General features: G+C 72.1%; 108 protein-coding genes and 3 tRNA genes (2 of these 111 running past the window's edge). 50 read left to right on the forward strand and 61 right to left on the reverse strand.

Annotated features, from left to right (window positions below; translation table 11 throughout):
- Both GA0070612_RS30675 and GA0070612_RS30680 read right to left on the reverse strand, forming a co-directional pair.
- Nucleotides 1-147 carry the beginning of a D-alanine--D-alanine ligase family protein gene (locus GA0070612_RS30675; RefSeq protein WP_088991076.1) on the reverse strand. It extends 954 nt beyond the left edge of the window, so the window shows 147 of its 1,101 coding nt (coding positions 1-147); the start codon lies at nt 145-147; the stop codon falls past the left edge of the window.
- A gap of 195 nt (nt 148-342) precedes the next feature.
- Nucleotides 343-561, reverse strand: coding sequence for a hypothetical protein (locus GA0070612_RS30680; protein WP_088991877.1), 219 nt, complete (start codon nt 559-561; stop codon nt 343-345).
- Between the two features lie 281 nt (nt 562-842).
- Here GA0070612_RS30680 and GA0070612_RS30685 point away from each other — a divergent pair, with 281 nt between their 5' ends.
- The gene (locus GA0070612_RS30685; RefSeq protein WP_088991077.1) at nt 843-1,688 is read left to right on the forward strand and encodes a helix-turn-helix domain-containing protein; all 846 of its coding nucleotides are present in this window, start codon (nt 843-845) and stop codon (nt 1,686-1,688) included.
- Nucleotides 1,689-1,693: 5 nt separating this feature from the next.
- Nucleotides 1,694-1,894 (forward strand): DUF397 domain-containing protein, encoded by a 201-nt coding sequence (locus GA0070612_RS30690; protein ID WP_088991078.1) that lies wholly within the window; start codon nt 1,694-1,696, stop codon nt 1,892-1,894.
- A gap of 261 nt (nt 1,895-2,155) precedes the next feature.
- Here the strand turns inward: GA0070612_RS30690 and GA0070612_RS30695 are convergent, their stop codons facing one another.
- The 5 genes from GA0070612_RS30695 to GA0070612_RS30715 form a co-directional block, all read right to left on the reverse strand.
- Nucleotides 2,156-3,205, reverse strand: a complete 1,050-nt coding sequence (locus tag GA0070612_RS30695; RefSeq protein ID WP_088991079.1) for an ROK family protein — start codon at nt 3,203-3,205, stop codon at nt 2,156-2,158.
- 283 nt (nt 3,206-3,488) lie between these two features.
- The gene (locus GA0070612_RS30700) at nt 3,489-4,271 is read right to left on the reverse strand and encodes a putative protein N(5)-glutamine methyltransferase (protein WP_088991878.1); all 783 of its coding nucleotides are present in this window, start codon (nt 4,269-4,271) and stop codon (nt 3,489-3,491) included.
- Nucleotides 4,272-4,342: 71 nt separating this feature from the next.
- Nucleotides 4,343-5,461 (reverse strand): cystathionine gamma-lyase, encoded by a 1,119-nt coding sequence (locus tag GA0070612_RS30705; RefSeq protein ID WP_088991080.1) that lies wholly within the window; start codon nt 5,459-5,461, stop codon nt 4,343-4,345.
- A gap of 7 nt (nt 5,462-5,468) precedes the next feature.
- Nucleotides 5,469-6,476 carry an NAD(P)H-dependent glycerol-3-phosphate dehydrogenase gene (locus tag GA0070612_RS30710; protein ID WP_088991081.1) on the reverse strand — a complete coding sequence of 336 codons (1,008 nt, stop codon included), beginning with the start codon at nt 6,474-6,476 and terminating at the stop codon, nt 5,469-5,471.
- Between the two features lie 55 nt (nt 6,477-6,531).
- Entirely contained in the window at nt 6,532-7,269 is a 738-nt protein-coding gene (locus tag GA0070612_RS30715) for a lysophospholipid acyltransferase family protein (protein WP_088991082.1), read from the reverse strand.
- Between the two features lie 128 nt (nt 7,270-7,397).
- Between GA0070612_RS30715 and cofC the strand changes: the two genes are divergently transcribed.
- From cofC to GA0070612_RS30740, 5 genes are all read left to right on the forward strand, one after another.
- The gene (gene cofC, locus GA0070612_RS30720) at nt 7,398-8,045 is read left to right on the forward strand and encodes a 2-phospho-L-lactate guanylyltransferase (protein WP_088991083.1); all 648 of its coding nucleotides are present in this window, start codon (nt 7,398-7,400) and stop codon (nt 8,043-8,045) included.
- 75 nt (nt 8,046-8,120) lie between these two features.
- Complete coding sequence (locus GA0070612_RS30725) at nt 8,121-8,318, forward strand: cold-shock protein (protein WP_088991879.1); 198 nt, start codon at nt 8,121-8,123, stop codon at nt 8,316-8,318.
- Nucleotides 8,319-8,372: 54 nt separating this feature from the next.
- Nucleotides 8,373-10,730, forward strand: coding sequence for an RNA degradosome polyphosphate kinase (locus GA0070612_RS30730; RefSeq protein ID WP_088991084.1), 2,358 nt, complete (start codon nt 8,373-8,375; stop codon nt 10,728-10,730).
- Nucleotides 10,731-10,754: 24 nt separating this feature from the next.
- Entirely contained in the window at nt 10,755-12,275 is a 1,521-nt protein-coding gene (locus GA0070612_RS30735) for a CYTH and CHAD domain-containing protein (protein ID WP_088991085.1), read from the forward strand.
- Complete coding sequence (locus tag GA0070612_RS30740) at nt 12,263-13,141, forward strand: NUDIX hydrolase (RefSeq protein WP_088991086.1); 879 nt, start codon at nt 12,263-12,265, stop codon at nt 13,139-13,141. The genes GA0070612_RS30735 and GA0070612_RS30740 overlap by 13 nt, the downstream gene beginning before the upstream one ends.
- Nucleotides 13,142-13,147: 6 nt before the next feature.
- Here GA0070612_RS30740 and GA0070612_RS30745 read toward each other — a convergent pair whose 3' ends face one another.
- From GA0070612_RS30745 to leuC, 4 genes are all read right to left on the reverse strand, one after another.
- A complete protein-coding gene (locus tag GA0070612_RS30745) occupies nt 13,148-15,109 on the reverse strand; it encodes an endonuclease/exonuclease/phosphatase family protein (protein WP_088991087.1) in 1,962 nt (653 codons plus the stop codon).
- Nucleotides 15,110-15,249: 140 nt separating this feature from the next.
- Nucleotides 15,250-15,954: an HU family DNA-binding protein gene (locus tag GA0070612_RS30750; RefSeq protein ID WP_197699271.1), complete on the reverse strand. Its 705-nt coding sequence runs from the start codon at nt 15,952-15,954 to the stop codon at nt 15,250-15,252.
- Nucleotides 15,955-16,126: 172 nt separating this feature from the next.
- Nucleotides 16,127-16,714 (reverse strand): 3-isopropylmalate dehydratase small subunit, encoded by a 588-nt coding sequence (gene leuD, locus GA0070612_RS30755; protein WP_088991089.1) that lies wholly within the window; start codon nt 16,712-16,714, stop codon nt 16,127-16,129.
- A gap of 15 nt (nt 16,715-16,729) precedes the next feature.
- Nucleotides 16,730-18,175 carry a 3-isopropylmalate dehydratase large subunit gene (gene leuC / locus GA0070612_RS30760; RefSeq protein WP_088991090.1) on the reverse strand — a complete coding sequence of 482 codons (1,446 nt, stop codon included), beginning with the start codon at nt 18,173-18,175 and terminating at the stop codon, nt 16,730-16,732.
- Between the two features lie 49 nt (nt 18,176-18,224).
- Between leuC and GA0070612_RS30765 the strand changes: the two genes are divergently transcribed.
- The gene (locus GA0070612_RS30765; RefSeq protein WP_007456408.1) at nt 18,225-18,911 is read left to right on the forward strand and encodes an IclR family transcriptional regulator; all 687 of its coding nucleotides are present in this window, start codon (nt 18,225-18,227) and stop codon (nt 18,909-18,911) included.
- A gap of 208 nt (nt 18,912-19,119) precedes the next feature.
- On the opposite strand, the gene GA0070612_RS30770 is transcribed toward GA0070612_RS30765, so the two are convergent.
- The 4 genes from GA0070612_RS30770 to GA0070612_RS30785 form a co-directional block, all read right to left on the reverse strand.
- Nucleotides 19,120-19,192, reverse strand: a tRNA-Glu gene (locus GA0070612_RS30770).
- Between the two features lie 298 nt (nt 19,193-19,490).
- Nucleotides 19,491-19,563 (reverse strand) — tRNA-Glu (locus tag GA0070612_RS30775).
- A gap of 135 nt (nt 19,564-19,698) precedes the next feature.
- Nucleotides 19,699-19,770 (reverse strand) — tRNA-Gln (locus GA0070612_RS30780).
- Between the two features lie 108 nt (nt 19,771-19,878).
- Nucleotides 19,879-20,682, reverse strand: a complete 804-nt coding sequence (locus GA0070612_RS30785) for a fumarylacetoacetate hydrolase family protein (protein WP_088991091.1) — start codon at nt 20,680-20,682, stop codon at nt 19,879-19,881.
- Between the two features lie 174 nt (nt 20,683-20,856).
- Between GA0070612_RS30785 and GA0070612_RS30790 the strand changes: the two genes are divergently transcribed.
- On the forward strand, nt 20,857-22,326 hold the full coding sequence (locus tag GA0070612_RS30790) for a hypothetical protein (RefSeq protein WP_088991092.1): 1,470 nt from the start codon (nt 20,857-20,859) through the stop codon (nt 22,324-22,326).
- Between the two features lie 35 nt (nt 22,327-22,361).
- Nucleotides 22,362-23,228 carry a 3-methyladenine DNA glycosylase gene (locus tag GA0070612_RS30795; protein ID WP_088991093.1) on the forward strand — a complete coding sequence of 289 codons (867 nt, stop codon included), beginning with the start codon at nt 22,362-22,364 and terminating at the stop codon, nt 23,226-23,228.
- 137 nt (nt 23,229-23,365) lie between these two features.
- On the opposite strand, the gene arfB is transcribed toward GA0070612_RS30795, so the two are convergent.
- From arfB to GA0070612_RS30830, 7 genes are all read right to left on the reverse strand, one after another.
- A complete protein-coding gene (arfB, locus tag GA0070612_RS30800; protein ID WP_088991094.1) occupies nt 23,366-23,791 on the reverse strand; it encodes an alternative ribosome rescue aminoacyl-tRNA hydrolase ArfB in 426 nt (141 codons plus the stop codon).
- Between the two features lie 143 nt (nt 23,792-23,934).
- Entirely contained in the window at nt 23,935-24,231 is a 297-nt protein-coding gene (locus tag GA0070612_RS30805; protein WP_088991095.1) for a hypothetical protein, read from the reverse strand.
- Nucleotides 24,232-24,318: 87 nt separating this feature from the next.
- The gene (locus tag GA0070612_RS30810) at nt 24,319-25,203 is read right to left on the reverse strand and encodes a S1C family serine protease (RefSeq protein ID WP_088991096.1); all 885 of its coding nucleotides are present in this window, start codon (nt 25,201-25,203) and stop codon (nt 24,319-24,321) included.
- A 36-nt stretch (nt 25,204-25,239) separates the two neighbouring features.
- A complete protein-coding gene (locus GA0070612_RS30815) occupies nt 25,240-26,199 on the reverse strand; it encodes a VWA domain-containing protein (protein ID WP_088991097.1) in 960 nt (319 codons plus the stop codon).
- Nucleotides 26,196-27,209, reverse strand: coding sequence for a DUF58 domain-containing protein (locus tag GA0070612_RS30820; RefSeq protein WP_088991098.1), 1,014 nt, complete (start codon nt 27,207-27,209; stop codon nt 26,196-26,198). Before GA0070612_RS30820 ends, GA0070612_RS30815 begins: the two co-directional genes overlap by 4 nt.
- On the reverse strand, nt 27,206-28,255 hold the full coding sequence (locus tag GA0070612_RS30825) for an AAA family ATPase (RefSeq protein ID WP_088991099.1): 1,050 nt from the start codon (nt 28,253-28,255) through the stop codon (nt 27,206-27,208). Before GA0070612_RS30825 ends, GA0070612_RS30820 begins: the two co-directional genes overlap by 4 nt.
- 258 nt (nt 28,256-28,513) lie before the next feature.
- The gene (locus GA0070612_RS30830) at nt 28,514-29,023 is read right to left on the reverse strand and encodes a hypothetical protein (protein WP_088991100.1); all 510 of its coding nucleotides are present in this window, start codon (nt 29,021-29,023) and stop codon (nt 28,514-28,516) included.
- Between the two features lie 408 nt (nt 29,024-29,431).
- Here GA0070612_RS30830 and GA0070612_RS30835 point away from each other — a divergent pair, with 408 nt between their 5' ends.
- Complete coding sequence (locus tag GA0070612_RS30835; RefSeq protein WP_088991880.1) at nt 29,432-30,370, forward strand: endonuclease/exonuclease/phosphatase family protein; 939 nt, start codon at nt 29,432-29,434, stop codon at nt 30,368-30,370.
- A gap of 211 nt (nt 30,371-30,581) precedes the next feature.
- On the opposite strand, the gene cimA is transcribed toward GA0070612_RS30835, so the two are convergent.
- Nucleotides 30,582-32,165 carry a citramalate synthase gene (gene cimA / locus GA0070612_RS30840; RefSeq protein WP_088991101.1) on the reverse strand — a complete coding sequence of 528 codons (1,584 nt, stop codon included), beginning with the start codon at nt 32,163-32,165 and terminating at the stop codon, nt 30,582-30,584.
- Between the two features lie 312 nt (nt 32,166-32,477).
- Between cimA and GA0070612_RS31725 the strand changes: the two genes are divergently transcribed.
- The 4 genes from GA0070612_RS31725 to GA0070612_RS30855 all read left to right on the forward strand — a co-directional run bounded on the left by GA0070612_RS31725 (nt 32,478) and on the right by GA0070612_RS30855 (nt 34,639).
- Entirely contained in the window at nt 32,478-32,654 is a 177-nt protein-coding gene (locus GA0070612_RS31725) for a hypothetical protein (protein ID WP_157742647.1), read from the forward strand.
- A gap of 2 nt (nt 32,655-32,656) precedes the next feature.
- The gene (locus GA0070612_RS30845; protein WP_088991102.1) at nt 32,657-33,187 is read left to right on the forward strand and encodes a carboxymuconolactone decarboxylase family protein; all 531 of its coding nucleotides are present in this window, start codon (nt 32,657-32,659) and stop codon (nt 33,185-33,187) included.
- Nucleotides 33,188-33,377: 190 nt separating this feature from the next.
- Nucleotides 33,378-33,836, forward strand: a complete 459-nt coding sequence (locus tag GA0070612_RS30850; protein ID WP_088991881.1) for a ribosome maturation factor RimM — start codon at nt 33,378-33,380, stop codon at nt 33,834-33,836.
- A 20-nt stretch (nt 33,837-33,856) separates the two neighbouring features.
- The gene (locus GA0070612_RS30855; protein WP_088991103.1) at nt 33,857-34,639 is read left to right on the forward strand and encodes a tyrosine-protein phosphatase; all 783 of its coding nucleotides are present in this window, start codon (nt 33,857-33,859) and stop codon (nt 34,637-34,639) included.
- Between the two features lie 52 nt (nt 34,640-34,691).
- On the opposite strand, the gene GA0070612_RS30860 is transcribed toward GA0070612_RS30855, so the two are convergent.
- Both GA0070612_RS30860 and GA0070612_RS30865 read right to left on the reverse strand, forming a co-directional pair.
- Entirely contained in the window at nt 34,692-35,789 is a 1,098-nt protein-coding gene (locus tag GA0070612_RS30860; RefSeq protein ID WP_088991104.1) for a branched-chain amino acid aminotransferase, read from the reverse strand.
- Nucleotides 35,790-35,930: 141 nt separating this feature from the next.
- The gene (locus GA0070612_RS30865) at nt 35,931-36,962 is read right to left on the reverse strand and encodes a 3-isopropylmalate dehydrogenase (protein WP_088991105.1); all 1,032 of its coding nucleotides are present in this window, start codon (nt 36,960-36,962) and stop codon (nt 35,931-35,933) included.
- A 229-nt stretch (nt 36,963-37,191) separates the two neighbouring features.
- Here GA0070612_RS30865 and GA0070612_RS30870 point away from each other — a divergent pair, with 229 nt between their 5' ends.
- Both GA0070612_RS30870 and GA0070612_RS30875 read left to right on the forward strand, forming a co-directional pair.
- A complete protein-coding gene (locus GA0070612_RS30870) occupies nt 37,192-38,034 on the forward strand; it encodes an FAD:protein FMN transferase (RefSeq protein ID WP_088991106.1) in 843 nt (280 codons plus the stop codon).
- 409 nt (nt 38,035-38,443) lie between these two features.
- Nucleotides 38,444-38,800, forward strand: coding sequence for a hypothetical protein (locus GA0070612_RS30875; RefSeq protein ID WP_088991107.1), 357 nt, complete (start codon nt 38,444-38,446; stop codon nt 38,798-38,800).
- 73 nt (nt 38,801-38,873) lie between these two features.
- On the opposite strand, the gene serA is transcribed toward GA0070612_RS30875, so the two are convergent.
- A complete protein-coding gene (serA, locus tag GA0070612_RS30880) occupies nt 38,874-40,472 on the reverse strand; it encodes a phosphoglycerate dehydrogenase (protein ID WP_088991108.1) in 1,599 nt (532 codons plus the stop codon).
- 266 nt (nt 40,473-40,738) lie between these two features.
- Between serA and GA0070612_RS30885 the strand changes: the two genes are divergently transcribed.
- The gene (locus GA0070612_RS30885; RefSeq protein ID WP_088991109.1) at nt 40,739-41,041 is read left to right on the forward strand and encodes a hypothetical protein; all 303 of its coding nucleotides are present in this window, start codon (nt 40,739-40,741) and stop codon (nt 41,039-41,041) included.
- On the opposite strand, the gene ilvC is transcribed toward GA0070612_RS30885, so the two are convergent.
- The 4 genes from ilvC to GA0070612_RS30905 all read right to left on the reverse strand — a co-directional run bounded on the left by ilvC (nt 41,025) and on the right by GA0070612_RS30905 (nt 47,128).
- Nucleotides 41,025-42,038, reverse strand: a complete 1,014-nt coding sequence (ilvC, locus tag GA0070612_RS30890; protein WP_088991110.1) for a ketol-acid reductoisomerase — start codon at nt 42,036-42,038, stop codon at nt 41,025-41,027. The two genes, GA0070612_RS30885 and ilvC, sit on opposite strands and share 17 nt — an antisense overlap.
- A gap of 90 nt (nt 42,039-42,128) precedes the next feature.
- A complete protein-coding gene (gene ilvN / locus GA0070612_RS30895) occupies nt 42,129-42,644 on the reverse strand; it encodes an acetolactate synthase small subunit (protein ID WP_088991111.1) in 516 nt (171 codons plus the stop codon).
- 58 nt (nt 42,645-42,702) lie between these two features.
- The gene (locus GA0070612_RS30900; RefSeq protein WP_088991112.1) at nt 42,703-44,586 is read right to left on the reverse strand and encodes an acetolactate synthase large subunit; all 1,884 of its coding nucleotides are present in this window, start codon (nt 44,584-44,586) and stop codon (nt 42,703-42,705) included.
- A gap of 187 nt (nt 44,587-44,773) precedes the next feature.
- Nucleotides 44,774-47,128 carry a putative bifunctional diguanylate cyclase/phosphodiesterase gene (locus tag GA0070612_RS30905; protein WP_408630595.1) on the reverse strand — a complete coding sequence of 785 codons (2,355 nt, stop codon included), beginning with the start codon at nt 47,126-47,128 and terminating at the stop codon, nt 44,774-44,776.
- A gap of 129 nt (nt 47,129-47,257) precedes the next feature.
- Here GA0070612_RS30905 and ilvD point away from each other — a divergent pair, with 129 nt between their 5' ends.
- Complete coding sequence (gene ilvD, locus GA0070612_RS30910) at nt 47,258-49,105, forward strand: dihydroxy-acid dehydratase (RefSeq protein WP_088991882.1); 1,848 nt, start codon at nt 47,258-47,260, stop codon at nt 49,103-49,105.
- Between the two features lie 140 nt (nt 49,106-49,245).
- Nucleotides 49,246-50,094 carry a LolA-like protein gene (locus GA0070612_RS30915; protein WP_088991114.1) on the forward strand — a complete coding sequence of 283 codons (849 nt, stop codon included), beginning with the start codon at nt 49,246-49,248 and terminating at the stop codon, nt 50,092-50,094.
- 99 nt (nt 50,095-50,193) lie between these two features.
- Here the strand turns inward: GA0070612_RS30915 and GA0070612_RS30920 are convergent, their stop codons facing one another.
- Genes GA0070612_RS30920 through GA0070612_RS30930 form a run of 3 tightly spaced genes read right to left on the reverse strand, consistent with a single transcriptional unit; the run spans nt 50,194 to nt 52,363 of the window.
- Nucleotides 50,194-51,783, reverse strand: a complete 1,590-nt coding sequence (locus GA0070612_RS30920) for a hypothetical protein (RefSeq protein ID WP_157742648.1) — start codon at nt 51,781-51,783, stop codon at nt 50,194-50,196.
- Between the two features lie 38 nt (nt 51,784-51,821).
- Complete coding sequence (locus GA0070612_RS30925) at nt 51,822-52,073, reverse strand: hypothetical protein (protein WP_088991116.1); 252 nt, start codon at nt 52,071-52,073, stop codon at nt 51,822-51,824.
- Complete coding sequence (locus tag GA0070612_RS30930; RefSeq protein WP_231924404.1) at nt 52,070-52,363, reverse strand: DivIVA domain-containing protein; 294 nt, start codon at nt 52,361-52,363, stop codon at nt 52,070-52,072. The genes GA0070612_RS30925 and GA0070612_RS30930 overlap by 4 nt, the downstream gene beginning before the upstream one ends.
- A 219-nt stretch (nt 52,364-52,582) precedes the next feature.
- Here GA0070612_RS30930 and GA0070612_RS30935 point away from each other — a divergent pair, with 219 nt between their 5' ends.
- From GA0070612_RS30935 to GA0070612_RS30975, 9 genes are all read left to right on the forward strand, one after another.
- Nucleotides 52,583-53,455 (forward strand): helix-turn-helix domain-containing protein, encoded by an 873-nt coding sequence (locus tag GA0070612_RS30935; protein ID WP_408630596.1) that lies wholly within the window; start codon nt 52,583-52,585, stop codon nt 53,453-53,455.
- Complete coding sequence (locus GA0070612_RS30940) at nt 53,448-53,642, forward strand: DUF397 domain-containing protein (protein WP_088991119.1); 195 nt, start codon at nt 53,448-53,450, stop codon at nt 53,640-53,642. The genes GA0070612_RS30935 and GA0070612_RS30940 overlap by 8 nt, the downstream gene beginning before the upstream one ends.
- Nucleotides 53,643-53,946: 304 nt before the next feature.
- On the forward strand, nt 53,947-54,339 hold the full coding sequence (locus tag GA0070612_RS30945) for a hypothetical protein (protein ID WP_088991120.1): 393 nt from the start codon (nt 53,947-53,949) through the stop codon (nt 54,337-54,339).
- Nucleotides 54,340-54,430: 91 nt separating this feature from the next.
- Nucleotides 54,431-54,694 carry a hypothetical protein gene (locus tag GA0070612_RS30950; protein WP_088991121.1) on the forward strand — a complete coding sequence of 88 codons (264 nt, stop codon included), beginning with the start codon at nt 54,431-54,433 and terminating at the stop codon, nt 54,692-54,694.
- A gap of 16 nt (nt 54,695-54,710) precedes the next feature.
- Entirely contained in the window at nt 54,711-54,971 is a 261-nt protein-coding gene (locus tag GA0070612_RS30955; RefSeq protein ID WP_088991122.1) for a hypothetical protein, read from the forward strand.
- Nucleotides 54,968-55,621, forward strand: a complete 654-nt coding sequence (locus GA0070612_RS30960) for a M48 family metalloprotease (RefSeq protein WP_088991123.1) — start codon at nt 54,968-54,970, stop codon at nt 55,619-55,621. The genes GA0070612_RS30955 and GA0070612_RS30960 overlap by 4 nt, the downstream gene beginning before the upstream one ends.
- Nucleotides 55,608-56,033, forward strand: coding sequence for a hypothetical protein (locus tag GA0070612_RS30965; RefSeq protein ID WP_231924405.1), 426 nt, complete (start codon nt 55,608-55,610; stop codon nt 56,031-56,033). The genes GA0070612_RS30960 and GA0070612_RS30965 overlap by 14 nt, the downstream gene beginning before the upstream one ends.
- Nucleotides 56,034-56,142: 109 nt before the next feature.
- Nucleotides 56,143-57,078, forward strand: a complete 936-nt coding sequence (locus GA0070612_RS30970; protein WP_088991125.1) for an HNH endonuclease — start codon at nt 56,143-56,145, stop codon at nt 57,076-57,078.
- Between the two features lie 108 nt (nt 57,079-57,186).
- Nucleotides 57,187-58,500: an AAA family ATPase gene (locus GA0070612_RS30975; protein WP_088991126.1), complete on the forward strand. Its 1,314-nt coding sequence runs from the start codon at nt 57,187-57,189 to the stop codon at nt 58,498-58,500.
- Nucleotides 58,501-58,566: 66 nt separating this feature from the next.
- Here the strand turns inward: GA0070612_RS30975 and GA0070612_RS30980 are convergent, their stop codons facing one another.
- Nucleotides 58,567-59,790: an ROK family transcriptional regulator gene (locus GA0070612_RS30980; RefSeq protein ID WP_197699272.1), complete on the reverse strand. Its 1,224-nt coding sequence runs from the start codon at nt 59,788-59,790 to the stop codon at nt 58,567-58,569.
- A 163-nt stretch (nt 59,791-59,953) separates the two neighbouring features.
- Between GA0070612_RS30980 and GA0070612_RS30985 the strand changes: the two genes are divergently transcribed.
- The 6 genes from GA0070612_RS30985 to GA0070612_RS31010 are packed head-to-tail and all read left to right on the forward strand — an operon-like array spanning nt 59,954 to nt 64,995.
- Nucleotides 59,954-60,682, forward strand: coding sequence for an amino acid ABC transporter ATP-binding protein (locus tag GA0070612_RS30985; RefSeq protein ID WP_088991884.1), 729 nt, complete (start codon nt 59,954-59,956; stop codon nt 60,680-60,682).
- Between the two features lie 19 nt (nt 60,683-60,701).
- On the forward strand, nt 60,702-61,670 hold the full coding sequence (locus GA0070612_RS30990; protein ID WP_197699273.1) for a glutamate ABC transporter substrate-binding protein: 969 nt from the start codon (nt 60,702-60,704) through the stop codon (nt 61,668-61,670).
- Nucleotides 61,671-61,686: 16 nt separating this feature from the next.
- Nucleotides 61,687-62,331 carry an amino acid ABC transporter permease gene (locus GA0070612_RS30995; RefSeq protein ID WP_088991128.1) on the forward strand — a complete coding sequence of 215 codons (645 nt, stop codon included), beginning with the start codon at nt 61,687-61,689 and terminating at the stop codon, nt 62,329-62,331.
- Nucleotides 62,328-63,197 carry an amino acid ABC transporter permease gene (locus GA0070612_RS31000; RefSeq protein ID WP_088991129.1) on the forward strand — a complete coding sequence of 290 codons (870 nt, stop codon included), beginning with the start codon at nt 62,328-62,330 and terminating at the stop codon, nt 63,195-63,197. Before GA0070612_RS30995 ends, GA0070612_RS31000 begins: the two co-directional genes overlap by 4 nt.
- Entirely contained in the window at nt 63,194-64,255 is a 1,062-nt protein-coding gene (locus tag GA0070612_RS31005) for an asparaginase (RefSeq protein ID WP_088991130.1), read from the forward strand. The genes GA0070612_RS31000 and GA0070612_RS31005 overlap by 4 nt, the downstream gene beginning before the upstream one ends.
- On the forward strand, nt 64,252-64,995 hold the full coding sequence (locus GA0070612_RS31010) for a copper homeostasis protein CutC (protein WP_088991131.1): 744 nt from the start codon (nt 64,252-64,254) through the stop codon (nt 64,993-64,995). Before GA0070612_RS31005 ends, GA0070612_RS31010 begins: the two co-directional genes overlap by 4 nt.
- An 80-nt stretch (nt 64,996-65,075) precedes the next feature.
- Here the strand turns inward: GA0070612_RS31010 and GA0070612_RS31015 are convergent, their stop codons facing one another.
- On the reverse strand, nt 65,076-65,888 hold the full coding sequence (locus GA0070612_RS31015) for a DUF3152 domain-containing protein (protein WP_088991132.1): 813 nt from the start codon (nt 65,886-65,888) through the stop codon (nt 65,076-65,078).
- 278 nt (nt 65,889-66,166) lie between these two features.
- A complete protein-coding gene (locus tag GA0070612_RS31020; RefSeq protein ID WP_088991133.1) occupies nt 66,167-68,611 on the reverse strand; it encodes a glycoside hydrolase family 2 protein in 2,445 nt (814 codons plus the stop codon).
- Between the two features lie 111 nt (nt 68,612-68,722).
- On the opposite strand from GA0070612_RS31020, the gene GA0070612_RS31025 reads away from it, so the two are divergent.
- Nucleotides 68,723-69,742 (forward strand): LacI family DNA-binding transcriptional regulator, encoded by a 1,020-nt coding sequence (locus GA0070612_RS31025; protein WP_088991134.1) that lies wholly within the window; start codon nt 68,723-68,725, stop codon nt 69,740-69,742.
- A 6-nt stretch (nt 69,743-69,748) separates the two neighbouring features.
- On the opposite strand, the gene GA0070612_RS31030 is transcribed toward GA0070612_RS31025, so the two are convergent.
- Entirely contained in the window at nt 69,749-72,112 is a 2,364-nt protein-coding gene (locus GA0070612_RS31030) for a GGDEF domain-containing phosphodiesterase (RefSeq protein ID WP_231924406.1), read from the reverse strand.
- Between the two features lie 218 nt (nt 72,113-72,330).
- Between GA0070612_RS31030 and GA0070612_RS31035 the strand changes: the two genes are divergently transcribed.
- A complete protein-coding gene (locus GA0070612_RS31035; RefSeq protein WP_088991136.1) occupies nt 72,331-72,723 on the forward strand; it encodes a PH domain-containing protein in 393 nt (130 codons plus the stop codon).
- On the opposite strand, the gene GA0070612_RS31040 is transcribed toward GA0070612_RS31035, so the two are convergent.
- Nucleotides 72,717-73,643: a 2-hydroxyacid dehydrogenase gene (locus GA0070612_RS31040; protein WP_088991137.1), complete on the reverse strand. Its 927-nt coding sequence runs from the start codon at nt 73,641-73,643 to the stop codon at nt 72,717-72,719. The two genes, GA0070612_RS31035 and GA0070612_RS31040, sit on opposite strands and share 7 nt — an antisense overlap.
- Before the next feature lie 182 nt (nt 73,644-73,825).
- Here GA0070612_RS31040 and GA0070612_RS31045 point away from each other — a divergent pair, with 182 nt between their 5' ends.
- The 3 genes from GA0070612_RS31045 to GA0070612_RS31055 all read left to right on the forward strand — a co-directional run bounded on the left by GA0070612_RS31045 (nt 73,826) and on the right by GA0070612_RS31055 (nt 78,549).
- Nucleotides 73,826-75,643 carry a SpoIIE family protein phosphatase gene (locus GA0070612_RS31045; protein ID WP_088991138.1) on the forward strand — a complete coding sequence of 606 codons (1,818 nt, stop codon included), beginning with the start codon at nt 73,826-73,828 and terminating at the stop codon, nt 75,641-75,643.
- 91 nt (nt 75,644-75,734) lie between these two features.
- Complete coding sequence (locus GA0070612_RS31050) at nt 75,735-76,907, forward strand: PQQ-dependent sugar dehydrogenase (protein ID WP_088991139.1); 1,173 nt, start codon at nt 75,735-75,737, stop codon at nt 76,905-76,907.
- Nucleotides 76,908-76,968: 61 nt separating this feature from the next.
- Complete coding sequence (locus tag GA0070612_RS31055; RefSeq protein WP_088991140.1) at nt 76,969-78,549, forward strand: metallophosphoesterase; 1,581 nt, start codon at nt 76,969-76,971, stop codon at nt 78,547-78,549.
- Nucleotides 78,550-78,560: 11 nt separating this feature from the next.
- Here the strand turns inward: GA0070612_RS31055 and GA0070612_RS31060 are convergent, their stop codons facing one another.
- Nucleotides 78,561-80,918, reverse strand: coding sequence for a transketolase-like TK C-terminal-containing protein (locus GA0070612_RS31060; RefSeq protein ID WP_088991141.1), 2,358 nt, complete (start codon nt 80,916-80,918; stop codon nt 78,561-78,563).
- A gap of 113 nt (nt 80,919-81,031) precedes the next feature.
- On the reverse strand, nt 81,032-82,531 hold the full coding sequence (gene gatB, locus GA0070612_RS31065) for an Asp-tRNA(Asn)/Glu-tRNA(Gln) amidotransferase subunit GatB (RefSeq protein ID WP_088991142.1): 1,500 nt from the start codon (nt 82,529-82,531) through the stop codon (nt 81,032-81,034).
- 217 nt (nt 82,532-82,748) lie between these two features.
- Between gatB and GA0070612_RS31070 the strand changes: the two genes are divergently transcribed.
- Nucleotides 82,749-83,342 (forward strand): hypothetical protein, encoded by a 594-nt coding sequence (locus GA0070612_RS31070; RefSeq protein ID WP_157742649.1) that lies wholly within the window; start codon nt 82,749-82,751, stop codon nt 83,340-83,342.
- Here GA0070612_RS31070 and GA0070612_RS31075 read toward each other — a convergent pair.
- From GA0070612_RS31075 to ligA, 6 genes are all read right to left on the reverse strand, one after another.
- Nucleotides 83,327-83,956, reverse strand: a complete 630-nt coding sequence (locus tag GA0070612_RS31075; RefSeq protein ID WP_088991144.1) for a DUF4276 family protein — start codon at nt 83,954-83,956, stop codon at nt 83,327-83,329. The genes GA0070612_RS31070 and GA0070612_RS31075 overlap by 16 nt on opposite strands.
- Entirely contained in the window at nt 83,956-85,347 is a 1,392-nt protein-coding gene (locus GA0070612_RS31080; RefSeq protein WP_088991145.1) for an AAA family ATPase, read from the reverse strand. The genes GA0070612_RS31075 and GA0070612_RS31080 overlap by 1 nt, the downstream gene beginning before the upstream one ends.
- Nucleotides 85,348-85,358: 11 nt before the next feature.
- The gene (gene gatA / locus GA0070612_RS31085) at nt 85,359-86,834 is read right to left on the reverse strand and encodes an Asp-tRNA(Asn)/Glu-tRNA(Gln) amidotransferase subunit GatA (protein ID WP_088991146.1); all 1,476 of its coding nucleotides are present in this window, start codon (nt 86,832-86,834) and stop codon (nt 85,359-85,361) included.
- A 76-nt stretch (nt 86,835-86,910) separates the two neighbouring features.
- Entirely contained in the window at nt 86,911-87,216 is a 306-nt protein-coding gene (gatC, locus tag GA0070612_RS31090; RefSeq protein WP_088991147.1) for an Asp-tRNA(Asn)/Glu-tRNA(Gln) amidotransferase subunit GatC, read from the reverse strand.
- A 140-nt stretch (nt 87,217-87,356) separates the two neighbouring features.
- Nucleotides 87,357-90,110, reverse strand: a complete 2,754-nt coding sequence (locus GA0070612_RS31095; protein ID WP_088991885.1) for a GGDEF domain-containing phosphodiesterase — start codon at nt 90,108-90,110, stop codon at nt 87,357-87,359.
- Nucleotides 90,111-90,290: 180 nt separating this feature from the next.
- Nucleotides 90,291-92,426: an NAD-dependent DNA ligase LigA gene (ligA, locus tag GA0070612_RS31100; protein ID WP_088991886.1), complete on the reverse strand. Its 2,136-nt coding sequence runs from the start codon at nt 92,424-92,426 to the stop codon at nt 90,291-90,293.
- Between the two features lie 544 nt (nt 92,427-92,970).
- On the opposite strand from ligA, the gene GA0070612_RS31105 reads away from it, so the two are divergent.
- Nucleotides 92,971-93,525 (forward strand): type II toxin-antitoxin system PemK/MazF family toxin, encoded by a 555-nt coding sequence (locus GA0070612_RS31105; RefSeq protein ID WP_088991148.1) that lies wholly within the window; start codon nt 92,971-92,973, stop codon nt 93,523-93,525.
- Between the two features lie 600 nt (nt 93,526-94,125).
- On the opposite strand, the gene GA0070612_RS31110 is transcribed toward GA0070612_RS31105, so the two are convergent.
- The 7 genes from GA0070612_RS31110 to GA0070612_RS31140 all read right to left on the reverse strand — a co-directional run bounded on the left by GA0070612_RS31110 (nt 94,126) and on the right by GA0070612_RS31140 (nt 100,641).
- A complete protein-coding gene (locus tag GA0070612_RS31110) occupies nt 94,126-95,136 on the reverse strand; it encodes an ADP-ribosylglycohydrolase family protein (RefSeq protein ID WP_408630597.1) in 1,011 nt (336 codons plus the stop codon).
- Nucleotides 95,137-95,166: 30 nt separating this feature from the next.
- Nucleotides 95,167-95,532, reverse strand: a complete 366-nt coding sequence (locus GA0070612_RS31115; RefSeq protein ID WP_197699274.1) for a VOC family protein — start codon at nt 95,530-95,532, stop codon at nt 95,167-95,169.
- A 36-nt stretch (nt 95,533-95,568) separates the two neighbouring features.
- Nucleotides 95,569-96,573: a uroporphyrinogen decarboxylase/cobalamine-independent methonine synthase family protein gene (locus tag GA0070612_RS31120; protein ID WP_088991151.1), complete on the reverse strand. Its 1,005-nt coding sequence runs from the start codon at nt 96,571-96,573 to the stop codon at nt 95,569-95,571.
- Between the two features lie 38 nt (nt 96,574-96,611).
- The gene (mnmA, locus tag GA0070612_RS31125; protein ID WP_088991152.1) at nt 96,612-97,685 is read right to left on the reverse strand and encodes a tRNA 2-thiouridine(34) synthase MnmA; all 1,074 of its coding nucleotides are present in this window, start codon (nt 97,683-97,685) and stop codon (nt 96,612-96,614) included.
- A 196-nt stretch (nt 97,686-97,881) separates the two neighbouring features.
- Nucleotides 97,882-99,057 (reverse strand): cysteine desulfurase family protein, encoded by a 1,176-nt coding sequence (locus tag GA0070612_RS31130; RefSeq protein ID WP_088991153.1) that lies wholly within the window; start codon nt 99,055-99,057, stop codon nt 97,882-97,884.
- A 103-nt stretch (nt 99,058-99,160) separates the two neighbouring features.
- Entirely contained in the window at nt 99,161-99,814 is a 654-nt protein-coding gene (locus GA0070612_RS31135; RefSeq protein WP_088991154.1) for a class F sortase, read from the reverse strand.
- Nucleotides 99,811-100,641 (reverse strand): DUF4397 domain-containing protein, encoded by an 831-nt coding sequence (locus GA0070612_RS31140; protein ID WP_088991155.1) that lies wholly within the window; start codon nt 100,639-100,641, stop codon nt 99,811-99,813. The genes GA0070612_RS31135 and GA0070612_RS31140 overlap by 4 nt, the downstream gene beginning before the upstream one ends.
- Before the next feature lie 230 nt (nt 100,642-100,871).
- On the opposite strand from GA0070612_RS31140, the gene GA0070612_RS31145 reads away from it, so the two are divergent.
- The gene (locus GA0070612_RS31145; protein ID WP_088991156.1) at nt 100,872-101,474 is read left to right on the forward strand and encodes an RNA polymerase sigma factor; all 603 of its coding nucleotides are present in this window, start codon (nt 100,872-100,874) and stop codon (nt 101,472-101,474) included.
- Nucleotides 101,428-102,228 carry an anti-sigma factor gene (locus GA0070612_RS31150; protein WP_088991157.1) on the forward strand — a complete coding sequence of 267 codons (801 nt, stop codon included), beginning with the start codon at nt 101,428-101,430 and terminating at the stop codon, nt 102,226-102,228. Before GA0070612_RS31145 ends, GA0070612_RS31150 begins: the two co-directional genes overlap by 47 nt.
- Nucleotides 102,229-102,326: 98 nt before the next feature.
- On the opposite strand, the gene GA0070612_RS31155 is transcribed toward GA0070612_RS31150, so the two are convergent.
- From GA0070612_RS31155 to GA0070612_RS31170, 4 genes are all read right to left on the reverse strand, one after another.
- Entirely contained in the window at nt 102,327-103,286 is a 960-nt protein-coding gene (locus GA0070612_RS31155) for an electron transfer flavoprotein subunit alpha/FixB family protein (protein ID WP_088991158.1), read from the reverse strand.
- 14 nt (nt 103,287-103,300) lie between these two features.
- The gene (locus tag GA0070612_RS31160) at nt 103,301-104,080 is read right to left on the reverse strand and encodes an electron transfer flavoprotein subunit beta/FixA family protein (protein WP_088991159.1); all 780 of its coding nucleotides are present in this window, start codon (nt 104,078-104,080) and stop codon (nt 103,301-103,303) included.
- Nucleotides 104,081-104,267: 187 nt separating this feature from the next.
- Complete coding sequence (locus GA0070612_RS31165; protein ID WP_197699275.1) at nt 104,268-104,681, reverse strand: hypothetical protein; 414 nt, start codon at nt 104,679-104,681, stop codon at nt 104,268-104,270.
- Nucleotides 104,678-105,475, reverse strand: a complete 798-nt coding sequence (locus tag GA0070612_RS31170; RefSeq protein WP_088991160.1) for a GNAT family N-acetyltransferase — start codon at nt 105,473-105,475, stop codon at nt 104,678-104,680. The genes GA0070612_RS31165 and GA0070612_RS31170 overlap by 4 nt, the downstream gene beginning before the upstream one ends.
- Nucleotides 105,476-105,517: 42 nt before the next feature.
- On the opposite strand from GA0070612_RS31170, the gene GA0070612_RS31175 reads away from it, so the two are divergent.
- The 3 genes from GA0070612_RS31175 to GA0070612_RS31185 are packed head-to-tail and all read left to right on the forward strand — an operon-like array spanning nt 105,518 to nt 106,656.
- Nucleotides 105,518-105,910, forward strand: coding sequence for a YidH family protein (locus GA0070612_RS31175; RefSeq protein WP_088991161.1), 393 nt, complete (start codon nt 105,518-105,520; stop codon nt 105,908-105,910).
- A complete protein-coding gene (locus GA0070612_RS31180) occupies nt 105,907-106,212 on the forward strand; it encodes a DUF202 domain-containing protein (protein WP_088991162.1) in 306 nt (101 codons plus the stop codon). The genes GA0070612_RS31175 and GA0070612_RS31180 overlap by 4 nt, the downstream gene beginning before the upstream one ends.
- 27 nt (nt 106,213-106,239) lie before the next feature.
- Nucleotides 106,240-106,656 carry a PLD nuclease N-terminal domain-containing protein gene (locus GA0070612_RS31185; protein ID WP_088991163.1) on the forward strand — a complete coding sequence of 139 codons (417 nt, stop codon included), beginning with the start codon at nt 106,240-106,242 and terminating at the stop codon, nt 106,654-106,656.
- A 50-nt stretch (nt 106,657-106,706) separates the two neighbouring features.
- Here GA0070612_RS31185 and GA0070612_RS31190 read toward each other — a convergent pair whose 3' ends face one another.
- Nucleotides 106,707-108,329: an acetolactate synthase gene (locus GA0070612_RS31190; RefSeq protein WP_088991164.1), complete on the reverse strand. Its 1,623-nt coding sequence runs from the start codon at nt 108,327-108,329 to the stop codon at nt 106,707-106,709.
- 85 nt (nt 108,330-108,414) lie between these two features.
- Complete coding sequence (locus GA0070612_RS31195) at nt 108,415-109,188, reverse strand: enoyl-CoA hydratase-related protein (protein WP_088991165.1); 774 nt, start codon at nt 109,186-109,188, stop codon at nt 108,415-108,417.
- A 98-nt stretch (nt 109,189-109,286) separates the two neighbouring features.
- Between GA0070612_RS31195 and GA0070612_RS31200 the strand changes: the two genes are divergently transcribed.
- The gene (locus GA0070612_RS31200; RefSeq protein WP_088991166.1) at nt 109,287-109,766 is read left to right on the forward strand and encodes a DUF6232 family protein; all 480 of its coding nucleotides are present in this window, start codon (nt 109,287-109,289) and stop codon (nt 109,764-109,766) included.
- Between the two features lie 1,223 nt (nt 109,767-110,989).
- On the opposite strand, the gene GA0070612_RS31730 is transcribed toward GA0070612_RS31200, so the two are convergent.
- On the reverse strand, nt 110,990-111,295 hold the full coding sequence (locus GA0070612_RS31730; protein WP_157742650.1) for a hypothetical protein: 306 nt from the start codon (nt 111,293-111,295) through the stop codon (nt 110,990-110,992).
- A gap of 52 nt (nt 111,296-111,347) precedes the next feature.
- On the opposite strand from GA0070612_RS31730, the gene GA0070612_RS31210 reads away from it, so the two are divergent.
- Together GA0070612_RS31210 and GA0070612_RS31215 are read left to right on the forward strand one after the other, a co-directional pair.
- Entirely contained in the window at nt 111,348-111,830 is a 483-nt protein-coding gene (locus GA0070612_RS31210; RefSeq protein ID WP_088991167.1) for a DUF6232 family protein, read from the forward strand.
- Nucleotides 111,827-112,198 carry a DoxX family protein gene (locus GA0070612_RS31215; protein ID WP_088991168.1) on the forward strand — a complete coding sequence of 124 codons (372 nt, stop codon included), beginning with the start codon at nt 111,827-111,829 and terminating at the stop codon, nt 112,196-112,198. Before GA0070612_RS31210 ends, GA0070612_RS31215 begins: the two co-directional genes overlap by 4 nt.
- 32 nt (nt 112,199-112,230) lie before the next feature.
- Here the strand turns inward: GA0070612_RS31215 and GA0070612_RS31220 are convergent, their stop codons facing one another.
- Nucleotides 112,231-112,960 carry the 3' portion of a dienelactone hydrolase family protein gene (locus GA0070612_RS31220; RefSeq protein ID WP_231924407.1) on the reverse strand. 578 nt of this gene lie beyond the right edge of the window, so 730 of the gene's 1,308 nt are visible here — the last part of the coding sequence; the start codon falls outside the window, past its right edge — the gene reads right to left on this strand; the stop codon is at nt 112,231-112,233.

Raw genomic sequence — 112,960 nt, forward strand, 5'->3', positions numbered from 1 at the left:
GGCCCGGGTGATGCCGACGGGCACCACCTCGAACTCGTCCGGGTCGAGCGCGCCGAACACGCTACCGGCGCTGACGCAGGAGATGCCGTGCTCCGGGCTGCGGCCGCCGAACACGATCGCCACGCGGGTCTTGCCTGGGGTGGTCACTCCGGTCACCTCTTCGTACGCGACTGCGGCTGGCCGTGCTCGCCGGTGGCGCTCACCCGGTTGACCTTACTGTGCGTGGCGACAGAGCGAGGCGATACCCGGCGAGCCGCAGCACGACACGGCAATCGGTCAACAAGAGATATACGGTGCGTGACGGGACGGCAGCTGTCTCACAGGCCGTTGACCTGGGCGTATTCAGTCCCGGGAGTGCCGCCGACCGACGGCGATCACCTTGACCCGTTGTCGGCCGGCCCGCACCATGCCCAGCGCCATGAACGCTCCGGCGATCCGGTCGGCGGCCTCCCGACTGTTGGCGCCGACCACCTGGCGGCGCCGCTCCGGCGCGACCCGCTCGTTGCGCTCGATGCCTTCGACCGGGCGTACGTCGGTGAGCACCACGAGGAAGCGGGTCATCGAGAGCCGCCCGCGTCGCACACGGCGGGGGGCTGCGGGCAGGTTCCCACGTCGTCTCCTTCCGGCGGGCCGGGGTGGAGGGGCGGCACGCGACGATCGGGTACGGGGGAGAAACCCGATCGCCGCGCGCCCCATCCCCTCCGGTCGCTCACCACCACCGTCGCCACGACAACCGGCGGTGAGGACGCGATAACAGATTGACACGTATACAGCCATGAATGCAACTCTCATCGACGTTCTCTCATGCAGACGTTCCCGCAAATGTGTGCGACCATCGATGTATGGCCCCGAAGACCGCTCGCGCCCGCCGGCTCGGCATCGCCCTGCGCCAACACCGGGAAGCCGCCGGGCTGACGCTGGAGACCGCGGCGGATGAGATCAACAGCACCCGCAGCACCCTCTCCCGCTACGAGAACGCCCAGACCCTGATCACCCCAGCCACCGTGCGCGCCCTGCTCACGTCGTACGGGGTGAGCGCCGAGGAGGTGGCCGCAGCGGTGCAACTCGCCAAGGACGCCCGCAAGCCGGGCTGGTGGGTGTCGTACTCGTACCTGCTGTCTCCGCGCACCATCGACTTCATCGCGTTGGAGGCCGAGGCGACCGCCATCGCCAACTTCGAGCCCTCGGTGGTGCCCGGCCTGCTGCAGACCCCCGACTACGTCCGGGGCGTGATGCGCGGCGGGCCGCACACCCTCGGCGACGACCTGGTGGAGCAACGGGTCAAGATCCGGCTCGACCGGCAACAGCGCCTCACCGGCGACAACCCACCCATCTTCGACGCGATCATCGACGAGGGCGCCTTGCTCCGCCCCGTCGGCGACCAGTCGGTGATGGACGGACAACTGCGACACCTGGTCAAGATGGCCGAGCTGCCGAACATCAGCGTCCAGGTGATCCCCCTGTCGGCCGGTTACCACCGGGGCACGCGGGGCTCACTGCACATCCTCGAGTTCGCCGACCCGGAGGATCCGATCATCGCCTCGGTGGAGACCGTGGCAGGTCAGATGATCCTCGACCGGGCCGGCGAGACGCGTACCTGCACCAAGATCATGGAGCATCTCCGAAGCGTGGCGCTCAGCCCGGCGGACAGCCGCGAGATGCTCCTGTCAGCCCTGAAGGGACGGTAGGACCGATGACACCGACAATCACAGCGGCCTTGGCCGCGGCGGCGTGGCGCAAGAGCAGCCGCAGCGGCGACGAGGGCGCCTGCGTCGAGGTTGCCGCGCTGCCACGGCTGGTGGCCGTCCGCGACTCGAAGGACCCGGCCGGCCCGGCCCTGCTGTTCGCAACGACCGCGTGGGCGGCCTTCGCCCAGGCGCCACCGCGCCCCTGACCAGACCCCCAGAGCCCCCCGACACCCCTCACCGAACCGGACACCCCACCTGCCGACCGCCCGCCGCGCCGCCTGTCCGGGCACGCGGCGGGCCGGGCCAGGCACGCGGCGGGCCGGGCCGGGCACGCGGCGGGCCGGGCCGGGCACGCGGCGGGCCGGGCGGGACTTGTTCAGACCGGGACCAACTCCCCGGGCCGGTGACAGCGACGACACGGCGGGCCCCTGGTGCGGCCCGCCCAGGCGAGGCGGATGTGGGCAGGCTCAAGCGACCAGCGGGCGCGGCTCCGGAACCGCGCGCAACCTCTCCAGAGCGGCGATCGCCACACCCCGGGCACCGGCCATGTCCCGGTCCGGCACCAACGCGAAGGTGGCCACGGCCGCCTGCTCCTCACGCAACACCGTGTGCTCGCGGACCGTCGCCAGGAACCAGTCCCGGAACTCCGGCGCCGCCTCGACCACCCCACCACCCACGAAGTACGCGTGCGGGTCGGTGAAGTTCGCCGCCACCGTGAACAGCCGCCCCAGCGCCATCGCCTGCTGGGTGAACAGGTCCCGGGCGAGGGCGTCGCCCCGTTCGCCGTACCCGCGCACCAGCTTCGCCGCCCGAGCCAGCGGTTCGGCGGCGAGCGGGTGGTCCGGGTACCGGGTCAGCCAGTACGGCAGCAGGTTGCGCTCGATGCCGGTCAGCGAGGCGACGCTCTCGACGTCACCGGTGAAGCCGCAGGCGCAGGTGGGCTCCGGCTGGCCCGGGCCGAGCAGCCCGGTCAGCGGGACGTGCACGTGACCGAGTTCCCCGGCCATGCCGGCCGCACCGGCGATCACCCGACCACTCTCCACCACGCCGCCACCGAGGCCGGTGCCGACGATCGCGGAGACCGACGACCGGGTCATCGCCTCGCTGCCGAAGTGCACGTGGTGCGCGTAGAGCGCCGCCGCGTTGCCGTCGTTGTGGTAGATCACCGGCAGGCCGAGTCGTCGTTCCAGCGCTCCGCGTACGTCGAAGCCCCGCCAGGCCGGCTGGGAGAAGTTGGTCGAACCCCGGGACGAGATGACCCCGTCGGCGCTGGCCGGGCCGGGGGTGTCCAACCCGACCGCCTGGACCAGTTCGCGCGGCACCCCGGTCTGCGCCAGGGCACCGTCCAGCGCCCGGGCCAGCGCCTCGATCGCCGCGTCCGGGCCGGCCTGCACCTCGCTGGGGATCTCCAGCAGCCCGTCCACCAGGAACCGGCCGTCCACCGTCAGCACTGTGGCGTTGTTGCTCGTGCCGCCGTTGTCCAACCCGACGACCACCGGCACCCCTGCGCTGCCCACCGAAACCGCCTCCCGCCGTCATGAGTGTGAGCCGAGGCTAGTGCCAAGCCCTCTCCCCCGCCACGCCCGACCACCCACCCACCCACGCCCACCCCGCCCCACCCACGCCCGCCCTTCCCCTGCCCACCCCACCCCTTCCCCGTCGATCATGGAGTTGTGGTGGGTGACAAACAACGCACCATGGCGCCAACCGGACACCACAACTCCATGATCGACCGGGTGGGGGTGGGGCCGGGGCGGGCCGGGGCGGGGCCGGGGCGGGCCGGGGTGGGGTGGGGTGGGTTTAGGTGGGGTGGCGGGCTACTACTGCTGTGGCGTCCAGGTTTTCGTCGTGGCGCACGGCGGGGATCAGGCCGGCGACGTGGAACGCGGCGCAGAGCATCGGCACCTGGGTGGTGCCGGCCTCGACCACCAGGTGTCCTCCCGGGGCCAACCATTCGGCCGCGTCGACGCCCACCCGGCGCAGCACGGAGAGCCCGTCCGGCCCGCCGTCGAGCGCCACCGGGGCCTCGTGCAGCCGCGCCTCCGAAGGCATCAGCGCCACCGCCTCGGTCGGCACGTACGGGGCGTTGCAGACGACGAGGTCCAACCGACCCCGCCACTGCGGGGGCAGCGGCGCGAAGAGGTCGCCCTCGTACACCTCGACGTTCAGCCCGTCCACGTTGCGCCGCGCACACGCCACCGCCGCCGGGTCGATGTCGGCGGCGGCCAGCCAGCGTGGCGTGAGTCGGTGGGCCAGCGCGACGGTGGTGGCGCCGGAGCCGCAGCAGAGGTCCACCACGGCCGGGGTCGGGCCGGTCACCTCGACCGCCACCTCGACCAGCAGGGCGGTCCGGGCGCGCGGGACGAAGACGCCGGCGTCGACGGCGATCCGCAGGCCGGCGAACTCGGCCCACCCGAGCAGGTACTCCAGCGGTTCGCCGGCCACCCGACGGTCGGTGAGGTCGGCCAACGTGGCCGGGGAGTCGGCGGCGGCCAGCAGCAGCTCGGCCTCGTCCTCGGCGTAGACGCAGCCGGCGGCGCGCAGACGGCCCACGAGAGCGGCCCTGTCCCGGGGACGACTGATCTCGCCTGACGCCTGTCGGGGGCCGCCGTCGCGTACGGCGTCGCTCGGGGACGGTGGTGGCACCGGCGACCTCAGACCGGCCCGGCCGCGTCCAGGGCGGCGGCGATGTCGGCCACCAGGTCCGCGGTGTCCTCGGCCCCGCAGGAGAGCCGGACGAAGCCCGGCGCGGTGTCGTCGCCCCACTGCTCCCGGCGGTCCGCCGTGGTGTGCAGGCCGCCGAAGGAGGTCGCCGCCGCCACCAGCCGGGCGGCCTCGATGAACCGGCCCACCCGTTCGGCGCTGCCCAGGTCGAACGAGAGCACCCCCGGTATCCGGCGCATCTGGGCCGAGGCCACCGGGTAGGCCGGGTCGTCCGGCCGCCCCGGCCAGCGCAGGCCCGTCACATCCGGACGGCCGGCGAGCAGGTCGACGACGGCCGCGGCGTTCGCGCTCTGCCGGGCCAGCCGGAGGTCGAGGGTGGCCAGCGACCGGTGTGCCAGCCAGGCGTCGAACGCCCCCGGAACCGAACCGGTGGTCGTCCGCCAGGTCGTCACCGCGGTGATCAGCTCGGCGGACCGGCTGACCAGGTAACCCAGCAGCAGGTCGGAGTGGCCGGTGAGCGCCTTCGTGCCGGAGGCGACCACCAGGTCGGCGCCGAGGTCGAGTGGGCGCTGACCGAGCGGGGTGGCCGTGGTGTTGTCCACCGCGAGCAGCGCGCCGGCGGCGTGCGCCCTCTCCGCCAGGGCCGCCACGTCGACCACGTCCAGACCCGGGTTGGCCGGCGTCTCCACCAGCACCAGCCGGACACCCTCGAACGACGGGTACGGCCCGACGGTCGGCACGAAGAGCACCCGGACGCCGATCGCCTCCAGCACGTCGGTGGCGAACGCCCGGACCGGGAAGTAGCCGTCGGTGGGCAGCACCACGGTGTCCCCGGGGCGCAGCAGGGTCAGCAGCAGGCCGGTGATGGCCGCCTGACCGGTGGCGAAGACGCGGCACTCACCGCCCTCCAACTCGCCCACGGCGGCCTCCAGCAGCCGCCGGGTCGGGTTGTCCGGGCGACCGTAGCCGTTCGGCGACGTGCTCGGGCCCTGGAACGGGTCGAGGTGGTACGGCGCGGCGAAGACCGGCCCCGGCAGGAACGGATCGCCTGGTTTGGCCTCCGGCAGGCCGGCGCGTACGCAGCGGGTGCCGTCTCCCCACTCGCTCATCGGATCCTCACTCGTACGACTCGGGCTTGGCGGTGCGGCTCATCAGGGTCTCCACGGCGAGGCGCGGATCCATCCCCTCGTGGCAGATCCGCTCGACGTGCTCGGTGATCGGCATCTCCACACCGTGCGCGCGGGCCAGGTCACGGATCGCCAGGCAGCTCTTCACGCCCTCGGCGGTCTGCCGGGTGGCGGTCTGGGCCTGCTCCAGCGTCTCGCCCCGGCCCAGGTGTTCCCCGAAGGTGCGGTTGCGGGCCAGCGGGGAGGAGCAGGAGGCGACCAGGTCACCCATGCCCGCCAGGCCGGCGAAGGTGATCGGGTCCGCGCCGAGCGCCACGCCCAGCCGGGCCGTCTCGGCCAGCCCTCGGGTCATCAGCATGGCCCGGGTGTTGTCGCCGAAACCCATCGCCGTGGCGATGCCGTACGACAGGGCGATCACGTTCTTGACCGCCCCGCCCAGCTCACAGCCGATCACGTCGTCGTTGGTGTACGGGCGCAGGTACGGCGTCCGGATCGACGCCTGCACGAGCGCCGTACGGTGACCGTTGGTTCCGGCGACCACTGTCGCGGCGGGCTGCTCGGCGGCGATCTCCGGGGCCAGGTTCGGACCGGACACCACGACGACCCGGTCGGCGGCGACGCCCGCGGTCTCCACGATGACCTCGCTCATCCGCTTGGTGGTGCCCAGCTCGATGCCCTTCATCAGCGACACCAGGGTGGAGTCCGGGTGCAGGTGCCCGGCCCACTCGGCGAGGTTGCCCCGCAGGGTCTGCGACGGCACCGCGAGGACCACCACCTCGGCGCCGGTGATCGCCTCGGCGGCGTCTGCGGTGGCGGTGACCCGGGCCGGCAGCAGCAGGTCCGGCAGGTACTCCGGGTTGCGGCGCTCGGACCTGATGCTCTCGGCGACCGGCGCGCGGCGGGCCCACACCGTCACGTCCCTCCCCGCGTCGGCGAGGATCTTGGCGAACGCGGTGCCCCAGGAACCGGCGCCGAGCACCGCGACATGCCCGCTCATTCCGCCGCTCCGTCTCGCGTCACGGCGGCCCGGACGGCACCACTGCTTCGCTCGCTCATGCCGCTTCGCCCCGCTGCTCACGGCCGACGGAGGACCGGGCCGGTCGCTCCCACAGCGGCGGCGGTGTGCCACCACGGATCTCGGCGAGCATGTCCCGCAGCCGCAACATGATGGTGTCCGTCATCTCTTCGAGGGTGGCCCGGGTCGGTTGGGCGTCGGCCCACCGGCTCAGGTCGATCGGTTCCCCGGCGACGACGGTCACCGGGATCCGGGGGCGCAGGCTCACCCGGCTGGTCCGGGGATCGAAGATCTGCTCCGGCCCCCACATCACCACCGGCACGACGGGCGCGCCGGTGGCCAGGGCGAGCCGGGCCGCGCCGGTCTTGGCCTTCATCGGCCACAGCTCCGGCTGCCGGGTGGTGGTGCCCTCCGGGTAGATCACCACGGCGCCGCCCTGGTCGAGCGCGCCGACCAACGCGTCCAGCGAGCGGACCGCGTCGACGCTGCCCCGCTCGACCGGGATCTGCCGGCACCGGTGCAGGATCCAGCCGACCACCGGCACCCGGAACACGCTGGCCTTGCCCAGGTACTGCGGCCAGCGCCCGGAGTCGTAGATGAAGTGCGCGGAGACCAGCGGATCGGCGTGCGAGAGGTGGTTCGCCACGATGATCACGCCACCGTCGCCGCCGAGGTGTTCCTGACCACTCCAGGTCCGGCGGGTCCACACGGTCATCACGGGCTTGACCAGCCCCACGGCGAACCGTTGCCAGAATCCCAGCCTTCGCCGTGCCACTGTGCCTCCTCGTCGCGCCCCAACCCCGCCGCGAAACTCCGTCCGCGACACCCGCAGCGGAAATCATGCCTGCTCGCCCCCGGTACGGCCAGCGAGGGTCCCGTCGTCCGGCTGGCAGGATTGCGGACGTGAGTCAGCCGAGGTGGGCCGTGGTGGTCCCGGTGAAGCATCTGGGCGCGGCCAAGAGCCGGCTGCGGGGCGCGCTGTCCGGCGTACCCCACGAGGATCTGGCGCTGGCCCTGGCGGCCGACACCCTGCGCGCGGTGCTGGCCTGCCCGGCGGTCGCCGAGGCCCTGGTGGTCACCGACGACGCCCGGGTGACGGCGGCGGCGCGGGCGGCGGGCGCGCGGGTGCTGCCCGACGGGCCGGACGCCGGCCTGAACGCGGCGTTGCGGCACGGCGCCGCCGGGGCCACCGCCGGGTGGGTGGCCGGGCTCACCGCGGACCTGCCGGCGCTGCGCCCGGCCGAGCTGGCCGGCGCGCTGCTCGCGGCGCAGAACGGCCGACCGGGGGTACGCCGCTTCGTGCCGGACGCGCCCGGCAGCGGCACGGTCCTGCTCACCGCCCCGCCCGGCGTTCCGCTGGATCCCCGTTTCGGGGTGGGCTCGGCGGTCGCGCACGCGGCGAGCGGTGCGCTGCCCCTGACCGGGGACTGGCCCAGCCTGCGCCGGGACGTGGACACTCCCACGGACCTGGCCGCCGCCACCCGGCTCGGGCTGGGCCCGCACACCGCCGCACTCGTCGCCGCCGGTCATCCCGCACGCTCCGCGGGCTGAACCGCCCGGCCCACACCGCGGGCTGAACCGCCCGGCACGCTCCGCGGGCTGACCCGGCCGGTGTACGGTGCCAGCATGCAGGGCACGGTGGCCAGCTACGACGCGGCGACGCGCAGCGGTGTCCTGCTGCTCGACGACGGCACCGAGATGCGCTTCCCCGCACGGGCCTTCGACGCCTCCGGGCTGCGGCTTCTCCGGCTCGGGCAGCGGGTGCGCATCGACACGGATCCCGACGGCACGGTCGTCCGGGTGACATTGCCGACGATGATCTGAACCGTCGGGCCCAAGTTCATTTTGCGTTCACCGTAATCGGGTGATTATGAGCGGGTGAGCACCCCTCGCGAGAACCCGGCCCGCCAGCCCTCCTCCGATCTCCGCAACGGTTCCCGCGCGCGCGGCACCGACGGCCGCTTCCGCCCGTCCCGCGCCGAACGGGCGGGCGCCGCCCGCGCCGACACCCTCGCCGACGACCCGGGGGCCGCCTCCTCCGGGCTGGACGAGGTCCTCGACCCCGTGCCGACCAGCGACGAGGTGGACGCCCCCGCCGCCGCTGGCGCCCACCCGGTCCTGCCGGACGACCTCCCGACCGCCGCCGCAGCGCAGGACGACGAACCGCCGGCGCCGCTGCCCGAGGACCGGTTCCTCAACCGGGAACTCTCCTGGCTCGACTTCAACGCCCGGGTGCTCACCCTCGCCGAGGACCAGCGCACCCCACTGCTCGAAAGGGCCAAGTTCCTGGCGATCTTCGCCAGCAACCTGGACGAGTTCTTCATGGTGCGGATCGCCGGGCTGAAGCGGCGGCTCTCCGCCGGCCTGCCGGTGCGCGGCGGGGACCGGCTGCCCCTGCGTACCCAGTTGGAGCTGATCGCGGAGCGCACGGCCGCGCTGGTCGCCCGGCACGCCGCCTGCTTCGTGGACGACGTGCTGCCGAAGCTGGCGGCCGAGGACATCCGCATCCTGCGCTGGGGCGAACTGGGCGACCCGGAGCGGGAACGGCTACGGACCTACTTCCGGGAGCACATCTTCCCGGTGCTGACCCCGCTCGCGGTGGACCCGGCGCACCCGTTCCCGTACATCTCGGGGCGGTCGCTGAACCTGGCGGTGGCGGTTCGTGACCCCGACGGCGGCTCCGAGCTGTTCGCCCGGGTGAAGGTGCCCAACAACGTCCCCCGCTTCGTCCGGGTGGACCGGGACCAGCCGGGCGTACGGATGCTGCCGGTGGAGGACCTGATCTCGGTGCACCTGGGGCAGCTGTTCAGTGGCATGCAGGTGGTCGAGTGCCACCTGTTCCGCGTCACCCGTAACGCCGAGGTCGAGGTCGACGAGGACCGCGACGAGGACCTGTTGCAGGCCCTCGAACGCGAACTGGCCCGACGGCGGTTCGGCCCGCCGGTCCGGCTGGAGGTGGCCGCCTCCATCTCCGACCACATGTTGGAGCTTCTCGTCCGCGAGTTGGACATGGACGACCAGGACGTGCTGCGGGTGCCCGGGTTGCTGGACCTGTCCGCGCTGTGGCAGGTCTACGGCGAGGCCGACCGACCGGACCTCAAGGACCCGCCGTTCGTGCCGGCCACCCATCCCCGGCTCGCCGAGGGCGAGGTGCCCCGCAGCGTCTTCGCCACCCTGCGCGACGGGGACATCCTGGTGCACCACCCGTACCACTCGTTCGCGACGAGCGTGCAGCGCTTCATCGAGCAGGCCGCCGCCGACCCGAACGTGCTGGCCATCAAGCAGACCCTCTACCGCACCAGCGGCGACTCCCCGATCGTCGACGCGCTGGTCGACGCGGCCGCCGCCGGCAAGCAGGTGGTGGTGCTGGTGGAGGTGAAGGCCCGCTTCGACGAGGTGGCCAACATCGGCTGGGCGCGCACGTTGGAACGGGCCGGCTGTCACGTGGTGTACGGCCTGGTCGGGCTGAAGACGCACTGCAAGACCGCGCTGGTGGTCCGCCAGGAGGGCAACCAGATCCGCCGGTACTGCCACATCGGCACGGGCAACTACCACCCGAAGACCGCCCGGATGTACGAGGACTTCGGGATGCTCACCGCCGACCCGGAGATCGGCGCGGACCTCACCGACCTGTTCAACGTGCTGACCGGGTACAGCCGGCAGACCGCGTACCGGCGGTTGCTGGTCGCCCCGCAGGGCATCCGTAGCGGCCTCATCGAGCGGATCGAGCGGGAGATCTCGCACGTCCGTCTGGGCATGCCCGGCCTGGTCCAGTTCAAGGTCAATTCGCTGGTGGACGAGGGGGTGACCGACGCGCTGTACCGGGCCTCCCAGGCCGGCGTCCACGTCGACCTGCTCATCCGGGGGATGTGCACGCTGCGGCCCGGGGTGCCCGGGCTGTCGGAGAACATCCGCGTGCGCTCGATCCTCGGCCGCTTCCTGGAGCATTCCCGGGTCTTCCGGTTCGGCAACAACGGCGAGGCCGAGTTCTGGATGGGATCGGCGGACCTGATGCACCGCAACCTGGACCGTCGGGTGGAGGCCCTGGTGCAGGTCAGCGATCCGATCGCCCGCGCCGAACTGGACCAGGTGCTGACCGCCGCGATGAGCCCCGACGTGGACGCGTTCGAGCTGCACAGCGACGGCAGTTGGACCCGGCACACCAGCGCCGACGACAACACCCGGGCGCACCTACAGGAACTGTTGCTGCGCCGCGTCGGTGGCACGGCCGGCTGACCGATCACCGCATAGGCTGGGTTGATGGTCGAGGAGGAGCAGAAGTACGAGGTGGACGACGCCTACGTGCTGCCGGACCTGGCCGCCACGACACCGTCCGGGGGTCGGATCCGGGCGCTGCCACCGGTGACGCTCGTCGCCCGCTACCTCGACACCGTCGACCTCAGGCTGGCCCGAGCCGGTGCCTCGCTGCGTCACCGCCGGGGCGACGAGCTGCCCTGGACGGTGAAACTGCCGACCGGCACACCGGGCGTCCGGCACGAGGTCTCCCGCCCGGGGCCGAAGGGGCAGCCGCCGCCGGAGCTGGTGGAGCTGGTCACCGTCCTGCACCGGGGGGCGCCGCTGGCCCCGGTGACTGTGGTCCGGACGGTCCGGCACGCGTACGAGGTGTGCGACAAGGCGGGCACGGTGCTCGCCGAGGTGGTGGACGACCGGGTGTCGGTGCTGGACGCCTCCGGCGTCACCACCGACACGTTCCGTGAGCTGGAGGCCGAACGCAAGGGCGGCGACCGGGCGCTGCTCGACCGGATCGGCACCGTGCTGCGCGAGGCCGGCGCCCGGGGCGGGTCGTTCACCCCCAAGCACGTACGGGCGCTGGGCGAGGCGGCGCAGGCCGATCCGGACCTGGTCGCGCCGGGCGGGCTGTCCGCCGAGCCCACCGCGGGTGACGTGGTGACCGAGGCGCTCCGTAAGGAGATCCGCCGACTGCTGGCGCACGACCCGCTGGTCCGGCTTCGCGTCCCGGGTGCCGGTGGCGACACCGGTGTGCACCAGATGCGGGTGGCCTGCCGACGCCTCCGCAGTGACCTGCGCACCTTCAAGGCCCTGGTCCGCACGACCTGGTCCCGTCCGCTGCGCACCGAACTGCGGTGGCTGGCCGGTGTCCTCGGCGCGGCCCGCGACGCCGAGGTGTTGCGCGCCCGGCTGCGCAGCACCGCCGACGCGGATCCGCTCAGCCCGCTCGACGGGGACGCGGTGGACCGGCTGGACGAGGTGCTCGCCGCACGGCAGCGATCGGCGCTGGCCGCCATCGACGAGGCGTTGCGCAGCGCGCGTTACCTGGCCCTGGTGGACTCCCTGGTGCTGGCGTCCGCCTCACCCCGGCTCACCCGCCGGGCGGCGGCGCCCGCGGCGAAGGCGCTGCCCGCGTTGGTGGCCCGGCCGTGGGCGCGGTTGACCGGGCCGGACGGCGTCGACGGGCTCGACGCCCGGTCGCCGGACGACCGGTGGCACGCCGTTCGCAAGGAGGCCAAGCAGGCCCGGTACGCGGTCAACGCGGTGGCACCGACGGTCGGCAAGGGCGCGCGCCGACTGGCCCGTGCCCTGGCCGGCGTGCAGGACGTGCTCGGCGAGCACCAGGATGCGGCAATCGCGGCGGACACCTGGCTGGAGATCGCCGCCGAGCTGCCGGACGACCACGAGCTGGCGGTCACCGCCGGTCGGCTCGCCGAGCGGGAACGCGCCTCCGTACACCGGATGCGCTCCTCCCTCCCGGCGGCCTGGCACCGGGCCACCCGACGGCGGCGGACGAGTTGGCTGCCGTGACCGGCATCCGCGCGGCGGGCGGGGTGGCCTGGCGGCCGACCGCCGACGGCGTCCGCGTCTGCGTGGTGCACCGTCCCCGCTACGGCGACTGGACACTGCCGAAGGGCAAACTGGAGCCGGGCGAACACGCGCTGGCAGCGGCGGTCCGCGAGGTGGCCGAGGAGGCCGACGTGCGGGGCGTGCCGCAGGTCCGGCTGCCGTCGGTGCGCTACCGCAGCGAGGGGCAGCCCAAGCTGGTCGACTACTGGTCGATGCTCGCGGTCGCCAGCGGGGGTTTCCAACCGGGCACCGAGGTGGACGACATCCGCTGGCTCGCCGTGGACGACGCGATCCGCCTGGTCAGCTACCCCCACGACGCCGAGGTGCTGGCGGCGTTCGCCGCGCTGCCGTCGGTGACCGCCACCGTCGCGCTGGTCCGGCACGCGCACGCCGGGAAGCGGGCCACCTGGTCCGGCCCGGACGTCGGGCGGCCCCTGGACGCCGAGGGATGGGCTCAGGCGACGGCGCTGGGCGGCCTGGTCGCCCTGATCCGACCGTCCCGGTTGGTGTCGGCCTCACCGCGACGGTGTGTGCAGACCCTGGACCCGGCCGCCGCGCTGCTCGACCTGCCGATCGAGGTCTGCGGCGACCTCGACGAGCCACAGCCCGGCCAGCAGAGCGACGAGCAGATCCTGGCCACCGCCGCCCGGCTGCTGGAGTTGGCCGCCGCCGGGGGCCAGGCTGCGGTGTGCAGCCAGGGCAAGGTGCTGCCGGGTGCCCTGGAGCAGCTCACCGGCCGCACCGACGAGGACTTCAGCACGCCCAAGGGCGGCGGATGGCTGCTCGCCTTCACCGCCGACCGCCTGGTGGCCGCCGACCGCTTGTAGAGCCGCTCAGCGGGGCGGCAGGGCCACTGTCACCGCGACCGGCAGGTGGTCGCTGGCGGTGCTGCGGGGCGCGACCGGGTCGCTGGGGGTCAGAGCGGCCGAGACGAAGATGTGGTCGATCTGTTCGCGGGGATCGTCGGCGGGGCTGGTCGCCAGCGGTCGGGCGGCAGCCAACGCGTCGACCAGACCGGCGGCCGTGAACTGCCCGAACGCCTCGTCCCCCGGCTCGGTGTTCAGGTCGCCCGCCACCACCAGCGGTCGGCCGGCGGCGTACCGGATGGCGAAGTCGGTGACCGCGCGGGCCTGGACCACCGGGCCCTTCCCGGGCGGCGGTTGCAGGTGGGTGCTGACCACCGCGACACGGACCCCGTCGCTCAGGTCCAGCGTCACGCCGAGGGCCTGCGCCCCGGTGGGCGCACCGACGGCGGGCAGCGGGAGGCTCCGCGCGTCGTCCATCGGCCAGCGGCTCAGCACGGCGTCACCCCACACGGAGTCGGCGGCCGGCCCGAAGACGTACGGCATGCCGAGCCGCTCGGCCATCACGTCGAGGGTGTCGTGCCCGCCGTTGAGCAGCCAGGCGCGGTCCACCTCGCTGAGCAGCACCACGTCGGGGCGTTGCCGCTGGACCACCTCGGTGAGCCCGGTCAGGTCGAACCGACCGTCCAACCCGAAGCCCATCCGGATGTTGTACGCCACCACGGTGAGCCGCTCCGGTGGGCCGTCCCGGTTGCCGGCCACCGGAACCTCGTCGGCGACCACCGGCGCCAGCAACGCCAGCGCGGTGACCGCCGCGGCAGCCCGGATCGGCGGAAACGGCCCGGGGAGCCACCCGACGACGGGTTGGGCAGTGAACGCCACGACCGCGACCAGACCGGCCACCACCACGGGCACCGCCGCGTTGGGGTACCCGAGGTCGTAGGCGGAGTAGTACCCGACCGCCCCCAGCGCGAAGACCAGCATGCCGACGGCCACCGCGTACCCCCGGCGGGCCGCCGTCGCGTCGGTGCCGTCCCTCGCGGTCTCCCTGCCCGTCGGCCCGGTCTGCGCCGTCCCGTCCGGGCGGTCGGCGTCGTCGGTCAGCGCGAGGCAGGCGCCGAGACCGACGGCGGCCAGCAGGACGGCCGGGACGAGCAGGTCGCCCCGGTCGCCGGCGAACAGCAGCGCGCCCACCAGCAACGCCACCGGCCCGTACGCGCGGCCCCACCCCCGGGGTGGCCGGGTCGACGCGGTGAACAGGAACGCGGCGACCGCCACCGGCACCGGTGCCAGGCCGAACAACGGTGAGCCCGCGACACCGTCCCCGGCGAACAGGTACGACATCCCGGTGCGGGCCAGCGCCGGGGAGAGTGCCACCATTCCGGCCAGCAGCAGCGCCGGACCGGCCAACAACCAGGCCCGTACGCCACCGCCACCAGCCTGCGCACCACCGTCACCGCCAGCTGCACCGCCACCGGCCCGCGCTACCGGCTGTGCCGTGCCGAGCAGGAACAGCAGCACCGCGACGGAGCTGAACAACCACGCCGCCCAGGTGCCCCACCAGACCACGTCGACCGTGTCCCACACCGCGTGCAGGGCCGCGTTGACCGCGAAACCCAACGCCAGCCCCGGAACCGGACGGTCGGTGCCGGCGGCGACGCCGACCAACCAGACCAGCCCGGCGAGCAGACCGGCGGTGGCCAACCAGAGCTGCGTACGCCCGCCCGGCGCGGCGGTGAGCGCGAGCCGGGCGAGGGCCAGGGCTGCGGCGGCGACCACCACGACCGGGCGGGCACCGACCCGGCGGACCACCGCGGGCGCGCCCAGCGCGAGCACGAACCAGCCGAGGGCGAACGCGCCCATCAACTCGGCCGGGGTGGACGCCGCCTGGCCGAAGATGGTGATGATGCCGGGCAGCCAGACCCGCAGCACGTCGATGAGGAGGACGACACCCAGCGCGAGCGTCCCGGTGGTGAGCTGGCGATAGCGCACCGGCGCCCCATTTCCCGTCGACGGGCCGGCGGAGGGGGGCCGGCACGGCGATTCTGCGCGAGCGGACCGGACGGGTCAACGGTCCGCGTACGCCGAAAGGACGCCCACCAACGGGTGGACGCCCTTTCGTCGTGGGTCGGTCAGCGCTTGCTGGCCGCCTTCTTGGCCGGAGCCTTCTTCGCCGGCGCCTTCTTTGCCGCCGTGCTCTTGGTCGCCGCCGTGGTCTTCTTCGCCGCGGTCGACTTGGTCGCCGCCGTGGTCTTCTTCGCCGCGGTCGACTTGGTCGCCGCGGTGGTCTTCTTCGCCGCGGTGGTCTTCTTGCCGGCGGCCGTCTTGGTCGCCGTGGTGCTCTTGCTCGCCTTGGCCGGGGCGGTCTTCTTGCTGGCGGCCGTCTTGGTCGCCGTAGCGGTCTTGCTCGCCTTGGCCGGAGCGGTCTTCTTGCCGGCAGCCGCCTTGGCCGCCGTCGCCTTCGTGCCGGTCGCCTTGGCGCCCGCCGCCTTCGTGCCGGCCGTCTTGGCCGTGGCGGTGCTCGTGGTGGCCTTCTTCGTCGCCACCGTGGCCTTCGGCACCTTGCCGCTGGCCACCATCTCCTTGAACCCGGCGCCGGGGCGGAAGGTCGGGACTGACGTCTTCTTGACCTTCACCGCCTCGCCGGTACGCGGGTTGCGCGCTGTTCGCGCACCACGCACACGCTTTTCAAATGCTCCGAATCCGGTGATCGCCACCTTCTCGCCCTTGGTGACCGCCGCCTGGACCTCGGTGAGGACCGCGTCGAGCGCGGCCGTCGCCATCTTCCGGTCCCCCAGGCGAACGGCGAGCGCCTCGATGAGCTCGGCCTTGTTCACGACTTCCTCCCGATTGTGCAACTGACTCGACGCGAGCCATTCTGCGCGCACGTTATGCCCTGTGCTGCCTAGACACAAACATTCGGTAGAAAAAAGCCCTTGTGTCGCAACGGATTCACCCCCACCGGTTGGACCGATGGGGGTGAAATTCGCTGTGGGAGCGGGCGTACGGCTATGCCACGGAGGGCAGGAACGGCAGTCGGCGCGCCTCGTACGAGTCGATGTCGGCGGCGTGCCGGAGGGTTAGTCCAATGTCATCGAGACCCTCCAGCAAGCGCCACCGGCTGAAGTCGTCCAGCGGGAACGACCAGCTGGCATCCCCCGCACGGAGCTGCCGGGCGGTCAGGTCGACGGTCACCGCAGTGGTCGGATCCGACTCAACCAGATCCCACAACTCTTCGACGGCTTTCAATTCCAACTCGACCGGCAACAGGCCCTCCTTGAGGGCGTTGCCCCGGAAGATGTCGCCGAAGCGCGGAGCCACCACCGCGCGGAAGCCCCAGTCCCGCAGTGCCCACACGGCGTGTTCCCGGGAGGAGCCGGTGCCGAACTCCGGGCCGGTGATGAGGATCGACGCCCCGGAATAACGCTGATCGTTGAGCACGAATGCCGGGTCTTCCCGCCAGGCGCTGAACAGCCCGTCGGCAAAGCCCGTCCGGGTCACCCGCTTGAGGTACACCGCGGGGATGATCTGGTCGGTATCCACGTTGGACCGGCGCAGCGGCACGGCGGTGCCGGTGTGGGTGGTGAACTTGTCCATCTCCTGGAGTCCCTTCTACAGGTCGGCGGGGGCGGCCAGCCGGCCGGCCACGGCGGTGGCGGCGGCGACCGGCGGGGAAACCAGGTGGGTACGCCCACCCCGGCCCTGACGGCCCTCGAAGTTGCGGTTCGAGGTGGAGGCGGAACGCTCGCCCGGCTTCAACGTGTCCGGGTTCATCCCCAGACACATGGAGCAGCCGGCGAACCGCCACTCCGCCCCGGCGTCGGCGAAGACCTTGTCCAGCCCCTCGGCCTCGGCAGCCTCCCGCACGGCGGCGGAACCGGGCACCACGAGCATCCGCACGCCGTCGGCGACCCGGTGACCACGAAGCACGTCGGCGGCGGCCCGCAGGTCCTCCAGACGCCCGTTGGTGCAGGAGCCGACGAACACCACGTCGATCGGCAGCTCCCGCAGCGGGGTGCCGGGACGCAGGTCCATGTACTCCAGGGCGCGGCGCGCGGCGGCCCGCTCCGAGTCGGTGACGAACTCCTCCGGGTCCGGCACCGGCGCGCTCAGCGGCGCACCCTGCCCGGGGTTGGTGCCCCAGGTGACGAACGGGGTGACCTGGCTGGCGTCCAGGGTCACCTCGGCGTCGAAGCGCGCGCCCTCGTCGGTGGGCAGCGTCCGCCACCACGTGAGCGCCGCGTCCCAGTCCGCGCCCTGGGGCGCGTTCGGACGACCCTTGAGGTACGCGAAGGTCGTCTCGTCCGGCGCGATCATGCCGGCCTTGGCGCCCCACTCGATGGACATGTTGGCGATGGTCATCCGCCCCTCCATGGAGAGGGCGCGGATCGCCTCGCCGCGGTACTCGACGATGTGCCCGCGCCCACCGCCGGTGCCGACCTGGGTGATCAGCGCGAGCACCAGGTCCTTGGCGGTGACCCCGGGGGCGAGGCGGCCAGTGACGTTCACGGCCATCGTCTTCGGCCGGCTCTGCGGCAGCGTCTGGGTGGCCAGCACGTGCTCCACCTCGCTGGTGCCGATGCCGAAGGCGAGCGCGCCGAACGCGCCGTGGGTGGCGGTGTGCGAGTCGCCGCAGACGATCGTCATGCCCGGCTGGGTGACACCGAGCTGCGGGCCGATCACGTGCACGATGCCCTGGTTGTCGTCACCGAGCGGGTGCAGCCGCACCCCGAACTCGGCGCAGTTACGGCGCAGCGTCTCGATCTGCGTACGCGACGTGGGGTCCGCGATGGTGAGCAGGTCACCACGGCGGAGGCGGAACGCCGGGTCGGCGTACCCGGTCGGGGTGTTGTGGTCCTCGGTCGCGAGGGTCAGGTCGGTACGACGCACCCGGCGCCCGGCGAGCCGCAGCCCGTCGAACGCCTGCGGGCTGGTCACCTCGTGCAGCAGGTGCAGGTCGATGAAGAGCAGGTCCGGCTCACCGGCGGCGGACCGTACGACGTGCGCGTCCCAGACCTTCTCGGCCAGGGTCCTCGGCTCAGGAGTGACTCCCACCATCTGGACATCCTAAATTCTGGGAGGTAAGTTTCGGCTTGTGGGACACAGTATGAGCGGTGTCGGCGTTCTCGACAAGGCGGTGGTCATCCTGGCCGCCTGTGTCGACGGCGCCAGCCTGGCCGAACTCGTTGAACGCACCAAGCTGCCCCGAGCCACCGCACACCGGCTGGCGCAGGCTCTGGAGATCCACCGGATGCTGGTCCGGGACACCCAGGGCCGATGGCGACCGGGCCCCCGGCTGGGCGAACTGGCCAACGCGGCGCCCGACGTCCTGCTGACCGCCGCCGAGCCGCTGCTCGCCGCGCTGCGCGACGCCACCGGTGAGAGCGCCCAGCTCTACCTGCGCCGCGCGGACGAGCGGATCTGCGTGGCGGCGGCAGAGCGGGCCAGCGGCCTGCGGGACACGGTTCCGGTCGGCTCGGTGCTGCCGATGACCGCCGGTTCCGCGGCGCAGATCCTGCTGGCCTGGGAGCCGCCGGAGGCGGTGATGCCGCTACTGCCGCGCAGCAAGTTCACCGGCCGCACCCTCGCCGAGGTACGCCGGCGCGGCTGGGCGCAGAGCGTCGCCGAGCGGGAGGCCGGTGTGGCGAGCGTCTCCGCCCCGATCCGGGACCGCACCGGCCGGGTGATCGCCTCGGTCAGCATCTCCGGCCCGATCGAGCGCCTGGGCCGCCGCCCCGGCGAACGCCACGCCATGGCCGTGGTCCGAGCCGGCCAACGCCTGTCCGGCCTCTAACCGCACACCCCCGCACCCCCGCACCCCCGCACCCCCCGCCGCTCCGGGTGATCAAGAGGTTTGCGTCACGACACGCCGAAGGCGGCGACGCAAACCTCTTGATCACCGCGGAAACGCGGGCGCGGGGGACCGGGGGCCGGGGACCGGGGGGCGCGGGGGGGAAAAACGGGGAAGGCTCGTCTCGCTTAGCGAGACGAGCCTTTGGTTGTAGCCCCGACCGGATTCGAACCGGCGCTACCGCCTTGAGAGGGCGGCGTCCTGGGCCGCTAGACGACGGGGCCAGAACTTCTTCCGTTCACCACCCTCGCGGGCGGTGCGGCAGTAGTCTAGCGGCACCGCCTCCCGGCGCGAGAACGGGGTCCGGGCTCGCGGGGTTGGACCCTGCGCCGGGAACGGCCGCACGTGGGGCGGCGCCGCTCAGATCAACTCGCGTTTCATGAACTCGGCCTGTCAGAGGGCACCGGACACCACGGTTTCAGGAACTCCGAGTCGATCAAGCGCGTCGGTCGAGCAAGCCGGCGAGCGGTGCACGCACACGAAACAGCCCGCCTCACCAGGTGAGACGGGCTGTGCACGATGTAGCCCCGACCGGATTCGAACCGGCGCTACCGCCTTGAGAGGGCGGCGTCCTGGGCCGCTAGACGACGGGGCCAGAACAACTTTCGCTCCCCCACCCTAGTCGGGCGGAGGAGCTGCACTCTACCGGGGATCACTCTCCGCCCCCGGAGGGGCGGAGTCGAACTCCGTCAGAATCCAGCGTCTGAAATTCCTACGAATTCCAGCAGCGCTGGGGTACCAGGACTCGAACCTAGACTAACTGAACCAGAATCAGTCGGGCTGCCAATTACCCCATACCCCATTGGCCCCTTGCGGCGCCGGGAGTGAACTTTACCCTCCCGGTGCCGGCAGGCCAAATCCGATCCCCCTGAACCGCCCGTGAGCTGCGGAAACAGGGGCATCAGACGGATCAGGCGACGGGAACCACCGCGTTGGTGAGCTCGCCGATGCCCTCGATCCGCACGGTTACCGTATCCCCCTCGACGAGCGGGCTAACCCCGGCCGGAGTGCCGGTGAGAACGACGTCGCCGGGCAGCAGGGTCATCACGTGCGAGATGTACGACACCAGGCCCGGCACGTCGAAGACCATGTCCTTCGTCCGGCCGAGCTGGCGTACCTCCATCTCCTCCGGGTTGCGACCCACCTCACAGCGGATCTCCAGGTCGGAGACGTCCAGACCGGTGGTGATCCACGGACCGATCGGGCAGAACGAGTCGAAGCCCTTGGCCCGGGTCCACTGCCCGTCCGAGCGCTGGAGGTCCCGCGCGGTGACGTCGTTGGCGCAGGTGTAGCCGAAGATCGCACGTTCGGCGGCGGCCCGGTCGGCGCGACGCGCGCCCGGCGCCCCGATCACGACGGCGAGCTCCGCCTCGTGCTCGACCTGCTTGGAGAAGATCGGCAGTCGGATGGCGTCCCGGGGGCCGATCACCGAGGTGGACGGCTTGAGGAAGAGCAGCGGCTCCTTGGGCACGTCGTTGCCGAGCTCGGCGGCGTGGTCGGCGTAGTTGCGGCCGACGCACACGACCTTGCTGGGCAGGATCGGCGAGAGCAGCCGGACGTCGGAGAGGGCCCAACGGGCCCCACTGAAGGTCAGGTTGCCGAACGGGTGGCCCTCGATCTCGGCGATGGTCAGGCCCTGCGGCCCGGCCTCCGGTTCGCCTTCGACGGCACCGAACGACATTCCCTTGGCATGGGCGAAACGAGCGATACGCACCCCGCCAATCTAGCCCCGCCGGCCCCCCGACCGACCAGGACCGGCCGCCGGGTGTGCTCAACCCGTCACCGCGCGGCACCCTATCGGAGCAGGAGGTGAGCGCGGCGGTCTTCCGGACTTCGTACCCGCACGGAGGCGGCTCGCCCCTACCGTCGGCTCCGGAGGTTCGTTCGTATGCCTGCATCGACACGACACCACAGAGCCCTCGCAGTGTTCGTACACTGCCTCGGCATCCTCGCCGCCGTGCCGGCCCTGCCGGCGGCGGCACCGGAGGCGGCGGCCACGCCACGACCACCGGCAGCCGCGCCACAACCGACGGCCGCGACGCCGCGTTCGACGGCCGCGCCACCGGCCGGCACCGCGACGCCACGACCGAGCGAGGCGTCCACGACCGGGACGCCCGGGCCGGCCGCCACCCGACCGCCGGTGGCGATGGTCGCGCGGGTGACCGAGCCCACGCCGCCCTCGGCGCCGCCGGCGATGGCACCACCGTCCCGGGCACCGGCGTCGGCGCCACCGCAGCAGGTCACCGTCGCGGTCGCGCCGGAGAACAGCCCGGCACCGAGGTACCGGATCCAGGTCCGCAACGTGGGCAACGCCCCGGTGGAGACCACCGTGCGCCAGGAACTGCCACCCGGCTCGTCGCCGACCGCGATCAGCGGCGGCGGCCGGTCCACCCGGGCCGGCGGTTCCGCCACCGAGGTGACCTGGCGGTTGAGGCTGCCGGCACACAGCTCCACCACGTTGGGTACGGCACTCGCCGCGACCCCGCCCGGCCAACCACTGACGGCCCCGGCGTGTGCGTTCACCAGCGACGGCACCCGGCCGTACGACTGCGCCACGGCCACCTGGACGGCGGCTGCCGCACCGGCGGCCGAGGTGACCGAGGCGCCGCCCTGGCGGCGGTACCCGGTGCTGCTCGCCGGGTTGGCGGTCCTGCTGCTGATCAGCGCGGCGCTCGTGTGGGTGTGGCGACGTCGGCGTGGGCGTCGGGTGACAGCCGCCGCGCTGGCGGGCAGCGGTGGGCCGGGCGGTGAACGGGGAACGATCTACCCACGGCCGGCGACCCCGCAGCCGACGAGGCGTCGGCGTACCCCACCGGTCTGGTTGTTGGTGGGCGCCGCCGTCGCGGTGCTGGCGGGGGTCGTCGGCACCGCCGGGTGGACGGCGACCCGGCAGGTCTCGCAGATCGACACACAGAAGCAGCCGACCAGTGGCGCGTGGATGGGCACCGCGGTCGCCGGGCCGGTGGGCGTGCCGCTGCGGGAGTCGGCGTTCGAGTTCACCGTGTACCGGATGTCCTGCGGCACGCCCGGCTCCGCCGGACAGTCCGACGGCGGTGCGGCACCGGCCAACGGTCGACGCTGCCAGGCCACCGTTGGTGTGCGCAACGTCACCGGCGACCACCAGCCCTGGCACGGTCAGCTGCAACGGGCGTACCTGCCCGGCGGGCGCTGGGTGAGCACCGACGAGCCGGCCACCCGGGCGGCCAACCTGGGTCGGGACGTCTTCGCCGACCCGATGGCGGCGGGCACCCGGATGGTGCTCCCGCTGGTCTTCACCGTCGACGGCCGGGACCCGCCCCAGCAGTTGGAGTTCCGCAGCGGAGTGTTCTCCGCCGGGGTTCGGGTGCAGATGCCCTGACCGGGCGCGCGGGCGGCGGTCGTACCCTGGGATGCGTGACCGCCGCCCTCGCCCCCGCCGTGCTCGACGCGGCGGACTGGCAGGCCCGTCGGCGGGCCCACGAGGAGCGGATGGACGTCTGTCTGACGCCGCACCTGGCCCGCCGCCGGCGCGGCGAACGGCATCCGGTGGCCGACTTCCTGTTCACCTACTACTCGCACCGCCCGGCCCAGCTCCGTCGCTGGCATCCGGGGGCCGGGGTCGAGCTGCGCGGTGCCGATCCGGCCGAGTTCGGCCGGGACTACCGCGCCACCGCCGCCGGGGTCACCCTCGACACCGATGCGGTACGCGCACGGCGCGGCGAGTCGATCACCTGGATCCGCTCCCTGTTGGCGGCCACCAGCGGGCGGGCGCCACACCTCGGCTGCTTCGGGATGCACGAGTGGGCGATGGTCTATCGGCAGACCCAGGCGGAGCTGCGGCACAACGCCTGGCCACTGCGACTGAGCCCGGAGCGGACCGCCGCCGTCGTCGAGGAACGGGGTGTGCGGTGCAGCCACTTCGACGCCTTCCGGTTCTTCACGGTGCCGGCCCGCCCGTTGAACCTGCTCACCCCGACCCGGGAGACGCAGCACGCCCTCGAACAGCCGGGCTGCCTTCACGCCAACATGGATCTGTACAAGTGGGCGTACAAGCTGTCCCCGCTGGTCGGCTCGGAGCTGGTGGCCGACGCGTTCGAGCTGGCCACGGAGATCCGCACACTGGACATGCGGGCCAGCCCGTACGACCTGGCGGCTCTCGGCTACCCGCCGGTGCGGGTGGAGACCCCGGAGGGTCGGGCGGAGTACGCGGCGGCACAACGCTCTTTCGCCGAGCGTGCCGCAGTGTTACGCGACCGGCTGCTGACAGCCGTCCCCGCCTGAGCCCCGCCCCCGCCCACACTCCGTCGATCATGGAGTTGCGGTGGGTTACAAAGCGCCTGTTGTCGGGCTGAATTGGGCACCACAACTCCATGATCGACCGGGGGTAGGGCCTGGCACGCCCTGGTGAAGGCGTTGGGTCAGTCGCTGTCGGCGCGGCGGTCGCGCTTGCGCTGGGACTGGCGCTTCTTCTCGGCCAGCCGACGTTCCTTGGCCCCACGGGACGGGCGGGTCGCTCGACGGGCCGGCGGTGGGGGCGCGGCGGCCTCCCGCAGCAGGGCGGTCATCCGTTCCCGGGCCGCCTCCCGGTTGGCGAGTTGGGCCCGGTGCTCGCTGGCGGCGATCGTCAACACCCCGTCGACCAGTCGGTTGGCCAGGCGCGCCAGCGCCCGCGCCCGCAACGACTCGGGCACGGCCGGCGAGTTGGCCAGGTCGTAGCTCAGCTCGACCCGGGAGTCCGCGGTGTTGACCCCCTGCCCTCCCGGCCCCGAGGAACGGGAGAAGCGCTCCCGCAGCTCCCCGGCGGGGACGACCCACCGGTCGGTCACCCGCAGTCCGTCGTCCACGCCCTGAGGCTATACGGCGAGGCCGGGCACCCGTCTCCACGATCCGCACACCGTCGGGGATGGTGGTGTCTCCCGCCCGCCGGAGGCAGCACCATCGGGGATGTTGCGCGGATCTTGGCGTGCCGCGGGCGCCGGCGCGGGCCTCAGCGGCGCGGAGACTCACTCTGCGTCGGGGATCGGCCGGGTGCCGGCCCGGCGGTCTCCTCGTCCGCACCGACGGCCGCGTACGCCACCGCGCCGAAGAGGAGCAGAGCGATCACCCCGGCCTTGACGGCGACACCACGGATCAGCAACCAGGCGCCTCGGCGGGCGCCCGGCACCGATTTCTTGACGGTCTGGTAATCGTTCCACCCGCGTCGTGCCCGGGCGTACGCCGACCCCACTGCACATCCGATGAACAGGCCCACCAACAGGAGGACCGCGAGAAGAGGACGCTCCACCTCCGCCAGTATCCATACCGACCGTCACATTTCCATGGCCCGATGCGGTGCGGCCGGATATCTGACACTGGCGACCGTTCGGGCAGCTCAGCCGCCCTTGCCGATGATCGTGTCGGCGGTCTGCTGCACCTGGTCGATCGGAATGGCGAACCCGATCCCGATCGACCCGTTGCCGTCGATGGTGGCGATGGCGGTGTTCACCCCGACCACCTCACCCCGAGCGTTGACGAGGGGCCCACCGGAGTTGCCGGGGTTGATGGACGCGTCGGTCTGCACGGCGGTGTGCCGGTTGTTGCCCAGTCGCACCTGACGGTCCAGGGCGCTGACGATGCCCGCGGTGACCGTCCCGGCGAGACCGAGCGGCGACCCCACCGCGAGCACCGGCTCGCCGACCCGGGTCGCACCCGGTTTGGCCAGGGGCAACGGGGTCAGACCGGCCGATGCCGGGACCTTCAGCACCGCCAGGTCGCTGCGGGGCTCCCGTCCGACCACCTCGGCGGCGAAGCGGCGACCGTCGGGCAGCTCCACCGTCACCGGCCCGCCACCACCCTTGGCCAGGATGTGGTCGTTGGTGATCAGGTGCTGCTGGTCGTCGACGGCGAATCCGGAGCCGGTGGCGGAACTGCCGTTGACGGATCCGGCGCTCGCGGAACCGGCCGTCGTACCGCCGGCCAACACCGACACCACCCCGGGTACGGTCCGTTCGGCAGCTGTGACCAGTTCGGCCGGCACCGGGGCGGCGGACGCGGCGGAGGCGCCGGGATCTCCGTACTGTCCGGCGACCACACCACCGGCGACGGCGCCCGACACTGTCGAGATCGCCACCACGGCCAGCGCGGCGAGCAGCCATCGGGACCGCGGCCCGCCCGGTTCACGCTCGGGCGGCTCCCACCAGCCGCGCCCGTCCGGGCCGAGTTCCGGCGAGATGAACCAGGGACCGCGCGGTTCGCCCAGTCCGGTCTGCACTGCCATGCGTACTCCTCACGGTCGACGTCGGTGGTGCGGTGATCAGGGCAGTCGGGAGAACCAGCGCATCGAGCCGGCGGCGGCACCCATCGCGAACACCAGTCCGAGGCCGATGAACCGGGCCGACACGTCCTGCCGTTCGGTGCGGTAGCCGACCGAGCTGCCGATGTCGTCGTAGACGGCGCGCAGTTCGTCGGAGGTGCTGGCCTCGTGGAACATGCCGCCGGTCTCCTCGGCTACCGCCTTGAGGGTCTGACCGTCGACCGGGACCTGAATGGGTCGTCCGCCACGGTCCACGAACCCGGACGGTGTGCCGAACGAGATGGCGTGCACCGGCACCTCCGCCGTCACCGCCTCCGCCGCCGCCTCCATCGGGTCCATTCCGGAGGTGTTGGCGCCGTCGGAGAGCAGGATGATCCGGGCCGGTGGCGGCTCCTTCGCGGCTTCGCTGTCCAGGCTCTTGACCGCGCCGAGGGACGTGTTGATCGCCTCGCCGATCGCGGTGCCCTGCACACCGGTGATGCCCTCGGCGAGCCGCCCGATCCCCTCGTCGAGGGCATCGCGGTCGGTGCTCGGCGGCACCAGCACCGCCGCGCTGCCCGCGAACGCCACCAGGCCCACGTTGAACTCGTCGGGCAGGCCCTCCACGAACCGCCGGGCCGCCTGTTTGGCGGCGGCCAGCCGGTCCGGGTCCACGTCGGTGGCGAGCATCGAGGTGGAGACGTCCACCGCCACCATCACGGTGGCGCGTTCGCGCGGCACCCGGACCTCGGCGCTGGGTCGGGCGAACCCGACCACGAGCAGCGCCAGCATGGCCAGGAAGAGCCCGGCCGGTACGTGTCGACGCCAGGCGGGCCGCTCCGGCGCCACCCGGTCCAGCAGCCGCAGGTTGGTGAATCGGACGGCGTACCGGCTTCGTCGCCGCTGCACCACCAGGTACGCGACGACTAGGGCGAGCACACCGAGCAGCAGCCAGAGCCGCAGTGGCGACTCCCAGATCACGCGGCACCTCCCCGTCGTTGGCCGGCCGGCGCGGCGGCGAGCCGACGCTGGGCGTGCACGTGCCGGACGATGTCCGCGCTCCAGTCCCCGTCGGTGCGCAGCGGCAGGTGCGTCGCCCCACTGCGCCGCAACGCCTTCTGGACCTGCTCGCGTTGCGCGGCGGCGGCCTGGGCGTACCGCTCGCGCAGCCGACGGTCCGACGTGGACACCTCCCGGCAGCGGCCGGTCTCCGGGTCGACGAGCGTGATCAGGCCGACGTCCGGTAGCTCCAGCTCACGCGGGTCGGTCACCTCGATCGCCAGCACCTGGTGCCGGGCGGCCAGCCGGCGCAACGTCCGCTCCCAGGGCGCCTGCTGGTCGGGGTCGTCGGGCAGCCCGTCGAGGAAGTCGGAGACCACCACGACCAGGCCGCGCCGGTTGGCGATCCGGTGCAGCGCGTCGAGTCCGTCGGCCAGGTCCGGCAGGCCCGCAACGGGCCCGCGCCCCGCCCGGTCGGCGGGTGCGGTGGCACGCGGGGCGGCGAGCAGCGTGCGGAGCAGAGCAAGCAGATGGGTACGTCCGCTGCGCGCCGGGAAGCGGCGCACCCCGTCGGCACGCAGCACCTGGGCTCCGAGCCGGTTGCCGATGCCCGCGGTCAGGAAGCCCACCGCCGCGACGGCGGCCACCGCGAGCTCCCGCTTGTCCAACTCGGCGGTGCCGAACTCCATGCTGGCGCTGCCGTCGACGAGCAGCCAGGTGGTGAGTTCCCGGTCGGCGTCGACCTGCCGGACGTGTGGCACCGCGGTCCGCGCGGTCACCGCCCAGTCCATCCGGCGCACCTCGTCCTCGCCCGGCCGGTACTCGCGGCTGCCGGCGGGTTCGCTGCCCGGGCCGGGCAGGAGGCCCCGGTACTGGCCGTGCAGCAGACCGTTCAGTCGGCGCGTGACGGTCAGTTCCAGTCGCCGCAACCGCTGGTCGGGGGCCAGCTCGGCCAGGCCGGGATCAGCCGGCGCGACGTGCGCCCGTCTCATGCCGCCGCCAGGTCCGGCGCCTGCTGTGGCTGCCCGTGGGCCAGCCGAGGTGGTGGCACCGCCTCGACCAGTCGGCGCACCACGCTCTCGGCCGACACCCCGTCGGCGACCGCGTCGAAGGAGAGCACCAGCCGGTGGGCGAGGACGTCGACGGCGAGTTCCCGAATGTCCTCGGGCAGCACGTACTCCCGTCCGCGCAGCAGAGCCTGCGCCCGGGCGGCCGCGACCAGGCCCAGGGTGGCCCGAGGGCTGGCCCCGTACGCCAGCAGCGGGGCGATCTCCGGTAGCCCGAACCGGCCCGGGTCGCGGGTGGCGAGGATCAACCGCACCACGTACTCGGCCAGGGCGTGGTGGACGAAGACCCTCTCCGCGTGGGCCTGGAGGTCCGTCAGCCGTTCGGCGTCGAGCACCTGGCGCGGGGTCGGCCGGTCGGTGCTCATCCGGTAGAGGATGGCGAGTTCGTCGGCGTCGCTCGGGTAGTCGACCACCACCTTCATCAGGAACCGGTCACGCTGTGCCTCCGGGAGCTGGTACACCCCCTCGGACTCGATCGGGTTCTGGGTGGCCAGGACCAGGAACGGCGCCGGGACGGGCCAACTTCGTCCGCCGATCGAGACCTGCCGTTCGGCCATCGCCTCCAGCAGCGCCGACTGGACCTTGGCCGGGGCGCGGTTGATCTCGTCGGCCAGTACCAGGTTGGCCATGATCGGGCCCAGCTCGATGTCGAAGGTCTCCTTGGAGGCCCGGTAGATCCGGGTGCCGACGATGTCGGAGGGGACCAGGTCCGGGGTGAACTGGATCCGCGAGAAGGTGCCGCCGACCACTGTGGCGAGGGTCTGCGCGGCCAGTGTCTTGGCCACGCCGGGGACCCCCTCCAGGAGGCAGTGCCCGTTGGCGACCAGTGCGGTGAGCAGGCGTTCGACGAGTCGATCCTGCCCGACGATCACGCGTTTGACCTCGAAGAGGGTCTGTTCCAGCTCGACGCCGGTCGGCTCGGGTTCGACCGCGCTGGGCATGCTGGCCAGGGTGTCCGAGATGTCCGTCACGGTGCTTGCTTCCCGGGCAGGTGCCCGGCAAACGTCGGATTGTGCGGCCCGGGAGGGCCCGAGGCGACCCGAACGGGGATGAACTGCGCGGAAGGATGACGACCGGCGCGAGCCGGACGACAACGCCCGATCGACTCGGTTTCACGACGACGGGGATGCCCCGCGAGCGGGACACCCCGGAGCCAGGAATCCGAGTCGATCAGAACCGGCCCGGCCCCCACGCACGAGGCGTGGGGGCCGGATGTCGGTCCGGTTCGGTCAGGGAGTGTGGGTGAGGAGAGTGAAGCCCAGGTCGGCCGGGGCCCCGGCCGAGTTGCGGGTCTGCACGAAGACCGCGTTGGGCGTGCTCAGCCGCGGAGCGACCGACACCTCGCCCGCCGGCGGGATGCAGCAGGCACCGGAGTAGGAGATGGTGGCCAGGAAGGCGCCCGCCGAGACGGTGTGGCCGAACACCACCTCGTACTGGCCGGTGCCGTACTTGATCACGGTGCCGGTGCCGCGGGCCTTGGTGCCGTTGGCGTTGACGACGGTGAAGACGTTGGTGGCCGCCAGGGTGGTGGCGGCACCCGCCTTCAGCGCGGCCTTCGCCGTCCGGGCCGACTCGGCGGTGACCGGCGGCTGGGTGTTGGTGCCGCGCGCCGCCGGCTGGACGGCCGCCTGCGGCGCCTTCGCCGACGGCTGGGCGACAGCGATGCCCCCACCGGCCAGGCTGAGCGCCAGGACAGCGAATGTGACCGCTGCCGCCTTACGTCGGAAGAATGAGCTCATGACAGGTCCCCCTTGTGTGACCGGGTGAATTCGGCCGACCCGCGGGGCGGGACGGATGACTGCCCACTAATAGGCAGGGCGACGGCAGCAGGGCGAAGAAAAGATTCTCACCCACTCTCGGCGAGGTCAATTCCTCAACGATTTACACCCCATCTGAGCTGGCATTACTACTCAGAGTTGCGTCGTTTGAGCCAGATGGAACGTAGCACCGGAAAAAGCCGGGAGTCAATAGTTGATCTCACTTTGTCGAGCTGTCAATCAGCCGTCAATGAATTGTGAAAGGTGAGCGCTGCACCATTCATGAAATAGCGCCGGCCGCCCCACCGTATGATCAGCGCCATGGTCGTCGACGCTCCGCCCGCACCCGCACCGATGCCGAGGCGGCATCGCGGCGCCCGGCTCGGCACGGTGCTCTGCTGGCTGGTGGTCGTCCCGCCCGCCCTCTGGGCCGCCCTCCGACTGGTCGGCCTGGACCGAGGCCCGCTGGTGCAGGCGCTCGCCTTCACGCCGTACGTCACCGGCTTCAGCGTGCTCGCCCTGGGCCTCGCGCTCGCCCTGCGGCGCTGGTGGCCGGCGGCTCTCGCGGCCCTGGCGGCGGTGGCACTGCTCGGCGTCGTCGCACCACGGGCGCTGGCCTCGCCGCAGCCGGCGGCGGGCGGGCCGACGGTGCGGCTGCTCACCGCCAACCTCCTCGCCGGTGCCGGCGACGCACGGACACTCGCCGAGCTGGTCCGACGGTACGAGGTCGACGTGCTCACCGTGCAGGAGTTCACACCGCAGGCGCAGGCGTCTCTGGATCAGCTCGGCCTCGACCGGCTGCTACCGCACCGGCAGCTCAACGCGGAGATCGGCACACCCGGCTCGGGGCTCTACTCGCGGTGGCCGCTGACCGACGTCGGGCTCCGGCACAACCGCAACGGCTGGGGCTTCACCCAGGCGTACGGCACGGTGGCCGTCCCCGGCGCACCCCCGGTACGTGTCGAGTCGGCCCACCCGTCGGCGCCCTACGCGGTGGACCAGGTCGGCGCGTGGCGTGCCGACCTGAAGGCTCAACCACCGGCCACCCCGGACGGTGGCCTGCAGATCCTCGCCGGCGACTTCAACGCCACCCTCGACCACAGCCCGCTGCGCGCCCTGCTGAGCACCGGCTACGTCGACGCCGCCGACGCCACCGGGGAGGGCCTGACCGGCACGTGGGGCCCGTACGACGGCGACCTCATCCCACCGGTCGCCATCGACCACGTGCTCGTCGACAGGCGCATAGCGGTCCGCGCGGTGAAGGTGCTCACCCTTCCCGGAAGCGACCACCGCCCCGTCCTGGCCACCCTAACCCTCCCCCACCCCTAACAGCCCCCGCCCCGCCCACTCCACCCCACCCCGCCCCACCCACCCCCACTTCGGTCGATCATGGAGTTGTGGTTGGCGCTTTGCGGTAGCGAGCCCGTTTTGCACACCACCACAACTCCATGATCGACCGAACGAGGGGGGCGCGAGGGGGGAGCGAGGGGGGAGCAGGGGGGAGCAGGGGGAGCAGGGGGGTGGGGTGGGGTGGAGGGGGTTAGACCGGGGTGGGGGCTAGGCCGTAGGTGAGGGCGTCGACCAGGGCGTGCCAGCTGGCCTCGACCACGTTGGGATGCACGCCCACTGTGGTCCAGTCCCGGCCGGCGCCGTTGGCGGTCTCCAGCAACACCCGGGTCACCGCGCCGGTGCCGTGGCTGCCCTCCAGGATGCGCACCTTGTAGTCGGCCAGCTCGAAGTCGCGCAGCTGGGGGTAGTGCCGGGCCAACCCCACCCGCAGCGCCTCGTCGAGGGCGTTGACCGGGCCGTTGCCCTCGGCGGTGGCGATCACCCGCTCACCGCGTACCCGGATCTTGACGGTCGCCTCGGAGACCACCGCGCCGTCCTCACGGTGCTCGACCAGCACCCGGTACGACTCCAGCGTGAACGGTCGGGGCGGGCCGCCCTCCGGCAACTCGGAGCGGACCAGCAGCTCGAAGGAGGCGTCCGCGGCCTCGAAGGACCAACCGCCCGCCTCCAGCTCCTTGACCCGCTTGGTGACCCGGGTCAACGCCTCCGGACTGCCGGCCAGGTCCAGGCCGAGCTCACGGCTCTTGAGTTCGACGCTGGCCCGACCGGCCATCTCGGTGATCAGGATCCGCATGTCGTTGCCCACCACCGACGGGTCGACGTGGTTGTAGAGCAACGGGTCGACCTTGATCGCGCTCGCGTGCAGCCCTGCCTTGTGGGCGAAGGCGGCGGCCCCGACGTACGCCTGGTGGGTGTCGGGGGCGATGTTGGCGATCTCGGCGATGGCGTGCGAGACCCGCACCATCTGCGCCAGGCAGCCCTCCGGTAGGACGGGCATACCCAGCTTGAGCTGGAGGTTGGCGACGACAGCGAAGATGTCGGCGTTGCCCGGGCGTTCGCCGTACCCGTTGGCGGTGCCCTGGACGTGGCGGACGCCCGCCTCCACGGCGGCGATCGTGTTGGCCACCGCGCAGGAGGTGTCGTTCTGCGCGTGCATGCCGAGCAGCCCGGCGTCGATGCCCAGCCGGTCGGTCAGGTCGGCGATCGCGGCGGTCACCTGGGACGGCAGCATGCCGCCGTTGGTGTCGCAGAGCACCATCCGCTCGGCGCCGGCGGCGAGCGCGGTCTGCACCACCGCCGCGCCGTACGCGGGGTCGTGCCGGTAACCGTCGTAGAAGTGTTCGCCGTCGACGAAGACCCGCCGGCCCTCGCGGACCAGGTGGCTGACGGTGTCATGGATCATCGCGAGGTTCTCCGCGCCGCTGGTGCGCAGCGCGCGCTCGACGTGCCGGATGTCCGCCTTGGCGACCAGCGCCACCGCCGGGGTCTGCGCGTCGAGCAGGGCCTGCACCTGGGGATCGTCGGCGACGGGGACACCTGCCTTGCGGGTGGCGCCGAACGCGACGAGCACGGCGTGCCGCAGGTCCAGCTCGGTACGCGCCCGCCGGAAGAACTCGGTGTCCTTCGGGACCGCGCCCGGCCAGCCGCCCTCGATGAAGCCGACACCGAACTCGTCGAGCAGCCGGGCCACCGCCAGCTTGTCGACCACCGAGTAGGTGAGCCCCTCGCGCTGGGCGCCGTCGCGCAACGTCGTGTCGTAGACCTGGAACGTCATCAGGATCCTTTCTCGGAGCAACAAAAAGACCCCCCGCGGATGCGGGAGGTCTGCGCGCTCGGCGGAGGGGGGCCGGCGCGCTAGGTCGCAATAATCAGGTGGGTGCTGTTCACGAACGCCACTCTGCCACCCCGTCCCGGGTTTGGGAGGAACAATCCACATGGCGGGATGGTTACTGAGGGTTCGTTCAGTGCGAACGAACGCTCGTGATCGGCTTCACACGTCACCAGGCCGCTCACCGGCGGGAACAGCGGTGGGGAAGCATCAGTAACGGATCCGATGATGGCCACGCGCCATCGGCATGGAGGACCTGTGCTCACCGTCAGTAACCGCTTACCTGAGCACGGCCTCACCGCCTGGGTATCGCTGGGCGTCACCAACGCGTCCACGACGATCAACCACGCGTCCCACGAGGGCAAGTGGCGTGGGGTCTCCGTCGGGTCGATCGACGTCACAGTCGTCGGCCCGACGGAGATCGCCGGGGGCTGACCGTGGGCCTGGACGCGATCAGGGCGGCCCTCCCCGAGTACGCCCGGGACATCGCGCTCAACCTGGACACCACCGTCGGCACCTCGCTGTTGACCCCGGCGCAGGCCTGGGGCACCGCGCTGGCGTGCGCGGTGACGGCCCGAAACCCGGTGGTGCTGCGGGAGATCGCGGCCGAGGCGCTCGGGCACCTCGGGCCGGAGGGTGTCGAGGCCGCCAAGGCCGCCGCCGCGATCATGGCGATGACCAACGTGTACTACCGGGCCACGCACCTCATCGGTGACGAGCGGTACGCCTCGATGCCGGCCCGGCTACGGATGCAGGTCGTCGCCCGACCCGGCGTGGACAAGGGCGACTTCAAGTTGTGGTGCCTCGCCGTGTCGGCCATCGCCGGCTGCGGGGTGTGCCTGGAGTTGCACGAGAAGTCGCTGCGCGACCGGGGCTTCACCGGAGAACAGGTGCACGAGGCACTGCGCATCTCCGCCGTGGTGCACGCCGCGGCGGTCACCCTGGACGCCGAGGCGGCCCTGGCCTGACGGCCGCACCCTCCGCCCGGACACGGCCGCGCTGCGCCCGAGCACCGCCGCGCTCCGCCTGGGCACGCCCGCCCTTTGCCGGAGCACCGCCGCCCTCTCGCCGTTTCCAGCCCCTGACCGCCGGGTAGCTCCCATGGGGGAACGCACCCACCGACGCCGCGACGATCGGCGACAGTCAGGAGTGAACGGCATGGACAGGATCGATCCGCACGCCACCCACGCCGGGCCGGACCCGCTGCACGGCGGCGACCAGGGCGCGGTGCCCGGCGGTGCGCCCGCCGGCGCCTTCGACCCCTGGCGCTACCGGGACCACGCCGGAGTGGCCGACGCCGACCTGGTGGGCTACAAGGTCGAGGCCACCGACGGCGGAATCGGCAAGATCGACAGCGCCAGCCACGACGTGGACGGCAGCTACCTGGTCGTGGACACCGGCCCGTGGATCTTCGGCAAGAAGGTGATGCTGCCGGCCGGCACCGTCAACCAGGTCGACCACGACCAGCGCACCGTCTCCGTCGACCGCACCCGGGACCAGATCAAGGCCGCCCCGGAGTACGACGAGACCAGCCACAGCGATCCGAGTTACCGGGATCGGCTGGGTGGCTACTACGACGAGACGTACGGCGCCCTTCCGCCTGGCACGGCACGCTGACGGTTCGCACTCGACGGACGGTGGGGCACGGCCCCACCGGCCGTTACCGTGTGAGCGTGGACGCCATCGACAACAGCCGCCAGATCTCCCTCCCGGCCACCTTCAACTTCCGCGACGTCGGTGGCTACCTCGGCCACGGCGACCGGTCCGTACGCCGGGGCCGCCTCTACCGCTCCGACTCGCTGCACCGCCTCACCGAGCAGGACGGGGACGCGTTCGCCGCGATCGGCGTCCGCACCGTGATCGACCTGCGCCGCCCCAGCGAGGTGGAGCGCGACGGCCGGGTGCCGGCCTACCAGGGGCTGACCTACCGGCACATCCACCCGGAACACGACGACTGGTCGGGTACGCCGCACGAGGAGGGTGCCAGCCTCGCCCGGTACCTCGCCGACCGTTACGCCGACCTGGCCCAGACCGGCACCGCCGGGCTGGCCGAGGCGGTCGGGCTGATCGCCGACTCCGCCAACGCCCCGGTGGTGGTGCACTGCGTCGCCGGCAAGGACCGCACCGGCATCGTCTGCGCGTTGACCCTCGCCGTGCTCGGCGTCGACGACGCGGACATCACCGCGGACTACGCGTTGAGCAGCGAGGCGTCCGCCCGGTACAGCGCCTGGCTGGCCACCGTCACCCCGGACGGGGCGGACGTGCCGGCGCCGTTCCTGGCCTCCCCCGCCGAGGCGATGCAGATCTTCCTCGACGAGCTGCGGGCCGGGCACGGGTCGATCGAGGCGTACCTGCGGCACGCCGGGGTGACCGACGAGCAGCTCGCCGCCCTCCGCGAGCACCTGCTCGACGAGGCGTAGACCCAGCGAGGTTGGCCGGTCCGCTCCGGACGGGCCAACCTCGCGACGGGCGTCAGAGAACGCGCTGCACCCAACCGTGCGCGTCGGGGGTCTTGCCGCGCTGGATGTCGACCAACTGCTGACGGAGCGACATCGTGACCCGGCCCGGCTCGCCGCCACCGATCAGGAACTCGCCGTCCGGGAAGCGGACCCCACCGATCGGGGTGACCACCGCGGCGGTGCCGCAGGCGAACACCTCCCGCAGGTGCCCGCTGGCCGCGTCGGCCTGCCAGTCGGCGAAGCTGACCGGTCGCTCCTCGACCTGGTGCCCGGCCGTCGCCGCCAGCGTCATGATCGCGTCGCGGGTGATGCCGGGCAGGATCGTGCCGGTCAGCGGCGGGGTGACCACCGTGTTGTCGTCGTAGACGAAGAAGACGTTCATGCCGCCCAACTCGTCGACGAACCGGCGCTCCACAGCGTCCAGGAAGACGACCTGGTCGCAGCCGGCCTCGATGGCCTCCGCCTGGGCCGCCAGCGACGCGGCGTAGTTGCCGCCGCACTTGGCCGCGCCGGTGCCACCGGGGGCGGCCCGGGTGTAGTCCGGGGAGACCCAGACGGTGACCGGCTTGACCCCACCGCTGAAGTACGAACCGGCCGGTGAGGCGATCACCAGGTAGAGGTACTCGTTGGCTGGGCGGACGCCGAGGAACACCTCGCTGGCGAACATGAACGGCCGCAGGTAGAGGCTGCTGTCCTCGTCGGTGGGGATCCAGTCCTGGTCGATCTCGATCAGCTTGTGCAGCGAGTCGACGAACACCTCGGGCGGCAGCACCGGCATGGCCATCCGCTGCGCCGACGCGACGAACCGGGAGGCGTTGGCGTCCGGACGGAACATCGTCACGCCGCCGTCGGCCGTGCGGTACGCCTTCAGGCCTTCGAAGATCTCCTGCGCGTAGTGCAGCACGGCGCTCGCCGGATCCATCGGGATCGGCCCCCGCGCCTCCACCCGGGCGTCGTACCAACCCTTGCCCTCGGCGTAGCGGATGGTGACCATGTGATCGGTGTGCACGCGGCCGAACCCGGGGTTGGCCAGCAGGGCGGCCCGGTCGGCGGCGGATACCGGCGCGGGATTCGGACGGATCTCGAAGTCGAGCTTGTCACCACCGCTCATCGCGCTGACCTCCCTGCGGGACAACGGCATGCGGGATCGCACACCGACATGGCTGTGCCAGAAAACCTACCCCGAACGTCCGTTCAGCGGGTAGCGCCGTCCGGGCAGGACCGCGTGCCGCGCAGGCCGACGCCGGGATGGTCAGGCTACGGCGTGGGCGGCGAGCCGGTCGCCGACCTCTTCGGTCCGCAGCGTCACGCCCGGGGTGCGGGTGGCCAGTTCGGTGGCGACCGCCGCGTTGACGCGGGCGGCGGCCTCGGCGTGCCCGAGCTGCTCCAGGAGCAGGGCGGCGGAGAGCACCGCGGCGACCGGGTCGGCGACGCCCTGACCGGCGATGTCCGGCGCCGAGCCGTGAACCGGCTCGAACATCGAGGGGTACGCCCCCTCGGGGTTGATGCAGCCGCTGGCGGCCAGCCCGATCCCGCCGGTGACGGCGGCGGCGATGTCGGTGAGGATGTCGCCGAAGAGGTTGTCGGTGACCACGACGTCGTACCGCTGCGGCTGGGTGACCAGGAACATCGCGGCGGCGTCGACGTGCTGGTATTCGGTGGCGACGTCCGGGTGCTCGGCGGCGACCGCGTCGAAGGCCCGCGCCCAGAGCGACCCGGCGTGGGTGAGCACGTTGGTCTTGTGCACCAGGGTGACCTTGCGCCGCTCGCGGCGGCCGGCGCGGGCGAACGCGTCGCGGATCACCCGCTCCACGCCGTGCCGGGTGTTCAGGCTCTCCTCGGTGGCGACCTCGGCGGGGGTGTCCCGGTGCAGCGAGCCACCGGCCCCGGCGTAGAGACCCTCGGTGCCCTCCCGCACCACCACCAGGTCGACCTCGCCCGGCTTCACGTTGCCGAGCGGGCCGGCGACGCCGGGCCAGAGCCGGGACGGGCGGAGGTTGACGTACTGGTCGAAGGCGAATCGGAGCTTGAGCAGCAGACCCCGCTCCAGCACACCCGGCGGAACCGTGGGGTCACCGACCGCGCCGAGCAGGATCGCGTCGTGCCCGGCCAGCTCGGCCAGCACGGAGTCGGGCAACACCTCTCCGGTACGGTGCCAGCGGGCCGCGCCGAGGTCGTACTCCGTGGCCTGGACGCCGGGCAACACCGCGTCGAGGACCTTGCGGGCCTGCGCGACCACCTCGGGTCCGATGCCATCCCCGGCCACCACCGCGATCCGCGCCACGACCGCACTCCTCTGCTCAACGGTTCCGTACCGGGCAACGGTACGTCGCCGTCCCGCCTCCCGGTACGCGGCTTCCAGTATTCGGGATTCTCGGATGCACAGCACCCTCTCAGCTGGGACTCATGGGGCGATCATCTCCGCTGCCTACCGTGGTGGTCGGCGGGTCACGGGGGCCTGCTGACCATCGGGGTCGCGACGCCGCGACGCCACGTGCGAGGGGACAGATGCCATGCGCATCGACGAGCAGCCGAGGACCCGCTGGCCGGACCTGTCCGCGTTCCGCAACCGGCGGCCGGACCTCCGACTCGGCAGCCGCCGGCAGCGCATCGACCCGGCAGCCGCCACCGACGGCCGCATCGCTGTGCAGCACACCGTCCGCACCGCGACCGCTGAGTACACCCTCCTCCTCAACGCCCCCGCCTGGCTCGGCCGCCGGGGCGTCGGCGAGGCACTACGCGACAGCGTGGCGGAGCTGCGCGCCATCGACCTCACCTACGGCCCCAACCGTCCGGACAGCCTGGTCTCCCGCCTGCGTCGAGGCGAGATCAGCCCCGACTCGTACCCACCCCTGGCCGACCTGGTGGACCGCTGCACGGCGATGCGCGCCGCCACCGACGGGTGGTTCGACGCCTGGGCGGTGCCCGGCGGCTTCGACCCGGGCGGCCTGCTCGGCGGCTGGGCGGTCGAGCGCGCCGCCGAGAGGCTGCGCGCCGCGGGCGTCCACGACTACGCCGTGCTCTCCGGCGCCGACCTCGTCGTCCGGGGGCACGCGCCGCACGGTGGGCCGTGGCGGGTCGCCGTGCACCACCCGACCGCCCCCGAGCGCGCGCCGCTGGTGTTGGAGATGACCGCCGGCGCGGTCGGCACCTCCGGGGTGACGGGAAGGCAGGGACATGTGGTGGACCCGCACACCGGCGAGCCGGCCGACCACCTCGTCGCCGCCACCGTCGTGGGCCCCGACCTGACGATCGCCGACGCCTACGCCACCGCGCTGTACGCGGCCGGGCCCACCGGCCTGTCGTGGTTCCGTGGCGACTCCGACTATCGCGCGCTCTTCGCGCACCGACGCTGAACGGAAGACTGTCGCAGCGAGCCCGTCTCCCCGCGGTGCTCCGGCCCGATTCGCACCTCGGCCGCCCCTGCCGGTGAACCCCGTCGCCGGTGGTGGTCGGCCGGTCGGGCCTTGCGATCGGCCCCCACGGTCTCGGCAACGACCGTGGGGGCCGGTCAGCGACGAGTGCGCGTGGCTCGCACAATCGAGGGGTGCGGACCGGTCGGGCCGGACGTCGACCGCGCCACCCGAAGACGGGCCGGCGCCTCGACTCGGCCAGTGACCGCAGCACGTACGCTAGCGAATCGACGCAACTCGACGCAAGAGTCTCCACACCGGACCGTCGTGACCGGAGACTGCGGAATTCGGCTGCTGGGCTGGCGGCGAGGCAGTTTCGACATGGTGAACGCCGGATGGCACGCTGTCCGCCGTGAGTTTCGATCTGAGTGTGTGGGCCCTGGAGGACGGGGCGACGCCCGAGGACGTACGGACAGCGGTCGACGGTTGCCGTCAGGGGCGACACGTGGACCGTTACCCGGACCCGAGGGTGGTCAGCTTCTACCGGGCCATCACCGCCTCCTATCCGGACCGCCATCCCGGCCCGAACAGCCCGTGGGCGGTGGCGCCACTGCACGCCGCTCACGACCACGTCGAGCTGAACCTGCACCCGACCTGCGCCGACCAGGTGCTGCTGGACATCGAGCGGTTGGCCGGCGAGCACGGGCTCATGCTGTTCGACCCGCAGGACGGCTCGGTCTACCCGCCCCCGGCCCGGATGCCCGGCTGACCCGGGTCACCTCACCCCGGACACGACAAGGGGCCCAGCGGATCGCCGGGCCCCCATGGTGCTGTGTCGTCGACTACTCGTCGCGCAGGTCGGCCGCGCTGGCCGCCGTGGCGCCGATCGAGTCGGCGGCCGAGGTGAGCAGGTCCGCGCCGAGCGCCTGGTCGACGGTGAGCGTCATCAGCGTCTCGCCACCCGCCTCACGCCGGGCCACCTGCATGGCCGCGATGTTGATGCCCGACTCGCCGAGCAGCGTGCCGACGGTGCCGACGACGCCGGGCCGGTCCGCGTAGCGCAGGAAGAGCAGGATGCCCTCCGCGCCGATCTCCACGTCGAAGCCGTCCACCTCGGTCAGCTTGAGGACGTCCCGAGCGCCGGAGTGGGTGACCGTGCCGGAGACGCTGACCGTACGGCCGTCGGGCAGCGCGCCACGCACCGTGACCAGGGTGGACTGCTCGGCCGTCTCGGCCAGGGTCGCCAGGGTGACCTCGACGCCGCGTTCCGCCGCCAGGTGCGGGGCGTTGACGTAGGTGACCTGCTCCTCGACGACCGAGCTGAACAGACCCTTGGTGGCGGCGAGCTTGAGCACCGACACGTCGTGGCTGACGATCTCGCCGCGCACCTCGACGGTGACGCTGGCGGCGACCCCACCGGCGACAGCGGTGAACGCCCGACCCAGCTTCTCGGCCAGCGGCAGCAGCGGCCGGACGTCCTCGGCGACCACACCACCGGCCTGCACGTTCACCGCGTCCGGGACGAACTCGCCCTGCAACGCCAGCTTGACGCTCTTGGCCACGGCGAGACCGGCCTTGTCCTGCGCCTCGTGGGTGGAGGCGCCCAGGTGCGGGGTGGCCACCACGTTGTCGAAGGCGAACAGCGGCGAGGAGGTGCACGGCTCCTTGCTGTACACGTCGACGCCGGCGCCGGCGACCCGACCCTCGGCGATCGCGTCGGCGAGCGCCTGCTCGTCGACGAGCCCGCCACGGGCGGCGTTGACGATGCGGACGCCGGGCTTGACGATCGCCAGCTCCTTCTCACCGATCAGCCCCACCGTCTCCGGCGTCTTCGGCAGGTGGATGGAGATGAAGTCGCTCTCCCGCAGCAGCTCCTCCAACCCGACCAGACGTACGCCGAGCTGCGCCGCACGGGCCGGCTGAATGTACGGGTCGTACGCGATCAGCCGGGTGCCGAAGGCGGCGATGCGCTGCGCGAAGAGCACCCCGATGCGACCGAGCCCGACCACGCCGACGGTCTTGCCCTGCACCTCGACGCCCGTGTACTTCGACCGCTTCCACTCCCCCGCCTTGAGGGCGGAGCTGGCGCTCGCGGTGTTGCGGGCGACGGCGAGCAGCAGTGCGACGGCCTGCTCGGCGGCGGAGACGATGTTGGAGGTGGGCGCGTTGACGACCATGACGCCCCGGGCGGTGGCCGCCGGCACCTCGACGTTGTCCAGTCCGACGCCGGCCCGGGCGACCACCTTGAGTCGCGGCGCGGCGGCGACCGCCTCGGCGTCGATCTGGGTCGCGCTTCGCACGATGACGGCGTCGGCCTCGGAGAGCGCCGAGAGCAGGGCCGGACGGTCGGTGCCGTCGACGTGACGGACGTCGAAGTCGTGGGCGAGCACCTCGATGGCGGCGGGGGCGAGTTCTTCGGCGATCAGTACGACAGGATTCATCGGTCCTCGTAGAGGTCGTGTTTGCGATCGGCCCGGGCGGCGGGGCGCCGCACTGCGCCCCGCGCTGATCCGTGCCGTGGCCGTCAGGTGCCGGGTGCTGCACCTACAGGCGATCGTAGGGGCCGCGCTGCCCGGCATGTTCCGGTCTGCGGGGTGAGGGCCCTCACACGCCCGGTCGAGCGACGGACATCAGCAGTTCACCTGACCGAAACGGTTGCGCCGGCCCACTACAAACGGATTCAGGAACCACGCTGAGGGAGGCGTCCGTGCCGATCGCCGTACGTGTCGCCCTGCTGCGGCAGCTCAGCCGCGTCGATCTCGCACGGTTCGGGCCGACGTTGGCTGAGGCGTTGGTCACCCGGTCCCAGCAGGTGAGGATCCGACGCCGCTTCGTGCGCCGGCGGACCGCCGCCGCCGACGAGGCGGTCGCGCTCTACCGGCGGCTGGTCCACGACCGACCGGGTCGGCACGAGGTGGGACGCGCGCGGGCGCGGGACGTGAGAACGCGACCGCCCGGCCGTGTCGTGCACGGCCGGGCGGGTGACGCGAACGTCAGGCGGTCTCGGTGATCGGGCGGTCGACCCAGCTCATCATGCCGCGCAGCTTCTTGCCGGTCTCCTCGATCGGGTGCGCCGCACCCTCGGCCTGCCACTTCTTGAAGTTGGGCCGGCCGGCCTCGTCCTCGGCGACCCACTCGCGGGCGAACTCGCCGGACTGGATCTCGCCGAGGATCTTGCGCATCTCGTCCTTGACCCGGGAGTCGATGATGCGCGAGCCACGGGACAGGTCGCCGTACTCGGCGGTGTCGGAGATGCTGTAACGCATCTTCGCGATGCCGCCCTCGTACATGAGGTCGACGATCAGCTTCAGCTCGTGCAGGCATTCGAAGTACGCGACCTCCGGGGCGTAGCCCGCCTCGGTGAGCACCTCGAAACCGGTCTGCACCAGTGCCGAGGCACCGCCGCAGAGCACCGCCTGCTCGCCGAAGAGGTCGGTCTCGGTCTCCTCGGTGAAGGTGGTCTTGATCGCGCCGGCACGGGTGCCGCCGATCCCCTTGGCGTACGCGAGGGCGAGCGCGAGGGCGTTGCCGCTGGCGTCCTGCTCGACGGCGACGAGGCAGGGCACGCCCTTGCCGTCGGCGTACTGGCGGCGGACCAGGTGACCCGGGCCCTTCGGCGCGACCATCGCCACGTCCACCTCGGCCGGAGGCTTGATCAGGCCGTACCGGATGTTGAAGCCGTGGCCGAAGAAGAGCGCCTTGCCCGCGGCGAGGTTCGGCTCGATCGACTCGGTGTAGAGCTTGCGCTGGGCGGTGTCCGGCGCGAGCACCATGATCACGTCGGCCTCGGCGGCGGCCTGCGCCGGCGTGAGCACCCGCAGGCCCTGCTCCTCGGCCTTGGGACGGCTCTTCGAGCCCTCCGGCAGACCGATCACCACGTCGACGCCCGAGTCGCGCAGCGACAGCGCGTGGGCGTGACCCTGGCTGCCGTAGCCGATCACCGCGACCTTCCTGGCCTGGATCAGGCCGAGGTCGGCGTTGTCGTCGTAGTACACCTCAACGCTCATGAGAACTTCCCTTTCGTACGACGGCCGGGGCGGCCCGTCGTGGTTTCTGTGGTTGGGTCCGGGAGGCCCGCCGGGGCCGACCGGTGGCGGTCAGGCGGCCCGGAGCGCGGGACCGGCGGTGATCGAACGCGAGCCGCGTCCGATCGCCACCAGCCCGGACTGGACCATCTCCTTGATGCCGAAGGCCTCGAGGTCGCGCAGCAGCGCGTCGAGCTTGTCGGGGGTGCCGGTGGCCTCGATGGTGAGCGTGTCCGGTGCGACGTCGACGACCCGGGCGCGGAACAGGTTGACGGTCTCCAGCACCTGGGATCTCGCGGCGCGGTCGGCGCGGACCTTCACCAGCAGCAACTCCCGGGCAACCGACACCTGAGGATCCAACTCGACGATCTTCAGCACGTTGACCAGCTTGTTGAGCTGCTTGGTGACCTGCTCCAACGGGGACGACTCGGCGTTGACCACGATGGTGATCCGGGAGACGTCCGGGTTCTCGGTCTCGCCGACGGCGAGGCTGTCGATGTTGAATCCGCGGCGGGAGAACAGGCCGGAGACGCGGGCGAGCACGCCGGGCTTGTTCTCCACGAGCACGGACAGGGTGTGCATGGTCACTGCGTCTCCTTCTTCATGCCCTCACGGCCCTCGCTGCGCTCGGTGCATTCGTTCATGACTAGATGTCGTCCTCGTCGAAGACCGGGCGGACGCCGCGGGCGAACATGATCTCGTCATTGCTGGTGCCGGCGGCGACCATCGGCCAGACCATCGCGTCCTTGCCGACCACGAAGTCGATCACCACCGGGGCGTCGTTGATCTCCATGGCGGCGGCGATGGTCTTGTCGACGTCGGCCGCGTTCTCGCAGCGCAGGCCGACGCAGCCCAACGCCTCGGCGAGCTTGACGAAGTCGGGGATGCGGTGCTTGTGCGTGCCCAGCTCGGTGTTGGAGTAGCGCTCGTTGTAGAACAGCGTCTGCCACTGCCGGACCATGCCGAGGTTGCCGTTGTTGATGACCGCGATCTTGACCGGGATGCCCTCCAGCGCACAGGTGGCCAGCTCCTGGTTGGTCATCTGGAAGCAGCCGTCACCGTCCACCGCCCAGACCACGGTGTCCGGCTTGCCGACCTTCGCGCCCATCGCCGCCGGCACCGCGTAGCCCATCGTGCCGAGACCACCGGAGTTCAACCAGGTGTGCGGCTTCTCGTAGGAGATGAACTGGGAGGCCCACATCTGGTGCTGGCCCACCCCGGCCACGAAGATCGTGTCGGGGCCGGCGATCTCACCCAGGCGCTCGATCACGTACTGCGGGGAGAGCGTGCCGTCGGACGGCTCGTCGTAGCCCAGCGGGTAGCGGTCGCGCAGGTCGTCCAGTTGCGTCCACCAGTCGCCCAGGTCGGTGGTACGCCCCGCCGACCGCTCGACCGTCACCGCGGCGATCAGCTCGTCGATGACGTGCTTGGCGTCCCCGACGATCGGCACGTCCACGTGCCGGTTCTTGCCGATCTCCGCCGGGTCGATGTCCGCGTGCACCACAGTCGCGTCCGGGGCGAACGAGTCCAGCTTGCCGGTGACCCGGTCGTCGAACCGCGCGCCCAGCGCCACGATCAGGTCCGACTTCTGCAGGCCGTAGACCGCGGCCACAGTGCCGTGCATGCCGGGCATCCCCAGGTGCTGCCGGTGCGAGTCGGGGAACGCGCCCAGCGCCATCAGCGTGGTGACCACCGGGATGCCGGTCAACTCGGCCAGCCGGCGCAGCCCGTCGGTGGCGCCGGCCTTGAGCACCCCGCCGCCGACGTAGAGCACCGGCCGACGGGCGCCGGCCATCAGCCGCGCCGCCTCCCGGATCTGCTTGCCGTGCGGGTGCAGGGTGGGCCGGTAGCCGGGCAGGTCCAGGGTGGGCGGCCAGGCGAAGGTGGTCGGCGCCTGGAGCACGTCCTTGGGGATGTCCACCAGCACCGGGCCGGGCCGCCCGCTGCTGGCCAGGTGGAACGCCTCGGCCAGCACCCGCGGGATCTCCTCGGCGGTCTGGACGAGGAAGTTGTGCTTGGTGATCGGCAGGGTGATGCCCTGGATGTCCGCCTCCTGGAAGGCGTCGGTGCCGATCGACGGACGGGCCACCTGCCCGGTGATCGCGACCATCGCCACCGAGTCCATGTACGCGTCGGCGATCGGGGTGACCAGGTTCGTCGCGCCCGGGCCGGAGGTGGCGATGCAGACGCCGACCTTGCCGGTGGCCTGCGCATACCCCGTCGCCGCGTGCCCGGCGCCCTGCTCGTGACGCACCAGGATGTGCCGGACCGTGGAGTCGTAGAGCGGGTCGTACGCCGGCAGGATCGCGCCGCCCGGGATGCCGAAGACGACGTCGACGCCGAGCGCCTCGAGGGACCGCACGAGCGAGCCGGCCCCGGAGACCTGGGCGGGAGCGGAGGGCCGTACCGCCGGAACGGCCGCGGTCGCCGCGCTGCGTGCGGCGGCCGGGTCGACGTCGACGCTCGGGTCGGCGGCCGCGCGGGCCCGGCGGGCGGTGTGGGCGAGGGTCTCGGGCGTGGGTCTCGTCATGGCGGTTCTGGCCTTCGGCTGGAGTGGCTGGTGGCTAGTCAAGCGTTGCGACACGGGCGGGGCCCGCCTCGCCAGGTTCCGATGGCAATAAAAACGGCCCTCGTGCAGATGCACGGGGCCAGCGCACTCTCATCAGGGAGAGTGCGCTCAGGTAAGTACTCGCAGCGACCGGTGTGACGACATGCGGCTAAGCCTGACGCATCTCACGCGATGAGTCAACTGATCCCACATGTTGGTTAACGGACGTCGGCGCGTCGCCCGGCGACGCGCCATCGGCAGCCGGGCTGAGCTGCGCCGACCCACCCGGATTCCGACGTGGCGCGGGCACCGGAGCGGGCCGCGCACCCGGTGAGGTCGCCGCCTCCAGCATCGCCTCCAGGTGCTCGGCCGGCACCCCCCAGCCGAACAGCGCGCCCTGGCCGAACCGGCAGCCGGCGGCCACCACGGCGGCCAACTCGGTCGGCGTGGTGACCCCCTCCGCGATCACCTCCAGCCCCAACTGGTGCCCCAACCGCATGACGATGTCGACCATCGGCGCGAACGCCGGACCGTCCTGGTCGACCGGGCGGACCGGCTCGTGCTCGGCGACCAGACTGTGGTCGATCTTCAAGATGTCGATCGGGAGGCGACGCAACTGCCCCAGCGACGAGTAGCCGGCCCCGAAGTCGTCCAGCGCGATCCGGACACCCGTCAACCGCAGCGCGGTCAGCCTCCGGATCAGCTCGTCCAGGTCGGTGGCGACCGCGTGCTCGGTGACCTCCAGCACCAGCCGCTGCGGCGGCACGTGGTGGGCGCGCAGCGCCTCGGCGACCTGGACCACGTACTCCGGGGCGTGCAACTCACGCGGTGACACGTTGACCGACACCCAGACGTCGTGCCCGTCCGCCAGCCAGCGGGAGAGCTGGTAGCAGGCCTGGTGCAGCACCCAGGCACCCAGCGGGGCGATCATCCCGCACTCCTCGGCGAGCGGGATGAACTCGTCCGGACGCACGTTGCCCAACTCGGGGTGGCGCCAGCGCAGCAGCGCCTCCGCGCCGACCGGCCGTACCGACGGCAGTGACGCCACCGGCTGGAAGGCCAACCGCAGCTCGTCGCGGTCGATCGCGCCGCGCAGCTCGTGCTCCACCGCCGTGCGCCGCCGCAACAGCTGGTCGTAGGCGGCGTCGTAGCGCTCGATGCGGTTCTTGCCACGCTGCTTGGCGTAACGCAGGGCCAGGTCGGCGTGGCGCAGCAGCAACTCCACGTCGGGTTCGCCGGCCCAACCGGCCACCCCGATGCTGACCGACAGGAAGACCGGCCCCTCCGGCTCGTCGTACGGCCGGTTGAGCACCCCGAGCAACCGTTCGGCGACCCGGTCCGCCTCGGCCGGCCGGCCCTGCATGAGGACGGCGAACTCGTCGCCGCCCAGCCGCGCGGCCACGTCGCCGGGGCGCAGGTTGCCACGCAGCCGCCGGCCCACCTCGGCCAGCACCGCGTCGCCCACGTCGTGGCCACGCATGTCGTTGACGTTCTTGAAGCCGTCCAGGTCGAGACCGAGCAGGGCGCGGGGAGTGCCCGTCGCAGCGCTGTCGTGCAGTGCGCGGAGCAGGCCGCGCCGGTTGGCCAACGACGTCAACGGGTCGGTGTGCGCCAGCTCACGGAAGTGCGCCTCCCGCTCGGCCAGGCGGTCCGCGTACCCCCGGACGTCGCGGAGGGTGACGTACTGGCGTGCCACCAGGGCGAAGCCCTCCACGCTGCCGGCCACGATGCCCGCCGCGGTGAACCGGCCGTCCTGGGCGAGGTGGTACATCGCCGAGCCGGCCATCGCCAGCATCGGGGCGATGGCGTACTCACCGTCGCGGCCGATCAGGTCCAACTCGACCTGACCCGGCCGGTCGGCCCGGTGAACCGCGAAGGCGACGGTCGCCAGGCCGACGGCGAGCACCGCCGCGCCGGCCAGCGCCATCGTCGGCCCGGCCTGGCAGAGCCCGGTGCTGAGGCCCAGCCCGCCGCAGGTCACCGTGGTGATGCCGACACTGAGCGCGGCGAGTCGCCGACGCGGGCTCGCGGCGCGGAAGACCACGATCACGGCGAGACCGGCGGCGAGCGCCGCGCTCACCGTGGTGACGAGAATCGCCGGGCAGGCCATCGGGGTGGCGGCGCCGAGCAGCCGGGTGGGATCGGAGAAGAGCACCCAGCCGACGAACCACAGCGCGGCGGCCATGACCAACCCGTCCAGCGCGAGGCGGGCCGTTCCCGTCGCGGTCGCGGCCACCCCCGGCAGCCGCAGCAGACCGGCGGCGAAGAGCAGCCCGCTCACCGCCGTGCCGATCGCCACCACTGTCGCCCAGCCCGTGCGCTGCCCCTGCTCGTGGGCCCAGTGCTCGTTCGCGGTGAGCGCGGCGAGAACCCCGATCAGCAGGCTGACCAGCGCTCCCCCGGCGGCGGCGGCGAGCAGCACGTGTGCCGGTCGGCGCGACCCGGTGCGCCGTCCGGCGACCACTGCCAGCAGCCCGGCGGCCGCAGCGGAGACGAGCCCACTGAGCACCGCGACGGCGACCATGCCCGGGGGGAGATGCACGCCTCCAAGAGTGCCGGATGGGCGTACGCCGTGGGGGGCTGGGTGTGCATCTGTTGGGACACAGGGCCTACCGGGGAGGTTCGGCGCGGTGGCGGTGTCATGCTGGTACGCATGCCTGAGCTGCGATCGAGGACTTCCACACACGGTCGGACGATGGCCGGCGCCCGGGCCCTCTGGCGGGCCACCGGGATGACCGACGACGATTTCGGCAAGCCGATCGTCGCCATCGCCAACAGTTTCACCCAGTTCGTGCCTGGTCACGTACACCTCAAGGACATGGGTGGCCTGGTCGCCGACGCCGTCGCCGAGGCCGGCGGGGTGGGCCGGGAGTTCAACACCATCGCTGTCGACGACGGCATCGCGATGGGTCACGGTGGCATGCTCTACTCGCTGCCCAGCCGTGAGTTGATCGCCGACGCGGTGGAGTACATGGTCAACGCGCACTGCGCGGACGCCCTGGTCTGCATCTCCAACTGCGACAAGATCACCCCCGGGATGCTGCTGGCCGCGCTCCGGCTCAACATCCCGACCGTCTTCGTCTCCGGCGGCCCGATGGAGGCCGGCAAGACGATGGCGATCGAGGGCGTGGTGCACAGCAAGATCGACCTGATCGACGCGATGATCGCCTCGTCGAACGAGACGGTCACCGACGAGCAGCTCGGCGAGATCGAACGCTCCGCCTGCCCGACCTGCGGCTCGTGCTCCGGCATGTTCACCGCCAACTCGATGAACTGCCTCACCGAGGCGATCGGGCTGGCGCTGCCCGGCAACGGCTCGACGCTGGCCACCCACGCCGCGCGACGGTCGCTCTTCGTCGAGGCCGGCCGCACCGTCGTGGACATCGCCAAGCGGTGGTACGACGGCGACGACGACTCGGTGCTGCCACGCGTGGTGGCCTCCAAGGCCGCCTTCGAGAACGCGGTCGCCCTGGACGTGGCGATGGGCGGCTCCACCAACACCGTGCTGCACCTGCTCGCCGCCGCCCGGGAGGCGGAGATGGACTTCGGCGTCGCCGACATCGACGCGATCTCCCGGCGGGTGCCGTGCCTGGCCAAGGTCGCGCCCAACTCCCCGAACTACCACATGGAGGACGTGCACCGGGCCGGCGGCATCCCCGCGATCCTCGGCGAACTGGACCGGGCCGGGCAGCTCAACCGGGACGTGCACGCCGTGCACTCCCCCTCGCTGGCGCAGTGGCTGGCCGACTGGGACGTCCGCGGCGGCTCCCCCAAGCCGGAGGCGGTCGAGCTGTTCCACGCCGCGCCGGGTGGCGTGCGTACCGTCGAACCGTTCTCCACCACCAACCGGTGGTCGTCGCTGGACACCGACGCGGCCGGTGGCTGCATCCGCGACCGCGACCACGCCTACTCCGCCGACGGCGGGCTGGCCATCCTGCACGGCAACCTGGCACCGGCCGGCAGCGTGGTGAAGACCGCCGGCGTGCCGGACGACTGCCTGACCTTCCGCGGCCCGGCGAAGGTGTACGAGTCGCAGGACGACGCGGTGACCGCGATCCTCGCCAAGCAGGTCGTCGCCGGGGACGTCGTGGTGATCCGGTACGAGGGCCCCAAGGGCGGTCCCGGTATGCAGGAGATGCTCTACCCCACCTCGTTCCTCAAGGGACGCGGGTTGGGCCGCTCCTGTGCGCTGCTCACCGACGGCCGTTTCTCCGGTGGCACCTCCGGTCTCTCCATCGGGCACGTCTCCCCCGAGGCCGCCTCGGGAGGGCTGATCGCCCTGGTGCACGACGGTGATGAGATCGTCATCGACATCCCGAGCCGGTCGATCTCCCTCAACGTGCCGGAGGACGAGCTGGAGGCCCGACGGGTGGCGGAGGAGAAGCGCGACAAGCCGTACACCCCGACCGACCGGCAGCGCCCGGTGTCGGCGGCGCTGCGCGCGTACGCCTCGATGGCCACGTCGGCCAGTGACGGCGCCTACCGCCGCGTCCCGGAGTGACCGCCGCCCGCTGATACCGGGGTGTCCCACTGGCTCGGACACCCCGGTATCGGCGAAACACGGTCCCCGGATGTCGGTCGGGTGGGCTAGCGTGTCGTCGATCAATTCGGGGGAAGCCCGGATTCCTGCGGGGAAGAGGCGTGTACGTGGCATTTGGCAAGAAGTCCGTGGCGGTGGCGGTCTCGGCGCTCACCGTGTTCGCTGTCTCCGCCTGCGGCACGACGTCCGGCGGGTCCGGCGGTTCCGACGCCGCCAAGCAGCCCAGCGTTCTTGAGCTGTTGGCCAGTGACCTGAAGGGGTCGCTGCAGAAGACCGCCGACGCCACCACCAAGAGTGACTCGGTGACCGTGAGCATGACGGGCACCGCAGGCGGCGAGAAGGTCGAGATGAAGGGCGTCATCGACCTCGGCGACCCGGTCAAGGCCGAAATGACGACGAAGGACCCGAAGGGCGCCTCGACTGTCGTCCGGATGATCGGCGGGGTCGTCTACGTCGAGATTCCGGCGGAGGACCGCGCGGACATGAACGGCAAGCGCTGGATGAAGATGGACCTCAGCGAAGCCGGCAAGCAGGCGGGGATGAACGTCGGCAAGCAGTTCGAGGACATCGACCCGACCAAGCAGGTCAAGACCCTGCTCGCCACCGAGGGCACGAAGGTGGTCGGGCAGGAGACGGTGAACGGGGCGGCCACCGTCCACTACACCGTCACCGTGCCGGTGGCGACCCACCTTGAGCAGATCGACGCGAAGCTGCGGGCTGGCGTCGAGCAGCAGATGACCAAGATGGGCGTCAAGGAGATCATCACCGACCTGTGGGTCGACGAGCAGTACCAGCCCCGCCGGGCGGCCATGAAGATGGGCCCGTTGGGCGACCTGGTGATGGACTACACCGACTACGGCAAGGCGGTGACGGTTGAGGAGCCGCCGGCGGCGGAGACCCTCGACTTCGCCGAGATGCTCAAGGGTCTGCAGGGCCTGACCACGAGCTGACCAGCCATAACGGCACTGCCCGGCCAGCGCGGAGACGCGTTCGGCCGGGCAGTGCCGTTCCCGGGCCCTCGTCGCGCCCCGCTGGCAGCCGATCCCGGGTCAGCCGAGTTCGCGCAGGTCGAGGGCTTCGGCGAGGAGGCGTACGCCGTCCTCGTCGTGTCGGTGCACAGTGCAGCCGGCGCGGGTGAAGCGCACGGTGACCACCTGCCCGGCGTGCCGGGCGGCCAGCCGCCACAGTTCCGGCTCGGGGTCGACGACGTCGCGCGGTCCCGAACGGGGCACCGGGATCGGCGCTGTCGGGTCGGTCGGGGCAGCCGCGGCGACGGCGTCGGTCAGGCACTCGATGCACCAGGCGAGCGCGGCGGCCAGGCTCGGCCGGTGGGGAACGTCGTCGGGGCGGACGGGTGCGGCGAGCGGCTGCACCTGCACCGACCAGCGCACTCCGTCGGTGAGCAACGGGTCACCCGCGTGGCGCCGCAGGTCGGTGACGGTGACCGACACGGTCTGGTGCAGACGGTGGTTGCCGCTGCAGGTGAAGCAGGGCAGCGCGGACGGGCGCAGGCCGGCGCCGCAGCAGTGCGGGCAGTCGGGGTCGGCGGGGCGCCCGCCGAGCCGGCAGTCGCAGGCGCGCAGCCGGCTGGGTGGCCGACAGTCCGGGCAGGGCCGCCCGGCGACGGGTTCACCCAGCCAGGGCGGGTCGGGTGGTGCGTAGCCGCGGGTCACCGGCACATCCACGCGGCGAAGCACCTGACCGGTGGGTTGCTCCGCGAAGGTCTCCACCGGCTCACCGGGGCGAAGGGTGGTGTGCCACCACCGGCCGTTGCGCCAGAGGGCCTGCGCGCCGGGCAGTTCGTCGCCGTTGGTCGCGTCGATGCAGTCGGCCAGGACGCGGCGTTCAAGCTGGTCGACGTCCACCTCCGGGTCGGCGGGTGGACGCGGCGAGTCGGGGCGCAGTAGTCGGGCGGCGGCCGCCAGGCCGCGCTCGGCGAGGCCGGTGAGTGCGGCGGTCGCGGAGGTGGAAGCCAGCACCTCCGGCAGGTCCCGATACCCGCCGGGCAAGCCGGACGGCACCGGGGAGCCAGGCACCTCGTACCGGACGGTCCACCCGAACCCCGCGCCGTGCCGGCGGGCCTCGACGACCAGGTCGAGCAGGAGCAGGTCGGCCAACGCGCAGAGCCGGGCCAGCCGGGCGGCCGGGTCGACGGTCGGCGCGACCGTGGATCGGCCGAGCACCAGCCGCCAGGCTGCGTGGTCGGCCCGCAGGATGGCCTGCGCCTCCAGCTCGTGTCGTCGCATCGCGGGCAGGTCGGGTCGCCACTCATTGGTCAGCCACAGCGATGGCGCGTCGGCTTCGGCCACGACCGCGCCGACAGTGGCGGCCAGGTCGCGTACCCGGGAAGCAAGGTCGACCACCCAACGGCCCGCCGGGTCGCGGTGGGGGTGGAGGCTGCCGGGCACGACCTGCTGGGACGCGACAGCGCCGGTGTCCAGGTTGGCGACCGAGACCACGAGCTGCGCCCGCCGCCGGCCGCGCCGGCCGCAGCGATAACAGGGGTACGCGACGTGGCCCGCGCCGCGACACTGCTCGCAGCTCCGGTATGCCTCCCGAGGCGGCCCGAGCACGTCGGCGTCGGCGAGGAACCGGTCGCCGTAGGTGGTGCACCGGCACGGTTCCAGTGTGAAAGTCATCCCGTCGCAGTCCGGGCAGACGACGACGGGCGCGGCGGTCACCGACACCGCCGGGACGCGCAGTGACCGTCGTGCTCCATCCGCCGCACGCACCGCTTGCCGCCGTCGAGCGGCAGGTCGCAGAACACCCGGTGGCGTACGCCCTGCGCGTCCTCGGCGGACACCGTGGTCTCCCCAGCGTCCACCTCGGACAGGAAGCTCAACGAGCGGGCCAGGGTGCCGGCGAAGTGCTGGGCCGCCGGCAGGTCAGCGGCGGTGAACGGCAGGTGCGCCACCCAGCGGGCGCTCATCGGCGGGCCGCCAGGTCCTCGCGGGCCCGCCGGGACTGCCAGCACTTCAGCGCGTCCTTGATCCGCTCGGTTTCCCGCCGGCTGCTGCCCAGCGCCGCGTACACCTCGGCGAGGTCGTGGGCAACCCGGTCGAGGAACTCGGCGACCTCCACGGCGTCCACCCCACGTCGGCCGCGCCGGGTGAAGCTGCGGTCGCGGACCTGCCACGGCTTCAGGGGTACGTAGTTGGCCGCCCGGTAGAACGCCGGCCGGGGTGGCTCGGCCCGGAGATGACGGAGAAACGCGCGCACGAAGCAGCACCACCCTTCCTCGCAATTGTTCGACGTCCATTGGCGTGGGAATTGCGCGTCCATCGCCGTTGTCGGGACCATCTTGTAAGGTCAGAGACACCATTGCAATGAATGTCCAATCACACTGTTCCGGTATTTGCGCGCAACATTTCCCTGTTGCAGAACGGCTGTCGGGATGTTGCAAAACTCAACAGGAAGGAGAGCCGGGTGGCCGATGACATGGGCTCGACGGTGCCCCGACGCCAGCTCGGCAGGGCGCTGCGTGACCTGCGCACCGAGGCGGGGGCGACCCTCGACGCGGTCGCCGAGGCGCTGGAGTGCAGCCGCCAGAAGGTGTGGCGGATCGAGAGCGGGCTCGGTTCGGTGCGCGGCGTCGACGTCCGAGCGATGTGCGAGCTGTACGGGGCGACGGGCGAACTGACGCGGGCGCTGACCGCACTGGCCGGCGAGACGAAAGCGAAGGGGTGGTGGCACGCATACGGCGACGCCGTCCCGGAATGGTTCGAGCTGTACGTGGGCCTCGAATCCGCCGCTTCGAGGCTTCGCTTCTACAAGAACAGTCTCGTGCCTGGCATCCTCCAAAGCCGCGACTACGCCCGGGGCATCTACCGCATCGACCAGCCCGACATGAGCGACGACGACCGGGAGCGCGCGGTCGACCTCCGCCTACAACGGCAGTCCCTGCTGACCCGTCGTCTGCCACGGGCTCCACAGGTGCAGGTGGTGCTCTGCGAGTCGGTGCTCCTCCGGCCGGTGGACGACGCCGAGACCATGGCCGGGCAACTCCACCACCTTCTGGCGATGACCCGGATGTCGAACGTGTCGATTCGGATCTTGCCGCTCACTGCCGGCCCTCACTATGGTGCGGTGGGCGGCGAGTTCGTTCTTTTGGACTTTCCGCTCGGTAACCGAAGCACTCCCGAGCCGCCTGTGGTCTACAGCGAATCGTGGACAGGCTCGCTGTACCTCGACCGGCCCGCCGAATTCGCCGCCTACGAGAAGGTCTGGGCGGGGCTGCTCGACCGCAGCCTTGATGAGGGACAATCGTTCCAACTGATCAATAAGATCATCGGGGAGGTCCACCATGGCTGATCTGACCGACGCCCACTGGCGCAAGAGCACCCGCAGCGGCGGCAACGGCGGCGAGTGCGTCGAAGTCGCCGACAACCTGCCCGGCCTCGTCGCCGTACGCGACAGCAAGGACCCGCACGGCCCTGCCCTCGCTTTCCCCCCTGCCGCCTGGGCCACGTTCGTCCAAGCGACCGACACCTTTCGCTGAGGCTTCGGTGGGTGCCCGGGAGTCGCCCGGACACCCACCCACCTTCGGGACGAAGCGTTCGAGATTGTTCGAGGTCCGTAAGGTCCGGCAGGGGCTTAGCAAGCTGGCACCACAACGCCAGCGGTCGGATCTACCGCAGGTCAGCGCCTACTCAACGAGGCACCGGACGCGGCGGGGCATCTCGTCGTAGTGAGGCTGGTGGCGAGCATCGCCCTCCACCGGTCTGTTCATTCCATCCGCAAGGGAATAGTGAGGTTACGAGATCGCGAGCGTACGGACCGAGTTCAGCGACCTGCTCCGTGCGATGGCACGGCGTGACTGGGACACGGTGGACCAACTCCTCGACGGGTTGGAGACTTCCGGGTGGCACGGTGGTAACCAGGTGATCGGCCCTGCGTTCGCCATCGCGATCAACGATCGCTTCGCCGTCGGCCACTCTCCCACCGACGTCGCTCGTTTCGTGACCGAGACTCGTGCCCGGTTCCCTGGCGCTGAATCAGTCCCCACAGTGAAGATGGAAGGGCTCGCCCGCACGGCCCTCGGTGAGGTCGGGCTGATCGACAGTCTCAGTCCGGAGACCGCCCTTCAGATGCAGATCATGTTCCTCGGCAAGCTTCTGCAAGACCGCGACCCCAACGAGGCGCAGTTGGAGGAGTTCATCGCCGACGTGGAGCAGACGGCTGCCGAGCACATGTAATCGGCAGGGCTGCATGCCACCTTCATCTCCGATAGTGTCCGTTCGACCACGCAAACGTGAACTCGTCGCGCGATCGTCGGACGGAGGCGGCATGGCCAGCATCGAGGAAGTCAAGGCGGCGCTGATGCAGGCCGCCGAGCAGGGCAATGTGTCGGTTAACCAAATCCGTGCCGCCGCCGAGAACACCGAGCAGATGTTGACGCGGCTACGTGCCATCGCCGCCGGCACCGGGCACCCGACGATCGCCGAAGCCATCGCCCGAGGCGAGCAGAGCAAACAACGCCTGGCCGAGGCCATGACTCTGGTACAGGGCAGTTCGGAGGCTGCACGCCGCTACATCGGCGTGCTCGGCTGAACACCGTGCCTCCACGATGAGCCTCGGCGACGTCAAGGCGGCTCTCCGCGCGGCCATCGAAGCGGCCCGCCAAGGACAGGAAGTCTTCGATCAGGCCTCTGCCGAGGCGAAGACAGCGACCGCAGCGGCAGAAGCCATTCTGAATGACAGCCGAGACGAGGACGTGCGAGCCGTTTACCAGGCACTTGCCGCCGCGAGCGCGGAGGTTGAGCCGACCCGCCGCCGATTCGTCAACGCTGCCGAGCACGCGACCCGCTACCTCAAGCAACTCGGATGAGCGGCAGCATCGGTGAGCTCGTCGCGCAGCTTCTCGCCGTACGCGGAAAGCTTGATGCCGCCGCCGTCACGGCCCTGCGCGCCCGCACGGACGCGGAGCAGGCCCTGGCCCTCTTGGACGATGTCCGACGGGGTAGCAGCGACCGCGAGTTGCGGGAGGCCGCAACCGACGCCGCAGTGGCCCGTGACAAATCCGGGCGCTACGCCCGCCTGCTGGCCGACGCCGCCCGGCACATCACCCGGTATGTCAACACCATCGCCCCTGGTGCAGGGTCATCCGGGCCAGACGATGCCGCATCACCGTCGGGCGAGCGCCTGATGGAGGAAGCCGAAAGCCGCAGCCGGAAAGCCGAGGCGTTCCTCCGCCGCCACGTCAAGAAGGCAGACGACTCCGAGGACACTCTCAAGCAGACCGAGCAGTCGATCACCACTGGCCTGCGCGAGCTACAGAAGAGCCTTAAGGGCTCGGGGTCTACTGGTAGCACGACGTCGACCTCTGCCAACCCCGGCGCGCCGGCTGACCGTCCCCAGTTGGAACACCCCGTCACATCAGTCATCATGGCTGCTGGCGCGGTCGTCGTGGGTCTTCGAGGGGTCTGGAACATGGCAAAGAAGCGCCGCGAAAGGAACCGATCTGATGAGCAGCCCTGAAATGGTCGACTACATCCGAACGATGATCAGAGGCGACCACGCGGCTAACGACCGCGTCGAGGCCCGTCTCGACGAGCTTGGCTGGGAAGGCTTCCCGACCCTGCTCGGCGCGGTCTTCTACTTCGCGGTCAACCGACGCTTCGATGAGCGGACCACCCCTGGTGAGATCATGCGGTTTGTGGCCGACATGCGGGCGAGCACCCCGGCCGGCACACCAGAGATCGACGCCAACGCGGCCGAGCAGCTGATCAGCGCCGCAGTGAACCCGAACATCGCGACGGACATCGATCCCCAGATGGCCGGAAGAGTTCAAGGTCTGGTGATCCTGCGAATCCTGGGTCAGGGCGCTATATCGGACGAGGATCTGGACGCGCTTCTCGCCGAGGCAACCGAGCTCGCCAGCCGGGTGTAGGTCGACTCCGTACTCGAGAGGGTTACGGTGCCCCACTTGCAGGGATCGTCGCGATCATGACAGCCGGCAAGGGCTGACGGATGGACTGTCGGCCCGGCAGAATGATTCCGTGAAGGCCTATGTCGGAGTGACCGACGGGGATTGGTCGCGGTTTCTGGCTGCTCGCCCGCACCTCACCGAAGTCAACTTTTGGCGTCCTGCGGGTTCTCGGGTCTTTCGCGCGCTGTCACCCGGCGAGCCCTTCTTCTTCAAAAGCCACCACCCGCACAACAGCGTGGTGGGCGGCGGCTTCTTCAGCGGGTTCGCGCAGTTGCGCATCTCAGAGGCGTGGGACCTGTTCCGGGAGGGAAACGGGGTCCCGGACCTCGCCGCGATGCGGCGAATCGTCGGACGCTACCGGTCTGATCCGATCGCCGCCTCAGAGGACCCGCTTATCGGCTGCGTCCTCATCCGCGACACCGTCTTCTTCCCCGCCGATGAGCCATCCGAACCGCCGCCACTGTTTGCCCCTAACGTTGTGCAGGGCAAGGGTTACGACGTCGCGGACCACGCCGCGTCTGGGTACTTCGAGATGTTGATGGGACGACTGCTCGGAGCATCCGTCGAGATCGACCTCAGCCAGCCGTGGCACCGGCCCGGACCGGTGTTCGGAGATCCGCGGCTGATGCCGAACCGGTTGGGGCAGCAGTCGTTCAAGGCTGTGGTGCTTGACGCGTATGGCCGCCGGTGTGCGATCACCGGTGACCGGATCCAGCCGGTGCTCCAGGCGGCACACATCAGGCCGCTGCCGGCGGGTGGCGAGCACAGGTTGGACAACGGGCTGTTGCTCCGGTCCGATGTGCATACTCTCTTCGACCACGGCTACTTGGGCGTCGACCCCAAGTACCGCCTGATGGTCAGTCCCCGCCTACGGGCCGAGTTCGGCAACGGAGAGCAATTCTATGCCCGTGCCGGCACCGCGATCGCTGTTCCGGCCGCAGCTCGCGACCGTCCGCATCGTCAGTTCCTCGAATGGCATCTCGACGAGGTGTATCAGGCGGCCTGACCGAGGGCACCTGAGGCCTGGGCGTCGGCGAGCCCGGTGTCTCAGGCCGTTCCGCGTGGTTTATTCGCAGGGAACGGCCGCAAGGCCAGGAAACCAGAGGGCACAGCCATGCTGTTGAGTTTTCGCTTCGCCAACCACCGGTCGTTCCGCGACGAGCAACAACTCAACCTCACGCCGGCTTACCGCACTGACGAACACGAGCATGCGGTCCGAGTGGCCGGCATCTTCGGTGCCAACGCCTCTGGTAAGTCCAACTGCCTGGACGCTCTGGCCTTCATGCGCCGCTTCGTGATCTTCTCTGATCGAGACGTCGAGCCGGGGCTCGGCGTGGCTCGTGAGCCGTACCTCATGACGGCTGAAGCCCTCGAAGCCCCGTCCCACTACGTCGTCGACCTTGATCTCAACGGGGTGCGGCACACCTACGGTTTCACCCTGGACAACGACGCCGTCCTTGACGAGTGGCTCTACCACTATCCGCTGAAGAGGAAGCGGCGGGTCTTCGAGCGCAACGGCGACACCTTCGCCTGGGGTGAGGACTCGAACCAACGTCTGCTGCTGGAGCGGATCGCTGAGGTCACCGCTCCCACCGCCCTCTTCGTCAGCACCGTCGTCCGCTTCGATCACCGACAAGCCGCGCCGGAGGGCGACCCACTGCGCGCTGTCTACCGGTGGTTCCAACGCATGTTCACCCGGAGCCAACCCCACGTGGGCGGCAGCTATCGATCCGGCTGGCCGCAGAGCGACGCCAGCCGGCGCACCCTGGTCGAGCTGTTGCGGGCGGCCGACGTGGGCATCGTCGACGTGGTCGAGGTGGCCACCACGGTGACCGACGAGCAGCCCGCGCTCTTCCGGCCCTCAGACTTGGCCGCCAACGAGCGAAGGATGCTGCGGAACGCACGCAACAGGGCGAGCCGGGAGCGGAGGCGGTTGACGTTCGCCCACCAGGGCCCGGCAGGCGAGGTCCAATTCGAGTTGGCCGAGGAGTCGACCGGAACCCAACAGCTACTCGGCCTCGCGATCGAAGCCGCCGATGTTCTCAGCCAGGGCGGCACCATGTGCGTGGACGAGATAGACGCCAGCCTGCATCCACTGCTCACCGCGAAGCTCATCGGCCTGTTCCAGTCCGCCGCGTCGAACCCCCGGCACAGTCAGCTCATCTTCACCAGTCACGATGCGGCTCTGCTTGGCACCATCGACACCGAAGAGATTCTGCACCGTGACGAGATCTGGTTCGCGGAGAAGGACGCCGATGGGGCATCCACCCTGTATCCGCTGACCGAATTCAAGCCGCGCAAGGAGGGCGAGAACCGCCAACGGCGGTACCTCAATGGCAACTACGGCGCGGTTCCGGACCTTTCGACGTATCTGTTCGAGCAGGCGCTCGCGGCCCGAGGACCGGTGGATGGCGAAGTCACAGACTGACCAGCAGCAACGCAAGGGTCGCGCTGGCGCTACGCGGATAGCGGCCGTCCTCGGTGCGGTCGACGGTCAGGCGGCCGCTACGACGTGGTCGATCACCAGGTGGGCTGCGCCGGTGATGCCGACGTCCTGGCTGGTGGCGACCCGCTCGATGAGCAGGGTCTGGGTGGCCAGCGGCAGGCACCGCTCGTAGAGGGTGGCCCGCATGCTGGCCAGCAGTGGTTCGCAGTCGGCGAGTCGACCGCCGATGGCGACCACCTGCGGGTTGAAGAAGTTGACCACGACGGCCAGGATCTCGCCGATGGCCCGTCCGGCCTGCCGGGCGAGCGCCGTGGCGTGCCGGTCACCGTCGTCGATCAGGCGGAGCACGCCGGTCAGGTCGTCGACCGGCACGCCCTGCTCGCGTAGCGCGGTGACCAGGGCCGCGCCGCTGGCCACCGCCTCCAGGCAGCCGGCGTTGCCGCAGCTGCACAGCGGCGCCGGATCAGCGACCACCCGGCAGTGGCTGATGTCCCCGGCGGATCCCTGGGCACCCCGGTGCAACTGTCCACTGGAGATCACCCCGGAGCCGATTCCGGTGCCGGCCTTGATGTAGACGGCGTGGTCCATCTCGGCGTGTGCGGTGCGGTGCGCGCCGAGCGCCATCAGGTTGGCGTCGTTGTCCACGATGACCGGCACGTCGACGCGGTCGGCGCAGAAGGCCGCCACGTCGAACCCGTTCCAGCCGGGCATCCGGGACGGGCTGACGATCCGTCCGGTGGAGTGCTGCACCGGGCCGGGAATGCCGATGCCGATTCCCCGCAGCGCGTCCGCCGCCCCGCCGCCGGAGGCCGGCGACCCACCGGATGCCGCCCCGCCGGGAGCGCCGCCGGAAGCCGCCGGCGCGATCTCTCCGGCCAGTGCGGTGACCTCGGCCAGTAGTGCGCCCAGCACGGTTTCCGGGCCGTCCTCGATGCGGACCGGCAGGGTGCGGCCCTGCACCACCCGCCCGGACAGATCCAGTGTGCCGATGCGCGCGTGGTGGGCACCGAGGTCGATGGCACCGACCACGGCGCCGCCGGTGGGTACGGCGAGCTGACGCGGCCGTCGTCCGCCCCGGGACCGACCGGCGCCGGTCTCCTCCAGCAACCCCTGGTTGATCAACGCCTCGACCCGCTGGGACACCGTCGAGGGCGAGAGCCCGGAGAGGCGGGACAGGTCGGCACGACTGACGGCAGCTCCGGTGGCCACCCATCGCAGCAGCTCCCGGGGACCACCCCGGAGGGCTTCGCGTGGCGCGTCGTCAATCGTCACGTCAGGTTCTTAGCATCCGCAGTTTGTTCAAGCAACCGGTTGACTTAGTTTGTTGGCTACCTTTAGATGGCGCTGTTGGTTCGATATGAAGCTGACTTAGTTCGGTTGCCGAAGAAAGTGGGGCCGTCTGGTGGCACCGGAGACGACGGGTGCGGACCGACCGATGGTGTCGGTACGCGGCCTGAACAAGTGGTTCGGTCCGCTGCACGTGCTCAAGGACATCGACCTGACGGTGGCCGCCGGCGAGGTGGTCGTCGTGGTGGGGCCGTCCGGCTCCGGCAAGTCGACACTGTGCCGCTGCCTCAACCGGTTGGAGACGGCCGGGCAGGGCAGCATCGAGATCGACGGTGAGCCGCTGCCGGCCGAGGGACGGGCACTGGCCCGGCTCCGCGCCGACGTCGGCATGGTCTTCCAGTCCTTCAACCTCTTCGGGCACAAGACGGTGCTCGACAACGTCACCCTCGGCCCCACCCGGGTCCGCAGGATCGCCCGACCCGAGGCGCGGCAGCAGGCGATGACCCTGCTGGAACGCGTCGGAATCGCCGACAAGGCGAACCACCACCCGGCCCAACTCTCCGGTGGGCAGCAGCAGCGGGCGGCGATCGCCCGGGCACTGGCCATGCAACCGAAGGTGCTGCTCTTCGACGAGCCGACCTCGGCGCTCGACCCGGAGATGGTCAACGAGGTGCTCGACGTGATGGTCTCCCTCGCCAGCGAGGGGATGACCATGATCGTGGTCACCCACGAGATGGGCTTCGCCCGCCGCGCCGCCGACCGGGTCGTCTTCATGGACGACGGCCGCATCGTCGAATCCGGCGCCCCCGACGAATTCTTCGCAGCTCCGCGTACCGAGCGGGCCCGCGACTTCCTTTCCAAGATCCTCCAGCACTAGCCCCCAACGGGAGGGTGGCATGTCAATCCTCAAGATGAGCTTCACCGGGCGGCGTTCGCTCGCCCTCACCGCCACCGCCGTGGCGGTGGCCCTCGCCGCCACCGGTTGCGGCGGTGACAGCGGCAGCAGCGCCCCGAAGCTGCCGGGCAACCCCGGCCTCGGCGGCGACGGCGTGGTCGCCCAGTCGGTGTACGACGCCGCTCCGGTCGCCACCGACGCGGACATCCCGGCCGGCTCGACCATGGACGCGATCCGCAAGCGCGGCTACCTGAACATCGGCGGGTCCCTGGACGCGCCGCTGCTCGCCCAGCAGAACCCGGTCAGCGGCACCATCGAGGGCTTCGACGCCGACATGGCGAAGCTGCTGGCGAAGTACATCATCGGCAAGCCCGAGGTGAAGACGACGACCATCGGCACCCAGACCCGGGAGGCCATGCTCCAGGCCAAGTCGGTCGACGCCGTCTTCCAGACGTACACGATCACCCCGCAGCGGGCCACCCAGGTCGCGTTCGCCGGGCCCTACCTCACCTCCGGCCTCGCGGTCGGGGTCCGCAAGGACGACACCTCGATCAAGAGCGTCAAGGACCTCGCCGGCAAGACCGTCATCGTCGGGGCGAACACCCCTGCGGTCACCGCGCTGCCCTCGGCCGCTCCCGGCTCGAAGCAGATCGCCTTCGGCACCGACCCGCAGGCGTTGCAGGCGCTGCTCCAGAAGCGCGGCGACGCGTACGTGCAGGACTTCACGCTGCTCGCCTCGGGCGCCAAGGCCAACCCGGGGATGAAGGTGGTCGGCGAGCCGTTCACCACCGAGGCGTACGGCATCGGCCTCAACCGGGAGGACGCGCAGTTCAAGGAGTTCGTCAACAACTGGCTGAAGAAGATCCAGGCCGACGGAACCTGGGCGAAGGTCTGGGAAGGCACCCTCGGCTCGGTGGTGGAGGGCGGCGCGCCCACCCCGCCCGCCCTCGGTTCCGCCGACGGATCCTGAGAATCCTCCCGTACCGATGGACGCCCTCACCGCCCACCTGAGCGAGCTCGGCCACGGCCTGGTCACGACGGTCGAACTGACCGTCGTGACCACCATCGGCGCGATGCTGCTGGGCATCGTCGTCGCCACCCTGCGGATCGCACCCGTCCCGCTGCTGCGCGCCATCGGCACGGCGTACGTCGAGGTGTTCCAGAACCTGCCGCTGCTGGCCCTGCTGGTGCTCTTCGTCTTCGCCCTGCCCACCATCGGCATCACGTTCCCGCTGTTCACGTCCGCCGCGATCGTCATCGCCGTGTACGAGGGGGCGTACCTGGCCGAGGCGATCCGCGCCGGGATCAACACGGTCGGCGTCGGCCAGGCCGAGGCGGCCCGCGCCATCGGGTTGACCTTCGGGCAGTCCCTGCGGCACGTGATCCTGCCGCAGGGGCTGCGGGCGGTCATCCAGCCGATCGGCAACATCTGCATCGCGCTGCTGATGAACACCTCGCTGGCCGCCGCCGTCGGCGTGGTCGAGCTGACCCAGGCCGCCAACAACGTGAACCTGGTCGAGGCCCAACCGATCGCCGTCTTCACCGGCGCGGGCCTCGCCTACATGCTGCTGGCGCTGATCATCGGTCAGGTCACCGGCCTGCTCGAACGAAGGCTGGCGATCGTCCGATGAACAAGACGCAACAGATCCTCTTCGACGAACCCGGACCGCGCGCCCAGCGGCGGATCCGGATCGCCACAGTGGTGGGCGCCGTCCTCCTGGTCGGTGCCGCCGTGGCCGCGGTGTACCAGTTCGCCAGTCACGGCGAGTTGGCCGCCGCCCGGTGGGAGCCGTTCACCACCTGGCCGATCTGGCGGTACCTGCTCAACGGCCTCTGGGCCACTGTCCGGGCCGCCGCCGCGACCGCGGTGCTCAGCGCCGTACTCGGACTGCTGCTGGCGCTCGGACGCCTCTCCGCCCACCGACCGCTGCGCTGGCTGGCCGGCGCGTACGTGGAGATCTTCCGGACCGTTCCCACCCTGCTGCTCATCTACGTGACGCTCTTCGCCCTGCCGCAGTACGGGATGAACTTCCCGCTCTTCTGGAAGCTCGTGGTGCCGCTGGTGGTGTCCAACTCGGCGGCGTTCGCGGAGATCTTCCGGTCCGGCATCCTGGCCCTGGACCGGGGGCAGACCGAGGCCGGCCTGGCCGTCGGGCTGCGCCGCGGACAGGTGATGGCGCTGGTGGTCCTGCCCCAGGCGCTGCTCCAACTCACCCCGTCCCTGGTCAGCCAACTCGTCGGGCTGCTCAAGGACACCTCGCTCGGCTTCGTGGTCAGCTACACCGAGCTGCTCTACAGCGGGCAGGTGCTGTCGTCGTACACCCATCTGCTGATCCAGACGTTCCTGGTGGTGGCGCTGATCTACCTCGTGGTCAACGCCTCGCTGTCGAAGTTCGCCCGCGTACTCCAGGCACGGAACGGCCGCCTCGGCGGCCGGCGCGGACGACGCGACGCCGACCTGCCCCCACCGCTCATCGAAGGGACCACCCCCCGGTGACCATCTTCCGTTACGCCGAACTGGCTCGGGTCGTCCGCAACGGCTTCGTCGAGAGCCGGCACTACGGCAGCGTCGTGGTGCTCGCGCCGGACGGCGAGGTCGTCCTCGCCGCCGGCGTACCCGACGAGCCGGTGCTCCCCCGGTCCACCCTGAAGCCGGTGCAGGCCCTGGCCTGCCGGGTCGCGGCGGGTGACGAGCTGACCGGCCCGGCGCTGGCGCTCGCGGCCGGCAGCCACACCGGCGACGACCGGCACGTCGAGCTGGTCCGGGCGATGCTGGCCGGTGCCGGCCTGACCGAGGACGCCCTCGGCTGCCCGGTCGACTGGCCGGAGGACGAGCCGACCCGGGAGCGGCTGATCCGCGCCGGCGGGCAGCGCGACCGGATCCGGATGAACTGCTCGGGCAAGCACGCGGCGATGCTCGTTGCCAGCGTCGCCCGGTCCTGGAGCATCCACGACTACCTCGACCCGGAGCACCCGTTGCAGCGGGAGACCGCCGCCGCCGTCGCCCGGATGGCCGGAACGCCCGTCGCGCACCACGCCGTCGACGGTTGCGGTGCGCCCCTGTTCGGCCTGCCGCTGACCGGCCTGGCCCGCACATTCCAGGCGTTGGTCACCGCACCCGACGGCAGCGACGAGGCGGCGGTCGCGCAGGCCATGCGCCAATTCCCGGAGTACGTGGGCGGCTGGCACGGGCACCCCAACACCGACCTGATGCGGGCGCTGCCCGGCGTCCTGGCCAAGGGTGGGGCCGAGGGCGTGCTCGGGGTGGCCGCCCCGGACGGTCACGCCGTCGCGGTCAAGGTGGTCGACGGTTCACCCCGAGCCACCACCGCCATCGCGCTCGCCGCCCTCGACGCCGTCGGCGTGCCGGTGGGCGGAGCCGACGCGCTGCGCCAGGTGCCGGTGCTCGGCGGCGGCGAACCGGTCGGCGCCGTCACGGCCGTCATCGACTGGACCGCGGCGTCGTCTCGCACTCAAGCGACCTCGTCTCGCACTCAAGCGACCTCGTCTCGCACCGAAGCGACGTCGTCTCGCACCGAAAAGGAAGAGTCATGAGCACATTCGAGATCTGCATCGACAGCGTCGAGGGCGCGGTCGCCGCCGAGGAGGCCGGCGCCGACCGGGTGGAGCTGTGCTCCGCGCTCTTCGACGGTGGGCTGACGCCCAGCCTGGGCACCATCGAGACGACACTGCGCGCCGTCAACCGGATCCGGGTGCACGTGATCGTCCGGCCCCGCGCCGGTGACTTCATCTACTCGCCGTTCGAGATCGAGGCCATGGAGCGGGACGTACGGGCGGCTGTCGCCGCCGGCGCGCACGGCATCGTGATCGGCGCGCTGACCGCCGAGGGCGACGTCGACGTGCCGACCACCCGCCGGTTGATCGCCGCCGCCGGTGACGCCAGCATCACCTTCCACCGCGCGTTCGACATGACCCGCGACCCGCACGCGGCTCTGGAGCAGCTGATCGAGCTGGGCGTGCACCGGGTGCTCACCTCGGGCCAGGAGGTCAGCGTGCTGGAAGGTGCCCCGCTCATCGCCGAGCTGGTACGCCGTGCCGCCGGCCGGATCATCGTCATGCCCGGTGGTGGCATCACCCCGCGCAACATCGCCCGGATCGTCGAGGCGACCGGCGCCGACGAGTACCACTTCGCGGCCCTGGTCAGCTCGGACAGCCCGGCCGTGCACCGCAACCCGGCCCCGCTGATGGGCGGCAGCCTCAACCGGCCCGAGTACGAGCGCTCCGGCACCTCCGGCGCGCTGGTCGGCCAGGTGCTCGCCGCCGCCCGCGCCTGATCGTGCGGGTAGTGGCCTCCCGGACAGATCCAGGGAGGCCACTACCCGGTGGACAACGCCGCGCTGACGTCCGAGCCGGATTAGGACGGTGCCCACGGACCGCTGATGAACCGACCGTTCCCGGCGAACGGGCTGACGTTGGGCAGACACCCGCCGAGATCGATCGTCTGGGTCATCATGACCGGGCCGACCTCACCGGGACCGGGGCACTCCATGTGGGCGAAGCCGAGGAAGTGACCGAACTCGTGGTTGATCACCCCGGCGTGGTAGTCGTCCAGGCTGACCGGGTACCCGGGAGCGCCCTGGAGCCAGCGCCGCAGATTGATCAGGATCGTCCTCCCGTACCGGCAGGAGTAGACCCCCTCGGTGTCGACCCCGCTCGCACCGCAGAGACGGTCCACCGTGGCCGGAGTGGCGAGCCGCACGTCCACGTCGGCGCGCGAGGTGTCGACCCGCTGGAAGGACCATGACGCTCTGGTCAGACGCACCTCGGCGTTGGTGACCGGATGCTTGGCGGAGGTGGTCCAGCCGTTCGGGGCCGCCAGCACCTGTTCGATGCTCTCAGCGAACCCACTCGGCCTCCAGGCGGGGATGTCCCCCCACTCGATCCCCTTCTCCACCGAGACGCGGTAGCGCACCCGCCTCTTGCCGGTGCCGATCACGCGCCCCTGACCGGTGGCGGCGGCGAAGGTGCCGGACGCCTCGACGGGGATCTCGTCGTCGGTCGGTGTCCGCGACCCCATGCCCTCGTCCGACCCCGGGACCCTGCCGTCGGGCAGTGTCGTGACCACCACGTCGGCGTGGTCGACCTCCGCCGCCCCGGTGGCGCAGGCGCCGGACGCCATGACCAACACCAACGAGATCGGCACGAGCAGCCGTGCACTGATCCGCACGTCGGAACCTCCAGAAACGATCACAACCGCAGACAGCCGGAAAACACGGCGAAGTTATGTGACTGCGCGTATGGAAGCCGTAAGGAGGAATTCGCTGATCGGCGCGAGACCAGGCACGGTGGCGCTCACGGACCATCACTGTCCGTCATCGGGGCCATCGGTGCCTGGGGCCGACTCGCCTCGATCATCACGAGTTCGCCAACATCGCGGTATCCGAGCGTGCGGGATACCGCACCATCGGCGAATTCGTGGTGATCGAGCGGGCGGGAGGGTCAGCGTCAGCGGATGTCGTTGACGCAGCGCAGCACCGGGCGGGCGATGAGGGCCGCCGGGTCCAGCGGCGTCGCCGCGCGGACGGTGAACGTCGCTGACTCACCCGGCAGCAGGGTGACCAGGGCTTTGTCGACGGACGCCGACGGGTCCAGCCGGTCCGGGAACAGGGTCAGGTCGCGCAGCACCGTGCGGGCCGTGACCCGGACCCGCTGGCCACCGTCGTACGGCTCGACAGTCGCGTCCCACTCCGCCGCCGGCCAGTGCACGTCCCGGTCCTCGGCGAAGAACCACAGGGCGCGCTCCGCGGTGTCGCCGGCCTCCGCGACCAGCACCTCGCGGCGGCCGTCGTCCGGCCGGGCCAGGTCCGCCGGCAGCGCCAGCACCACCGCGGAGTACGCCGGGACATCGAGATCGAACGAGTTCTTCGCCCGGGACTCACCGCTGACTGCCACCCGGGTCACCGACGACGACGCCCGCCAGGGCGTGCCGCTGTCGTTGACCGCCACCAGGGCGAGACCACCGTCGCGCGGTTGCACGGTGAGGAGCCGGTCGGCGTACGCGTGGCGCAGCGCGTACCACAGGGGTTTGCGTCGGCCGTCGCCGTCGACGGCCGACCAGGAGGTCACCGGCCAGCAGTCGTTGAGCTGCCACACGATGGTGCCGGCGCAGACGTCCCGGTGGGAGCGGAAGTGCTCCACCCCGAGCTGGATGGCACGGGCCTGGTTGAGCTGCGTCAGGTAATGCCAGTCGTCGAAGTCCGCCGGGGCGGGCAGGTGCGCGTCCAGGCCGCGTTGGAGTTTGGCGTCACCGTCGGCCGCCTTCTGGTGGTGTGCCATGCCGGGTGAGTCGTGGGCGAGGGGTTCGTCGCTCAGTGCCCGGCGCAGTGTGGCGTACGCCGGTGGGGCCTGGTAGCCGAACTCGGCGACGAAGCGCGGCACGTACTCCCGGTATCTCGTGTAGTCGTCGGTGTTCCACACGTCCCAGATGTGGGTGGTGCCGTGCGCCGGGTCGTTGGGGTGGATGGCCTCGGTGCCCGACCAGGGGCTGCCCGGCCAGTACGGGCGGGTCGGGTCCAGGTCGCCGACGATCCGGGGCAGCACGTCGAGGTAGTAGCCCCGCCCCCAGGTGCGCCCGTCGAGGGGCTGTTGCCAGTCCCAGTCGTGCCAACCCCAGATGTTCTCGTTGTTGCCGGTCCAGAGCACCAGGGACGGGTGCGGGGTCAGGCGGGTCACCTGCTCGGCGGCCTCGGCGGCCACCTCGGTGGCGAAGGGCTCCTCCTCCGGGTAGGCGGCGCAGGCGAAGAGGAAGTCCTGCTGGACGAGCAGACCGCGCTCGTCGGCGAGGTCGTAGAAGTCCGTCGACTCGTACCGGCCGCCGCCCCAGACGCGCAGCAGGTTGACGTTGGCCCCCACCGCCTGGTCGAACCGCTCGGTCAACCGGTCGCGGGTGACCCGGTTGGGGAACACGTCGTCGGGGATCCAGTTGACCCCTCGGACGAAGACCGGGACGTCGTTGACCGACAACGAGAACGGGGTGCCGTGCTCGTCGGGCGTGGTGTCCAGACGGACCGAGCGGAAGCCGATCCGGTGCGACCAGGTGTCCACCGTGTCGCCGTCGGGCGCGTGCAGAGTCACATGGATCGGGTGGCGCGTCTGGTCGCCGTACCCCCGGGGCCACCAGAGCGCGGGCTCGCGGACGGTGAGGGTCAGCACGGCCGTGCGCCGGCCGGCGGGGACGACCACGTCGGCGCGGACGCCGGCGACGGCGGCCCGGACGGTCAGCGGGACGTCCACGGCCCGTTCGACCTCGACGTGCACCTCCACCCGGCCGTCACCACCGTCCATGGTGACCAGTGGGCGGACGGTGGCCAGCCGGGCGGTGGACCAGGCGTGCAGGCCGATCTCCTGCCAGATGCCGGCGGTCACCAGTGTCGGGCCCCAGTCCCAGCCGAAGTTGCAGGCCATCTTGCGGATGAAGTGGAACGGTTCCGGGTAGGCGTTCGGCCGGTCGCCGAGTCGCTGCTGCTGCGCCTCGGCGTAGCGGTACGCGGAGTCGAACGCGACGACCAGGTCGTTGTCGCCGTCGCGGAGCAGCGGTCGGACGTCGAACCGGTAGCCGCGGTGCATGTTCGCGGTGCGGCCCACCTCGACCCCGTTGACGGTGACGGTGGCGACGGTGTCCAGGCCGGCGCAGACCAGGTCGACCCGGTCGTGGTCGCCGGGTGGCGGCCGGAAGGTCGTCTGGTACGTCCAGTCGGTGCGCCCGATCCAGGCCAGCGCCAGCTCGTTGTCGTCGAGGTAGGGGTCGGGGATCAGCCCGGCGTCGAGCAGGTCGGTGTGCACGCAGCCGGGTACTGTCGCCGGCACGGCCCGTCCGGCGATTTCGGCCGGCACCTCCGCTCCGTGGGCCGCGCGCAGCGTCCACCCGTCGTAGAGTGCCTGTCGGCTCACGACTGCACCGCACCTTCTGCATCGAACGATGGGGACTGAACCGGATAAGTTGAGCCACCGTACGGTCCGGATTTGGGGCTGTCAACGGCCGGAGAGCGAAGGAGCACACCGGTGAAGCGGCCGACAATCGCCGACGTCGCCCGACGCGCCGGGGTGTCCAAGGGGGCGGTGTCGTACGCGCTCAACGGCCAGCCCGGCGTCTCCGAGGCCACCCGGCAGCGGATCCTGACCATCGCCACGGAGATCGGGTTCAGCCCCAGCAGCGCCGCCCGCGCCCTCTCCGCCGCCACCGCCGGGGCGGTCGGCCTGGCCCTGTGCCGACCGGCCCGCACACTCGGGGTCGAGCCGTTCTTCATGGCGCTGATCAGCGGCGTCGAGGCCGAACTCTCCGCCCGCTCGTACGCGCTGACCCTCCAGGTGGTCAGCGACCACGACGCCGAGATCGCGGTCTACCGGCGCTGGTGGGGCGAACGTCGGGTGGACGGGGTGCTCGTCTGCGACCTGCGCAGCCACGATCGCCGCATCCCCGCGCTGGAGCACCTGCAACTGCCGGCGGTGGTGATCGGCGGGCCCGGCGGCACGGGTGAGCTGGCCAGCATCTGGTCCGACGACGCCGCCGCGCTGACCGAGGCGGTGGAGTACCTCGTCGCGCTCGGGCACCGGCGGATCGCCCGGGTCGGTGGCCTGCCCGACCTGCGGCACACGGCGATCCGCACCGAGGCCTTCACGGCGGTCTGCCGGCGGCTCGGCCTGGCCGACGCCGTCACCGTCTCGTCCGACTACACCGGCGAGGAGGGCGGCCGGGCCACCCGCCGGTTGCTCAGCTCCGCCCAGCGGCCCACGGCGGTCATCTACGACAACGACGTGATGGCCGTCGCCGGGCTCTCCGTGGCCCAGGAGATGGGGCTCACCGTGCCCACCGACCTGTCCATCGTGGCCTGGGACGACTCGCCGCTGTGCCGCCTGGTGCACCCACCGCTGACCGCGTTGGGCCGGGACATCGCCGCGTACGGGGCGCACGCCGCGCGCCACCTTCTCGCCGTCGTCGGCGGGGAGCCGGCCGGCCGGGTGGAGGACGAGACGCCCCACCTCACGCCCCGCGGCAGCACCGCACCACCCCGGGAGAGATGAACCGGTTCAGCGAGACGCGGAGGGGAACTCCTCGAAGTACGCCTCGACCCGCTCGGCCGTCGCCGGCCGGGCCAGCGCGAACCCCTGCCCGAACCGACAGCCACCCCGGCGGGCCCCCTCCACCTGGGTCGGCGACTCCAACTCCTCCGCGACGATCTCCACGCCCAGCCGCTCGCCGACGTTGACCACCACGTCGATCAACGGCGGCTGCCCGTCCGACCGCGCGCCCACCAACTCCGGACCCACCTTCAACAGGTCGATCGGCAGCCGGCGGAGCTGCGCCAACGAGGCGTGTTCGGCCCGGAAGTCGTCCAACGCGGTGCGTACGCCCAAGGAGCGCAGCCCGGCCAGCCGGGCCACCACCGTCGACAGGTCGGCGGCGACCCGCGGCTCGCTCACCTCCACCACGAGCCGCTCCGGCGGCACCCCGTACGCGGCCAGCACGGCCGCCGCCCGCTGCACGAAGTCGGGGGTGGTCAGCTCCCGGGTCGTCACGTTCACCGCCATCCACAGCTCACGGACGCCCACCGACCAGTTGGACAACTGCCGGCAGGCCCGGTCCAGGACCCACCATTCCAGCTCACCGACCAGATCCAGGTCCTCCGCGACCGGCAGCAGCTCGGCCGGGAGCACCGTGCCGAGCACCGGGCTCCGCCACCGCAGCAGAGCCTCCGCCCCCACCGGCTGCCCGTCGGCCAGGTCGAGCACCGGCTGGTAGACGAGGTCCAACTCGCCGCGCGCCACCGCACCGGGCAGCTCGCGTTCCAGGTCGAGCCGGCGGACCAGTTGCTCCTCCAGGAACGCGTCGTACCACTCGACCCGGTCCCGGCCCAACTGCACCGCCCGGCGGCGGGCCAGCTCGGCCTGACGGAGCACATCCGCCGGCCCGGCCCCACTCACCTCGGCCAACCCGATGCTCGTCTGCACCCGCAGCACGACGCCGGGCACCGAGTAGGGCGGGCTGAGCGCCGCCAGCAGCCGGGTGCCCAGCGCGTACGCCAGCACCGGACCGGCGGCCGTGACCACGGCGAAGCCGGTACCCGTGCACCCGGTGACCAGGTCGTCGGGGGCGATCACCGCGCGGGCCCGGTGCACCGCCTCGGCCAGCACGTCCTCCCGGACCGTCGGGCCGACCGAATCGGTGCCGTGCAGGTCCACCAGCAGCAGCGCCCCGGTCGGCACCGGCACGTCACCGATCGCGGCCAGGGCGTCCAGCAGGGCCGCCCGGTCGCCCGGGCCACCGCCTCCGGCCGGGACGGGCCGCCGGTCGAGCGTGGACCAGGCCGCACCGGGCTGCCAGGCCGCGCCGACCCCGCTCGCGGTGGTCGGGTCGCGCGCGGGCGGGGCGGGTGGCAGCTCCGACCTGCCCAGCCAGCGCGGTTGCTCCGCGCGGTGCCGGACCCCACGAGCCGCACGGCGGCGGTGTGCGGCCCGCCGTTCGGTAGTGGACGCCTCGCCCACCCTGAACAGCTCGCGCACCATCAGGGGCGGCACCGCCGCCAGAGCCAGCACCACGCTCGTCCGGTCCAGAGCGTGGCCCGCCGCCAGGTGCAGGCCGGCCGCCAGCAGCAGCACCGCCGCCGGCAGCACCGCCCGCGGCCAGGCCGCGGCGACCGGCTGCGCCGGCTCCCCCGCACCGGCGTCCACAGCGACCTGCGCACCGACCGCGACGAGCAGCATCCCGAACACCAACGGGGGTACGGCCAGCAGCGCCACCCGGCCCGCCGGCGCGGACGGCAGCGCGGCCGACAGCACCAACCCGCCCAGCGTGAGCAGGACACCGCCCCGACAGACCGCCGCGCCCGAGTGCCGCCGTGGCCCCGAGAGCGCGTCCAGCGCCGCCATGCCCAGCCCGCCGAGCGCCAACGAGGTGACCAACCGAGCCGGATCGGACAGGCCGTCGCGCGGGAGCAGCAGCCAACCGGTGAGGGCCACACCGACTGCCGGGCCGCCCGACTCGACCAGCCGGCGCAGCCGGGCCCCGGGCGACGGACGCGTCCGGCCGGGCAGGCGACGGAGACCGCACGCCGCGAGGACCGCCACGGCCAGCGACCCGACCAGCACGGCGACGCTCAGCCCGGGGGCCGCCAGGGGCAGCACGACGGCGGTGAGACCGGCGGTCACCACTGTCGCGTCGAGCAGCACGCTCGCCACACGCGGCGAGGGACCGGCGGAGTGTCGGCCGGCCAGCCGGGAGAGTCGCACGCCGGCGACCGTGGCGCCGGCGCCGACGGCCAGCGCGATCACCACCGGGCTCGGAACCAGGCCGAAGGCGCCGGCGAGAAGGAGCAGCGTCACCGCCGTGGACGTGGCGGCCTCCGGCGCCGCCCGACGGGGGACGAGAACGCGGAACGGGTACGCGAGGAGCACGGCGGTCGCCTTCGTGAGGGGGCACGGGGGCGGTACGACGGTGCGGGGCATCGGACGTTGCGGGTCCGCTGCTCAACAAGTGGCAACGAGCGGTGACCGGATCGGTTACGTGCCGGTCACCGGCAGGAGACAATGACCTGTGTCACTGTACGGTGTGCCGCGCCCTGCTGGCACCGCCCGGCGCGAGCCGGACCGGCCGGGGGTGGGATCATCGGAGGGTGAGTAAGCCCGACACGGTCCGCTTCCGACACAACCAAGCCATCCTGGTCGCCGCGGTCATCGCCTTCATCGGCGCCCTGCCGCTGGCCACCGCCCGGTCCTACCTTCTGCCGGTGCTGCTCGTGCCGCTCGCCGTCGCGGTCTGGGCCTGGCGGGCCGGCACCGAGGCCGACGCGGACGGGCTGCGCGTACGGGCGTTGGCCGGGCAGCGCCGGATCACCTGGGACCAGGTCATCGAGCTGGTCACCGACGAGCGCGGGCGGGCGGTCGCCCGGCTCGACGACGGCCAGCAGGTCACCCTGCCGGCGGTACGCGGTGTGGACCTGCCCCGGCTGGTGTCCGCCACCGGCCAGGCACTGCCGCACACCACGGCCGAGACGCCCGGTCAGTAACCGTCGACCACCGTGTTGATCAGCGGCTGCCCGGCGGCGAAACGACGCACCTGGTCACCGACCAGTCGGTAGGCGCGCGGCAGCAGACCTCGCACCGACCCGGCCACGTGCGGGGTGAGCAACACGTTGGGCATCGCCCAGAGCGGTGAGTCGGCGGGCAGCGGCTCCGGGTCGGTGACGTCCAGCGCCGCCGCGATCCGACCGGTGGCCAGCTCGGCGACGAGCGCCTCGGTGTGGGCCACCGGCCCCCGGGCGGCGTTGACCAGCAGAGCCCCGTCGGGCATCGCGGCGAGGAAGTCCTTGTCGATGAGGCCACGGGTCTGCTCGGTGAGCGGCACGATCACCACCACCACGTCGGCGTCGGGCAGCAGCCGGGGCAGCTCCTCCACGCCGTACACCCCCTGCTCCGGGCGGGCGGTCCGCGCGACGAGCGTGAAACTCACCTCGAACGGGGCGAGCCGGTCCCGCACCGCGGTGCCGATCGAACCGGCCCCGACGATGAGCACCCGTTTGCCGGTCAGCTCGTCGGTGGGGGTGTTCCCGTCGTACGCCCAGCGCCGCTCGGCCTGCGCCCGGACGAACGCCGGGAACGCCCGCAACTGGGCGAGGATCGCCGTGACGACCCACTCGGCGGTGGACGGGTCGTGCACTCCCCTGGCGTCGCAGAGCGTGACACCCGGCGGTGTCCGGCCGGCCCAGGCGTCCGCTCCGGCGGAGAGCAGCTGCACCACCGCCACGTCGGGCAACTCCCGCAGCACCGCCGTCCCGTCCGAGCCGCCCAGGAACGGTGGCACCCAGACGCGGACGTCGGCGGGGTCGGACGGCATCCGATCGGCGTGCTCGAACACCTCCACCCTCACGTCCGGGGGCAGCTCGCCCATGAGGTTCAGGCCGGCCTGGTGCGGGATCCATACCTTCACGTCCGCCGACGATAGTCCCCGACGCGGCGGCCCGTGTGGGCGCGGCGGGGATCGGGTAACCCGTGGGCTGGCGCGGGCCGTCGGGGCGAGCGAGACTCGGCACAGCGAGGTCGGATCCGGGCCGGGAAGAGGTATAACGAAAGGTCGGAGGGCCGTCGTCCTCCCCGGCAGACAGGTGCTCGATGACCGACGGCTCCCCCGCCAACGCCCGGCGTTCGAGCGTGCCACCTGCGGCGCTCGGCGACGCGGCGCGACTGCGTGCGCTCCACGACACCGGGCTGGACGCCGTGCCGGACGAGGCGTTCGACAGGTTCGCCCGGCTGGTCAGCGACCTGCTGGACGTACCGGTGGCGCTGGTCTCCCTGGTCTCCGCCGACCGGCAGTTCTTTCCGGGCGCGGTCGGGTTGCCGGAGCCCTGGTCGCAGCGCCGGCAGACCCCGCTGAGCCACTCGTTCTGCCAGCACGTCGTGGACATCGAGGTGCCGATGGTGCTGCCGGACGCCCGGCTCTACCCGCGTGTCCGGGACAATCTGGCCATCGACGACCTCGGCGTGGTGGCGTACGCCGGGATGCCGCTCACCGACCTCTCCGGCCGGGTGCTCGGCTCGCTGTGCGCCATCGACAACAAGCCCCGCGCGTGGACGAGCGCCCAACTGCGGACGCTGGCCGACCTGGCCGCCGCGTGCTCGTCGGAGCTGCGGCTGCGGATCGCCCTCGACGGCGCGCGGGAGGCACAGCGGCGGGTCGTGCAGGCGCACGACCGGTTGGAGCTGGTGGCGGGAGTGAGCGAGACGCTCGCCGACACACTCGACGTGGGCACCGCGTTGCGCCGGCTCGCCGCCAGCATGGTGCCGCCGCTGGCCGACTGGTGCCTGCTCACCGTGGTCGGGCCGACCGGCAGGCCCCGCGAGGTGGTCTCGGTGCACCACGACCCGGCCCGCACCGCCGACGTCGAACGCTTCGGTGAGCTGCTGCGCACCGGTCTGAGCCCGACGTCGATCATCCGGTCGGTCCTCCGCACCGGCCAGCCCCGACTCGGCAGCGTGGCGTCCCTGGCCGACGTGGCGAGGGGCACCACCGACCCGGAGATGGTGTCGATCGCCGCTCGTCTCGGCATCGCCTCCTACCTGAGCGTGCCGGTGCGGGGTGCCGGCGGCACCGTGCTCGGCGCGATCACCCTCGTCAACAGCGCGGAGCGTCAGCAGTTCGACGACCGGGACCTGCTCACCGCGGTCGAGATCGGCCGCCGTGCTGGCCAGGCCGTCGGCAACAGCTCGATGTACGGCGAGCAGCGGCACGTCGCCGAGGTCCTGCAACACAGCATGCTGCCCCAGCTGCCGAACGTGCCGGAGCTGGAGCTGACGGCCCGCTACCAGCCGGCCGCCGACCAGGTGGAGGTGGGCGGGGACTGGTACGACGCCTTCGTCCAGCCCGACGGCGACGTGATCGCCACCATCGGTGACGTGGCGGGGCACGACATCGAGGCGGCGGCGGCCATGGGCCAGCTGCGCAACCTGGTGCGGGGCAACGCCTTCGGTCGACCCGACGGCGTCGGGGCGCTGATGAGTGACCTGGACGCCGCGATCCGCGGCCTGCGGCTGCCGATCGCGGCCACCGCGACGCTGGTCCGGATCTGCCCGCAGGTCGCCGGCGTCCACGAGGTGACCTGGTCCAACGCCGGGCACCCACCGGTCGTGGTGGTCCGTGCCGGCGGTGCGGTGGAGGTCCTGGAGGCGGCGCCGGAGCCGCTGCTCGGTCTGTCCCGCTCGTCGCCGCGGACCAGTAGGCCGACGAGCCTGGCCGTCGGCGACACCCTGTTGCTCTACACCGACGGGCTGATCGAGCGTCGGGACCGGCCCATCGACGAGGGACTGGCCGACCTGGTGGGCCGACTGACCGGCACCGACACGCTGCCCCTCGACGAGGTGTGCGACCTGCTGCTCGCCTCGGTCAACGGCCGTGAGGACGACACCGCGCTGTTGGCCGTACGGGCACGGTGAGTGGTCCACCGGGGACCGTCGGCCCGGTCACCGGCACCCGTCGGATCGTGACGGGCCCGACCGGGCGCTCCGGCGGGCTACCCTGGGCCGGGTGAGAGCCCGTCCCCCGTACCCTCGCGTCCGTCGCCTCCGGGTGACCCTCGCGGCGTCCTGCGCGGCGCTGCTGCTCGCCTCCGGTTGCAGTTTCGGCGAGCCGGAGCCCGACCGGGCCGGCGAGCCGCCCAACCTGCCGACGCCGTCCGCGTCGGCGAGCCCCGGCGGCGCGGCCCGGCAGGCGGTGACGACAGTCCTGGCCAAGGGCCTGCGCGTGCCGTGGGGCATCGCCTTCCTGCCCGACGGTGGCGCGCTGGTCACCGAACGGGACAACGGTCGGATCCTCCAGGTCGGCCCGGAGTCCGGGCCGGACGGGCTGCGGGTCCGGCCGGCACAGACGATTCCCGACGTGGCGGCGGCCGGCGAGGGCGGCCTTCTGGGCATCGCGGTCTCCCCGAACTACGCCCAGGACCGGTCGGTCTTCGTCTACTACACCTCCGCGCGGGACAACCGGGTCGCCCGGTTGGAACTCGGCGGTCAGCCCACCCCGATCCTGACCGGCATTCCCAAGGCCAACGTGCACAACGGCGGTGGGTTGGGCTTCGGCCCCGACGGGCAGCTCTACGTCAGCACGGGCGACGCGGGCGAACGACCCCTCTCACAGGACGTGAAGAGCCTCGGCGGCAAGATCCTCCGGATCACACCGGACGGCAAACCCTCCGCCGGCAACCCGTACCCCGGATCCCCGGTCTGGTCCCTGGGCCACCGCAACGTCCAGGGCTTCACCTGGGACGCGGCCAAGCGGATGTACGCCGTCGAGTTCGGCCAGAACACGTGGGACGAGATCAACCAGATCACCAAGGGCGGCAACTACGGTTGGCCGGAGGTCGAGGGGCGGGCCGGCGACAAGCGTTTCACCGACCCGATCACGCAGTGGGCGACCTCCGACGCGTCCTGCTCCGGTCTGTCCGCCGCGGACCAGCTGCTGGTCGCCGGTTGCCTGCGGGGCAAGCGCCTCTGGGTGATGGAGTTGACCGACACGGGTACGCTGCTCGGCCAGCCCACCGATCTGCTCACCAACCGGTACGGCCGACTGCGTGCGGTCGCCGCCGCACCGGACGGGTCGCTCTGGGTGGGCACCTCCAACCACGACGGGCGGGGTGACCCGGCCGGCGACGACGACCGACTCCTGCGGGTGGTCTTCGCCGGCGGTGACGGCGGACGCAGCTGACGTTCGTCACCATCCGCTCAGGTTTGCCAAGATCTTCCGACGGGCAGGTCAGAATCTCAGCATGGACGGGCAACGCGACCAGCCGCACGACGACGCCGACGACCGGGACACCCCGGCCGCCGGCGGCGATCTGCCGCGCCCGAACGGCCGGTGGGCAACGCTGGCCGGGCCGCTCCGGCGCACCGGGCTGATCGGCGCCGTCCTCGCCATCGCCCTGGCCGGGGCGGCGCTCGGGGTGCTGGCCGGCGGTCGGGTGGACACCGACATCGGCCCGTTCCGCGCCAACCTCAGCATCTCCCCCGCCCGCGACGGCGGCACCACCGTCGACATCCCACCGCTCGGCGCGCTGCTGCTCGACAGCCATGACGGGCCGACCCACCTCACCGTGCGGCTCGGCGCGCTCGACCAGGGCCGCACCGAGGCGCTGCTCGACGACCCGGCCAGCATCAGCCGGGCGAGCCAGAGCGCCGTGGAGGACGTCCGCTCCGGCATCATGCGGCTCGGCCTGCGGACGCTCGGCGCGTCGGTGCTCGTCACCCTGATCCTGGCCGGGTTGGTCTTCCGGAACTCCCGGCGGACGGCCTGGGCGGGCGGGCTGGCGCTGCTGTTCACCGCCGGCAGCCTCGGCACGGCGGCGGCCACCCTGCGACCCCAGGCGATCGAGGAACCACGCTACGAGGGGCTGCTGGTCAACGCGCCCGCCATCGTCGGTGACGCCCGCCGGATCGCCAACGACTACACCAAGTACGCCGAACAGTTGCAACGCCTGGTCGGCAACGTCAGCCAGCTCTACACCACGGTCTCGGCGCTACCGGTGTACGAGCCGGCCCCGGGCACCACCCGGGTCCTGCACGTCTCCGACATGCACCTCAACCCGACCGGTTGGCAGCTGATCCGCACCGTCGTGGAGCAGTTCGGCATCGACGTGGTGATCGACACCGGGGACATCACCGACTGGGGCAGCGAACCGGAGGCGTCCTTCGTCGGTTCGATCAGCCTGCTCAAGAAGCCGTACGTCTTCATCCGCGGCAACCACGACTCCGACAAGACCGCCGCCGCGGTGGCCCGGCAGTCCAACGCCATCGTGCTGGACAACTCCACGACCACCGTCGCCGGCCTGACCATCGCCGGCATCGGCGACCCGCGCTTCACCCCGGACAAGAACACCTCACCGGCCGGCAGCGGGCTGACCCCGCAGGTCGCCGACCAGGTGGTCGGCGCCGGCATCGACCTCGCCGCGACGGTCCGCGCCGCACCGCGACCGGTCGACATCGCGCTCGTGCACGACCCGGCATCCGCCGGCCCGCTCTCCGGCACCTGCCCGCTGGTGCTGGCCGGGCACACCCACGCCCGGCAGGTGTCCAAGCTGCCGCAGGCGCCGGGGCAGCAGCCCACCACGCTGATGGTGGAGGGCTCGACCGGCGGTGCCGGGCTGCGCGGGCTGGAGGGTGAGAAGCCCACCCCGCTGTCGATGAGCGTGCTCTACTTCGACCAGCAGAAGATGCTCCAGGCGTACGACACCATCACCGTCGGCGGCACCGGGCAGGCCCAGGTCAACCTGGAACGACGCCTGGTGGAGAACCCGACCGCCGGAGCGCCGCCCTCGGGCACCCCGACGCCGACACCGACCCCGACGAGCTGAGGGCGGGGCGGTCAGCGCAGGGCGATGGCGGCCAGCGCCGCGTTGACGATGCTGCCGGGCAGCAGGTCGTGCACCTCGTACAGCTCCGCGACGGTGCCGGACTGGCCGAACTCGTCCACCCCGAGCGGCACCGCCGGCGCGCCGACCGCCGACCCGAGCCAGGCCATCGCGTGCGACGCCGCGTCGTGCACCGTCACCACCGGCACCCGGTCGGCGAACGCGGACCGCAGCGCCCCCGGCACACTCGGCACCGTGGCCGTCCGCACACCCTGTCGCAGGGTGCGCTGCCAGGCCCGGTACAGCCGGTCCAGCGACGTCACGTCCACCACGTGCGCGGCGACGCCCTCGTCGGCCAGTTCCGCCGCGGCGGCCAGCACCTCGGGCAGCACCGCGCCGGAGGCGGCCAGTTGCACCACCGGGGCGTCGACCAGGTGCGGGTACGCCTGGTGCGCGTCGACCAGCCGGTACGCCCCGGCGACCACCTGCCGACGCAGGACCGCGTCGCCGAGCCGGGCCCGGGCCGCCTCGAACGGCGCCTGGTCCAGCGGGCGGGTGCTCAACCGGAAGTAGTAGGCCCCGTCCTCGGTCGGCGCGGCCGTCGTCGCCGGGCTCGACCCACCGGCGATCTGCCCGAGCGCGTCGCACAGCAACCAGTCGAGGCTGCCCGCGTACGCGGGTTCGAGGAAGGTCACCCCGGGCAGCTCCAGGCCGACCGACGCGGTGATGGTGGACTGGTGGGCACCGCCCTCGGGGGCCAGGGTGATGCCGGACGGGGTGCCGGCCACCACGAACCGGGAGCCGGAGTACGTGCCGTACAGGAACGCGTCGAGGCCCCGCAGCACGAACGGGTCGTAGACCGTCCCCACCGGCAGCAGCGGCTGCCCGGACAGGTCCCAGGACAGGCCGAGCTGGCCCAGCAGCAGGAACAGGTTCATCTCCGAGATGCCCAGCTCGATGTGCTGCCCGGATGGGCTCTCGGTCCAGCGCAGCATCCGGTCCTCGGTCCAGGAACGCTGCTCGGTGGGGGCGAACACCCCGGTCTTGTTGATGAACCCGGCGAGGTTGGTGGAGGTCGCCACGTCAGGGGCGGTGGTGACGAGGTAACGGCCCACCTCCCGGTCCCGGGCCAGGTCCACCAGCACCCGACCGAAGACCTCCTGGGTGGAGATCGGCTTGTTGGCGCGTACTCCCGTGCTCTCCGGGACGGTGACCCCCAACGCGCGCTCGCGGGGCGCGCGGGACAGCGCCTCCCGGCGGGCGCCGGCCCGGATGCCGGCGGGTGACGCCGGGTCGAGGCGGTCCCACTCGGTCTCGGCGGTGAGACCCTGCGCGGCCCGCAGCGTCGCGACCTGCTCGGTGCTGAGCAACGCCGAATGGTTGCGCGGGTTGCCGGCGATGGGCAGACCCCAACCCTTCACGGTGTACGCGAAGACGACGCTGGGCCGGTCGGTGACCGCGTCGCACTGGGCGTACGCGTCGAGCATCGCCTGAAGGTCGTGCCCGCCCAGGTCGGTGACGAGCGGGCCGAGGTCCTCGTCGGTGATGTCGGCGATCAGCTCGGCGATCCCGGCCGGCGCGCCGTCCAGGAACTGCTTGCGCAGGGCCGGGCCGGTCAACCCGAACAGCGACTGGTACTGCTCGTTGGGCATCGCGTCGATCCAGTCGCGCAGCGCCTCGCCACCCGGCCGGGCGTACGCCTCGGCGAGCTTACGGCCGTACTTGACCTCCACGACGTGCCAGCCGGCCGCCTCGAACTGCCCCCGCCACTGGTTGATCCGGATGCCCGGCACCACCCGGTCCAGCGACTGGCGGTTGAAGTCGACGAGCCACATGACGTTGCCCAGCCCGGTCGTGGCGGGGTCGGCCACCGCCTCCCAGATGTTGCCCTCGTCCAGTTCGGCGTCGCCGATCAGCGCCACGAACCGGGAGTGCGGGCGGGCCCCGAAGTGCGCGTCGACGTACCGCCGGGTGGCGGCGGCGAACAGCGGCGCCGCCGCGCCCAGGCCGACCGAGCCGGTGGAGAAGTCCACAGCGTCCGGGTCCTTGGTGCGCGACGGGTACGACTGGAGGCCACCACGGGCCCGCAGCCGGGGCAGGTAGGAGCGGTCCAGGTTGCCCAGCAGGTACTGGATGGCGTGGAACACCGGGGAGGCGTGCGGCTTGACGGCGACCCGGTCCTCGGCGTCCAGGTGCGCGAACCACAGCGCGGTCATCGCCGTGACCAGGGAGGCGCTGGACGCCTGGTGGCCGCCGACCTTCACACCGTCACCGGTGGCCCGGTCGTGGTTGGCGGCGTCCACGATCCGGGTGGCGAGCCAGAGCACCCGCCGCTGGATCTCGTCGAGGACATCGAGGTCGTGCTGGGTCACGGTGGCTCCATCCAGGCGTCGCCGTTGACGCCCTCACGAGGGGTGCGGGGTGGTCGACAGGGGATGACGGAGGGCCGCCGCCGGTCGCGGCGGCGGCCAACTCCGGGTGGATCTCAGCCCTGGACGCCGAGGCGCTCCAGGATCAGCGTGCGGACGGCGGCGGCGTCGGCCTGACCACGGGTGGTCTTCATGACCGCGCCGACCAGCGCACCGACCGCCGCGACCTTGCCACTGCGGATCTTGTCGGCGATGCCGGGGTTCGCGGCGATCGCCTCGTCCACGGCGGCGGTCAACGCGCCCGTGTCCGACACGACCTCCAGGCCCCGGCTGGTCATGATCTCGGTGGGCGAGCCCTCACCGTCGACCACACCCTCCAGCACCGTACGGGCCATCTTGTCGTTGAGCTTGCCGGCGTCGACCAGCCCCTGAAGCTCGGCCACCTGGGCGGGGGTCGCGCCGATCTGGGCCAGCTCCACGCCGCTCTCGTTGGCCCGGCGGGACAGCTCACCCAGCCACCACTTGCGCGCCGCCGCAGGGGTGGTGCCGGCAGCCACGGTGGCCTCGATCAGCTCGACCGCGCCCGCGTTCAACACCGACTGCATGTCCAGGTCGGAGAGACCCCACTGCTCCTGGAGCCGACGCCGGTGCACCCGGGGCAGCTCCGGCAGGGCGGCCTTCAGCTCGGCGACCCAGGCCGGGTCCGGGGCGATCGGCACCAGATCCGGCTCCGGGAAGTACCGGTAGTCGGTCGCCGTCTCCTTCGAGCGACCCGGGGTGGTGTCACCGGTGTCCTCGTGGAAGTGGCGCGTCTCCTGGGTGATCCGACCGCCCGCGTCGAGCACCGACGCCTGCCGCAGCATCTCCGAACGGACCGCCCGTTCCACCGACCGCAACGAGTTGACGTTCTTCGTCTCGGTACGGGTGCCCCACTCCGCGCCCGGCAGGTTGAGCGACGTGTTCACGTCACACCGCAGCGAACCCTCCTCCATCCGCACGTCCGAGACGCCGAGGGAGCGGATCACGTCCCGCAGCTCGGCGACGTACGCACGGGCCACCTCGGGGGCGAGCGCACCGGTGCCGGTGATCGGCTTGGTCACGATCTCGACCAGCGGGATGCCGGCCCGGTTGTAGTCGACCAACGACTCCGTCGCGCCGTGGATCCGGCCAGTGGCACCACCGACGTGCAGCGTCTTGCCGGTGTCCTCCTCCAGGTGCACCCGCTCGATCTCGATCCGCACCGTCTCGCCGCCCACCTCGACGTCCAGGTAACCGTCGACGCAGATCGGCTCGTCGTACTGGCTGATCTGGAAGTTCTTCGGCATGTCCGGGTAGAAGTAGTTCTTCCGGGCGAACCGGCACCACTCGGCGATCGAGCAGTTCAACGCCAGACCGATCCGGATGATCGCCTCGATCGCCGCCTTGTTGGCCACCGGCAACGAACCGGGCAGGCCCAGGCACACCGGGCAGACCCGGGTGTTCGGCTCGCCACCGAAGTCGGTCGGGCAACCGCACCACATCTTGGTGTTCGTGCCCAGCTCGACGTGGGTCTCCAGGCCGATCACCGGTTCGAAGCGCGCGACGACCTCGTCGTACGCGGGCAGTGTCGTGGTCATGAGACGGCTCCAGGCGCGATCCGGACAGAACCTGTCCAGCCTAATGGGGTTGTCCGATCAATCCTCGGGCGGGTTTCGTCAGAGGTGCGTGGCGTCGCCGACGGCGGGGTGGGGAACGGCGATGACGAATACGGGGAGAGCGTCAGAGGTGCGGGTCCGGCCGGTCATCGTTGCTGTGGTCGCGGTGTGGGCGGTGGCGTGCGGAGCGGGGACGACGGTGACCAGGAGGAATACTGCGGGCGACCCGACGGACGATGAGCGGGCCGGACAGATCATGGACGCCCGGCGGCGCTCAGGCCGGATGACCAAGGCCGCGGTGGTGCTGTTGGCGGCCACCGTCCCCGCCACGTTCGCCGTCGGGTTGCTGATCTCCGACGGAGAACGGGACGCCGGCGACCCACTGATCCGGCTGCTGCTCCTCCTGGTGACTGCGGCGCTGGGCGTCGCCGTCGTCCTCCTGATCAACGCGTGGATGACGAGGAACTCTTCTCGGTCCGACGGCGCCGACCTGGCCAGCCGCCGGCGGGTGAAGGCGGCACTGCGCGACGGGTCGACGACCGACCCGCAGGTCGACGCGCTGGCCCGCAAGGAGGCCGAGCAGCAGGTACGTCGACGGTGGGTGTTCTGGGCCCTCGGTGTGGTCCTGGCGTTGCAGACGCTGAACGCCGTCAGCACCGACCGGACGTCCACCCGCTGGACATCTGGGCTGGGCGCGCTGGTCTGGGCTGTGCTGCTCTACCAGCACTGGCGCACCACCCAGCGGGCCCGCCGCTACCTCGCCAGCCCGACCTCAGGCTACGCCGAGCGGTAACCCAAGCGCACCAGCGCATCGCATGTGTCACTCCACCACTGTTGGTACGCGGGCACCCCCTGAAGACGAGCCAGCGAGACCAACTCGCCAAGTTGGCCGTAGTGGTCGGTGGTTGAGCGGCTCACCCGGCCCATCACGCTGTTGAGCGCGCTCTTGGGATCGACCACTCGCTCCACCAGTCGCGGCTGTGCAGGAAGCCCCATCTCGGCATCGGTCCACCTGACGCCGAGAGCACTTCGCAGTGCATCACCATCCGCGAGAAGCCACGCCTCCGTCTCGCGCACCGGAACCACTGCTACCAGTTGCTCCGCACGCTCCCCCCACACCTCACGCAGCGGTCGCAGCCACTCTGCGGCAGTCCGCTCGGCATTGGCGCCCTGATCATGATGAAAGAAGATCAGAGAGAAGCTTGCCGGATTCTGCTCGACGAGCCCGATGACATCAGCGATCGAGCACGGGCCTTTTCGGTCGCGTAACGGCTGGATGTCAGCCACCTCGACCGCGTCCTCAAATTCGGTCAAGCAGATCTCGGTCAACGCCCTGGCAAGCAACCTGGGAAGAAACTGATCATCGGTGACGCCCTCGGAGACCAACGCGGAGGTCAGATAACGCATCAGTTGTCCAACTCCGCCATGACCTCGAATTCGGCAATCTCCCTCGGGCTCACCACGCTTCCGACATCGAACGCGTCGTCGATCGTAAGCTGCTGAGCCCCGGCAATCGATCTCCACCGACTGACCCGACTACGGGCCTGGCCGCGTTGGACGCGACTGACAACGTCCATGAAGACGGCGTCGGTCCGCGTCCGGGCCTGGGCGGGTTCCAACGCCCGCAGGATCGCCGGCGAGTGACTGCTCAGGATGAGCTGGGTCAGAGCAGCGCCCTCGGTTTTCGCGTCGATGGCCCGTTCGACGAGGTTCCGGAGGTACCTGACGAACTGCGCCAGCCGTTGCGGAAAGATGCCGTTCTCAGGCTCTTCGAAACAGATGAGACCGGCGCCCCTCGGGTCGTACAGTGCCGCCAGGAGGGCGATCGCCCGGAGGGTGCCGTCCGAGGCCACCCTGGCCGAGAATGGCGCTTCCTCTCGGGTCAGCACTTCCACCTGCCGCTGCCGGCGGGCTTCATCCTCAGCGAGGCGAACCCGGATGACACCCGGGATGACGGCGGCCAGGTCGGCGGACAGGTCGTTCAGCGCCCCTTCCGGCCTGTCGTCACTGCCGGTCTCATCCGCCAACCGCCGCAGCGTGTTGGCCAGGTGACCTCCATTAGCGGCGAGGCCGTCGGGGTCATCGTAGGAATCAGGGGCGCGCAACGCGCTGGGATCCAGGTGCAGCAGACGCCACGACTGCATCTCTCGCTTGAGCGCGTACAGCAGCGGGAAGTCTGTCGCCGTGGTCAGACTGGACAGAACGGTTGCAGTGGCAGCCGTCGCGGGAAGGCGACGCTTACGCCCCTGATTGCCCTGCTGCCTGATGCTGAAGACAGGCCGGTTCTGCTCGTCCTGCTCCGTCTCCAACGGATCGGCACCCGTGCGGTAGGCCGCCAACCGCTTACGCTGCTCGGCGTCGAACCGAACGACCCAGGTGTCGTCGGCCCGCCGGATTCTCCGAACTGCCTCACGGACGACATACGGCCGCTGCGTCCCGCTGTGACCGGTCGACCTGAGTTCAAGCGTCAACTCGTAGCGAAGTCGCGAATGATTGACTTCGGCCGTGTCGCCGAACGCGTCGGTGACCGATCTGTCCAGCAGCACTTCCACGGCGAACGACATCACCTCGACCGAGGATCCGTCGGTGTGCTTGTGAAAGAGGTCCACGATGTCGCCACGCATGTGTTGAGCCGCTTCGAGGACCGGGTCGCCGGCCAGTCGACCGAGGAACTGGATGGCGTCGAACAGGTTTGACTTGCCTGCCGCATTCCGTCCGATGATCACGAGGAAGGGCGGGATGTCCAACGAAAAATCACGGAAAGACTTGAATCCGTCGATCTCGATCCGCGTCAGCATCCCGCCCGCCCTCAGAGCGCCGGTGGGGTGAAGGTGCCGATGGCGGACTCCAGCGCGGCGGCCACCCGGTACATCCGGTCGTCGGCCATGGTCGGGGCCATCACCTGCAGACCGACCGGCAACCCGTCGGAGAGCCCACAGGGCACCGAGATGCCCGGCCCGCCGTACAGGTTGGTCGGAATCGTGTACAGGTCGGCCAGGTACATCTGGTACGGGTCGGCGGTCCGCGCGCCCAGCGGGAACGCCACCGACGGGGTGGTCGGCGAGATCAGGGCGTCGACCTGCTCGAACGCGGCGGTGAAGTCCCGCGTGATGAGCGTCCGGACCTTCTGCGCCTGCCCGTAGTACGCGTCGTAGTAACCCGACGACAGCGCGTACGTGCCGATCATGATGCGGCGCTTGACCTCCGGGCCGAAGCCGGCCTCCCGGGTCAGCGACATGACCTCCTCCAGCGACCGGTTGCCGTCGTCGCCGACCCGCAGGCCGAACCGGACGCCGTCGAACCGGGCCAGGTTGGAGGAGCACTCGCTCGGGGCGATCAGGTAGTACGCCGGCAGCGCGTACGCGAACGTCGGGCAGGACACCTCGACGATCTCCGCGCCCATCTTCGCGAGCGCGTCCACCGACTCGCGGAACGCGGTCATCACACCCGGCTCGGCACCCTCGCCGACGAACTCGCTGACGATGCCGAGACGTACGCCGGTCAGGTCACCGGTCGCGCCGAGCTTCGCCGCCGCCACCACGTCCGGCACCGGCTGCGGGATCGAGGTCGAGTCCCGGGGGTCGTGCCCGCCGATCACGTGGTGCAGCAGGGCCGCGTCGAGCACGTTCCGGGCGCACGGGCCGGGAGTGTCCAGCGACGACGAGAAGGCGACCAGCCCGTAGCGGGAGGTGCCGCCGTAGGTGGGCTTCGCGCCCACCGTGCCGGTCACCGCGCCGGGCTGGCGGATCGAGCCGCCGGTGTCCGAGCCGATCGCCAGCGGCGCCTCGTACGCGGCCAGCGCGGCAGCGCTGCCACCACCCGAGCCGCCCGGGATCCGGGTCAGGTCCCACGGGTTGTGCGTCGGGCCGTACGCCGAGTATTCGGTGGAGGACCCCATGGCGAACTCGTCCATGTTGGTCTTGCCGAGCATCACCGTGCCGGCCTCGCGCAGACGCTGCACGATCGTCGCGTCGTACGGCGGGCGCCAACCCTCCAGGATCTTCGACCCCACCGTGGTCGGCACGCCCCGGGTGGCGAGCACGTCCTTCACCGCGACCGGCACACCCGCGAGCGGGCCCAACTCCTCGCCAGCCGCCCGGCGCTCGTCCACCGCACGGGCCGCGGCGAGCGCGCCGTCGGAGTCGACGTGCAGGAAGGCGTGCACCCGGTCGTCGACGGCGGCGATCCGGTCCAGGTGGGCCTGGGTCACCTCGACGGCGGAAGTCTCGCCCCCGGCGACCAGGGAAGCGATCTCCGACGCCGTCATCTTGATCAAATCACTCATGCCGTCACTCCGCTTCGCTCCGCGACGCCATGAGGCACCACAGCGCTGCACCGATGATTCACTCGCTGCCGCTCGCTCATGAAGCCACGTCCTCGCTCAGGATCCGCGGCACGCGGAACCGCTGGTCCTCGGCGTCGGGTGCGCCCGAGAGCGCCTCCTGCGGGGTCAGGCACGGCGTGACGACGTCCTCGCGGAAGACGTTGGTCAGCGGCACCGAGTGCGAGGTCGGCGGGATGTCCGCGGCGGCGACCTCGCCGACCTGGGCGACTGCCTGGAGGATCACGTCGAGCTGGCCGGCGAACGTGTCCAGCTCCTCCTCGGTGACGGCGAGCCGCGACAGGCGCGCCAGGTGCGCGACCTCCTCGCGGGAGATGGCGGCCATCCGTGCCCCCTTCTGATGTCCTGCTGGTCGGCGGTGTGCCTGCCGCGCGGCGGGTGGAGCGTGACGCGCGGTGACCGGAGCGAGTCTATTGTTCCGCTCTGGTGCCGCGTCCCCGACTCCCCCTCCCGGAAGCAGCCGGGTCAGCGGGTGGGCCGACGACCGGTGTCCGACTGCGGGGGGCCGCTCGGGCGCACCGGCCGGTACCGGACCAGCCAGGTGACCAGTTCCTCGGCGGGCATGGGCCGGGCGTAGAACCAGCCCTGCGCGGCGTCGCAGCCGGCGGCGTGCAACATCCGCCAGGTCCGCTCGTCCTCGACGCCCTCGGCGACCACCCGCAGACCCAACGCGCCGGCCAGCTCGATCATCGACCGGACGATCGCCGCGTCGTCGGCGTCGTCGGCCATGCCGAGCACGAACGACCTGTCCACCTTCACCTCGGACAGCGGCAACCGGCGCAGATGCTGAAGGGAGGAGTAGCCGGTGCCGAAGTCGTCCAACGAGATGGCCACGCCGATCCGGTGCAGATGGGAGATGGTGGCCAGCACCCGGCGGGGGTCGGCCATCAGGGCGCCTTCGGTGATCTCCACCTGGAGCCGCTCGGCCGGCACCTGGTGACGGGCCAACCGGTCGGCGATCTGGTCGGCGATCTCACCGGTGTGCAGGTCGCGCACGCTCACGTTCAGCGCCGCGCGCAGGCTGATGCCGGCCGCCGACCACGTGGCGAGTTGCTCCACGACGTCGTTGACGACCCGACGGGTGAGGAGCCGCATCACCGCGCTCTGCTCGGCGACCCGGATGAGCTCCTCCGGGTCGACCATGCCCCGGCGCGGGTGCCGCCACCGCAGCAGGGCCTCGACGCCGACCACCTCACCGGTCGCGATGGCGATCTGCGGCTGGTAGTACATCGTGATGTCCCCGGCGTCGTCGGGCGCGTCCCCATCCGCGTGCGCCCACCCGGTCGCTCCCGCCTGCTGCCCCGACGTGCCCGTTCCGGCGTCATGCCTCGGCCAGGGGCCACCGTTGCCCCTCGCAGGCAGCGCGCCGCCGTTCGGCGACCGGCGGCCGTTCGCCACCGCGGCGCGTCGTTCCCGGGCCGGGCCCGAGCGGGTGCCGGCGACCGAGGCGCGGGAGCTTCGGCCCCGGATCGGGTCGGCCCCGGTGGCGATCCGGTTGATCAGCTCGTCGGCGTGCACCATCTCGGCGTCGTTGCGCCGACGACGCCCCCACCAGCGGGGACCGTCCGGCGACGCGGTGGCGACCGCCGATGCCGGCTCCGCGTGTGGTGCGGGCTCGGCCGGGGACCCGAGGGGCAGCGCCGCCCCGTCACCGCCGCGCACCTCGGCCTTCGTGCCCAGGGGTACGTCGAACCGCTCGGCGTCGTTCGGCAGGACGTCCCGGCCGTTCCCGTCGACCTGATCGGCCAGCACATCGCCGTAACCGTGCACCGCCAGCTCGGCGGCCAACGGCTCGGTGACCTGGCCCTCCCGCTCGACGGCCAACGGCCCGGTGACCTGGCCCTCCCGCTCGACGGCCAACGGCCCGGTGACCTGGCCCTCCCGCTCGACGGCCAACGGCTCGTCCGTCGACGAGCCGGATTCCAGCACCCGGCGCAGGTCGGCGAGGAGGCCGAGTCGCTCGGCGGAGTTGTGGTCGGACTCGGGGGCGTAGACGGCCACCGTGTCGTTACGGTGCTTGGCGTCGTACATCGCTACGTCCGCGTGGCGCATCAACGTGGCGAAGTCCTCGCCGTGTTCCGGAAAGAGCGCGATCCCGATCGAACCGCCGACGTCCAACGGCAGCCCGTCGAGTGGCACCGGCTCGGCCAACGCCTGGACCACCTGGTCGGCCAACTCCCGTGCCTGGCGGACGTCGGTGAGGCCGGTCATCACGATGGCGAACTCGTCGCCGCCGAGACGGGCGATCATCTCCGGGCGGGGCTGCACGTCGGCGAGACGGGCGCTCACCTCGACCAGGAGCCGGTCGCCCACGGCGTGACCGAGAGCGTCGTTGACGTTCTTGAACCGGTCCAGGTCGATCAGGAGCAGGGCCAGTTGACCGTCGGGCTCGCCTCGGGCGGTCCGCTCGGCGTGCAGGTGCACCTGCTCGGCCACCTCGGCCAGCAGCGCCTTCCGGTTGGGCAGCCCGGTCAGCGGGTCGGCGGCGGCGAGGTGCTGCTGCTCGACGGTCAACCGGGCCATCCGGTAGACCGCGAACAACGGCACCAGCACCAGCGGGATCAACGCCGCGCTGACCCGGGCTGCGGCGACCAGCACCGGGGCGAGCAGCAACAGCGAACCGGTGGAGAGCAACTCGAAACCGAGGCCCTGGCGGAGGGTCGGCCACCACCGGTCGCCGAAACGCAACCGCACCGCCCAGCTGACCAGCCCGTAGTTGACGACGAACCACGCCAGCGTGGCACCACCGACAGCGGCCACGTCGGTCCAGTGCAGACGACCACCGGAGAAGATGGTGCCCGAGCCGAGCTGGATCACCCCGTACGCGGCGGCGAGGGCGCACGCGTACTGGCCGACGTTGAACGCGGTCCGCCAGGCCGCGTGTCGCATCCGCCAGCCGGAGACGATCACCCCGACCGCCTGAACCGCCACTGCGGGCCCGAGGCCCCAGCCGAGCAGGATCGCGAAGGTGAAGCAGGTGGACGGGAACACGGCCGAGGTCTGCCGACGCCCCGGCGGGACGAACGGCCGGGCGTCGCAGACCACAGCGAGCACGGCCATCGTCCAGAACGCCACCGGCAGCCCGGAGACCTCGGCGGGAAGCTGCGCCAGCGGCACGGCGGCGGTCAGCGCGGCGACCACCAGGATGCCGACGACGAAGGTGGCGAACGGCGTCGCCCGCCCCGGTGGGAGCGAGTTGCGTGGATCGGCGGCCTCCACCACACCTCCCGACGACCGTCGGCGTGCCGCTGCGGTACGCCGTGACCCAATGAAACGCCCCCGGCCCCCGATTTCCCGGTATGACAGTCACGAATCGGTCGTAGTCGTAATTAAGTTGGTATACGCCGCCAGTCGTCTCCGCAACCGTGCCGTCCGAATCACTCGCCGAACTGGGCGACATCACTCGCCGAGCTGGGCGACCTCCCGCGCGGCGTCGGGGCCCGCGTCCAGCAGCAGCCGGAACCCGTCCTCGTCCAGCACCGGCACCTTGAGGCTCGCCGCCTTGTCGGCCTTGGACCCGGGGTTGTCCCCCACGACCACGAAGCTCGTCTTCTTGGAGACCGAGCCGCTGAGCTTGCCGCCCCGGCTCTGCACGGCCTCGGCGGCCTGGTCCCGGGAGAAGCCGGCCAGTGTGCCGGTCACCACCACTGTCAGCCCTTCCAACGGGCGGGGGCCCTCGTCGACCGCCTCCTCCGCCATCCGTACGCCCGCCTCGGCCCACTTGCGGACGACCTCCCGGTGCCAGTCCACGGCGAACCACTCGCGGATGCTGGCCGCGATGGTCGGCCCGACCCCGTCGACGGAGGACAGCTCGTCCTCGCTGGCCGCGTCGATGGCCTCCATCGAGCGGAAGTGCCGGGCGAGCGCCTGGGCGGCGGTGGGGCCGACATGGCGGATGGAGAGCGCCACCAACACCCGCCACAGGTCGCGCTCCCGGGCGACCGCCAGATTGTCCAACAACTTGACCGCGTTGCTGCCCAGCGTGCCGTCCTTGTTGACGAAGAACGGGGACCGGGACAACTGCTCGGCGTCGAGCTGGAACAGGTCGCCCTCGTCGGCGATGACGTCCGCGTCCAACAGGGCCGCCGCGCCCTTGTAACCGAGCACCTCGATATCGAACGCGCCGCGCCCGGCGAGGTGGAACACCCGCTCGCGCAGCTGTGCCGGACAGCTGCGGGTGTTGGGGCAGCGGATGTCGATGTCGCCCTCCTTCGCCGGCGCGAGCGGAGTGCCGCACGCCGGGCAGGTGGTCGGCATGACGAACGGCCGGGCGTCGGCGGGCCGCAGGTCGATCACCGGGCCGAGCACCTCGGGGATCACGTCACCGGCCTTGCGCAGCACCACCGTGTCGCCGATGAACACGCCCTTGCGTTCGACCTCCCGGGCGTTGTGCAGGGTGGCCAGCGCGACCGTCGAGCCGGCGACCCGCACCGGTTCGAGCACGGCGAACGGGGTGACCCGACCGGTGCGCCCCACGTTGACGTCGATGTCGAGCAGCTTGGTGGTGACCTCCTCCGGCGGGTACTTGAAGGCGATCGCCCACCGCGGCGCGCGACTGGTCGAGCCCAGCCGACCCTGGATGGACACCGGGTCGACCTTGACCACGACCCCGTCGATCTCGTGCTCGACGTCGTGCCGGTGCTCGGCGTAGTAGGCGATGTATTCCGCCACGCCGGCCAGATCCCTGACGACCCGCCACCGGTCGCTGGTCGGCAGCCCCCACGCCTTCAGCGCCGCGTACGACTCGGACTGGGCGGTGGGCTGGAACCCCCGGCGGGCGCCGATGCCGTGCACCACCAGGCGCAGCGGTCGGGAGGCGGTGATCCGTGGGTCCTTCTGCCGGAGGCTGCCCGCGGCGGCGTTGCGGGGGTTGGCGAACGGTGCCTTGCCCTGCTCCACCAGGCCTGCGTTGAGGTCGGCGAACGCGGCGACCGGGAAGTAGATCTCGCCCCGGACCTCCACCAGCTCGGGAACGTCCGGGAACTCGGCCGACGCGGTGAGCTGGCCGGGCACGTCGCGGATGCTGCGCACGTTGGCGGTGACGTCCTCGCCGGTGCGGCCGTCGCCCCGGGTGGCCGCACGGACCAGCCGACCCTTCTCGTAGGTCAGGTTGATCGCCAGCCCGTCGACCTTCAACTCGCACAGGTAGGGCACCGCGCCACCGGCGTCCCGCTCGACCCGCTCGGCCCACGCCGCCAACTCCTCGTCGGCGAACGCGTTGTCGAGCGACAGCATCCGCTCGGCGTGGGTGACCGGGGTGAAGTCGGTGGAGAACGTGCCACCGACCCGTTGGGTCGGTGAGTCGGGCGTCCGCAGCGCCGGGAACTCCGCCTCCAAGGCCTCCAGCTCGCGCAACTGCTTGTCGAACTCGGCGTCGGTGATGGTCGGCGAGTCCAACACGTAATAGCGGTACTGGTGCTCGGTCAGCTCCTGGCTGAGCGTGGCGTGCCGCTCCCGGGCCTGCGGCGTGGGCTCCGCCCCGGCCGCCGCCTCCTGAGCCGGGCTGACCTGCTGACCGATCTGCTCCTCGGACACACCGCCACCTTCGGACACGCCTGCGACCTCCCTGATCACGCTACTCCGGCACGGTATCGGGCCGGTGGGACAATCCGGCGTCCGCCCGCGCCGGAAGCGATGCCGCCCTCACCCGCCTTCCGTGCTGGCCCGGTGATCGACTCCCGCACCCGCCTCCCGTGATCGCCTTCCTCACCCGCCTCCCGTGATCGCCTCCCTCACCCGCCTCCCGTGATCGCCTCCCTCACCCGCCTCCCGTGATCGCCTCCCTCACCCGCTTCCCTCGGTCGACTCCATATCGGCGACGTGGTGCCTTCCCACCGCCCCGACACCCCCACATCGCCGCCCTGGAGTCGATCACCGAGCCAGGACCGGCCGCCGGCACCGACGACGGCGCGTTGGGCGTTTGTTGGCAGGCGGCACCGACAACGGCACGCTGCCGCGTCGTTCACAGGCAGCACCGACAACAGCACGCTGCGGCGTTGTTGGCGGGCGGCACCGCCGGCAGCGTGCGAGGATCGCCGGACGGTGCGGCCCTCGGGGTCGCCGGAAGGCGGAGGTACGGATGCCCGAGGCACTGCTCTGGGCGGTGGCGATCCTGCTGGCGGTTGCTGCCGGTTGGGCGTGGAACAGCTGGCGGCACCGGGTGTCGACCCGCCCTCCGGGCACCCGCCCGGACCGCACCGCCCCGGACCGCACCGCCCCGGACCGCGCCGGTGGTCGGCGTCCGGCTCCGCCGCGACCGCGCAACACCGACCGGCCGGCCAAGCCGCGCCCGCGTGACTCCGACCGGCACGACGCCCCGGCGCCCGGCGAGATCTGGTGGGCCGACGTGCCGTACGCCGACGGCACCGGATCGAAGGTGCGCCCCTGCCTGGTGCTTCGCGCCGACTCCCGGGGCGCCGACGTCCTGAAGATCACCAGCCAGGACAAGAGCGACCGGGACGACCACGTGCGGATCCCCACCCGGGACTGGGACCCCGGCGCGGAGCACGACAGCTACCTCAGCCTGACCGAGCCGGTCCGCCTCAGCTCGGCCGCCTTCGCCGACCACGCCGGCCGCTGCGACGCCGACCTGTGGAAGAAGGTCCGCAGCCTGCGGCACCTGCCCACCGCCTGACCACCCACCGCCTGACCCCCGCTGCCCGGTCGCCCCGGCCATCACGTCGCGCCGATCACCGAGCCGCATCGACCGCCCTGTCGCACCAGCCCGGACTCTGAGGGCCTGATCCACTCGGGTTCCTGAAAAACGCGCCATCACCGGCCCCGCGATGCCCCGACTTTGTGAAACCCGAGTCGATCACAGGCGCCCACCGGGCAGGCTGACCTCGCCCGCCGATCAGGCAAGACCGACCCGGCACGCGGACCCGACACACAGGCCCAGCACGCCGACCGGGCGGGCTGACCCCGCCCGCCGATCAGACAGACCGACCCGGCACGCCGGCCGAGCAGGCAGGCCCCGTCCGCAGACCCGACACACGGACCCGACACACAGGCCGGGCACACGGACCCGGCACACGGACCCGACACACAAGCCGGGCAGGCGGGCCCCACACACGGACCCGGCACGCAAGCTGGGCACACGGACCCGGCACGCAGACCCGACACACAGGCCGGGCACACGGACCCGGCACGCAGACCCGACACACAAGCCGGGCACACGGACCCGACACGCGGACCCGGCACACGGTCCAGCCGGGCAGACCCGGCACGCGGCGGGTCAGTCCCAGGTCGAGCCGAGGGTGGCGAGCTGGTCGGCGTACTCGATGCGGTCCGCCCATTCGGTCGGCCAGGCGGCCATCCCGAGCGCCGCGCCCACGAACGCGCCGGCCAGGGCGGCGATCGAGTCGGAGTCGCCGGCGGTGGTCGCGCCCCGGGCCAGGGCGGTGACCGGGTCGTCGGCGTGCCGTACGGCGCAGAGCAGCGCGGTGGCCAGCGCCTCCTCGGCGACCCAGCCTTCTCCGGTGGCCCGGCACGGGTCGCCGCCGTCGTCCGGTCGCCCGAGCGCGTCGACCAGTCGGCCCAGCGCCACCAGGCACTCGTCCCAGCCCTGGGCGATGAACTCCTCGGGAGCTCGCGAACCGGGGCGCTGCCACAGGTCACCCAGCCACTGCTCCCGGTAGACCAGGCGCTGGGACCGCGCCCGCTCGATGAGCAGCGCGGGCACCTCGGGCAGTGTGGCTCCCGCGCGGAGCGCGAAGACCGCGTACGCGGTCAGCTCGCTGGCGGCCAGCCCTGTCGGGTGACCGTGGGTCAGCCCGGCCTGCAGCTGGGCGAGCCCGGCCAGCGTGTCCAGGTCGACGTCGAGCAGGCCGACCGGGGTGACCCGCATGTTGGCCCCGCAGCCCTTGGACCCGGCCACTGTCGCTTCCTGCCAACGCACCCCACGGCTCAGCTCGGCGCAGGCACGCAGGCAGGTCATGCCCGGGGCGCGGTTGTTGTCCGGGCTGACCGCCCAAGCCAGGAAGCGCTGTCGCAGCAGCGGCTCCACCGCCTCCGGCGTCAACGACGGCGCTTCGCGCAGCGCCCAGCCGACCGCGAGCGCCATCTGGGTGTCGTCGGTGACCAGGGCCGGCTCGCCGGACAGCTCGCGGGGGCCTGCCGGACCGTAGCGGTGCTCGATCTCGGCGACGGTCAGGAACTCGGTCGGCTTACCCAGCGCGTCACCGTAGGCGAGGCCGTAGAGCGAACCGGAGGCGCGCAGCGCGGGATTGTGGATCACGGCGGCCATCATGCCCGGCCGCCGCAACCCGTGCCGAGGTCAGTCCCAGCAGAGACAGAACGGGTGGCCGGCCGGATCGGCGTACACCCGGAAACCCTCGCCCTCGCCGGGCAGTCGCCGGGCACCGAGCGCGAGCGCCGCCTTCTCCGCGGACTCGATGTCGTCCACCGTCACATCCAGGTGGAACTGCTGAGGGCGCTCCGGGTCCGGCCAGGCCGGTGGCCGCAGGTTGAGCGCCTGCTGGAAGGCGAGACGCGGCTGGTGACCGGGCGGGCCACCCAGCACCACCCAGTCGTCGTCCGTCTCACCCTCGGCGAGAGGCACGCCGAGCAGCTCGGCGTAGAACGCCGCCAGCGCCCGTGGATCCGGGCAGTCGATCACCACTGAACGCAGCTGTCCAATCATGACCGTCATCCTGCCCAGCGGGTACGACAGGAAACCTCAGACCTCGGCGAGCCGCCGGCCGGCGTCCCGACAGGCCGCGAGCACCGCCCGCGCGTACTCCGGGGTGGCACCGGCGAGACCGCAGGCGGGAGTGACCACCACCTGCTGGGCGAGCTGCCGGCGGGGGAAGCCGAGGCGGTCCCAGAGCTGGCGTACCCGATCGGCGATCTGCGCGGAGGTCGGAGCGCGACCGGCCGACGGCGGCCGGGTCGGCGCGGCCCCGGCCAGCAACCCGAGGCCGGCGTCGACCGCCTCGCCCAGCGGGTCCAGGTCGTTGACGAGGTCCAGGTCGAGGGCGACCGCGTCGGCGCCGGTGGAGCGGATCAGCTCCAGCGGTACGTCCGGGGCGCAGCAGTGCACGAGCGTCGGTACGCCGACCGCCTCGACGACAGTACGCAGCAGCGCGGCGGCGTCCACCGACTCGACCGCCCGGTACGCGCCGAACCCGCTCTCGGTCGGCACCCGCCCGGCCAGCACGGCCGGCAGCGACGGTTCGTCCACCTGGAGCAGCACCGACGCCCGGGGCACCCGCCGGGCCACCGCCGCGACGTGGGCGCGCAGCCCCTCGGCGAGGGAACCGGTCAGATCGCGGACCGCGCCGGCGTCGCGCAACAGTCGGCCGCCGATCGGCAGCTCCAGGGAGGCGGCAAGCGTGAGCGGCCCGGCGGTCTGCACCTTGATCGGCCCGGCGTACTCCTCGGCCTGCTCGGCGAGCTGGTCCAGGTCGCGTTCCATCAGGTCGAGGGCCCGGCGCAGGTCGCGGCCCGGGCGCGGGGCGACCCGCCACCGGCCGGCGTACACCTCGACGGGCAGGTCGACCAGCAGGCCGGCGGAACGGCCGATCAGGTCCGCACCGGGGCCACGGGCCGGCAGTTCGGGCAGGTGGGGCAGGTCGGGAAGCTCACCGAGGACCACCCGCTGGGCCTCGCCGATGTCGGTGCCGGGCAGCGAGCCGATGCCGGTTGCCGAGCCCGCCGGCCAGGGCCACGCCTGATCTGTCACGGCCGACAGGCTATCCCGCCGGCACCCGGGCCGTGCGGTCAGCCGGTGATGGTCGCCGAGCCGAGGACCACGTCACCGGCCGGGTCCGGCCGGTACGCGACAAGGGCCTGACCGGCGGCGACGCCGCGTACCGGCTGGCGCAGCTCGGCGTGCAGCAGGTCACCGTCGAGGGCGACCGTGGCGGGCACCACGCTGCCGTGCGCGCGCAACTGCACCTCGCACTCCACCGGAGAGTCCGGAAGCGCGCCGCCGGTCCAGACCGGACGAACGGCACGGACCTCGGACACCTCCAACGCCTCGGCCGGGCCGACGGTCACCGTGTTGGTCTTCGGGGTGATGGAGAGCACGTAGCGCGGCCGGCCGTCCGGGGCGGGCCGGTCCAGGTGCAGCCCGCGACGCTGCCCCACGGTGTACGCGTACGCGCCGGTGTGGCTGCCGACCACCGCGCCGGTGCTCGCGTCCACCACGTCGCCGGGCGCCTCGCCGAGCCGGCCGGCGAGGAAGCCACGGGTGTCGCCGTCGGCGATGAAGCAGATGTCGTGCGAGTCGGGCTTGTCGGCGACCGCCAGGCCACGCTCGGCGGCTTCCGCGCGGACCTGCGCCTTGGTCGAGTCACCCAGCGGGAAGATCGACCGGTCCAGCTGCTCGCGGGTGAGCACGGCCAGCACGTACGACTGGTCCTTCGCCACGTCGACACTGCGTCGCAGCAGCCCGTCGGGGCCGAGCCGGGCGTGGTGCCCGGTCACCACCGCGTCGAAGCCCAGCGCCACCGCCCGGTCCAGCACCGCCGCAAACTTGATCTTCTCGTTGCACCGCAGGCAGGGGTTCGGCGTGCGACCGGCCGCGTACTCGGCGACGAAGTCGTCCACCACGTCCTCGTGGAAGCGGTCGGCCATGTCCCACACGTAGAAGGGGATGCCGATCACGTCGGCGGCCCGGCGGGCGTCGCGGGAATCCTCCAGGGTGCAGCAGCCGCGCGCCCCGGTCCGATAGGTCTGTGGGTTGCGGGCCAGCGCCAGGTGTACGCCCGTCACGTCGTGCCCGGCCTCCACCGCCCGCGCCGCCGCCACGGCCGAGTCAACCCCGCCCGACATCGCCGCCAGAACCCTCACCCGTCCACTCCCCTTCCCCGTTCCCAGGAACAACCCTATCCACCCGCCTCCCAACCCCGTCGATCATGGAGTTGTGGTGCCCGGAGACGCCGAGAAGGCACCTTTTGTCACCCACCACAACTCCATGATCGACGGGGTTGGGGGCGGGACGGGGCGGGGGCGGGGCGGGGCGGGGCGGGGGCGGGGGCGGGGCGGGTTAGCGGGGGGTTCGGAGGGCTGCTGCTCGGCGGGCTCGCTCGACTGCTGCCGGTAGGGCCGCCACGACGGCGTCGACGTCGGCCTGGGTGCTCGTGTGGCCCAGGGAGAACCGCAGCGAGGAACGGGCGCGGTCGTCGTCGGCGCCCATCGCCAGGAGTACGTGCGACGGCTGGGCCACCCCCGCTGAGCAGGCCGAACCCGTCGAGCAGGCGATCCCCTGCGCATCGAGCAGCAGGAGCAGCGCGTCGCCCTCGGAGCCCGGGAAGGAGAAGTGCGCGTTGCCGGGCAGCCGGTCGACCGGGTCACCGTTGTAGATCACCTCGGGCACCGCCCGGCGTACCCGCTCGATCAGGTCGTCGCGGAGTGCGGCCACCCGGGCCGCGTACTCCTGCTGGCCCTTCACCGCCGCCTCGACGGCGACCGCGAAGGCGACGATGCCTGCGGTGTCCAGGGTGCCGGAGCGGATGTCACGTTCCTGGCCGCCGCCGTGCAGCAGCGGCGTGGCCGCCACGTCCCGGGCCAGCAGCAGCGCGCCCACCCCGGCCGGGCCGCCGAGCTTGTGCCCGGTGACGGTCAGCGCGGCTACCCCGCTGGCGGCGAAGTCGACGGGCACCTGACCGACCGCCTGGATGGCGTCGGTGTGGAACGGCACACCGTGTTCGGCGGCGACGGCGGCCAGCTCGGCGACCGGTTGGACGGTGCCCACCTCGTTGTTCGCCCACATCGCGGTGATGACCGCCACCCGGTCGGCGTGCGCGGACAACTCGGCGCGCAGGTCCTCCGGGTCGAGCCGACCGACGGCGTCCACCGGGAGCAGGCCGACGTCGGCGCCCTCGTGCTGCGCCAGCCAGTCGACCGCGTCCAGCACGGCGTGGTGCTCGACGGCGCTGGAGACCACCCGGCGGCGGTCGGCGCCGGCATCCCGGCGAGCCCAGAAGATGCCCTTGACCGCGAGGTTGTCACTTTCGGTGCCACCACCGGTGAAGATCACCTCGGACGGCCGTGCGCCCAGCACCGCGGCCACCCGTTCACGCGACTCTTCGACCCGGCGGCGGGCACGGCGGCCCGACGCGTGCAGGGAGGACGCGTTGCCGACCTCGCGGGCGGTAGCGACGTACGCCTCCAGTGCCTCGTCGAGCATCGGAGTCGTCGCCGCGTGATCCAGGTAAGCCATCACCGTTCAGCGTACGGCCGACACGTCGGGGGCCGGATGCCGGAGGGGCTGAACGCCACGTGCCGGGGTGGGAAGTCCCACCCCGGCACACGGCGTGACCTCGTCAGGCGGGTACCGCGGTCACGACGATGTTGTCCCGGTACTTGCGGGCCTTCGCGTCGAACGGCCCACCGCACGTGATCAGCGTCAGCCGCGGCCTCCCGTCCCGGGCGAAGTACCGGTCCAGTGGAATCCTGGTCTTGTCGTACTCCTCGCGGGCCACGACCCGGTACCGCCGGGCCTCGCCGTCACTGCCGGTCGCGGTCACCGTGTCACCCTGGTCCAGCTCCCGGAGCCGGAAGAACGCACCCTTGCCCTGCTTGGCGCTGTCCACGTGACCGGCGATGACCACCGATCCGGCCTCCGCCTCCAGGCCGGGGCCGTGGCGGTACCAGCCGATCTGGTCGACGCTCGGCGGCACCTCGAACTCCTCGGTCCGCTCGTTGATGCCGACCGCGTTGACGGTGGCGGTGACGCCGATCTCCGGGATCACCAGCCGTACCGGCCTGACGGTCTCCGCGTCGGCGGGCAGCTCACCGGCGGTCACCGGAACCGACGGGCCGCCCGCGACGGTCGGTGGGGCGCTGGCGAGGGCTGTCGCCTCGTCCGCGCCCACGTTCCCGGCCGGCTGCGAGCCGCACGCCACCAGGCCGGCGACGGTGAGCGCGGCAACGCCGGCGGCCACTGCCGCCAGCGCGCCGCGGTTGTGCACCGTCACTTGCGACCGGTCCGCGCGGTCGCCATCCGCACCCCGCCACCGAGCAGCAGGAGTACGCCGGCGCCGGTGAGCACGTACCACCAGGTGTTCACGCCCGTACCGGCCTGACCACCGTCACCGCTCGGCACGCCGCCGGGGGCGGAGTGCAGGCCGGAGATGGTCTGTGCCACCACACCGAGCGTCTTGCCCTCGGCGGAGCCGATCGCGTAGACGACCGTGGCGGTGCCCTCCTTGAGGTTGAGGTCCGCCGGGCCGATGGCCACGGTCTCGGTGCCGGCCAGCACCACGTCCGCCTTCACGCTGCCCGCGTCGACGTCGCCCTTGGCCTCGTTCGGGTTGGTGAGGTCCTCGAAGACCGGGGTTCCACCGGCGCGTACGTCGACCGCCGGGGCGGCGGCGGTGTGCCGGACGATGAGCCGGGCCTTGCCGGCGGCGACCTTCGAGACGTCGTTCACGAACGGCGTGATCTTCGGCTGGCCGGCGGCGTCGAGGTGCGCCGCGATGCTGATGTTGGCCCCGCCGGGCACCGCCGCGTTGTCGGCCTTGAGGATCGCGCTGCCGATCGGCTCGCCGGGCTTGGTGAGCGCGATGTCGTAGTCGCCCTCCTCCAGGTTCAGCGGGCCGGCGACGTCGCCGGGCTTGAAGTTCTCCAGCGTCTTCTTGCCGTTGACGTAGACGTCGACCGGGGTGTCCGGGATGCCGTGCACGACGGAGACCTTCGACGTGGCGGCGTACGCGGGGGTGGCGGTGAACGCGCCGACACCGGCGAACGTCAACGCGGCGACCGCGCCACCCGCGGCGACCCGACGGAAGTACGAGAGCTGCATGTCTGCCTCCTGGTGATAAGTGCTGATTCGTCAGGCCTGGCTTGCAGAACGGATTACGCCGGGTCCGCGACGGGCGGATGCGCTCTCGACGCGATTCTTTTTCTCGCCTCCGACCGCATCCAGATCCCCGTCGTCCGACGAAGAGCAGGTGAGATGACTTTGACCGGGAGAGTGGGGCGAGGGCTGTGGCAGCTACAGTCGGGCATGCCCCATCGAAGGCGGGCCGCCCCGTGACGGCGCTGCCACCGCAACCGGACCCACCGGCGGACGACCTCGCGGCCCGGTTCCGAGCCGGCGACGAGGCGGCGCTGCGTGCGGCGTACGAGCGTTACGGCCGCGCCGTCCTGCACCTCGCGACCACCATGCTGGCCAACCGGGCCGACGCCGAGGACGTGACCCAGGCGACTTTCGTGGGCGCGTGGCTGGGCCGGGAGACCTTCGACCCCGCCAAGGGATCGCTGGTCGGCTGGCTGCTCGGCATCGGCCGACGCAAGGTGATCGACCGCATGCGCGCCTCGGCGCGGGAGACCCGGGTGGTGGAGACGGTCCGGCAACTGCCCGAGCCGGCGCAGACCGGCCCCGACCCGGACCGGGTGGTGGATCGGCTGGTGATCGCGGACGAGCTGGCACGCCTCCCGGACGACCAGCGACGCATGTTGGAGTTGGCCTTCTACGACGACCTGACACACCAGCAGATCGCCGCGGTGACCGGGGTGCCGCTGGGCACCGTGAAGAGTCACATCCGACGCGGTATGGCGAGCTTGAAGCGCAGATGGGAGGTGGATGGTGCAGCACCTGGAGCACGAGCGGCTGGTCTTTCTGGCGCTCGGTGAGAGCGAGGCGGACGACGGGGAGCGCACCCACCTCGACACCTGCGCGCACTGCCGGACGGAGCTGTCGGCCCTGCGGCAGGTCGCCGGGCTCGGCGCCGAGACGCAGGGTCTCGGCGACCTGCCCGACCCGCCGGAGCACATCTGGCAGGGCATCGAAGCCGATATCCGGGCGGCCGAGGGCACCGAGGTCCACGCGCCCGTGGCGGTGCTGACCGATGTCGATCGGCAGCAGGTGCCGGGGCAGACCCGCGGGACGGAGACCGGGTCGGTGACCCGGCTGGATCCGACGCGCCGGCCCCGCCGGGGGCGCGGCTGGTCCCGTTGGGCGGCCACGGCGGTGACCGCCGTCGCGGCGGCGGCGGTCGGTGTGGCGGGTACGGTCACGGTGCTGCGGCCGACGGATCCGACGCCTGCGGAGACGCCGACGGTGCTGGCCAGCGCGCCACTGGCGGCGTTCGGCTCGACGCCGAAATCGGCCCAGGGCGACGCCCGCGTCCTACAGGGCGGCCAACTGCATCTGCACGTGGCGAATCTCCCGAGCGTCCCTGGGTACTACGAGGTCTGGCTCATCAATCCGACGACGATGGAGATGTTCTCGGTGGGCACCCTGGGGAGCGGTTCGGATGCTCTGCTGCCGCTGCCCCCGAACGTCGACCTGACGAGTTACTCGGTGGTCGACGTCTCCGCCGAGCAGTACGACAACAACACCCGCCACTCCGGCGACAGCCTGTTGAGGGGCACCCTGACGGGCTGATCGGTGGGCCGGTTCAGCTCCCCGGCCCGCCGATCAGCTCCCTGCTACGAAAAGTGGCCGCCCGTCGCGACGGGCGGCCACTTTTCGTAGTTACCGGGTCACTTGCGCTTGCGGATCTCCTCGGCGGCCTGCGGGACGATCTTGAACAGGTCGCCCACCACGCCAAAGTCGGCCAGCTCGAAGATCGGCGCCTCGCCGTCCTTGTTGACCGCGACGATGGTCTTCGAGGTCTGCATGCCGGCCCGGTGCTGGATGGCACCGGAGATGCCGAGCGCGACGTAGAGCTGCGGGGAGACCGTCTTACCGGTCTGTCCCACCTGGAACTGGTGCGGGTAGAAGCCGGAGTCGACGGCCGCGCGGGACGCGCCGACGGCACCGCCGAGGAGGTCGGCCAGCTCCTCGACCAGCTTGAAGTTGTCGGCGTTGCCGACACCCCGACCGCCGGAGACGACCACACCGGCCTCGGTCAGCTCGGGGCGGGAGCCCTTCTGCTCGGCAACCCGCTCGACGACCTTCGCCAGCTTGTCCGTGTCGGTGACCGACACGGTGAGCTGCTCGATCGCCGGGGTGGCCGCCGCCGGGGCGGGGGTGACCGAGTTGGGCCGGACGGTGACCAGCGGCAGGCCCTTGGTGACCTTGGCCTTGACGATCGTCGAGCCGGCGAAGGCGACCTGCGTCGCGGTGCCGTCGGCGTCCAGGCCGACCACGTCGGTCAGGATGCCGTTGTCCAGCTTGACGGCGAGGCGGGCGGCGATCTCCTTGCCCTCCTGGGCGGAGGCCAGCAGCACGGCCGCCGGCTGCACCCGCTGGACCAGCTCGGCCAGCACCGTGGCCTTGGGGGCCACCAGGTAGCCGTCGATCTCGTCACCCTCGGCGGCGTAGATCTTCTCCGCGCCGTACTCGCCCAGCTTGCCGCTCAGCGCCTCGGCGGCGCCGGCGCCGCCGAGCACCACCGCGCTCGGGGTGCCCAGCTCGCGGGCGAGGGTGAGCATCTCCAGGGTGACCTTCTTGACGCCGAATTCCTTGGTGGCTTCGACGACGACGAGAACCTCAGACATGTCCAGACCCGCTCTCACACGAACTTCTCGGTGGCGAGGAACTCGACCAGCTTGACGCCGCCCTCGCCCTCATCGGTGATCTTGGCGCCGCCGGAACGCGGCGGGCGCTTGGTGTGCTCGACCACGGCACTCGTGGCGCCGTCGAAGCCCACCTCGGCGGGCGCGACACCGAGGTCGGCCAGCGCGAGCGTCTGCACCGGCTTCTTCTTCGCGGCCATGATGCCCTTGAACGAGGGGTAGCGCGGCTCGTTGATCGTGTCCCAGACGGAGACCACGGCCGGGGTGGAGGCGGTGACCACCTCGTACCCCTCCTCGGTCTGCCGCTCGACGGTCAGCGTCGCGCCGTCGACGGTGAGCTTGCGGGCGCCGGTGAGCGCCGCGACGCCCAGCCGCTCGGCGATCATGTGCGGCATGACCTGGACCCGACCGTCGGTGGACTCCGCGCCGCAGATCACCAGGTCGGCGTTGAGCTGCCCGAGCGCGGCGGCGAGCACCTTGGAGGTGGCGACGGCACAGGAGCCGTGCAGGGCGTCGTCCAGCACGTGCACGGCCTTGTCCGGGCCCATGGAGAGCGCCTTGCGGATCGACTCGGTCGCCCGGTCCGGACCCATGGTCAGGATGGTGACCTCGCCGCCGTGCGCCTCCTTGATCTTCAGCGCCTCCTCGATGGCGTACTCGTCCATCTCGTTGATCACGTTGTTCGCCGAACCGCGGTCGACGGTGTTGTCGTCACTGCGCAGGTTGCGGTCCGCGCCCGAATCAGGCACCTGCTTGACGAGTACGACGATATTCATCGCGCTTCGACGACCCTCCTGTGTGGTGTTGCGATTCGCTCGCCCGGTCTGGGGCGCAGCGTCGCGCGTCGGTCGACGCCAGGTCAACCGCGGGCTGCTGTGCGGTTTCCCACGAGGCAATGTTACCTGCCAGTAGGTTGCGCTCCCGAGGCACACAGAGTGACACAGCTCACCGACGACGGGACGGTCAGGCCGGCTCGGCCAACGCGACCCGGATCTGGTCGATGGCCGCCGCCTCGGCCGGTGCGACCCCGTCGTGCGCCCGGGCCACCCGGTCCGCCGCAGCCAGCACCACCGACCGGTACGCCTCCACGTCCGGCGGTGACTTCTCGCGCAGGATCAGCACCGCCTCGCGCAACGCCGGCAGCACCACCGACTCGATCTCCAACTGCGAGTCCCGGGGAAGCCGCGGTAACGGGCCGGTGGTCAGCGCCTCCTTGATCGCCCCACTGGCGTCGGCGAGCGCGCCGGACGCGGCGATGCTCTCCCGGATCACCCCCAGCACCCCCGGGTCGGCGTTGGAGACCAGGAAGACAGCACCGAAGGCACCGGTCTTGATGGTCAGGCGCTCCTCGTCCGTCAACCGCTGCTCCATGATCACGGAGTGTAGACGTACGGGGTGGTGGTGGTGACGGCGACGAGGCCGAGCCGCTGGAGGATCGGCCGGCTGTCCTCGGAGCAGTCGACCTGCATGAGCGTCCGACCCCGCTGCTCGGCCAGCCGCGCCCGGTAGTTGACCAACGCCCGGTAGATGCCCTTGCGCCGCCACTGCGGCAGCGTCGAGCCGCCCCACATCGTGGCGAAGCCGGTGTTCGTCGGGAACCGTACCCAGCCGGCGCTCACCACAGTCTCGCCCGCCTCGGCCACCACCACGGTGATCGAGGTCGGGTCGGCGTCGATCTCCTTGGCCAGACCCGTCACCAGGTGCGAACGGTCCGCCTTCCAGACCTCCTCCTCCATGGCGGCGATCCGCTCCAGGTCCTCCCGGGCGGTCACCTCACGAAGGCGTACCCCCTCGGGGACGACGGGCAGCGCGGCGGCCAGCGGGGCGACCGGCCCGACCACGACGGTCTCCCGGTCCTCCGGGACGAAGCCGGCCGCGCGCAGGCGGTCCGCCAGGTCGGCTGGTTCGTCGTGCTCGTTGAGCTTCCACTCGACCGACTGGCCACGCTCACGGAACAGCTGCACCTGCCGGGCGATCAGCTCGTCCAGCGCGTCACCGGTCAACCCGCCCAGGTCGCGGTACGTGAGGAACCCGCCGGCGTCCAGACCGAGGATCCGGACCAGCGGCCCGTCCCGCTCCACGGTCACCCCCGCCGGAACCGGGTCGGGGATCTCCGGGCGGAGTTGGTTGTCGTAGGCGTCGCGCAGCGTCTTTACGTCGAGATCAGTCACCGGCTCAGGCTAAGCGGCCTGGGAAGTGGATATTCTCCCACTGTGTGGGAGGCGATCAGGCGGTGGTTCGACCCGGCGGAGCTGCGCTCGGTCGGTGAGACTCCGGACTATCGGTTCTCCCTCGCCAACGAGCGAACCTTCCTCGCCTGGCTGCGCACCGGGCTGGCGCTGGTCGGCGGCGGGTTGGCCGCCGCACAGTTCCTGCCGCCCCTGCCGATGAGCCACCTGCGGGAGGTGATCGCGGTGACACTGCTGCTGCTCGGCGGGGTGGTCGCGATCCGCGCCGTGGACCACTGGGCGCGCACCGAGCGGGCCATCCGGCTCGGTGAGGAGCTGCCCGCGTCGCGGTTCCCCGCCATCCTCGCCATCGCCGTCGGCGCCGGGGCGGTGCTGCTGGTCGTCGCCGTCCTGATCCGGGCCGTGGGCGGTCGGTGAGCACCGGACGCGACCCCGGGCTGCAACCGGAGCGGACCCGGCTGGCCTGGCGGCGCACCCTGCTCACGGCCACGGTGGTGACCGCGCTGGCCGTCCGGCTGGCGTCGACCGGAGACCCGGTCGGGGCGCTGCTCGCCGGGGTCACAGTGGTGCTGTGGGGTGCTCTGCTGGCGCTCTGCTGGCCCCGCGCGACCGGCACCGGACCAGCCCGCACCGGCGGCCGGACGCTGCCCCTGGTCGCCTTCGGCACCGTAGGCCTCGCACTACTGGGAGTGTTGCTGGCGCTGCGCGGACTGGGGTGACGGGAAACGGTGCGCCATGATGGGTGCATGGCCCGGCTTGGCGTACTCCTCTTCCTGGTGCAGATCGTCCTCGCGGTCTGCGCGCTGATCAGCTGCCTCTCCGCCGAGGAGGGGCAGATCCGTGCCCTGCCCCGGATCGCCTGGGTGCTGATCATCTTGTTCTTCCCACTGATCGGCTCGATCGCCTGGTTCCTCGCCGGCCGGGAGGCCGGCTCCGGCGCCCGCAAGGGCTGGCTGGGCGGCGCCGGCTCACCCGAGCGACGGCGGCCCCGCACTGTCGCCCCCGACGACGACCCGGAGTTCCTGCGTTCCGTGCAGGAGCGCGCCAAGGAACAGGACGAGGAACTCTTCCGCCGCTGGGAGGAGGACCTGCGCCGCCGCGAGGACGACCTTCGTCGCCGCGACGGTGACCCGCCCCGCGAGGGTGACCGACCGGAGGTGTGAGCGCGCCGCCGTCGCCCCTGCGAGGGAGCGACGGCGGCGGCGGGTGCGACTCAGGCCAGGTTCGACGACCGGGGGTACGCGTCGGTCGGGTCGGTGAGCACGTTGACCAGGTACGGCACTCCGGCGTCGAACGCACGCTGGAGCGCCGGACCGAGATCGGCGGCCTTGGCGACCGTCTCCCCCGCACCACCGAGCGCGCTGACCACCGTGTCGTAGCGCAGTTCCGGCTGGAGGTCGGCGGCCACGTCGTAGCCGTACATGGCCCGCATCGGGTGCTTCTCCAAGCCCCAGATGCCGTTGTTGCCGACGACGATCACCACCGGCAGCTTCTGCCGGACCAGCGACTCGACGTCCATCAGCGAGAAGCCGGCCGCGCCGTCGCCCATCAACACGCAGATCTGCCGGTCCGGGTGACTGACCCGGGCCCCCATCGCGTAACCCATGCCGGTGCCCAGGCAACCGTACGGGCCCGGGTCCAGCCACGTGCCGGGCTGCGACGGCTCCAGGTACCGCCCGGCGTACGACACGAAGTCGCCACCGTCGCCGATGGTGATCGCGTCCGAGGCCAGCACCCGACGCAGCTCACCGTAGATCCGCGCCGGACGGATCGGGTCGGTCTCGGCGGCCATCTCGGCGGCGTCGCGTGCCTTCGCCGCGTCCTCGGCGACACGCAGGTCGGCGATCCAGTCGGCGTGGTCGGTCCGGTCACCGGCGTGGTCGGCCAGCGCGGAGAGGATCAGACGCAGGTCGCCGGCGGGAGCCGCAGCCGGCTGCACGTGCGTGGCCCGCTGGCTGGGCGCGTCGACGATGTGCACCACCTTGGCGTCGCCGAAGTCACCGAAGCTGAGGCGGAAGTCGAGCGGGGTGCCCACCACCACGACCACGTCGGCACCGGAGAGCGCGGCCCGACGGGCCTTGGCAAACGCGAGCGGATGCGTCGGCGGGAGCGAGCCGCGGCCCATGCCGTTGGTGAATACCGGGACCTGCAACGCCTCCGCCGCCTCCCGCAGCGCGGCGACCGCGTCGCCCGCGTACACGTCGGAGCCGGCGATGATGACCGGTCGCTGCGCCCCGGCGATGAGCAGGGCGGCGCGGCCGACCTCCTCCGGGTCCGGCGCGATCGGGTCGACGCCGGTCGCGGCGGGCAGGTCCGCCTCGGCGACCGAGAAGACCGTCTCGAGCGGGAAGTCGAGGAAGGCCGGGCCGCGGTGCGGCGTGAGCGCGGCGGTGAGCGCCGCACCCACCGCGCGCGGGATGTCGTCGGTGCTGAACACCGTCTCGGCGTGCTTGGTGACCGGGGCGACGAGCGGCAGGTGGTCCATCTCCTGGAGGCTGCCGGAACCCCACCGGAACGCGGGCGCGCGGCCACCGAGCACCAGCACCGGCGAGGCGTTGAAGAACGCGCTGGTCATGCCGGAGATGCCGTTGGTGACACCCGGCCCGGCGGTGAGCACGGCGAGGCCGGGACGACGCTGGAGCTTGGCCACCGCCTCGGCGGCGAAGACCGCTGACTGCTCGTGCCGGACGTCGTAGATCGGGAAGTCGGTCTTGTACGCCGCGTCGTAGAGCGGGAAGACGTGCCCTCCGGAGAGGGTGAACATCTCCCGTACGCCGTGCGCGCGTAGGGCCGCGAGCGCCAACTCGCCGCCGTGACCCTCGATCCGCTCCGTCATTCGCCGCTCCCCTTCGTTCCTCTTGACCGAGGCCTCACGCTACTGGCCGGTAGGAACAATGTGAACCGTTCTCGGCTAAGCCGTGTCAGCGGCCGGTGAAGTCCGGCTTGCGCTTCTCCACGAAGGCCGACATGCCCTCCCGCCGGTCGTCGGTGGCGAACAGCGCCGCGAAGAGCTGACTCTCCCAGGCCAGGCCCGAGTTCAGATCCATGTCCAGGCCGCCGTCGACCGCCAGCTTCGCCGCGCGCAACGCCTGCACCGGCCCGGTCAGGTACGGCTTCACGTAGGCGACCGCGGCCTCGTAGACCTCGGCGGCCGGGACCACCTGGTCGGCCAGGCCGATCCGCAGCGCCTCCTCGGCGTCGACCATCCGGCCCGTCATGATCAGATCCTTGGCGCGGGCCGGGCCGACCAGGCGGGCCAGCCGCTGGGTGCCGCCGGCGCCCGGGATGATGCCGAGCTTGATCTCCGGTTGGCCGAGCTTGGCGTCGTCGGCCACGATCCGCCAGTCGCAGGCCAGCGCCAGCTCGCAGCCGCCGCCGAGCGCGTACCCGGTGATCGCGGCCACCACCGGCTTGGGGATCCGGGCGATCGCACCGAGAGCGCTGGACAGGTTCGCAGCCCGGTCCGCCATGTCGACATAGGACATGTCGGCCATCTGCTTGATGTCCGCGCCAGCGGCGAAGACCTTCTCCCCGCCGTACACGATGACGGCGCGAACCTCGGGGTCGTCGGTGGCGGCCGTCGCGGCGGCGCGCAACTCTTCCTGCACCTGGGTGTTGAGCGCGTTCATCGGCGGCCGCTCCAGTCGGATCGTGCCGATGCCGTCAGTGGTCTCCAGCCGAACGAACTCGCCCACGCTGCCCTCACTTCCTCGTCGAAGTCGCGTGCCAACCTTACGACCCGGCTCGTTTGGGTAAGTAGTGTGGTGTCAGCCCCGTGGGCGGGAGTCCAGCCATGACGACGTACTACGACGACAGGTCGGTGCAGGTCACCTCCACCACCGTCCGGGTCGATGGCCGCACCTACGCGCTCTCCGACATCAGCATGATCTGGCACCGCCAGGGCAGCCGATCCTGGCGGGTGCTCGCCGGGCGCGGAGCGATCGGAGCGGCGCTCGCCGGTCCGCTGGTCGCGGCGGTGCTCGGCATCGGCGTGGCCGTGTGGCTGCACCGCTCCCCCACCGTGACGATCGCGATCGTCGGCGCGTCGGTGCTGGTCGGCTTGGCCGTCGGGCCCGTCGCCGACTTCCTCTTCGAACACCTGGACCGCTCGTACGCCCGGGGCAGCCGCCAACGGGAGATCTGGGCCCGCTGGCGGGGTCAGCCCGTGCGGTTGCTGCGCACCGGCGACGCGCTGCGCTTCGGGCAGATCTACCGGGCGGTGCAGCGCGCAGTCGAGCACAGCCAACCGGCCCGCCCCGTCACGCGCCGCTAGCCGGTCTGGTCCCGTTCCCCGCCCTGCCCCCGTTCCGACCTGAGTGCGGCGGACCGCCACCGGAGAGAACCGCGCTCGCCAGCCGGACGCAGCGGGCGGCGGGCTGGCGGCAGGCCCTCCGGCAACGGGCTGGCGGCGAGCCCAGCGGGCGCGCACGAGCCCAGCGGCCGCGCGCGGGCGGGCGCGGGCGGGCGCGGGCGGGCGCGGGCGGGCGCGGGCGGCGCGGGCGGGCGCGGGCGGCGCGGGCGGGCGCGGGCGGCGCGGGCGGGCGCGGGCGGCGCGGGCGGGCGCGGGCGGGCGCGGGCGGGCGCGGGCGGGCGCGGGCGGGCGCGGGCGGGCGCGGGCGGGCGCGGGCGGGCGCGGGCGGGCGCGGGCGGGCGCGGGCGGGCGCGGGCGGGCGCGGGCGGCGCGGGCGGGCGCGGGCGGGCGCGGGCGGGCGCGGGCGGGCGCGGGCGGGCGCGGGCGGGCGCGGGCGGGCGCGGGCGGGCGCGGGCGGGCGCGGGCGGCGCGGGCGGGCGCGGGCGGGCGCGGGCGGGCGCGGGCGGGCGCGGGCGGGCGCGGGCGGCGCGGGCGGGCGCGGGCGGGCGCGGGCGGGCGCGGGCGGGCGCGGGCGGGCGCGGGCGGCGCGGGCGGGCGCGGGCGGCGCGGGCGGGCGCGGGCGGCGCGGGCGGGCGCGGGCGGGCGCGGGCGGGCGCGGGCGGCGCGGGCGGGCGCGGGCGGGCGCGGGCGGGCGCGGGCGGGCGCGGGCGGCGCGGGCGGGCGCGGGCGGGCGCGGGCGGGCGCGGGCGGGCGCGGGCGGGCGCGGGCGGGCGCGGGCGGGCGCGGGCGGGCGCGGGCGGGCGCGGGCGGCGCGGGCGGGCGCGGGCGGCGCGGGCAGCGGGCGGCGCGGGCAGCGGGCGGCGGGCCCAGGCGCAGCGGGCGCAGGGTTCGTGCAATGCCTATGGAGCTGATGTCGCAAACGAATCAGACCGGGCCCGCAGCGCCACAGCACGGCGCTATGGCGCCATAGCAAAACGCTGACAGACGCCGCCGGCCACGGTCACCGCCACGCGCCATCGTCACGGGCACGGGCACGGGCACGGGCACCGGCCCGGCACCGGCACCGGCACCGGCACCGGCACCGGCACCGGCACCGGCAGGAAGGATCCCTGGGCCACGAATCGCAGGGCACCGGCACCGGATTGTGACGCAGCGGCCCCACCACACCTGATGTCGCAAACGATTCAGCTCCAAAGGACCGTCGCGACATCACCTCCACCCTCCCGCCGACGGACGGCGAAGCCGGGGCGGGCCGCCGGGCCGAGGCGGGCCGGGGCGGGCCGCCGGGCCGGGGCGGGCCGCCGGGCCAGGGCGGGCCGCCGGGCCAGGGCGGGCCGCCGGGCCAGGGCGGGCCGCCGGGCCAGGGCGGGCCGCCGGGCCAGGGCGGGCCGCCGGGCCAGGGCGGGCCGCCGGGCCAGGGCAGGCCGGGCCAGGGCAGGCCGGGCCAGGGCAGGCCGGGCCAGGGGCAGGCCGGGGCGAGCCCGGGCCAAGCGCCGGTGGCCGAGCTGGGCGAGGTTTGCCCGGCGGTGGTTAGGCTTAGTGATGACCCTCTATTACCGGGACGACGCGGTGCAGGTCACGTCCGAGTCGATCCGGGCGGGTGGTCACGTGATCGCCCTGTCCGACGTGACCTTCGTCTGGCACGCACGGGGGCAGAAGACCCTCGCCGTACGCGGCCGTGTGCTGGGTCGCGGGGTCCTGGTCCTGCTGCTCTCGCTGCCGCCGCTTGTCGCCGTGGTCTGCGTGTTGTCACTGGCCTGGTCGGCGCAGGACCGGGGCAACTGGCAGCTGGCGCTGATCATCCTGGCGGCCTGCGCGGTGGGGGCGCTCGCCCTGGCACCGTTCCTGGAGATCCCCCTCGGCTGGCTGGACCGCTCCTACGAGCGCGGCAGCCACGTGCACGAGCTGTGGGTGCAGCACCACGGCCGGGAGGACCTGCTGGTGCGTACCCCCGACGCGTTACGGTTCGGGCAGATCTACCGGGCCGTGCAGCGCGCCGTCGAGCAGCAGGGGGACCATCGATGACCACCCGCCGTGGCGAAGCCGCCGCGCTGGCCGGGCTGCTCGCCGCGGCCGGTGTCACCCACCTGGTACGCCCCGGCTTCTACGACCCGATCGTGCCGGGCGCGTTGCCCGGCCCGGCCCGCTTCTGGACGTACGCCAGCGGGGTCGCCGAGCTGGCGGTGGCGGCGGCCGTGGCGCACCCGGCCACCCGCCGGGCCGGAGGTCGGGCCGCAGCAGCCCTCTTCGTCGCCGTGCTGCCGGCCAACGTGAAGATGGCTGTCGACTGGCGGCACCGGCGTCCGGCGAAGCGGGTGGTCGCCTACGGGCGGGTGCCGATGCAGGTGCCGCTGATCTGGTGGGCCCTGCGCGTCGCCCGCGCCAGCCGGTAGGCCCGAGGTCGGCCAGCCGGACGAGAGGTCGGTCAGCTCAACGGCAGGGTGGTGGCGATCGGCCAGCCCACCACTGCGGCGCCCAACACGGCCGGCAGCCAGCGTGGGGCCGCGTACCGGCGCAGTACGGCCGCCCAGGCAGCCTGCCAGCCGAGCAGCAGCGCGAACAGCGGCACCACCAGCACGACGAAGCCGGGCGACAGACCGACCAGCGTCATCGCGGTCAGCACGACCACGGCGACCGCGACGACCAGCAGATGCCGACCGGTCCGGCCGGCGGCGACCAGTTCGACGCCCCACAGGAACACCAGGCAGGCGCCCGCCACCAGTGGGATCAGCCACCAGCGAGCACCGACCGGCAGCGCCGAGGTCAGGCCCAGGTGGATCGGCAACGCGACGGCGAGGACGGCGTACCCGGTCAACGCCAGCGTCGCCACGACGGTCCGTGCCGTTGCCCGCCGACCCGCCGTGTCGGACGGTGGTCGTGGTACGCCGAACCAGGCCGGCAGCCAGCGCTGGCCCGCTGTCAGCAGACCGCCGGTGACCAGCAGGAAGCCGGCCACGTAACCGCCGACCGCCAGCGGCAGCCGGGCCGTCGGCAGCACCGCCGCGACGCCCGCACCGACCCCGGCCGCCAGCACCACCGACGCGACCAGCGGCAACCCGCCGAACGGCACCCGGTCACCGGATGGCGCTGGGCGGCCACCAGGCGCCGGGCGGCCGGACGTCGGGCGCGGCAGGAGCAGGGCCGCCAGCGGGACC

The organism is Micromonospora chokoriensis (genome assembly GCF_900091505.1).
Taxonomy (GTDB): Bacteria; Actinomycetota; Actinomycetes; order Mycobacteriales; family Micromonosporaceae; genus Micromonospora; species Micromonospora chokoriensis.

Excerpts from the sequence above, each read along its gene's own strand:
- GA0070612_RS30900 (WP_088991112.1), bottom strand. The coding sequence starts at position 44,586 with ATGACGAGACCCACGCCCGAGACCCTCGCCCACACCGCCCGCCGGGCC.
- GA0070612_RS31200 (WP_088991166.1), top strand. The coding sequence starts at position 109,287 with ATGACGACGTACTACGACGACAGGTCGGTGCAGGTCACCTCCACCACC.
- serA (WP_088991108.1), bottom strand. The coding sequence starts at position 40,472 with ATGAATCCTGTCGTACTGATCGCCGAAGAACTCGCCCCCGCCGCCATC.
- GA0070612_RS31045 (WP_088991138.1), top strand. The coding sequence starts at position 73,826 with ATGACCGACGGCTCCCCCGCCAACGCCCGGCGTTCGAGCGTGCCACCT.
- GA0070612_RS31215 (WP_088991168.1), top strand. The coding sequence starts at position 111,827 with ATGACCACCCGCCGTGGCGAAGCCGCCGCGCTGGCCGGGCTGCTCGCC.
- GA0070612_RS31080 (WP_088991145.1), bottom strand. The coding sequence starts at position 85,347 with ATGCTGACGCGGATCGAGATCGACGGATTCAAGTCTTTCCGTGATTTT.
- leuC (WP_088991090.1), bottom strand. The coding sequence starts at position 18,175 with ATGGTGGGAGTCACTCCTGAGCCGAGGACCCTGGCCGAGAAGGTCTGG.
- GA0070612_RS30685 (WP_088991077.1), top strand. The coding sequence starts at position 843 with ATGGCCCCGAAGACCGCTCGCGCCCGCCGGCTCGGCATCGCCCTGCGC.
- GA0070612_RS31130 (WP_088991153.1), bottom strand. The coding sequence starts at position 99,057 with ATGGCTTACCTGGATCACGCGGCGACGACTCCGATGCTCGACGAGGCA.
- GA0070612_RS30765 (WP_007456408.1), top strand. The coding sequence starts at position 18,225 with ATGAGCGGTGTCGGCGTTCTCGACAAGGCGGTGGTCATCCTGGCCGCC.
- GA0070612_RS30735 (WP_088991085.1), top strand. The coding sequence starts at position 10,755 with ATGGTCGAGGAGGAGCAGAAGTACGAGGTGGACGACGCCTACGTGCTG.
- GA0070612_RS30850 (WP_088991881.1), top strand. The coding sequence starts at position 33,378 with ATGGACAGGATCGATCCGCACGCCACCCACGCCGGGCCGGACCCGCTG.
- GA0070612_RS31210 (WP_088991167.1), top strand. The coding sequence starts at position 111,348 with ATGACCCTCTATTACCGGGACGACGCGGTGCAGGTCACGTCCGAGTCG.
- GA0070612_RS30990 (WP_197699273.1), top strand. The coding sequence starts at position 60,702 with ATGTCAATCCTCAAGATGAGCTTCACCGGGCGGCGTTCGCTCGCCCTC.
- GA0070612_RS31160 (WP_088991159.1), bottom strand. The coding sequence starts at position 104,080 with ATGAATATCGTCGTACTCGTCAAGCAGGTGCCTGATTCGGGCGCGGAC.
- ilvC (WP_088991110.1), bottom strand. The coding sequence starts at position 42,038 with ATGAGCGTTGAGGTGTACTACGACGACAACGCCGACCTCGGCCTGATC.
- GA0070612_RS31010 (WP_088991131.1), top strand. The coding sequence starts at position 64,252 with ATGAGCACATTCGAGATCTGCATCGACAGCGTCGAGGGCGCGGTCGCC.
- GA0070612_RS30945 (WP_088991120.1), top strand. The coding sequence starts at position 53,947 with ATGGCACGGCGTGACTGGGACACGGTGGACCAACTCCTCGACGGGTTG.
- leuD (WP_088991089.1), bottom strand. The coding sequence starts at position 16,714 with ATGGACAAGTTCACCACCCACACCGGCACCGCCGTGCCGCTGCGCCGG.
- GA0070612_RS30790 (WP_088991092.1), top strand. The coding sequence starts at position 20,857 with ATGCCTGCATCGACACGACACCACAGAGCCCTCGCAGTGTTCGTACAC.
- GA0070612_RS31185 (WP_088991163.1), top strand. The coding sequence starts at position 106,240 with ATGGCCCGGCTTGGCGTACTCCTCTTCCTGGTGCAGATCGTCCTCGCG.
- GA0070612_RS31000 (WP_088991129.1), top strand. The coding sequence starts at position 62,328 with ATGAACAAGACGCAACAGATCCTCTTCGACGAACCCGGACCGCGCGCC.
- GA0070612_RS30940 (WP_088991119.1), top strand. The coding sequence starts at position 53,448 with ATGGCTGATCTGACCGACGCCCACTGGCGCAAGAGCACCCGCAGCGGC.
- GA0070612_RS30725 (WP_088991879.1), top strand. The coding sequence starts at position 8,121 with ATGCAGGGCACGGTGGCCAGCTACGACGCGGCGACGCGCAGCGGTGTC.
- GA0070612_RS30905 (WP_408630595.1), bottom strand. The coding sequence starts at position 47,128 with ATGGTCGCCGTCGCGGTGCTCAGTGGGCTCGTCTCCGCTGCGGCCGCC.
- GA0070612_RS30925 (WP_088991116.1), bottom strand. The coding sequence starts at position 52,073 with ATGAGCGCCCGCTGGGTGGCGCACCTGCCGTTCACCGCCGCTGACCTG.
- GA0070612_RS30995 (WP_088991128.1), top strand. The coding sequence starts at position 61,687 with ATGGACGCCCTCACCGCCCACCTGAGCGAGCTCGGCCACGGCCTGGTC.
- GA0070612_RS30710 (WP_088991081.1), bottom strand. The coding sequence starts at position 6,476 with ATGAGCGGGCATGTCGCGGTGCTCGGCGCCGGTTCCTGGGGCACCGCG.
- GA0070612_RS30920 (WP_157742648.1), bottom strand. The coding sequence starts at position 51,783 with ATGACTTTCACACTGGAACCGTGCCGGTGCACCACCTACGGCGACCGG.
- GA0070612_RS31190 (WP_088991164.1), bottom strand. The coding sequence starts at position 108,329 with ATGACGGAGCGGATCGAGGGTCACGGCGGCGAGTTGGCGCTCGCGGCC.
- gatC (WP_088991147.1), bottom strand. The coding sequence starts at position 87,216 with ATGGCCGCCATCTCCCGCGAGGAGGTCGCGCACCTGGCGCGCCTGTCG.
- GA0070612_RS30950 (WP_088991121.1), top strand. The coding sequence starts at position 54,431 with ATGGCCAGCATCGAGGAAGTCAAGGCGGCGCTGATGCAGGCCGCCGAG.
- GA0070612_RS30680 (WP_088991877.1), bottom strand. The coding sequence starts at position 561 with ATGACCCGCTTCCTCGTGGTGCTCACCGACGTACGCCCGGTCGAAGGC.
- GA0070612_RS30690 (WP_088991078.1), top strand. The coding sequence starts at position 1,694 with ATGACACCGACAATCACAGCGGCCTTGGCCGCGGCGGCGTGGCGCAAG.
- GA0070612_RS30870 (WP_088991106.1), top strand. The coding sequence starts at position 37,192 with ATGCGCATCGACGAGCAGCCGAGGACCCGCTGGCCGGACCTGTCCGCG.
- cimA (WP_088991101.1), bottom strand. The coding sequence starts at position 32,165 with ATGACGTTCCAGGTCTACGACACGACGTTGCGCGACGGCGCCCAGCGC.
- GA0070612_RS30985 (WP_088991884.1), top strand. The coding sequence starts at position 59,954 with ATGGTGTCGGTACGCGGCCTGAACAAGTGGTTCGGTCCGCTGCACGTG.
- GA0070612_RS30820 (WP_088991098.1), bottom strand. The coding sequence starts at position 27,209 with ATGAGACGGGCGCACGTCGCGCCGGCTGATCCCGGCCTGGCCGAGCTG.
- GA0070612_RS30955 (WP_088991122.1), top strand. The coding sequence starts at position 54,711 with ATGAGCCTCGGCGACGTCAAGGCGGCTCTCCGCGCGGCCATCGAAGCG.
- GA0070612_RS31155 (WP_088991158.1), bottom strand. The coding sequence starts at position 103,286 with ATGTCTGAGGTTCTCGTCGTCGTCGAAGCCACCAAGGAATTCGGCGTC.
- GA0070612_RS30935 (WP_408630596.1), top strand. The coding sequence starts at position 52,583 with ATGGGCTCGACGGTGCCCCGACGCCAGCTCGGCAGGGCGCTGCGTGAC.
- GA0070612_RS31055 (WP_088991140.1), top strand. The coding sequence starts at position 76,969 with ATGGACGGGCAACGCGACCAGCCGCACGACGACGCCGACGACCGGGAC.
- GA0070612_RS31115 (WP_197699274.1), bottom strand. The coding sequence starts at position 95,532 with ATGATTGGACAGCTGCGTTCAGTGGTGATCGACTGCCCGGATCCACGG.
- GA0070612_RS30860 (WP_088991104.1), bottom strand. The coding sequence starts at position 35,789 with ATGAGCGGTGGTGACAAGCTCGACTTCGAGATCCGTCCGAATCCCGCG.
- GA0070612_RS31105 (WP_088991148.1), top strand. The coding sequence starts at position 92,971 with ATGCCCGAGGCACTGCTCTGGGCGGTGGCGATCCTGCTGGCGGTTGCT.
- GA0070612_RS31140 (WP_088991155.1), bottom strand. The coding sequence starts at position 100,641 with ATGCAGCTCTCGTACTTCCGTCGGGTCGCCGCGGGTGGCGCGGTCGCC.
- GA0070612_RS30960 (WP_088991123.1), top strand. The coding sequence starts at position 54,968 with ATGAGCGGCAGCATCGGTGAGCTCGTCGCGCAGCTTCTCGCCGTACGC.
- GA0070612_RS30810 (WP_088991096.1), bottom strand. The coding sequence starts at position 25,203 with ATGGCAGTGCAGACCGGACTGGGCGAACCGCGCGGTCCCTGGTTCATC.
- ilvD (WP_088991882.1), top strand. The coding sequence starts at position 47,258 with ATGCCTGAGCTGCGATCGAGGACTTCCACACACGGTCGGACGATGGCC.
- GA0070612_RS31075 (WP_088991144.1), bottom strand. The coding sequence starts at position 83,956 with ATGCGTTATCTGACCTCCGCGTTGGTCTCCGAGGGCGTCACCGATGAT.
- GA0070612_RS30965 (WP_231924405.1), top strand. The coding sequence starts at position 55,608 with ATGAGCAGCCCTGAAATGGTCGACTACATCCGAACGATGATCAGAGGC.
- GA0070612_RS31110 (WP_408630597.1), bottom strand. The coding sequence starts at position 95,136 with ATGGCCGCCGTGATCCACAATCCCGCGCTGCGCGCCTCCGGTTCGCTC.
- GA0070612_RS30830 (WP_088991100.1), bottom strand. The coding sequence starts at position 29,023 with ATGAGCTCATTCTTCCGACGTAAGGCGGCAGCGGTCACATTCGCTGTC.
- gatA (WP_088991146.1), bottom strand. The coding sequence starts at position 86,834 with ATGAGTGATTTGATCAAGATGACGGCGTCGGAGATCGCTTCCCTGGTC.
- GA0070612_RS30705 (WP_088991080.1), bottom strand. The coding sequence starts at position 5,461 with ATGAGCGAGTGGGGAGACGGCACCCGCTGCGTACGCGCCGGCCTGCCG.
- gatB (WP_088991142.1), bottom strand. The coding sequence starts at position 82,531 with ATGACCACGACACTGCCCGCGTACGACGAGGTCGTCGCGCGCTTCGAA.
- GA0070612_RS30975 (WP_088991126.1), top strand. The coding sequence starts at position 57,187 with ATGCTGTTGAGTTTTCGCTTCGCCAACCACCGGTCGTTCCGCGACGAG.